The organism is Pseudomonas sp. HMSC063H08 (genome assembly GCF_001813645.1).
GTDB classification, from domain to species: Bacteria; Pseudomonadota; Gammaproteobacteria; order Pseudomonadales; family Pseudomonadaceae; genus Pseudomonas; species Pseudomonas aeruginosa.
Genome location: NZ_KV813540.1, coordinates 234,696 through 347,887 on the forward strand (window position 1 = coordinate 234,696; position 113,192 = coordinate 347,887).

Consider the following 113,192-nt stretch of genomic DNA (forward strand, 5'->3'; position numbering starts at 1 on the left):
GCACGCAGACACCGATAACCGACGGAGGCGGTGCCCCCCGGCAAGGCCGGGGGGTTGAGTAGCGGGGCGAAAAGGGGATCCCTCTCCGCCCTGGCTCGGCAGTTGCGCGGTCGGGCGAAAGCCACCTGCCCGCTACACACGCCAACCCAGGCAATCCCTGACGATGACCGGTCTTTCATCTGCGACTGTTTCTCATTTACACTCGACCCCCATTCTTCGGAGCCAGGCTCCTTTCCTGGGTGCATCGTGCCGTTCGATCCCGCCAAGCCGACGCTGTTGTCCACACTGGTTCGTCACTACGAGGAACTGGTCGACCATGTTCGCCGGCGCTTCGGCGACCGGGGCATGGCGCGCGAAGTGGTGCACGACGTGTGCGTGCAGTTGCTCGAACGCGACGAGAAGGAGGACGTGCACACGCCCCTGGCCCTGCTGCGGAAAATCTCCCACGACGCCGCCGTGAGCCGCTATCGTAGCGACCGTCGTCGAACCGCCTGGGTGGAAGCCGTCGCCGAGCTTCCGGAAGTCGCCTGCATGGCGGCGACGCCCATGGGTCGCCATGAGGCCGAGCGCGAGTTCCAGGCACTGGTCGACGCCATCGCCACGCTTCCTCCTCGCTGCCAGGCCGTTTTCGTCATGCACAAGATCCACGAAGTTCCCCAGGCGCAAGTCGCCGACCGCCTCGGCATCTCCGTCAAGACCGTGGAAAAGCACCTGCGCCTCGGACTGGCGGCCTGCCGGGAACGGCTCGGCCGCGGCGAGGCACGGCCATGACCCAGCCCTCGAAACGGAATGGGCAGGTTCCGCTGGACGACGCCCTGGAGCGCCATCGCGACGCGCTGAAGGACCTGTTCCCGCTGCCGCCCTCCCGGCCGAAATCGCGCAAGGCAAGCAAGGCGGCCGGCGTCGCGCTATTGCTGGCGCTGGCCATCGGCGCCCTGGCCTGGCTGGACCCGGCCTACAAGCGCGAGCGCTTCGCCACCGCCATCGGTGAGCGGCGCGACGTGACCCTGGCCGACGGCAGCCAGCTCCTGCTCGACAGCGGCAGCCAGATCGAGGTCAGTTGGCACCCGCTCAGCCGCCGGGTCGCGTTGCGCGCGGGGCAGGTGCTTTTCGAGGTATCCCCGGCGCGCTATCGGCCCTTCGTGGTGTCCGCGGGTTCGACCGACATCCGCGTGCTCGGCACCCGGTTCAACGTGCGCCGCCTGGACGACGACGTCCGCGTGACCCTGGAGCGTGGCCGGGTGGAGGTCGGCACCTCGGCTACGGCGCAAGCGCCAGTCGTGCTCCTGCCGGGCCAGCAGGTCGATGCCATTGGCGGGCAACTGATGCCGCTGGCCAAGGTCGATGCCGCCACGGCGATGGCCTGGAAAGACGACCGCCTGGTCTTCGAGCGCACGCCCCTGGGCGAAGCCGTCGCGCTGCTGCGCCATTATCGCAAGGCGCCCATTCTCCTGGACGACCCCAGCCTGGCCTCCCTCCGGCTGACCGGCGTCTTCGCCGCGCACAACGCCGACCGGCTGCTCGACCTGCTGCCGAGCATCCTTCCCGTGGCCGTGTCGCGGCAGGAGGACGGCAGCGTCGAGATCCAACGCAAATCGACGCGAAAATAATTCTCGGACGCAGGTAGGGTTTCCCGCGCGCCGTGGCGGCTATCCAGGAAAAGCCAACCTGCATAGGAAATCGAGACGTGCATTTTTCCCTCCGCAGTCGCCACCTGCGTCCTTCATTGCTCGCCAGCAGCCTGCTCCTGGCGGTGTCGGCCCAGGGCCAGGAAAAGCTCGACGTGGATCTGCCCGCCGCGCCGCTCGGCCAGGCGATCAACGCCCTCGCGCAACAATCCTCGGTACAGATCCTTTTCGCCGGCGATCTCGGCGCCGGCCGCCAGGCGCCCGCGCTGAAGGGGCGTTTCACCCCCGAAGAGGCATTGCGCCAGTTGCTCAGGGATAGCGGCCTGAAGGCGCAGGCCAGGGACGAACATACCTTCATTGTCGTTCCGGCCAGCGAAGCCGCCGTGCCCGCTACGCAAGCCCGCAGCGAACCGCTGGACATGGAGCAGATGGAAATCACCGCCTCGCGCACCAGCAGCGACCTGGTCTCCGCCACGCGCCAGTCCACCGTCATCGAGCATGCCCAACTGGAGGAGCTGCGCCAGGGCTCCGACAGCCTGGCCACCGTGCTGGCCAAGGCGGTGCCGGGGATGTCCGATTCCAGCCGCACCATCACCGAATACGGCCAGACCCTGCGCGGGCGCAGCATGCTGGTGATGGTCGACGGCGTGCCGCTGAACACCAACCGCGACTCCTCGCGCAACCTGGCCAACATCGACCCGGCGCTGATCGAGCGGATCGAGGTCATCCGTGGCAGCAGCGCCATCTACGGCAGCGGCGCCACCGGCGGGATCATCTCCATCACCACCCGTCCGGCCGGCGGCGAGAACCGCGCGGAAACCCGCCTCAGCGCCACCTCGCCGCTGACCCGGCTGGGCAGCGATGGCCTCGGCGGCCAGTTCCAGCAATACTTCGCCGGCTCCCTGGGGGCGCTCGACTATTCGTTCGACTTCGGCACCCGCCACGTCGGCGCTTCCTACGACGCCCATGGCGACCGCATCGCCCCGGAACCCAGCCAGGGCGACCTGTTCGACTCGAACGTCTACAACATCGGCGGCAAGCTCGGCCTGCGCATCGACGAGAACCAGCGCGTGCAGCTCGCCCTCAGCCACTACGACGCCCGCCAGGACACCGACTACGCCACCGACCCGAGGGTCGCCAGGCTGCCGCCGGGCTCGGTCCCGGCCAACGCGGTCAAGGGCCTGGAGCTGGACGAGCAGAACCGCATCCGCAACACCCTGGCGAACCTTGAGTACGAGAACCTCGACATCCTCGGCAGCCGGCTCTCCGCGCAGCTCTACTACCGCGACTATTTCACCCGCTTCACTCCGTTCGACGCCCGCGCCGTCTCCACCCGCGGCGGCAATGTCGACCAGATCATGCAGAACAGCGAAGTGTTCGGCAGCCGCCTGACCCTGCGCACGCCGCTGGGCGAAAGCGGCAATACCGAACTGGTCTGGGGCGGCGACTACAACCAGGAACGCAGCGACATGCCGCTCGACGTGTTCGACCCGGCGGCCTACGACGCCAGCGGCGGGCTGGTCTTCGACAAGATCGGCAAGCTCACCTACATGCCGCCGCTACGCACCCGCAGCGCCGGCGCGTTCGCCCAGTTGCAGCATCGCTTCGACGAACACTGGTCGATCGACGGCGGCCTGCGCTACGAATACTCCACCGCCGAATTCGACGACTTCGTCCCGCTCTCCGAGTCCAAGGCCGCCTCGCCGGTGACCGTCAAGGGCGGCGACCTCGACTACGACGCGGTGCTGTCGAACCTCGGCATCGTCTATTCGCCGGTGGCTGGCCAGGAAATCTATGCCTCCTTCAGCCAGGGCTTCCAGTTGCCCGACGTCGGCATCCAGCTGCGCAACGCCCGCCGTGGCTTCGATATCGGCTCCTCGAACCTCGAACCGGTGAAGACCAACAACTACGAACTCGGCTGGCGTGGCGCCATCGGCGGCAACACCCTGGGCAGCCTGGCGCTGTTCTACACCACCTCCAAGCTGGGCGACGTGCAGAGCTTCAACAACGGCCTGATCCTCACCCGCACCAAGGAGCGCATCTACGGCGTCGAGGCCAGCGCCGACTGGCTCAGCGACGACGAAGTCTGGGGCGCGGGCGGCAGCGCCACCTGGATGCGCGGACGCGAGAAGCCGGACGGCAAGGACTGGCAGGACATGACCGGCTACCGCGTGCCGCCGCTGAAGCTGACCGCCTACCTGCAATACAAGCCGGATGCCGACTGGAACAACCGCCTGCAGGCCACCTTCTTCGACTCCAAGGACTACCGTCTCGACGGCGTGGAAAGCTTCGGCCGGCGCCAGGTCAGCACCTACACCACGGTCGACCTGGTCAGCCAGTACCGCATCACCCCCGACGACCAGTTGAGCCTGGGCATCCAGAACCTGTTCAACCGCGACTACTACCCGCTCTACAGCCAGTTGCTGCGCAACAACAACAACACCAGCCACCTGCCGGCGCCGGGCACGGTGCTGACGGCGAGCTATACGCACAACTGGTGAGGGGAGGGAGGAGCCACCGGGCCTGGGCGGCCCGGTGGGCAGGGAGGGTGCTTCCAGAGGGACGGCGGCCCCGTTGTCATGGGCAGGCATTTCCGTCCAATGCCGGACGCCGATCCAGGTCGGCCAGGTAATGGGGAAGGACAGGGTACGCCGTCCCGCTCAGAACACGACCTGCCCCGACATGCCCGGCTGCACCTCACCGCCGATCCAGATATCGCCGCCGATCTGCTCGACGCTTATCCGCCCCCGGCGACCCAAGGCCGTGCCCTGGCTCGCCGTGTAGCGCCCGGGCATGACTCCCGTGCCGATCAGCCATTGCGCCAGGCTCGCGTTGAGGCTGCCGGTAACGGGGTCTTCATTGAGTTCCTCGCCCATGAAGGCGCGCACTTCCACATCCGCCTCCGCCTGGGGACCTTGCCAGGGCGCGACCACGCCCACGTTGAGCCCGTCGAGCTTCGCGTAGTCCGGGCGAATGGCCAGGACCTCGTCACGCGTGGCCAGCCGAACGGCGACCCAGCCGGGTCCGTTGTCCACCCATTGGCTGCCGAGTACCTGCCCCGGGGACAGGCCAAGCCCGCTCTCGATCCGTCGCAACACCTCGTCTTCGACCGCTCCGCCACGAAGCAGGGGAGGCGCCGCGAACGACAGCAAGGCGCCCTTGCGGCGGATGCGGATCAGGCCCGCCAGGCACTCCTGGACGATCTCGTCAGCAGCATTGCCGCCCCCCTGGTTCAGCCAGACCTGGCAGCTCCCCAGCGTCGGATGCCCGGCAAAGGGCAACTCCCGCAACGGGGTGAAGATCCTCACGCGATAGTCGGCTTCGGCAACGGTCGGCCGCAGCAGGAAGGTCGTCTCGCTCAACTGGGTCCAGGCGGCGAACTCGAGCATCTGCTGGCTGCTCAGGCGGTCGGCGCCAATCACCACGGCAACGGCGTTGCCTTTGAAGGGCTGTTCGGAGAAGACATCGACTTGCTCGAAGGGTAACGAAACCGGCATGGAACCTCCTGTTGTTGTGGCGGGGGAGGATAGGCTAGAGAGCTGCCGTCCGAAACCGGAGGGGGAACTTTCGAGGGGGCTTGGGGGCTCTCGTCAGGGGCTGCAATCGGCCAATAGCAGCCGCTCCTGGCCAGAGACAGCAGCTTGAAGGAGTCGACGAATCTATGGTCGATTCAGGCTACGATGTTGAGCACTTGCGCCAGTACTGCGACAGTTATCGGACGCAGCCTGTGATTCCGCTGCGGCCCCTAAAGCGCAAACACAAGCCTGGGCCGAGCTGCCCCGGAGCAATTAAATGCTTATCCACCCGCGTGGTCGCTGCGACCGTGCGCGGCGATGAACATGGCGACGGCCGACCGGCAATAGGATTCTATTTCGTCCTCTGCTCTCGCCTGATCGAATCGGGCGATCATCAATAGATCGGAGCCTTTGAAGAGCGCGGCAAACAAGCGGGCGGCTTGGAGGGGATCGGGCACGTTGAGAAGCGCCTTCGCGTGAAGTTGGCGCAACAAGGCATCGATGTCGGCGATGACATGAGCGGCGCCGGCTTCGTAGTGGCGCTTGCTCAGGGCGTTTTGACTCGTTTTATCGGCCATGACCATGGCTTCGATACTGCTGACGTCTGGTCTCAATAGCGTGCGCAGCAGTGATGTTCCCACCGCCATAAGTTGGTCTTCGACCGAACCTTCGACACCTTCAAGCAGGGCCTGTGGTGCAAACGACTGCTGGCAGCCGGCCGCGATGGCTGCGCTGAACAGCGCCTCCTTGTTCTCGAAACGCCTATAGATGCTGAGCTTGGATATCTTCGCCCGCTGGGCGACCTTGTCCAGCGTCGTCGCTTGAAAACCCAATTCCACAAAAAGTTCGCTCGCGGCGTCGAGTATCGTTTGGGCAAGCGCCTCGTTGGTGGGCCGACCGCGCCGTGCCTGTATGGTTTCGGTCATGATATTGGTACTTTACAGTATCTTAATTTAAGATTTAGGATACCACTCAGTGTCTTAAATGAGCAATCCAAGGGCTTGGCTACAACCTGCCCTCCAGCGGAGCCCATCACCATGAATGACGTCATCATCATCGGCGGAAGTTTTGCAGGTCTCGCCGCCGCTTTGCAGCTCGGCCGTGCCCGTCGCAAGGTCATCGTTCTCGATACCGGTCGGCCGCGTAACCGCTTTGCCGGCCATTCGCATGGTCTGCTCGGTCACGATCACACGCCGCCGCTGGACATCCTGGCCGCGGCGCGGCAGCAGTTGACGCGCTATCCAACGGTCAGGCTAGTCAATGCCCGGGCAGAGAAGATTTCTGGCGTAATAGACGATTTCTGCGTTGTCACTGACGATCACGAAAGCCTAAAGGCCCGCCGCGTGATCCTGAGCTATGGCGTTGCCGATCAGATGCCTGATGTTCCAGGCTTTGCCGAGAGTTGGGGCACGTCCATCGTCCCCTGCCCCTATTGCGACGGCTTTGAAGCCGCCGGCCAGCATTGGGGCCTCGTGTGGTCCGGCCCGCAATCGCACAACCAGGTCAGGCTGTTCCTCGATTGGACCGACAGGTTGACTGTCTTTGCCGATGGTCACGACATTACACCTGATATCCAGGCCGATCTGGCGCACCGCAACATACCTGTCGTCGACGGACGGATCGTCGAGATCGCCCATCACCAGGGGCATATCGCTACCGTCAATCTCGACACTGGCTCCACTGTCGCGGTCGACATCCTGTTTGCTCATCCGCGCAACAAGCCGTCCGCAAACCTGCATGAATCGTTGGGCCTTGCCACGATGGATACGCCCACCGGCGTCGTGCTCAAGGTCGACGAGCGCCGCCAAACCAGCACGCCTGGCATCTATGCCGCCGGCGATCTCACCACCCCCATATTGCCCTCGGTCACCCAGGCATCATCGCAGGGCGCGATGGCGGGTATTTTCGCCCAGCAGTCGATGCTGGCTTGAGCCCATAGAGAGGAGATGAACATGGCCGTCGAGCCGGACAGCGCGGGGGTGCGCTTCCCTCCGCCCTTCATCTATCTGGGAGCGCTGCTGTTGGGGCTGGCGGCGGAGCGGTTCGTCGCCCTGCACTCTTTCGGCATCGATTGGTGGTTGCTGATCGCAATGGGCGCGCTGCCGTTCGCTGCCGGCGCGGTAATGATGCTTGCGGCGGCGGGGCTGTTCCGGCGTCTGGGCACCAACATTCCGCCGTCGCGACCAACGACCCTCATCGCAACGACCGGTCCCTATCGGTGGACGCGCAATCCCATGTATCTCGGCATGGCGCTTATCTATGCAGGCCTTGCGGTCGGCTTCGACGGACCGATCGCCTTCGCGTTGCTTCCGTTGGTGTTGGTCGCGATCCAGACGCAGGTGATCGCCCGCGAGGAGCGCTATCTCGAAGCAAAGTTCGGCGACGACTACCGCCGCTACAAGGCCGAGGTTCGCCGCTGGCTCTGACTATTCCGCAACTGCCGCCTGCGGGATTTTCTGATAACCAACACCGACTTTCTTGCCACGGCTACTGAATGGGCCCTGAGTTCGTAGATAACCAAGGGTCGCTTCTGGCCGGAAGCTGACACTAGTGGCGGGCAGCTACGGCCGTAATCGGACGCTCCAACCAATGTCAGAATCTAAGCTGACATCGCAAGTAGAGCGACAAAATGAAGTTCGTCTTCGCTTTGGGCACTCAGAGTTTCGATGTCTTAGACACGTCCAAATGGCCTATGCATAGACTTGGGCGAAGATTTCGACGGCTGCAGCTAGCCGCGCTTTGCTAACTGCCGAGGGGCTGCTGCAGTCTAGGCCCGAGTGGCCGGCCTGCAGGCGCGTCCATATCGTCTCGCTGCCACAGCATAGAGGGCTGACGATGCCCAGGCCGGTAACGACGATACGTGTGCTGTGTTCTCTGTGCATGGTGTGGTCTCGTACGTGAAGAGGTGAATCAGCCGAGGCCGAAGGTCTTGCGCAGGCCCGAGTCGACTGGGCCTGCCGGCATAAAGCGGCGCAGGCGTCTGAGCAGGGTGGCCTCGCCTTTGGGGGTGTGGCGCATTTTCCACGCGCCCAGGGCGGCCTCGACGATGGTCGCGGCGACCGCATCGGGCAAAGGTGCCTTCTGCACGTTCATCTGGATGGCCTGGGAGACGGTTGCCCGCTCGCTGTCGTAGGTAGCGATACGCAGGGCGGCCTGTGGCGCGTTGAGGTCCAGGCTGGTCTTGGTGAACGAAGGCTCGACCAACGCGACGCGAATGCCGAAGCGCCGCACCTCGTGATCCAGGGTCTCGGACAAACCCTCCACTGCATGTTTGGAAGCCGAGTACAGGCCCATGTAGGGTGCTGGCAGGAAGCCGAGCACCGAACTGACGTTGACGATGCGCCCTGCGCTTTGCTTGCGCATCTGCGGCAGTACCGCCTGGGTAACGCGCAGGACGCCGAAGACGTTGGTGTCGAACAGCGCCTGGGCCTCGTCGATGGCGGTTTCCTCTGTCGCACCGAGCAGTGTGGTGCCAGCATTGTTGACCAGTACGTCGATGCGCCCAGCTTCTGCAATCACATGTTCGATGCTCTGGCGAATCGAGGCTTCGTCACGAATATCCAGGTGAATCAGCTCGACACCGGGGATGGCCTGCGCAGTGGCCGGGTTGCGCACGCTGCCGAACACGCGGCAACCGCGTCCGGCGAACTGTTCGGCCGCCGTGCGACCGATGCCTGATGACACGCCGGTTATGACGACCACTGGGGAGTTGGGCATGGCAGTTACTCTCGATCAGGGAAGGGCTGTTCATGCAGGTTGTGCCTGCGCGAGTGGCTCGTGGGGGATGGGGCGGATGCCGAACCAGATGGCGTACATGGCCGGCAGGAACACCAGGGTCAGCACGGTGCCGGCGAAGGTGCCGCCGATCAGGGTGTAGGCGAGGGTGCCCCAGAACACGGAATGCGTAAGTGGGATGAACGCCAGGATCGCCGCCAGCGCGGTGAGGATCACCGGCCGAGCGCGTTGCACGGTGGCTTCGACCACGGCGCGGAACGGATCGAGACCCGCCGCTTCGTTCTGGCGAATCTGCCCGATCAGGATCAGCGTGTTACGCATGAGGATGCCGGACAGCGCGATCAGCCCGACCAGCGCGTTGATGCCGAACGGCTGCTGGAACAGGATCAGCGTCGGCACTACGCCGATCAGCCCCAGCGGGCTGGTGAGAAAGACCATGATCATCGCGGCGATCGAGCGCACCTGCAGGATGATGATGATCAACGTGACGGCCAGCATGATCGGGAACAGCGGCAGCATGGCCTTGCTGGCTTTGCCCGATTCCTCGATGGAGCCCGCTTGCTCGATGCGATAGCCGCTCGGCAGCCTGTCGATGATGGGTTGCAACTGCTGGCTGATGGCGGTCGACACGTCTGGCGGTTGCAAGCCTTCGGCGATATCGCCACGCACTGTGATAGTCGGCACCCGGTCGCGCCAGCGCATGATCGGCTCTTCCATGCGTACCTCCACTTCGCCAATCTGCGACAGCGGGATGCGCTGACCATTGGCGCCGGCCAGGGTGAAATCCATCACCCGTGCCGGGTCGAGGCGAATATCGCCAGCGGCACGGGCCATGACCTGCACCGTGCGGATGTCTTCGCGTACGGCGGTGACGGGCACGCCGCTGAGCAAAAACTGCAGCTGCTGCGCAACGGCACTGGAGGTTAGCCCCACCGCTTGCAGGCGATCTTGCTGCAGATTGAAGTGCAGCGTGGGAGCGCGGGTGCCCCAGTCGGTATTGACCGTCCGCATCAGCGGGCTGGCATCCATCACTTGGCGCACCTCGCTGGCGATCTCGCGCAGGCGTTGCGGATCCGGGCCGCTAATCCGGTAGGCCACCGGGTAGGGCGAGTAGGGGCCGAACACCAATTGACTGACGCGCACCTGCGCCTCGCTGGCCAGACCCTCGGCAATCGCCTTGCGCAGCCTGTGCTTGAGTGCCTCGCGCTCATCCGGGTTGTCGGTGCGTACGACGATCTTGGCGAACGACGGATCCGGCAGTTCCGGGCTCATGGCCATGAAGAAGCGCGGTGCGCCCTGGCCGAGGTACGCCGTGACGATCTTCGCCTCTGCCTGCTGGGCCAGCCAGGCTTCGACTTTTTCCGCAGCTGCGCTGGTCTGGAGGATCGAGGTGCCATAAGGCATCTGTACCTCGACCATGACTTCGGGGCGGTCGGAGATGGGGAAGAACTGTTTCTTGACCAGCGCCATGCCGAGCACGGCCGTCACGAACAGCCCTATCACTGAACCTGCGACCAGCCACTTGTGGGCGATCACCTTACCCAGAATCCGACGAAAGTGGTTGTAGCGCGGAGTGTCGTAGATGGCGTCGTGACCGCCCTCGACCTTCTTGATCTCGGGCAGCAGCTTGACGCCGAAGTACGGCGTGAAGATCACCGCGACCAGCCAGGAAGCGATCAGCGCGATGCCGACGATCCAGAACATGTTGCTGGTGTATTCGCCGGCCGTGGAGCGGGCGAAGCCGTTGGGCATGAAGCCGACGGCGGTAACCAGGGTGCCGGAGAGCATCGGCGCCGCTGTGTGGCTCCAGGCATAGGCGGAGGCCCGCACACGGTCGTAGCCTTCCTCCATCTTCACCACCATCATCTCGATGGCGATGATGGCGTCGTCTACCAGCAGGCCAAGGGCGAGGATCAGCGAGCCCAGGGTTATGCGGTCGAAGTTCTTGCCAGTGGCGGCCATCACCACGAAGACCATCGCCAGGGTCAGCGGCACTGCCACCGCGACTACCACGCCGACGCGCCAGCCCATGCTGACGAAGCACACCAGCATCACCACCAGCAGCGCGACGAAGAACTTGATCATGAACTCGTCGACGGACGCGCTGATGTTGACGGCCTGGTCGGTGACCTTGCTCAGGCTCATGCCCAGCGGCAGCTCAGCGTTGATCTGCTGCACTTCATCGTTCAAGGCCTTGCCCAGGTCGAGCCCGTTCCAGCCTTCACGCATGATGATGCCGAGCAACAGGGCCGGTTCGCCGCCGTTGCGAATCAGAAAGGTGGCCGGGTCTTCGTAGCCGCGCTTGACCGTGGCAACATCGGAAAGCTTCAAGGTGCGGCCTTGGGCGATGATCGGAGTGTCACGAATCTTCTCTAGCTCATCGAAGGCACCGTCCAGACGCAGGAACACGTCGGGGCCACGGGTTTCCACGGAGCCGGCCGGGGTCAGGGCGTTCTGCCCGTTGAGCGCGGCGAACACGTCCTGGGGACCGATGCCCAGGGTGGCCAGGCGCTCGTGGGAGAACTCGACGAAGATGCGCTCGGCCTGTTCGCCGATGATGTTGACCTTCTTCACGCCCGGTACATGCAGCAGGCGCTGACGCAGGGTCTCGGCGTCGCGCACCAGGTGGCGTTGCGGCTCGCCCCTGGCTTTGAGCGCGAACAGGGCGAAGGTGACGTCCGAATACTCATCGTTGACCAGCGGGCCGATCACCCCGGTAGGCAGCGTCTTGGCCTCGTCGCTGATCTTCTTGCGCGCCTGGTAGAACTCCTCGAGCACCTCCGAGGGTGGGGTGGTGTCGAGCAGCGACAGGGTGGTGAAGGCCAGCCCCGGGCGTGTATAGGTTTCGCTGCGGTCGTACCAGCGCAGTTCCTGCAGGCGCTTCTCGATCTTCTCGGCGACCTGATCCTGCATTTCCTGGGCGGTGGCGCCCGGCCAGGCGGTGACGATGGTCATGACCTTGATGGTGAAGGCCGGGTCTTCGGCACGCCCCAGCTTGAAGAAGGCGACGAGACCCGCCAGGGAGATCAGGCAGACCAGGAACAGGGTGACGGAGCGCTCGCGCACGGCGAGTGCGGAGAGGTTGAAACGACCTTCGCTCATGGCTGGCCTTCCTCGGCTGCCGCCACGGTGGCCGGCTCGGCCAGGCGAACGGCCTGGCCGTCGCGCAGCAGGTGCGCGCCCAGGGCGACGATCTGGTCGCCCGGCTTGATCGCGCCGCTGATGCGAGCGCTCTCATCATCCAGCGACTGAACGTTTACGGGCGTCCACGCCACCTCTGCGGGCTCTCCGCGAATCATCCAGATGCCAGGCCCGTTGCCTGCGTCGTACAGCGCGGCGATGGGCACCTGCACTGTGCTTGGTGAAGCAGTTTGCGGATCGCTGATTTGCACGGTGATGGTGGTGCCCAGCGGCGCGTCGGACAGCTCGCCTTCGAGCACGTAACGCGCCTCGAAAGTGCGGGTCTGGCGGTCGGCGACATCCGACAGCTGGCGCAGTCGGGTGGCGACGCTGACGTCTTGCCTGCCGAAGAGCTTGGCCTCAGCGCTGGAACCGACTGCTGGACGCAGGGTTTCCGGCAGTTGCACCAGGGCTTCGCGTGGGCCGGCATGTGCAAGCCGTACCACGGCCTGGCCGGCGCTGACCACCTGGCCTGGCTCGGCCAGTGTCTCCATGACGATACCGTCGGCATCGGCGAGCAGCTCGGCGTAGCGGGTGGCGTTACCGGCAACCTTGGCTTGGGCCTCGGCTGCACTGAGTTGCGCGCGAGCCGCATCCGCCGCTGCCTTGTATTGGTCGTAGGCAGATGCCGATACCGCGCCAGTGCCGCGCAGGGCGCGGTAACGAGCTTCGTCATCGCTGGCCTGCTGAGCCCGTGCCCGCGCTGCGGTCACCGCCTCGCGCTGGGCATGGGCGGCGAGTTGCAGGTCGATAGGATCGAGGCGCAAAAGCACCTGGCCACGCCTGACGGTCTGGCCGGTATCGACCAGGCGCTGCAACACCTTGCCGGACACGCGGAAACCCAGGTCGCTCTGCACCCTGGCCGCGACGATGCCGGTGAAGGCGCGCGATGTAGCGGTTGCCGACTGGATGGTGGTGATGCGAACCAGTGGCGCGTCAGTGCGGGGATCGGGGGGCGTCTGGTCGCTACAGGCGAGCAGCACGAACGGAATTACACCGACCAGGGGGGACAGAAGGAGGTTGCGCCGGCGCATGAGGAACCCGTTGCGAAGTCGTAGGGAGCCTCACTTTGATTCTTGTGACCAATTTAGTCAATAGTCACTAATCAGGGTGACAGACTGCGCAACACCAGGCTGGACAGCAGGGCCGGCGCTTCATCGGTGGTTTCGAGCCCGTACTGGAGCAGCAGCGGGTTGAAATAGGGGCGCATGATCAGGTGGATCGCGCGGGTGGTTTCATCCAGAGGCGTCTTGCGCTCGAAGTCGCCGCTCTGCCGGCCCTGCTGCAGGATCTCGCGAAGGGTCTGCTCGATGAAGCCTTCGTAGAGCAGGGTTGCCGGCCAGCGCCCGGAGGCGGCGGAGGCGGCGATTTCGTAGAGTTTTCGATCCTGGAAGAACAGCCGCAGGCAGGCTTCCATCAGCACCTTGAGCATGCGCCTCAGCTTCTCCGGCGGGCTGTCCACCTCATGGATGGCAGCATTCACCTCGGTCTGTATCTGCTGTAGGCAGCTCGAGCAGATCATCTCGCCGATGGCCTGCTTGGACTCGAAGAACTTGTAGATATAGGCCTTGGAAAAACCGATGGCCTTGGCCAGGTCGGAAACCGTGGTCTTCTCGTAGCCATACAGGCGGAAGTGCTCGGTCGCCGCTGCCACGATCTGATCACGCACCTCGTGATCCACCGGACCACGTGCTGCAACTTTGGGGGAGGGGGTCTTGTTCATGGGGGATAGCCTACAGAGCGGCAGGGTGATAGACAATTAGTGACCAAAAAGTATTATGGTCACAATTTCTGCAATCTCCTCCCTTGCCCTGGAAGAACATCCATGCTGTCGAAGCGACTCCTCGTTGTACTGATCAGTACCGGCCTGGTGGGAGGCTGCGCGGTTGGCCCCGATTACCAGCGTCCCGAGATTTCCCTGTCCGAGCGCTTCCTGGGGCAGGAGGCTGTCGAGCAGCGGCCTGTGAGTTCCATGGGCGATTTGATCGATTGGTGTGCTGGGGCTGCGTTGGCGCCTGTTTGACTTCGGCCGCATCGATGCCCAGATCGACCTGGCCAAAGGGCAGGAAGCCGAGCAACTGGCGGCTTACCGCCTCGCCGTGCTGCGCGCCACCGAGGACGTGGAAAACGCCTTCTCGGCACTGGTCAAGCGTGAGCAGCAGGCCAACGTGCTTGAGCAGGGCGTGGATTCGCTCAGCCGCGCGCGGCAGGCATCGTTCGAGGCCTACCAGCAGGGCGTCGTCAGCTTGATCGAAGTGCTGCAGGCCGACGACAACCTGCTGCGCGCCGCCGATGCCCGAGCCCAGGCGCAAACCGAGTCGGCCCGCACTGGCGTTGCGGCATTCAAAGCGTTGGGCGGTGGCTGGAAGGTGCCCGAGGCGCTTGCGGCCAAGTGATTGCAATGCTGTATCAGGTAGTTGCTTTGTGCTGATCTTCAGTAACTAGTGATGGCGATGCCGACAGTCCGTTATTGGCCGTAGCTGCCCGCCACTAGTGTCAGCTTCCGGCCAGAAGCAGCCGCTCGATTTGGGCTGAATCTTACCTGTGGCGTTGCGTAGTCTATTACTAATGTCATCAGTCGGGATTTGGCAGGCTGCGGTGTGAAGCACGCGGCAGGCGAGAGCGAAGTCCAAGCAAGGGGGCAGTCGTGGAAAACTTCCATATTCTGGCGACCGTGCTTTCGATGATTCTGGGCTTGTCCATCACCAGGGTTCTGTTGGGCGCCATGACCGTTTTCAGGATTCGCCGCACGGCACAGCCAGACTGGGTCGCACTTGCTTGGGCACTCGTGCTTTTCCTGTTCCAACTGCAGTTCTGGTGGGCCCTAAACGACCTCCCCACCTTAAAGAATGCCTTTTCGTTCATCGAGTTCCTGCTTTTGGTCTGCCTGTCACTATCGCTGTTTAGTGCGGCGGCGTTGATATTGCCAAGTCGCAGCGAAGACGAGGCCGATGGCCTTCAGGTCTACTTTGAACAAGATGGACGCTTTGCCCTATTGGCGATCTGCATTTATCTAGGATTAGGAAGTACGACCAATATCCTGTTCTTCAACGCCTCACCATTCCAGCTATGGGGTGCGTTGGATTTGGTCATGTTCACAGTATCGCTGGCAGCGTTCTTCTCTCGCTCTCGCCGCTTTTACGCGCCACTGACACTGGTGTATCTACCCTTGGCAATGATAGATATCGCTGTTTCGTTGGGAGCGTAGAAAGTTAGCGCTTTTCAACACTCAGAGGCTACTGCCCGCTTGTGGCCGGTAGCTATCGCTCATTACCGGCTGCTTTCGCCCCCTGGCTGCCGTCAGCCGCTGACAGAAAAGGCCACAAGGAGTTTTGTGAAGCCAAGCCAAGGACACGTTCAACCCAAAACTAAAAATCCATGTCTACACAAAACCCTACCGCGACTCATAGAGCTATCGCAGAGCAGTGCAGCGAAGCGTGGTATGCTCCACCGCACGCTCAGATATCTGCCAAAGTGCCGGCAATAGCGCTTACTCTGATGGGCAATTTCGCATCGTTACCTCGAACTCATTGTAATCAAACGCCAGTACGCGAACGGTAGCAACCTCATTACTAAACGAGCGGCTTGCTCATATTGATACCGGTCACACAAAAGCCACTACCTTCATAAACATGTTTGGCTCGTTCGTTGTCGCCAGCTACTCGTAATTTTATCTGTTGAAATCCTCGAAGTTTAAGCTCCCGCTCCAAAGACTCCAAGGCCTGCTTGGCGAGACCTTTTCCCTGGTGGACGGGAAGAATGTGGAAATCATTTATAAATGCCAAGTGCAGGGACAGATCCTCTTCGTACCACAGATATCCTATGACCTCTTCAGGGCCATCTGCCGGATCGTACAGGCACAGCAAAGATTGTCCAGCCGTATTGATACCGTCAGGTAAATCATCTGCTATTTCCAATTTGGCTTGCACAAGAGATTCACTGTACGAAAGCCTATGACTGGATGAAATCTCAGATGCATAGGCAGGGACAAAATAATCGAGATAACCTGAGAATTCGCTTTCTCGCATAGGTCTTAACGAGATCATTGGACGCTTCCATTTTTTAATGTTTTTTCTAGGCAGAACATAAGTATTCAAAAAGTGAGAATTTCACAGCGCTAGCGCGATAATAATCAGCTACCAAAGGCATGACATCATCTCACGATAGAGCCCGAAAGGGTTCCGCCAGCACTAACGGAAAGACCAGACTTACACCCGCCCATGAGAGTTTACCGTATCGTCTCTCTTAAGTCTGGTAAACATCTGGGTCGGCTATTCGACCCGAGAGCCTGCCGATCATTGCCGAGGGCAACTCATGGTGCAAACTCTGTTAGGTAGTTCGTCTTCTTTGGTCGAACGGCAGCTTCCGAGCCCTAGCCGCTTCTCGTGGAGGACAGCTAATGCTGGCTCGTCACGCTCCCCACGAGAGCACGCTGCACTACACCGCTTGCACTGACATAAAGTCCAAGGGCGATGTCCATCATGATTGAGTAAGCAAGATCAGTTCAGCGGCCTTCGATCATTCCATTTCCTTACTGACTCCCTGCTGGGCAGATCAATCTAAACGAAAGGGTAAGTCCGCTCTTGGCCGAAAGCGGTCATTGAACGCCCACTCCACAAGCAATTGCCCCACGAATCCAGATCGCGCCTAGACCATCACGACGCAGTTACAGCATAGGAAAACCCACACGCTCTGGGGCAATGCGACATGAGTGGCTTCCCCTCCGCCAGCGTGCTCAGGAACGACTGGCAGAGGGGTCGCCCACCCTACACCCAACGCCGGAACAACAGGCTGGCATTCACCCCGCCGAAGCCGAAGCCATTGGACAGCGCGTGTTCCATCGGCCAGCGCCGGGCTTCGCCGCGAACCAGGTCGAGGCCCTCGGCGTCGGTGTCGGGCGTTTCCAGGTTGAGCGTGGCGGGGGCGAGCTGGTCGCGCAGTGCCAGGACCGTGAAGATCGCCTCGATGCCGCCGGCGGCGCCCAGAAGGTGGCCGGTGGCGGATTTGGTCGCGCTGATGGCGAGCCCGCTGCCGGTGCCGAACACGGCCTTGATGGCGGCCAGTTCGCCCTTGTCGCCTACCTGGGTGGAGGTGGCGTGGGCATTCAGGTGCTGCACCGCGGCCGCTTCCACGCCGGCCTGGCGCAGCGCCTGCTGCATGGCCCGGCGGGCGCCGCTGCCATCTTCCGGCCCGGCGGTCATGTGGTAGGCGTCGGCGCTGGTGCCGTAGCCCACCAGCTCGGCGATGGGCCTGGCGCCGCGCGCCAGGGCGTGCTCCAGTTCCTCGATGACCAGTAGGCCAGCGCCTTCGCCCATGACGAAGCCGTCGCGGGCCTGGTCGAAGGGGCGCGAGGCGCGTTCGGGGCTGTCGTTGAAATCGCTGGACAGGGCGCGCGCGGCGGCGAAGCCGGCCAGGCTGACCCGGTGGATGGTCGCTTCCGCGCCGCCGCAGAGCGCCACGTCGACCTCTCCCGCGCGGATCATCCGCGCCGCGTCGCCGATGGCTTGCACGCCCGCCGCGCAGGCGGTCACCGGGGCGCCCAGCGGTCCCTTGAAGCCATGGCGGATCGACACATGGGCGGCCGCCATGTTGCAGAGAAAGGACGGGATGGTGAAGGGCGACAGGCGCCGCGGTCCCTTGCCGTCGGTGGTCCGCACCGCTTCGGCGATGGCATGGAAGCCGCCCACCCCGGAGGCGATGACGGTCGCCGTGCGCTCCTGCGCCTCGGCGCTCTGCGGCGCCCAGCCGGCCTGCGCCAGGGCCTCTTGCGCGGCGGCCAGGGCGAAGAGGATGAAGCGGTCCATCTTGCGTTGTTCCTTGGCGGCCAGCAGCAGGTCGGGATCGAAGCCGGCCTGCGGGTCCTGGACACGGTCGGGGACCTGGCCGCCGATGCTGATGGGCAGGTCGCCGATCAGCTCCGCTGGGAGCGTGGCGATGCCCGATTGCCCGGCCAGCAGGCGTTGCCATATGGGTTCGACTCCGCAGCCCAGCGGGCTGACCGCGCCCATGCCGGTGACGACGATACGTTTGCTCATGAGGGTCCGAGTCCTTCTGTTCCGATGGAATAGCAGTCAGTGGACGTAACTATCATCATGAAAGTAACATGCGGACCAGCACTTTGTGAGCCTCGCCAAGGAAGAACCATGCAACGCAAGACCTTCGCCGATGCCGAATGCCCCATAGCCCGCAGCCTGGAACGGGTCGGCGAATGGTGGAGCATCCTGATCATGCGCGATGCGCTACAGGGCCTGCGCCGCTTCGACGAATTTTCCCGCAGCCTGGATATCGCGCCGAACATGCTCACCCGGCGCCTGAACGCGCTGGTGGAGGCGGGCCTGCTCGAACGCCAGCCCTACAGCCAGCGTCCGCTGCGCTATCAGTACGTGCCCACGGCCAAGGGCGAGGATTTTCGCGTCGTGCTCATGGCTTTCGTCGCCTGGGGCAATCGCCATTACGCAGAGGAAGGGCAGAGCGTGCAGCTCGTCGAGCGAACAAGCGGGCGGCCGGTGCGCTCGTTCATGGCGGCTCTCGCCGATGGCCGAACGGTACCGCTGGAGCAATGCACCGTGCAGGCCGGGCCTGCCGCCAGCGAGGAAATGCGCCAGCGCCTGGCGGCCATGCCGGAGCGGAGCGAGCTACCGGCTCGATGAACGGGCTCCCTGGCGTACGCCGCCTGGTCGAGGAGGCGGACGAGGCATTCGCGGTTCTGTTCCTTGTAGCTGGCCATCGTTCGCGGTCGTGGTTGGGAAAAACGCGATCGTCGAGGCTTGCGCATGGCGCTCGCAGGTCCGCCTCGCGAGCCGTTCGGCAACACCGCGAGCCCTCGGCCTGCTAGAGTGTGCAGCCTCGTTCGCGGAGGTCTGCATGCGTATTCTCGCCGATGAAAACATTCCCGTGGTCGACGCCTTCTTCGCCGACCAGGGCTCCATTCGCCGCTTGCCCGGGCGCGCCATCGACCGCGCGGCGCTGGCCGAGGTCGACGTGCTGCTGGTGCGCTCGGTCACCGAGGTCAGCCGCGCCGCGCTGGCCGGCTCGCCGGTGCGCTTCGTCGGCACCTGCACCATCGGCACCGACCACCTCGACCTCGACTACTTCGCCGAGGCCGGCATCGCCTGGTCCAGCGCGCCCGGCTGCAACGCCCGCGGGGTGGTGGACTACGTGCTCGGCTGCCTGCTGGCGATGGCCGAGGTGCGCGGCGCCGACCTGGCCGAACGCACCTATGGGGTGGTCGGCGCCGGGCAGGTCGGCGGGCGGCTGGTGGAGGTGCTGCGCGGGCTGGGCTGGAAAGTGCTGGTCTGCGATCCGCCGCGCCAGGCGCGCGAGCCGGACGGCGAGTTCGTCTCGCTGGAACGGCTGCTGGCCGAGGCCGACGTGATCAGCCTGCACACTCCGCTGAACCGCGACGGCGAACACCCGACCCGCCACCTGCTGGATGAACCCCGCCTGGCCGCCCTGTGTCCCGGTACCTGGCTGGTCAACGCCAGCCGTGGCGCGGTGGTCGACAACCAAGCCCTGCGCCGCCTGCTCGAAGGCGGCGCCGACCTGGAAGTGGCGCTGGACGTCTGGGAAGGCGAACCGCAGGCCGACCCCGAACTGGCCGCGCGCTGCCTGATCGCCACGCCGCACATCGCCGGCTACAGCCTGGAAGGCAAGCTGCGCGGCACCGCACAGATCTACCAGGCCTACTGCGCCTGGCGCGGCATCGCCGAACGCGTGAGCCTGCAAGACGTGCTGCCGGAAACCTGGCTCGCCGGCCTGCAACTCAACCCCGGCTGCGACCCGGTCTGGGCGCTGGCCACGCTGTGCCGCGCGGTATACGACCCGCGCAGCGACGACGCCGCCTTCCGCCGCAGCCTGACCGGCGACAGCGCCACCCGCCGCGCCGCCTTCGACGCCCTGCGCAAACACTACCCGCCGCGCCGCGAGATCACCGGCCTGCGCGTCGCCACCGGTGGACGGGCGGAGTTGCAGCGGGTGGTGCGGGCGCTGGGGGCGCAGTTGGTCTAGGAATGGGCGGCTGGTTCGGTCTACTTGAGCAACTGCTCAGGCGTCTCCTGCCGCCGATAGGGAAACACGTCGATCACCTTGCCCTCGCGGATCTGCTCCTGCAGGCCCTGCCAGTATTTGGCGTCGTAGAGGTTGCCGTGCAGCTTGGCGAATAGCCGGCGCTGGTTGAGGTCGACGAACAGGAAGCGCGGGAATTCTTCCGGGAACACGTCGTTGGGCCCCACCGAATACCAGGGCTCGGACGACATCTCGTCCTCGGGGAAGCGCGGCTCGGGGATGTAGCGGAAGTTCACCTCGGTGAGGTAGCAGATCTCGTCGTAGTCGTAGAACACCACCCGGCCATGGCGAGTCACGCCGAAGTTCTTCAGCAGCATGTCGCCGGGGAAGATGTTCGCTGCCGCCAGTTGCTTGATCGCCAGCCCGTAGTCGTTCAGCGCCTCGCGGGTCTGCGCCTCGCTGGCGTTCTCCAGGTAGATGTTCAGCGGGGTCATGCGCCGCTCCGTCCAGCAGTGGCGGATCAGCACCACGTCGCCTTCCATCACCACCGTCGACGGCGCCACTTCCAGCAGTTCTGCCAGGCACTCCGGCTCGAACTTGCTCACCGGGAAGCGGAAGTCGGCGAACTGCTGGGTGTCGGCCAGGCGTCCGACCCGGTCGTGGTTCTTCACCAACTGGTACTTCTGGATCACCGTGGCGTGGTCGACGCTCTTCGAAGGGTTGAAGCGGTCCTTGATGATCTTGAACACCGTGTTGAAGCCGGGCAGGGTGAACACGCTCATCACCATGCCGCGCACGCCGGGGGCCATGACGAAGCGGTCGTCGGTGGTCGCCAGGTGGTTGATCAGGGCGCGGTAGAACTCGCTCTTGCCCTGCTTGTAGAAGCCGATCGACGTGTACAGCTCGGCCAGGTGCTTGCCCGGCAGCAGGCGCTTGAGGAAGGCCACCAGCTCGGCCGGCACCGGCACGTCGACCATGAAGTAGGAGCGGGTGAAGGAGAAGATGATCGAGACTTCCGCCTCGTCGGTGATCACCGTGTCGAACTGGATGCCGTGGCCCTCGCGGTGCAGCAGCGGGAACACCAGCGGCCACTGCTCGTCCGGGGTGAACAGGCGACCCACCAGGTAGGCGCCCTTGTTGCGATAGAACACCGAGCCGATCAGCTCGATGGCCAGGTCCGGGTCCTTGCACACCCAGTCCGGCAGGTTGCTGTGCAGCAGTGCGTCGATCCGTTCGAGGTCGCGCTCGCGGTCGTCGTAGGGCACGTCGAAGCGGTAGTCGTCGAAGATCTTCTCCAGCGCCTGGCGCAGGTCGCCGCCCGGCCGGTAGGTGCGGGTGTAGGGCGCGCGGGCGTGGGCGCGCAGCGAGGGCCGGGTGGTGTGCACGAACATCGTGCCGTCGCTGATGTTGTCGTGGCTGAACAGCCCGCAGAAGATCGAGTTGAACCAGGTCTCGGCCAGCTCGTCGTCCAGCCGCAGGTCGATCTGCGCGATGTAGGCGCTCTTGATGATCGGCCAGCGCTCCACGTCCAGCAGCTCGCTGTCGGCCAGCCCCGCGCGCAGCCCGGCCACCGTCTCGGCGACCTTTTCCTCGTAGAGGTTGATCCGCTGCGCCGAGGCGCGCTGCGCTTCCTGCCACTGCGCCTGCTCGAAGCGGGCACGGGCGCCGTCGGTGATCTCGCGGAACTGCTCTCGGTAATCGTCGAAACCGCGCAGGATGAGGGCGGCGATTTCGCTGGCTGGGGCGCTCTGGACCATGCTGGCGTCCTTTCGTTGTTCGAAGGTCGAGCTTAGCCAGAGCCGCGCGGCAGGGAAAGCGCGATCTCCGACCGGCTGGTCGAGCCCGGCGCAGACGCTTATGCTGGGTGGCCAGACAGCCCAGGGATGACCGCAATGACCGCCGAATCGCCGACGATCCGCCTCGAACGCTACAGCGAACGCCACGTGGAAGGCCTCACCGCCCTGTACAACGACCCCGCCGTGGCCCGCCAGGTCCTGCAGATGCCCTACCAGTCGGTGGAGCAGCGCCGCAAGCGCCTGCACGACAGCGCGGACGACGACCGCCTGCTGATCCTCGTCGCCCTGCACCAGGGGGACGTCATCGGCAGCGCCAGCCTCGAACAGCACCCGCGCATCCGCCGCAGCCACAGTGGCAGCATCGGCCTGGGCGTCGCCGTCGCCTGGCAGGGCAAGGGCGTCGGCAGCCGTCTGCTCGGCGAACTGCTGGACATCGCCGACAACTGGATGAACCTGCGCCGCGTCGAACTCACCGTCTACACCGACAACGCCCCGGCGCTGGCGCTGTATCGCAAGTTCGGCTTCGAGACCGAAGGAGAGATGCGCGACTACGCGGTGCGGGATGGGCGCTTCGTGGACGTGTACAGCATGGCGCGCTTGCGGAGGGTCGAGGGGCGGGTGGGGGAGTGAGGATGGCCGGGAGGCTGCCTCCGGCCAGCAGCGGCCAGTTTGCCCGGCAAATGAATCCGTCCCCAACCTTTTACTCGGAAGTTCGTCGATAGCAGGATGTGCGCGTGATCCGCTCAGTGGTTCAACTTGAACATATTGGCGTGAACGCAATAGGGGACTGCATAGCGGGTCGTCAGGTGGTTCTCCAGTTCCGTAGCTGCCGAGGCGAGGTTCGTCAATTCGTGAACGCCGGAGTTGGGATCGAAGAAATAGAGATCGCTACCGTCATAGGCAAGCGCCACCGAGTGGGGCGTAGGGCTTTGCATGGCGATCAGGGCCGCGCCGCGCCGGCTGCGAATCAACAGCTGGATGGTGTGCGTCAGCAACTGGACGAAGCCTCCCTCGAAGAAGGAGGACAAGGTTCCAATCGATTTGCATCCCAGGGTCTGTGCCTCCTGTGAGTAGAGGTTATGAAACGCCTGGATCGCCTTGCCCTGATTGCGAATACCGGGAAGGTTGCCCCCGCTGGGGTTGCTGATCGGCACGCCGTCGATACCGGTTTCATAGGTGCCGGAACTCATGAGACCACCACAGATCTGGTCCTGCAGATCCATGATTCGCTCAACCTTCCCACCGATATTCCGCTGTTGCATCAGGTCGGCAAGTCCTGGCACCGGACCCAGGTCGAGCGCGCGCATGCAGAAATAAAAGGAAATGCCCTCGCAGGAGCCATCGTGCCGTGCGTTGAAGTCACCTTGCTTGCAACCCAAAATGAGAGTGATAGCCATACCATGCTCCTTGCTTATTCGCGGCTTTCACGACCAGCTTCGATTGGCCGAGCCGGATATTCGAAGTGCGTCCTGTTCGAGGAACGGCCACTGAAGGCGTGCAACCGCAATCAGGCAGGCGCCTGACGCTTCAAAAAGAGAAAAAGTATTGGGCGCAGGGCCAAGTGGATGGCCTGTCGCCCCCCGAAGAATAGCTGCCCCCAAGCGGCTGCTTTGGCTGAAAGACAACCTGGGATCGACGCTGGCCAGAATCGGCTTCGGGCCGTCGCGAAACCGGGCCCGACAAGGAATGAAGGTGGAGTCGGAACATGAGTGATTACATCGAGACCCTGCGCTCGAAATACGATGCCCACTTCGGCAGCGAACCGAGCACGGTCTTTCCAGGCCACGAATACTGGGACGATAGCGCTGGCGTGCCGGCGATCGACGTATTCGTCTACCGCAAAGAGGACACGGGCAGGCCGCACGATGTGCTGATCACCGCCGGGATGAGCCGCCAGCCCATGAACTTCCTGCCCACCTATGAAGGAGAGCGCTGGGCGAGCGAACTGATCTGGTATTTCGACGAGGCGGACCGGCACGACCTCCAGACCACCCAATGGCTGGCCGGGCTTCCGTTCTACGACAGGTTCGTCCTGGGCTTCGGGCATACGGTGCAGTTCGGCATGCCGATCTTCGAGGGTGGGCACCTGCGCCATTTCCTGCTGCTGAATACCCTGGTGAAGATCGATGCGCGGCTGTTCGACGATTTCCACGCGGCAGCCCATCCCGTCGACCTGTTGTGGGTCGTGCCGCTTTCCGAACGGGAATACCGGCTCAAGCGCGAACAGGGAATCGATGGCTTGATGCCGGTCTTTGCGGAAAACGCGCATCCGGTGACAGTGGACAAGCAGCGCGGCTGTTATCTGGGAGGCGAGGGCGTGTGACGAAGGATCCTGCGACGGACAGCGGCCTGAACGTGCGCCTGGTCGCCGCGTTTGCCGGCTGGAAAGGCATTCCCTGGCTATGCTGGGCCCACAGCGACCTGTCCCCGCGGCTGGTCCTGCATGCGGACCGTGTCGAGTTCCGCGTCATCCGCACGCGCTCGAAGCCGTATTCCAGCATTTCCCGGGTGGACTACCGGAAATGGCACTACACCGAGAACATCGTGCTGGAGTTCACCGACTCGCTGACGACCTTCATCGGCAATACGATGAATCCCGCCACGGCACGGCAGGCGATTCGGTACTTGCAGGAAAAGGGCTGTCCGTTGTCGGAGCGGGCCAGCAACCTGGCTATGGCGTAGGGTGAATAACCGCAGCGCGGTTATCCGCCGGTTCGGCGCGGTATCGGCGGATAATGCCGTGGAATTATCCGTCTACGACTTTCCAAACCTCATCCATCCGTCGACCGCGTGACCTCTTCCCACGCCGCGATTTCCTCCTCCAGCGCCTTCAGCTTCTGCCGCACCAGCCCCAGTGCATCGCTGCCCAGCAGCAGGTGCGCCGGCGGGTTTTCCGCGTCGATGGCCTGGAGCATGGCGCGCGCGGCTTTGCGCGGGTCGCCCGGCTGCTTGCCGCTCTTTTCCTGGCGCGCCTGGCGGACCGGGTCGAAGAGCGCGTCGTAGTCGGCGATGGTGCGGGGGCTGCGGACCATCGAACGGCCGGCCCAGTCGGTGCGGAAGGAGCCGGGGGCCACCGCGGTGACGGCGATGCCGAGGCCGGCCACTTCCTTGCCCAAGGCTTCGGAAACCCCTGCCAGGGCGAACTTGCTGCCGCAGTAGTAGGCGATGCCGGGCATGGTGATGTAGCCGCCCATGGAGGTGATGTTGAGGATATGACCGCGTCGGCGCCGACGCATGTAGGGCAGCACGACCTGGATCATCGCGACCGCGCCGAACAGGTTGACCTCGAACTGCCGGCGCATCTCGGCCAGCGGCGACTCCTCGAGGATACCTTCATGACCATAGCCGGCACTGTTCACCAGCACGTCCAGCGGGCCGATGTCGCGCTCGATGGCTGCGACCGTCGGCTCGATGGCGGCGAGGTCGGTGACGTCCAGCAACCGGCCGAAGGCCTGTCCCGGCGCCACGGCTTCCAGTGCGCTCCTGGCCTCCTCGCTGCGCACCGTGCCCACCACGCGGTGACCGGCATCCAGGGCCTCGCGGGCCAGGGCCTGGCCGAAGCCGCTGCTGGCGCCGGTGATCAACAGGGTTTTGCGAAACGACATGGCGATGACTCCGTTACGGGGGAATGAGTGCACAATACGCAGCAATACCCCCGTTTAAGAGACCTGTATTTCTCATTTTATTGCCTGATCCTATGAGCGCATCACTGCCTGATTTAGAAGCCATCCGCTCCGCCGACCGACAGCGCATGGTCGCGTTGCTCGAAAACCTGGCGCCCCGGGAGGGCTACAACCTCACCGGGCTCGACAGCGTCCGCCTGCTGCGTTCGGATCGTCCGCTGGCGCGGACGCCGGTGCTCTACGATCCGGGGATCGTCATCGTTTGCCAGGGGCGAAAGCGCGGCTATTTCGGCGAGCAGATCTACCTGTACGACGAGCAGCACTACCTGGCCGTGGCGGTGCCGGTGCCGTTCACCATGGAGACCGATGCCATGCCAGAGCGACCGCTGCTGGCGATCTACCTGCACCTGGATTTCACGCTGGCGGCCGGGCTGGCGGTGGAGATCGACCGCCAGCGCGCGCTTGCGCAGGTCGAAGCGCCGCGCAGTCTGATGTCCAGCCCTATGGACGCGCCGCTGCGGGCATCGGTGATGCGCTTCCTGGAGGCGCTGGGCGATCCGCTGGAGACAGCGATCCTCGCGCCTGCGCTACTGCGCGAGCTGTACTTCCGCGTGCTCACCGGCCCTCAGGGCGGCGCCATGCGCGCGGCACTGGCCATGCGCGGGCGCTTCGGCAACATTGCCCGGGCGCTGCGCCGCATCCACGCGCAATACGCCGAGCCGCTCGAGCTGGCGCAACTGGCGGGCGAGGCGGGGATGAGCGTGCCGTCGTTCCACAGCCACTTCAAGGCGATCACCCAGACCTCGCCGATGCAGTACCTGAAGTGCACACGCCTGCACCAGGCGCGTCTGCTGATGGTGCGCCAGGGCATGAGCGCCCAGGCCGCCTGCCATGCGGTCGGCTACGCCAGCGCTTCGCAGTTCAACCGCGAGTTCAAGCGTCTGTTCGGCCGCTCGCCGCTGGCCGAGGCCCGGCGCCTGCGCGCGGGATTCTCGCTGCCGCCGGCGCAGGGGGAGGCGGAGTACGTGTCGTCGCATTAGGGCGAGCGTGGAGTCGGTTCGCCTTCCTGCTCTTGGCCGAGTTCGCTAGGTGAATGTCGGTTGCATTGCCGCTGTTGGCGTCTTGGTGCAGTGACAGTCCTGGCCGGGTGACGCGAATCCTGCGCGGGGTGTGCAAGCCGTTACCCGTACCGACTGCACTGTTTGCCTATCCATCCGGTGCCGCCTGCCGTAATGGTCGGGTCCTTGCGTGCTTGGCGATGGAGTCTCGAAATGATTGGGTTTTACGACTTGTAAGTTGGGAGTTTTCTTACTTCTAACTCAGGATTTTCAATTTTCTATAAATGCCACACTTCCCGCATCTTCAACTCATCGCTTTCCATCCTGCCATCTGCTAACCCAATGACGCCTCATGCCTTTGCTCGCTGGAATCTTCTGCTTCTGGTCGCTTCCATCTTTGCCGGACTTGCCTTTGCTCCGAGTGCCGATCTTTCCGCCTTGCCCACTCCTGAAGCCCGGAAGTGGGTTCTGGCGGAAGTTCCGTCCGTTGCGGTTGATACGACAGTTGCCGGCAAGTTGGCTGGAATGTCGTGGTGGGGGAGAGCCGTGGACGAGGAGCGCGAAGCTGAATCGAAGCGGGTTTCGGTGGGCGTGGATGGAGTGGCGCTAATCAAGGTCGATTGGCTGCTACGCGGCATTGTCCGCGATGAAGGCGGCATCTTCGCCCTTGTTGCCAAAAGCGCCGAGGAGCCTCTGCGGCGTTTTGCGGCGGGCGCCACTCTGCCTGGCGGCGAGCGTCTGGAGAGCATCACTGAACAAGGAATCCGCTTCTCGTTCTCGCAGGACGGGAACACCCAGGGTTTTGAAAGGAAACTGTATGCACCCTTGCCATAGGCCGAGCTTTGCCTTCTTGCGCCACCCGTTGTCCGTTGTCGTCTGTCTGGCCCTATTGGCAGGTTGCAGTACTTCCCCATTGCAGTTTCCCGAACCATTGCTCGCGAAGTCGGAAAAAGCCAAGGCAACCGAGGGCGTAGCCCTGGTGAGCGACGACGGAAAGAAAGCTACGGCATCGATGGCTGTTCCGAAGACGGAGTTCAGTGGCACACCCACATCGCCTCGGTCGATCGTAGGCGGTGTAGTCGATCGAATGGACAAGGCGATCCTCGACGACAAGAAGGCTGACATCAGTCTGAACGTGGAGGACGTGCAGCTTGCCGCATTCATCAACGAGGTATTCGGCAACATCCTCGGTTTGCCGTTTGAGATCGAAAGCGCTCTGAAGGAAAAGACTGATCGCGTGACCGTTCGTTTGGAACAGCCGCAGACTGCACAGATGGTCTACGAAGTCGCGCGCCAGGTGCTCGTCAACTACGGCGTGGAGATACTCCACCAAGGCGATATCTATCGCTTCCAGATCAAGCAGGTAGGGCTCAGCCCGGACGAGCCGCCCATTCTCATCAGTGGCGAAGCACGGCCTAGTGTGCCGATTGCCTATCGGCCGGTATTTCAATTCGTGGCGTTGCACAGCGTCGACCCCAAGGATGTGATTCCCTGGTTGAACAGTGCCTACGAAAAATCCGGCCTGAGCGTGATGGCCGATGGTGCGCGGAGTGGCTTGATGCTCAAGGGCATGTCTTCCATCGTCAACCAGGCCACCGAAGCCGTCCGCCTTCTCGATCAACCTTTCATGCGTGGACGTCACAGCCTGCGTATCGACCCGGCCTTCGTCAGTGCTGCCGACATGGCCAGTCAACTCAAGAGCGTGATTGCGGCGCAAGGCTACAGCGTCGGTATCGGCGAAGCGGTCGGCAGCATAATGCTGGTACCGCTGGAAAGTTCCAATGGCCTCATCGTCTTCGCCAACGATGGCCAGCTTCTCGACTTGGTGCGCGAGTGGGCGCAGCAGGTCGACAGGGCTCCGATGGCGGTTGCCGCAGGTATCGGCGAGGAGAAGGAAGGGCTGTTCTTCTACGAAGCTCGCAATACCCGTGTCACCGAACTGGCCAAGTCGTTGCGGGCATTGGTATCGGGGTTCGCTGGGGAGGGTGCCTACGGGATCACCTCCGGACTGCAAAGCAGCGCTTCCAAGCGATCTGGCGGTGGCAGGCGCGCCGGAGAAGATGGCGCGGCACCGGCGGTCGCTCCCTTGCTGCAAGCCGCAGGTGCCGCCGCGTTGGTGGGGGGCGACAGTGCTAACGGTTTGCTCGGTGGCTTGGCGGCCGGTATCAGCGGCAGCGGCAGCATAGTGGAGGACGAGAATCGAAACGCCATCTTGTTCCGAGGAGCGGCGCGTACCTGGCAGCAGATGCAGGGCTTGCTCCGGGAAATGGACAAGCCGGCCCGCCAGGTATTGATCGAGGTGACGGTGGCCAGCGTAAGTCTCAGCGACACCCAGGAGTTGGGCGTGGAGTGGGAGATGCTCAACGGCAGTTTCAATAGCGCGACCTCGACCGGAAGCAAGGGCAGCGCCGGGAAAGGAGGCTTCAACTACGTCATCAACACCGCCGGAGGCAATACCGCAGCCATCCAGGCAATGGCGGACAATCAACGAGTCCGGGTACTCGCCACTCCCCGTATCTTGGTCAAGAGCGGCGAGCAGGCCAACATCAATGTCGGTCGGGATATTCCTATCCCAACGGCTCAGGTCAACGACGACAGCACCACTGCTGGAAGCACCAACCTGCGCAATGAAATTGCCTACCGCTCTACCGGCACAATTTTGAATGTCGCCCCCGTAGTCTACTCGGATAGTCGGGTCGATCTTACGGTCAGCCAGGAGTTGAGCGACAGTGGCGGTTCTTCCGGCGGCGGTGGCAAGGCCAGTGGCGGAGGAATCAGCGCTCCGGAGATTTCCAGGACGTCGCTGGAAACATCGCTTACGTTGAAAAGCGGTGGGTCGGTGCTGATGGGGGGGCTGATTCGGGACAACATAACGGACTCCAACGCTGGCGTGCCTCTCCTGAAGGACATTCCCGGGATCGGTTTCCTCTTCGGACGCCAGAAAGCCGTGAAGACCCGTGAAGAAGTCATCATGTTGATCCAGCCTTACGTGCTGGAAAGTGATGCCGATGCCAGGGAAGTGACGGAAAAGCTGCGCGCCATGCTGAGCAAGACACTGGCCTGCTCCGATAGACCGGGCGCCTGCCGTATGGAATGAGGTCGGTCACCTGCAACACTCATCTAGACGACTCTCGTCGTGGTCCCCGATAGGCCTGGAACTTTCCGGGCCGTATCCATCCATAAAAATCTATTGCGAATCTTCTTTCTAAATGCTCAGAAGTAGCCTTTTACTTCTGGGTGTGACCCGGTTTTTAGAAACGTTTGTTCGTGATCGCTTGGATATTCTTAAGAATTTTCTCTATTTTACGGTTTTTGTTTTTACCTTCTTTCGTAGGAAAATTCATTTATTAAATAGGAAGAGGTGAAAACGCACTTTTTGCTATTGCTGAGGTGCTTTGGCAATTATATAAAGCCATCCGTTGGTGCCTGTGTGGCCACTTCAGGTAGTGGTTGGGCGTCAATTCGATCGGTGTCACCGGAATGATTGGAAGTATTCATGGTGTCAGGCCTGTCGATGTGTTGGTTGATTACCGATACATGATCATTAGCGTGTCGTCCAAAGATGGACACTTGACTGGAATGCTCAATATAAACGCTTCAAGGAGTTATTTTCTCATGCTCAAAAGAACACTACTCAGCGCCGCTGTAGCTTCGGCACTGTTTGCTGGAGTCGCGAACGCTGCCGGAGTGGTTGCTATTGCCACAAGCCCCACTCTGGAGGCGAACTCGCCTGGTGCAACCGAGCAGTACGGACCAGGACAGGCCAACTATGTCGTCGGCAAGAGTGTGGAAAATGGTGCCAACCTCGACAGCAAGGCGGCCAACATCACCCTGGCTCAGGAGATTTTCGGCAACAAGTCCGAAGAAACTACCTTTGACCTGCCCAGCGTTACCTACACCATCGATCCAGTGAAGGCTGGAAATGCCGCTGCGGGCCACACCATCAAGCTGACCCTTGGTCGTACCGTCGTGCGCTTCGCCAAGGCCGTGACCGCCAACCAGATCAAGATCGGCGCCCTGGCGGCGGGTAGCGGCTTCGTCATCACCAGCGGCACTGGCGCCACCGACAACACGCTTGAGCTGCGCCTCGACCAGGCGGGTGCCGACATGATCAAGCAGACCGCAACCGGCGGCAACGTGGTGTTCTTCAACTTCCGCGAGCCGAGCAGCCAGGACAGTCAGCCTGCCAAGGTCACCAACATGCGCGCTCCGCTTCAGGGCGATGCCACCTTCGTGGCTGGATCCTGGAATCCGAAAGTGAGCCTGCAGAACGACCCGCTGAACGAATTGCGTTTCCAGGTCACGGTTTCCGCACAGTTCGATACCACCACTGGCGCCGATGCTGGCAACCCTGCGAATAACGACTCTGCACCGCCCCTGACCATTTTCACTTCGCTGCCCGCGGTTTACTGGGACGTTCTCAACACCAACCAGTATGGGCAGAATCGCGTCCTGCATCCGTTGAACCTGAACAATCAGGATCGCTCCTTCGATACCACGGTGTCCGTCGGTGGCGATAACACCGATTATTATGGTGCCAACTATGCGCGTCTGGGCGCCGTACGGCTCGGCATCAATACGGATGTGCTCAACGAGGCGGGTCGAACCGTGTTTGGTTTCGCCGGTGGCGACAAGGTGACCAGCACCCTGTCGGGTAACTTCAACGGGATCAGCGACATTGGCCTGACCACCGGGAACTGCTCCGCCTTTGCCGCCAATCCGGGGGCTGCCGCCAAGCTCTGGAATTCTGCCGCCATCGAAGGTGTAGTGGATGCGCAGGGCAACGGTACTTTGCCGGTATCGTTCGACAACTCGAATATCAACCAGACCTACAATGTCTGCGTGAAGGCTTCCGGCACCGTGCCGATGCAGGCGCTGCAACGTTTCGACGTGGGTGATCTGAAGGTCGACTTCGAGAACGTACGCTATGTCGACCGTACCATTGCAGGCAACCGTCTCGACGAGTTCTGGAAGAACAGTTGCGTCGCCAGTCTGTTCAATCTGCCTGGCTCCAATGTTTCCGACCAGTTCTTCATTCGTCTGACCAACACCAGCGACGATGGTCGGGACGGCAAGGTGCGCGGGGTACTGTTCGACCAGAACGGTAAGCGTTATCCGGCGACTGGCAGCACCTACCTGACCGACTCGAGCGGGAAGACTGCCCTGAAAGCGCACGAAACCGGTGTGTACACCGTAACCGAAGTAGCCAAGGCCTTCGGTATCGACGGTACCAACTGGAACGGTGCCAACGGTCGCGCACGTCTGGTCCTGGAAGGCGAGTTCCCAACTTGCGAGGCGCTCGGCCTGATCCGCTCTGCCAATGGCACCATCACCAACATGACCTCCACCACCCAAGGCAACTTCAACGAAGATGGCTCGTCCACCTCGGAGAACCACAAGGCTGGTAACAACCGCAACTAAGTCACTTTAGCTGCAGGCCAAAGGAGGCGATCTTCTCGATCGCCTCCTTTTCCACTGGGTAAGTAGAAAGAGAGTGCGTTACAGACGGGCTCGATGGGAGTTCTTACCCCTGAAAACCCAGCTCTGTACGTATCAAGGTGAGGCGAGATGCGCGTATTGGTCACAGGAGGTGCAGGATTCATTGGCTCTCATGTGTTGGTCGAACTCTTAGGCCAAGGCGCCAAGGTTGTGGTTCTGGATAATCTTGTCAACGGTTCTTCGGAATCTCTAAAGCGAGTGGAAAGAATAACCGGGCATCCGGTTGGCTTCGTACTGGGAGATGTTAGAGACAGTCTTCTTGTTGAGCGCCTGCTGATCGATGAGAAGGTTGATGCGGTCATTCATCTGGCAGGGTTGAAAGCTGTTGGAGAAAGCGTTGATGACCCGCTGGAGTATTACGAGAGCAACGTTCAGGGAACTATTTCGCTGCTACGCGCCATGCAGAGGGTCGGGGTATTCAAGATTGTCTTCAGTTCTTCCGCAACGATCTATCAGATGCCTGGCACCTTGCCTATATCCGAGAGTTCGAAAGTGGGAGGCGTGGCCAGTCCCTATGGCCGGACAAAACTGACTGCCGAGCACATGCTCGATGACCTGGCTAGCTCCGATGCGCGTTGGTCCATCGCGGTGCTCAGATACTTCAATCCCATCGGTGCTCATGAAAGCGGCCTCATCGGTGAGGACCCATGCGGTACCCCAAACAATCTTCTGCCCTATATCGCCCAGGTTGCAGTCGGACGTTTGAGTCGGTTGACGGTACATGGCGGCGACTATCCGACTATCGACGGGACGGGAGTCCGGGACTACATCCATGTTTGCGACCTGGCAGCAGGACATACCAGGGCGCTCGAATACCTGGGGCAGGGGCACGGCTACCACGTCTGGAATCTTGGGACGGGCACCGGCTATTCGGTCTTGCAGGTCATCGAAGCTTTCGAGCGAGTCTCTGGCAGGCGCATTCCCTTTACGGTGTCCGGTCGCCGCCCAGGCGATGTGGCCGAGTGCTGGGCGGATGTTTCCAAGGCGGAGCGAGAGTTGGGCTGGAAGGCGGGGCTGGGCCTCGAATGCATGATTGCGGATGCCTGGCGCTGGCAGGTTTCCAATCCGAGTGGGTATTCATGAATCACGCCGCTGTTGTCGATGGGTTGCCTTTTAGCAACCTTGCGCTGATCTCCAATCAGGCTTTTTCAATCTACAATTTTCGTGGCGATTTCATTCGAGAGGTCGTACGTCGAGGAGCGAAGGTCTACGCTTTCGCTCCAGACTATGATGAAGTGACAAGCCGTCAAGTTTCGGAGCTTGGAGCAATTCCGGTTTCCTACAGCTTGAAACGTGCGGGCATGAATCCCTTTCAGGAGTTGCACGCACTCCTGAGTCTGATCTGCAAGCTGCGGGCGCTGAAGATCGATGCCGTGTTCAGTTACTTTATAAAGCCCGTTATCTACGGTGGTATCGCGGCTTTTTTGACGGGCGTCAGATTACGCTATTCGATGATCGAAGGCGCTGGTTTCATCTATTCGGAAGAAGGCTATACCCATTTTCTACGGAAGCTGCTTAGGCATGTCGTGACCTGTTCGATCAGGTTGGTCCTTCGGTTCTCGTCTCGTGTATTTCTGCTCAATCAGGATGACTATGACCTGTTTGTGAGCCCTCGGCTGGCCAAGACGGGACGTGCCTTGATATTGCCGGGTATAGGCGTCGATCTTGATTATTTTGCCGCGAGTTCTCCCGTGTTGCGGCCTATTACTTTCGTGTTTGTCGCTCGTCTTCTCAAGGAGAAAGGTATCTATGATTTTGTGGAAGCCGCGAGAATCGTTAGAAAACGCAGTCCGCTCGCGCGTTTTCTGGTCTTGGGAGGCGTCGACAGTAATCCAGGAAAGGTTTCACGGGAGGAAATGAATCAGTGGGTAGCCGAAGGCTTGTTGGAGTGGCCTGGCCATGTGCATGACATCAAGGCATGGGTGGTCAATACAAGTGTATTCGTGCTGCCATCCTATTATAGAGAAGGTGTGCCGAGAAGTAGTCAGGAGGCCATGTCCCTGGGGAAGCCTGTGATAACGACTGACTGGACGGGATGTCGTGAAACGGTACTGGATGGTGTCAATGGGTTTCTGGTACCGATCAAGAGTCCGCAGAGTTTAGCCGCGGCAATGTTGAAGTTCATCGAGTCGCCTTCGCTCATCGCACGTATGGGAGAAGCCAGTAGATCGTTGGCGGAACAGCGCTATGACGTTTTCAGGATAAACAATACGATGCTTTCTGCGTTGTAGGGATCTGGCTGTGAGTTGTATGAATGGTAATGCGCCGGTACTTGCGGCCGTAGATATAAGCAAGGGTTTTAGAGTCTACAGGGCTCCTCATCAAAGGATGTTGCAGGCCATCTGGGGTGAGAGAAAGAAGTTTTATTCGGAATTCTGGGCTCTGCGGAATGTGAGTTTCCAGGTTTTTCCTGGGGAGGTGGTTGGAGTAATCGGCTGCAACGGCTCCGGGAAGTCCACCTTGCTGCAGATACTTGCGGGTACCTTGCGCCCTACGAGTGGACAGGTGGTTCGCCCAGAAAGGGTAGCGGCATTGTTGGAGCTGGGGGCCGGTTTCAACATGGAGTACACCGGCAGGGAAAACATAATCTTCAATGCCATGCTTCTTGGACTGGGCGAGCAGGAGATTTCTGAACGCCTCGACGAGATAATCCAGTTTGCCGATATCGGTGAGTTCATCGATCGTCCGGTTCGAACATATTCGAGCGGTATGTTCGTGCGTTTGGCTTTCTCCATTGCGGCATATGTCGATGCCGATGTGCTGATCGTGGACGAGGCCCTGGCGGTAGGTGACGCCGCGTTTCAGTTCAAATGCCTGAACCGGCTTGAAGAACTGCTGCTGAAAGGCATCACCATCCTGCTGGTCTCCCACGATATACAGTTGATCAAGAGTTATTGTAGTCGAGCGATCTATCTATCCAAAGGTAGAGTGATATTCGATGGCGACTGTGAAACAGCCACGGAACTCTATCTGCGGGACAGTATAGAGACACAGCGGGCGGAAGTCCGCTCAGGAAGCCTGATCGCTTCTGGCGAACACGGGAACTCGGTAATTGCATATGGAAATGGGCAGGGCAGGTTTCTATCCATCCGCATGGGTGTACTTGACGAAGCCCGGGATTACTTCGATTCGGGCGAACGTGTCTGGGTCGAGGTACTTGTGCAATTTGACCTACCCGTCCCGGAGCACCCAAAGATCACCCTGACTATCCGTGACCAGCGCGGTTACAACCTCTATGGCATAAACAATTTATTGCAGGGCAAGGCTTTGAATGTCGAGCCTGACGGGCGCTTGAGAACACGTATCAGCTTCGACTGCGACTTGCAGGCCGGCGAATACGCCTTGACGTTTCGTCTGGAGAACTCTTTGTCGGAGTCCGTTTGCGAACTCATGGATAAACAGGTCAATGCGGCGATATTCAGGGTCTTCAATTCGCCCAAGTGCTTCGATGCAGTGGTGAACCTGCATGGAGCATTCGAGCCGGTTCCGTTCTGCTGCGAGACCCGGGCTACCCAATGAAGTCATCGTCTTTGACCATGGTATTCGTCGTCCACGCCGGCGAGCTGGAAATCAAGTCTGCCGTGTTGGCGGCTTCTCTACGCAAACGCTTTGGCTTTTCCATGGATATCATTGCCGCATGTCCATCGGGAAAGGCTGACTGGGGTGTGCCAAGCGATGCATCCCGGCGCTTATATGAGCGTTTGGGCATTCCTCTTTTGCCTATGGATAGTCCTTTCGGGCCAGAGTATCCAATAGGCAACAAGTTCGCGGCGTTGGCGCTGGGGCCGGCTGTTGGGCATACGTTGTTTCTCGACAGTGACATGATCTGTGTCGATGCATTCGAAGCTGACATGCTTTGTCGTTTCGATGCGGCACTCAAACCTGCCGATATGGCATTGGTGGCAAAACAGAACGATTACTGGCAACGCATATACGCTCATGCGGGATCGGCATTGCCTGGAGATCGGGTAGTGACCACTTGTTCCGGGGAAGCGATGCCTGCGTACTATAACGCTGGCTTTATCCTGGTACGTGATGCCAGGCGTTTCGCCGAAGTCTGGTACAGGCTCGCCGAACGCGTCCATGCGGACCCGCTGATCACCAACAAGATGCCCTGGCTGGACCAGCTGACGCTACCCGTCGCTCTGCACGCGTTGAACTACAAGACGAGAGCGCTCAGCGAACGGTTCAATTATCCGCTTCATATCAAGCCGCTATCCGCTGCGTCCCTACCGCCCTTTTTCTGCCACTACCATTCTCTCGACACACTTGTCCGCGAGCGTTCGCTATGGGCCGAACTGGACGAACTGGGCAAGCGTTTCCCTGAGCTGCGCGAAGTGCTTGCGCTGGATGCCAACTGGAAGAAAGCAATCCTGGCTCCTGCGCCTCGGCTGGCTTTCTCGGAAGGTGATTCCACCGGCACTGTCGAGGCCGGACAGGACCTGGTGATCACCGGGATTCCCCGGAGCGGAACCAGCCATCTATGCCGTCTGCTCTCCCAGCAGCCCGACACCGTGGTGCTCAATGAACCTCCTCAGGTATTCGAAGCGCTGAAACTCTCGCCTCTTCCTTGGGGACTGCCACGCTACTACGCAGAGTTACGTCGCGACATCCTGGCGGGCAGGCCCGTGCCGAACAAGCATGTGAATGGCCGCCTGGTCGACGACACTGCCAGGGGCAACGATCAGTCCAGCGACTATTTCGCTGAGGTGCGGGGGGCTTCGTTTCACCTGGGAACGAAGAACACGCTTGCCTATATCGCCCGGCTGCCCCTGATCCGCAAGGTCATGCCGACGGCGTTGCTGATCGCAACCATCCGTCATCCCTACGACACCCTGAACTCCTGGGCGAACACCTTCGAGCACCTGCGCCAGGCTGCCGTCGAACGCCAGCCGTTCGGATGTCCCGATGACCTGGCCCTCACGGGATGGCAGCGCAAGGCACTGCTGGCCATTGCCGATACCGACCACCTAGCTGTCCGGCGTGCTCTGTGGTGGCGTTACCTGGCACTGCAACTGGAGGACGCCGGGGATGACGTCCAGTTGTTGCGCTGCGAGGACTTCGTCGAGGCGCCGCAAACGACCTTGGCCGCTCTGCGAAACAACCGCCCCTTGCCTTTCGACGAGCCTGTGGCATGGAGCAAGGGGCTGGCGCCGGACGAGCAGGAGCTGGTTGCCAACATAGTCTGCGACGTTGCCGAGCGATTCCACTACGTCTTGTAGAACCGGGAGAACCCTTATGCCGGATATCAGTTTAATCATGAATTTCCATGCGGAAGACGTGCTGGCGCATTGGAGCCTGCTGGGTTTTCAACGCATGCGTGAATTCGCGTCGCACCATGGGGTTTCCGTGCAGTTGGTGGCGGTGCTCGACCGCGCCTCGCAAACGACTCTGCGAATCGTCAGGCAGCATCCGGTCCTGCGCGAGGGCGACAAGGTCCTTCAGGTCGAGCATGGTGATCTCGGGCTTTCCCGGAACGCCGGGATCGATAGCGCGGATGCGTCCACGGTGGGGGTGTTGGATGGCGACGACTACTGCTCGGCGAACTGGTTGGTCGAAGCCCTGCAGGTGGTATCCGAGAAGGGCAATGGCGTCGTGGTCCATCCCGAGTACACGGTGAGCCATGGAGCCTGCCATTTGCTGGGGCGTTCGGTAGATCAACTGAGCGAAGACTATCCCGTGGAAAGTTGCTTCAAGTATCACCCATGGGTTTCCGTTGCCGTAGCCGAGAAAGCCGTATTCCAGGAGCTTCCATACCTGGAGACCCGAGTCGGGAAATCCGGCTTCGGTTATGAAGATTGGCATTGGAATCTCGAGGTGATTGCGTCCGGTCGGAAGCACACCCTGGCTAGCGGCACCTGCCTGTTCTATCGCCGCAAGGAAGCATCGATGCTGGCCGCCATGGGCGCGCTGAACGCAGTGGTTCGCCCCGGACGATTCTTCGATGGACGGTGTTTCGATCACTAGCCGGCTTCTCTGGGGCCGGGGAGGCACATGCCTGCCGCGGCAGCCCCGCATCGATGAGCCGAGCATCCAGCACTTCTACCAAGTGGAACTTTCCTGATGAGCCTGAACGGCAGACTGAAAGCTCGTGCGGCCAGCTTCGCTCGCACAGCCTATCCACCTATTCTTGGATCGTTGCGGCGGGTGCTCTCCGAGCGCCAACTACAACGCTTCATACTGGTCTGCGACCGTTTGAAGGGCTGGTTGCTCAAGGAGGCAGTCGTCGTACCGTCACCCTCTCCGATGGCGCTGCCGCCATGGATAGTCGACGAAATGAAGGCGTTGGCCCGGATCGAGCCTGCCCTGTATCCCTCGGCGGCGAAGCTGCGCGTTTTCACTTCCTGGAAGGCCCCGATAGATAACGGACCGGCGCAACTGTACCGGGGATGTCTGGCGGACTTCATCGAATATGCGCCGGATATGGTCTTCCTCGTCCCGCATTTGCAGCGTGGTGGCGCTGACCTGGGAATCCTGCATCATGTGCGGCTATGCGCCGAGATGGGCGTGAAGGTGACGGTAGTGGTCACGCGGGATGTGGTGTCTCCCTGGCTCAACCGGCTTCCGGCGGAGGTTCGGGTGGTGGAATTCGGACGCCTGGGCAATCTGCTCGGCGAGGAGGACCGGCGCTTGGTACTGCTGCGCCTTTTGCTGCAATGTCCTGCCAGGAGTCTCCACATCATCAACTCGCAACTGGCCTGGGAACTGCTCGAGCGGCATGGCAAGACGTTGACGTTCGAGGGTAAGCGGATTTATGCCAGCGTCTTTTGCGACGACCTGGACGGCAATGCGGTTCGCTGCGGCTATGCCAGCGAGTTCCTCCCACGGTCCTGGATGCACCTGGCGGGCCTGCTTTCGGATAACCGGACCTTCCTCCAACAGATTCACGAGCGGGACGGCATTCCGCCGGAGCTCATGCATGGGCTCTACTTTCCCGCCAGCGACCATGCAGAGGCGATTCCGACCGCAGGCTCGACGATTCTTTGGGCCAGCCGTATCTCGCCGCAGAAAAGGCCGGGCCTGCTCTACGAGATTGCCCTGGCGCTTCCCGAATACCTGTTCGAAGTCCATGGCGAGGTCGATCCTGCTTGCAGGGGAGAAACCCAGAGGAAGCTGCGACGCCTGCCGAATGTCAGGCTTCATGGGCGTTACGACTCCTTCCAGGCCCTGGCTCGGCAGGGGCGATATGCGATGTTGCTGTATACCTCTCGCTATGACGGCTTGCCGAACATCTTGCTCGAAGCCACTGCCGCAGGGCTGCCCATAGTCGCCCCCGACGTCGGGGGTATCGCTGAGTTCCTGAATACCGAAACGGGCTATCTGGTCGGCGCTGACGCCGATGCCGGCGAGTTCGCAAGGGCAATCAGGAGTGCGCTGGGCAATCCCGTGGAGACGGCGAGACGGGTGAAACGCGCCCGCGAGTTGCTGACGCGACGTCATGGCTGGGCCGCATTCAGGGATGCGGCCAGGAAGATACCCGGCTACCTGCCTGGGGGCGTGCGGCCTGAGCAAGAGGTCTCCATGGAAACCGAACCGGTGTCCAGGTGAAGGGCGTGAGGTCGGCCCATTTTCTGCAACGTCTGCTATTTTCCCTACCGCCTGCTTTTCGTTCGTGGCTGGGAGAGAAGGGAAGGCTCCTGGTCCATCTTGTCCTCGATATCGGTTCGGTCTCGGTGCTCCGGCAGGTTTCCGGACACGCCACTCCGTGGGATCCGCAGAAGCCCCTGCTGAGCGTGGTCATTCCCTGCTTCAACCATGGGAGGTATTTGAGGCGCGCGCTTGATAGCCTGGCCCGGCAGAGCTTCCAGGACTTCGAGATCATTCTGGTCGACGATGGTTCTGATGACCCTTCGACCCTGGACCTCCTCGAGGCTCTCCAGGAGCCCGGCATGACGCTCCTGCGCCAGCCCAATCGTGGGCCATCCGCCGCGCGGAATGCCGGTGTGGCGCGGGCGAGGGGGCGTTATATCTGCTGCCTGGATGCGGATGACTGGCTGGCGTCCACCTATTTGGAAAAGTGCCTGGTCTTGCTGGAGGGAAACTCTGGCGTCCGCCTGGCGTACAGCTGGGTCCAGGTGGTGGGAGAGGAGCATCGGCTGCATCGTTCCGCCGGCTTTCATCCCGGACTGTTGCGTTACTTCAATCCGTTCTGTGTCTCTGCGATCTTTCATCGCGATGACTGGCTGGCGGTAGGCGGTTTCGACGAAGCCAGGCAGGCACAGTTCGAGGATTGGGATTTCTGGATCGCCCTGGTCGGATGTGGGGTGCGAGGCAGGCTGATCAGGGAACCCCTGTTGTTCTATCACCGCCAGGTCGGCTCCAGACTGGAGACCGGCAAACGTCATGCCTTGAGTTCTTACAAGCGTATGCGGACTCGCCATCCTCGCTTCTATCGAGGGAGTCCATTTCTTCGAGCGCAGCGGCAAGGCTATTACGACTGCTGGGCATATCCTCCTCTGCTCAACCTCTCCCGCGCCGACCAATACAACGCCGTCATATCCGATGCGGTAGCCGTGGTGGCCGACAGACCGCTCACCGAGGACTGGAACGCATGGCGTCGACAATTCGATGAGCTGCCAGCGTCCTCGACGGTTTTCGTCATTGCCGGTGGATGCCGGAAGCTCCCGGGCTGGCTGCTGGAGAGGGCGAGCGCCATCTACTGGCTGGACGACCTGCTGCACGAGCGGCAATGGTCGGCTTTCATCGATAACTTCAGGCGGACCCGCGGAATCTCCAAGGTGTTTTCCGTGGGCAGGACGGCGTGGTGAAGGTTCTTTCGCGAGGTCCCGTCGCCGATGCCGTGCCGTTGCTGTCCATCCTCACGGCCTGCGATTGCAGCGTGGAGGAACTCGAACGAATCGCCGCATTTCTCGAGACGCAGACGCTGAAACGCTGGCGCTGGCTTCATTGCCCAGGAGTGGACAGTGACTGTCTGCCGGTAGAGGGGATGGCGGTACTGTACTTGCCGCGAGCACCGGCAGCCCTGAGGGCGACTGCTCTGGAAGAGGCGATCTGGTTCCTGCTGTCCCGACCGACCCTGCCGTGGGTCGAACTTCGCGAAGATACGCGCCGCGGCGACCTCTTCGTCAGTCGCAGGTCGTTGCCCGAGGGTCGTATTGGCGCAAGGCTGAACGGGCGCAGGCAGCCTTGCTCGCCGGCCATGCTGGCGCCGGGGGGCTTGCCTAAGGCACCGGGAAAGCGCCTGTTGCTGCTGGCGCCCTGGCTTGAGCCAGGCGGAGCGGATCGTTGCAATCTGGATATGCTTCGAGCCTTGGCCCGGGAGGGCTGGATGCTGACGGTGGTCGCCAGCCTGGCGGCCGAGCATAGGTGGCGGGATCGTTTTACCGCGCTCACTGCGGATGTCTGGGTGCTCCCGGACTTTCTGGCTGCCGAGAAAGCTTGCGGCTTCCTTGCTTATCTGGTGGACAGTCGACAACCCGACCTGATGCTGCTTTCCAACTCTGCATTCGCCTATGACGTGCTGGGGTACGTCCGGACCCGCTACCCGGGCTTGCCCGTGGTCGACCTCAATCATATGGAGGAGGGCTGGGACGATGGCGGCCATCCGGGTAGAGCCGCGCGATGCACTGCCTTGCTGGACAGGCACTGGGTCGTATCCGGGCACCTGCGCCACTGGCTGCTCGACCGTGGCGTCGAGGCGAGCAAGGTCGAGGTGTTGCACTGGTTCGCCGATGTGGACTCGTGGAAACCCGACAGCCTGACGCGCGCGAAGGTCCGGGCGCGCCTGGGAATAGCTCCGCAGTGCGTAGTGATCGCCTATGCGGGGCGGCTCTGCGCGCAGAAGCGACCGGAGCTGTTTGCCGCCAGCCTTGGCGAGTTGGCGCGCCGTGGTAGTGATTTCGTCGCGTTGGTACTGGGCGATGGCGAGCTGGCAGGGGAGCTGCGGAACGACCTCCGGCGCCATGGCTTGGCCGGGCGGGTACGGATGCTGGGCTGGCAGGACGAGGCTGCGTTGCGCGAGTTGTTCCAGGCCTCCGATATATTTTTCCTGCCATCGGCCGGCGAAGGTATCGCACTGGTTCTCTACGAGGCGATGGCGTGCGGAATGGCCATAGTCGCAGCCGATGTCGGCGGTCACGCAGAACTGGTCTCTGCCCACTGCGGCTTCCTTGTTCCGCGGCGCGATGCCGAACGAGAGGCCAGGGATTACGCCGCTAGGCTCGAGAGCCTCATGCGCGAACCGGAAATGCTGAGGCGGATGGGGCAGAACTCCGCACGCCGCATCCGCGAAGCATTCACCTTGTCTCTTTTCGAGCGGCGTTTGCGGGAGTTGCTGGAACGCGTGCCGGTTTCGACTCCATGCGGCGTTTGCACGGATAGTCCGGTGCCTGCCCTGGGGGCGGCCAGGCTGTCCATGCAATGGGCGTCCTACCGACTGGCAAACGGATTGCGCTGCCGGCTGGATATCCAGAAGCACGGCCGTTTTTCAAGATTCCTGGAGCGATGCGCGAAGGGGGTGTTCTTCTTGCGCACATTCGGGGCGAAGGCGCTTTGGCAAAAGATCAGGAAGCACTGAATGAATAGGGAGGTTTCATCCATGACGCCCAGGGTGGTGGTGATTCTCGGCATGCATCGCTCCGGTACGAGCGTACTTTCCGCCGGACTCGAGGCGCTCGGGGTCGAGTTTGGCGAGAATCTGATCCCACCCAGGCCGGACAACCCCAAGGGATACTGGGAAGATGCCCGCCTGGTGGCTTTCAATGACAGAGTCCTGGCCCTGTGCGGGTTTTCGTCGGGCGACGTCGGGTTGTCCAGTCGCCGGGTGCTGGGCGTCGAGCGATTCGAAGAGATCGTGCAGCAGGCCATGGCGCTTTTGACTGAGCTACTGGCAGGCAAGGCGCTGCTGGGTATCAAGGATCCGCGTATGCCGCGTCTGATGCCGATCTGGCAAGCCGCGTTCGATGCATTGGGGCTATGGGTCGACTATGTCATTGCGGTTCGCCATCCTCTTAGCGTCGCGGAGTCTCTTGCTGCCCGTGACCACTTGAGTCGGGAAAAGAGCCTGATGCTCTGGTACGAACATTCCTGTCGCTCGATGCAGTGGGCGCTCCACAAGGGGGCCGTGGTGGTCGACTACGATCGATTGCTGGCTCTGCCGCGACAGGAACTGGGCCGTATTGGCCATCGACTTTCCTTGCCGGTGGACGAGTCGGCTTGCGCCCGCTTCGTCGGTGATGTCCTGGATGTCGCATTGCGTCACTCATCCCATGATGCGAGCGCGTTGGCTGCCGCAGCGGGAAGCTTTCAGGCGCTGCTCGAGGTGCATGAGGCACTGCAGCAGCTTGCCGTGGACCGGTTCGACATCGAAGGGTGGGAGGGCCTGGAGCGGGAATTCAGCAGAGCGATGCCGTTGCTGGAGTACGTGGGGGAGCTGGACAGGCAACTCTGGCAATCGGCTTCGTCCCACAACGAGAGCATGACGCGGTTCAGCGAGCAGGTGGCTGACCTGGCCATGAGCTGTACCGCACAGAGGCAACTGAACGATGGACTGAGAGATCGCTTGCTTGAGGCCGGTGCTCGGGACGAACAGAACGAACGAGCCATGCGGGAACTTTCTCGGCGATTGTCGGTGTGTCGCGAAGAACTTGTTTCCGCTCAGCGCAATCTCGCCGAAACGGACAACTTGCTACGGCGCACGCAGGTAGATCGCGATGATACTCACGCCCGTTTGATGGCTATATTGGACAGTCGCTTCTGGCGTTTCACGAAACCCTTGCGAAACCTGTCCCGTCTGTTCGGCAGCGAGACGGGGTGTCCCTGAGCGCAAGCTGGAAGTGGTGTTGCGGACGGTTCGTGCCTCCAGGCCCAGTCATCTTGTCAGGATGGCTGGTTCGTCTCCAGGTAGGAAATGATTCGCTTCACCGCCAGGTCGGGGTCTTCTGAAAGCGTATCGATCGTTATGTTCGGCTGTGCGGGCGTTTCGTAGATCGAGTCGATCCCGGTGAAGTTTTCGATCTTGCCCGAGCGTGCTTTCCTGTACAGGCCTTTGGGATCTCTTCTCTCGCATTCCGAGAGCGGCGTGTCGACAAAGACCTCGATGAAATGCTCGATGCCGATAAGCTCCCTAGAGAGGCGCCTGTCTCGCGAAAATGGCGAGATGGTTGCAACGATCACGATAAGGCCGGCTTCCAGCAGGATCTTTGCCACTTCCGCGATTCTTCGAATGTTCTCGGTGCGATCTTCGTCGCTGTAGCCAAGGTTTCGGCACAGGCCAAGGCGGAGATCGTCGCCGTCCAGGAGAAACGTATGTTTCTTCTGTTCGAAAAGCGCTAGTTCCAGGGCATTCGCAATAGTGGATTTTCCAGCGCCACTCAACCCGGTCAGCCAGATGACCGCTGGGCGTTGGCGCTTGAGCGCACTGCGTGTCTCGTTATCGATCGATCGTTTTCCATGTTCACGAGGGTTCATCGCTGTTTCTGCCTGGAGGATTGGTTAACTGCATGGGAAGGGGGACCTCCCGAAGTTGGAGTTGGATTCCGTTGGAGGCCGGTACTTCTTCTAATGCGCGGTCAGGGCGTGTTTGTGCAGTTAGTTAAGTTAACGTTGCGCCAAATAAGTGCGTATAAGAAATTTCTTTATTTTCAGTAGGATGTTCTTTCCCTTAGGTATTTAAGCAAGTGGCTGGTTTCATTTGTCTTCCAGCCATGGCCGTGCAGTGTTCGGTCGCGAGGGTGCTGTTGGAGACCGAGAAAACAGGGGAACGCATCCAGCGTTTTCCGGGGCGCAGAGTTGGTCGATGGAATGGCGCAGCTTCGACCGGAACTCACCGCAGGTGACTTCCCGATCGGACGAGCCGAGAAAATAGTACCTCTGTGCTATTCGACCTTCTTCGCCGCGACGCTATAGTCCCGCCCTTGATCCCCGCGTTTCGCGGAAACCGGTTGTGCAGGACGCACGCGATTTGGAAGGAACCATGACTCGGCAATCCGCACTCGCCACCGGCCCGGAGGCCAGCGATTGGTGGCGCTTCGGCAGCGGCGACGAGCCGGCGCGCGAATTGTTCTTCGCCGGTGGGCGTTCGCTTGCGGCGTCGAGAAAACCTGCCGCCGCACCGCGCGGAATGGCCGTGGCCGAGCAGGCGAACCGCGCGCAAGCGTCCGGGCAGGACGCCGCGCCGGGCCTGCGAGCCTTCGATCTGCTGCCTGGCAACCCGCCGAAGAACCCTTAGACACGGAGTCAACCCATGCGCCGGATATTCATCGCGCCGTTACTGGCGTCGCTTTCCCTGGGCGGCTGCATCCAGATGGACACGCTGCCCGAGGTCTATGCCCGCAGCCAGTGGAAGGGCCGTTCCGCCGAGGAAGCGATAGCCTTCTTCGGTACGCCGCAGAACATGGAGCGCACCGCCGACGGCTCGCAGGTGGTGATGCAGTGGTACACCGACACCAGCTATTCCCGCTATGAAGTGGTGGGCTCCAGCTCGGAGATGCAGGGCAACGTGATGGTGAACACCAACTACTGGGATACCGTCAACCACCCCAATCGCTGCATCATTTCCGTCACCGTCGACAAGAGCAAGCGGATCACCCAGTTCGAGGCCGACGACGGCGAGTTGCTGCTGTCCCACGGCTGCGCCGGCATGAAGTACGGCCCGCCGTAGGCCTGCGCTCCTCGACCTGCCTTGCCTCAGGAAGCGTGGCTGGCGGTCTCCGGGCGCTCGCGCAGGGCGCGCAGGGTGGCGCGCAATTCCGTGGGGCGCACGGGCTTGGAGAGCAGGGCGATGTCGGTGTCTTCGACGCTGGCCTGGATACGCTCGATGTCGTGGCCGCTGATCACCAGCGCCGGTATCGCCTCTCCGCGTTGCCGCCGTACCCGCTCGATGCACTCGACGCCGGAGGCGTGGGGGCCGAGGTCGTAGTCGACGACCAGGATGTCGCAATCGGTTCGCCAGCCGTCCGCCTCGGTTTCCGCCTGGACCGTGCAGCCCCAGCGTTCGAGCAACGCCGAGGTGGCGCGCAGGACGTTGCGATCATCTTCCACCAGGCACACCCGCAAACCGGTGAGCAGGCCGGCCTGCAGGGGATCGTCGCGGCGGGGCAGGGCTTGCGCGGCGACCGCCGGCAGGCCGTGCAGGGTCACCGCGGTGCCGCGTCCGACCCGCGAGCGCAGCGTCACCTCGATCCCGGTCAACTGCCCCAGGCGACGGACGATGGACAGCCCCAGGCCGATTCCCTCGACGTCGCGGTCGCGGGTCTCGCGTACCCGGTAGAACTCCTCGAACACCCGCGGCAGGTGTTCCTCCGCGATCCCCCGGCCCTGGTCGTAGATGGCTACGGCCAGGCCGTCGCCTCGCCGCCGCACGCCGATCAGCAGCGGGCGCTCGGCGGCGTACTTGAGGCTATTGGAGAGCAGGTTCTGCAGCATGGTCGACAGCAGCCCCGGATCGGTTCGCGTCCACAGGCGGCAAGGGCGCAGGCGCAACTCCACCCCGGCCCAGCGCGCCGCCTCGGCGTTGCGCCGGACCAGGTCGCGCAGCAACTCGCCCAGGTGGACGTTCTCCTGCTTGGGCTGGAGCCGGCCGTTGTCGAGGGTGTAGAGATCGAGGATGGAGCGGAACAGTTGCGAGACGTTGAGCAGCGAGCGGTCGATGTTGTCCACCAGGCGCCGTTCCTCGTCGCCCAGGCGGGCGTCGCGCAGGCAGGCGGTGAACAGGCCGATGGAGTGGATCGGCTGGCGCAGGTCGTGGCTGGCCTGGGCCAGCAGGCGCGATTTCTCCTGGTTCGCCTGCGACGCTTCCTCGGTGGCCTTGCGCGTGCGCTCCAGCAGGAGGTGCGCGTAGAAGGGAATGACGGTACTGGTGGTCATCAGCATCAGCACCATGAACGGCTGAGCCTGCCAGGCCGGGGTCAGGCGATAGATGACCAGTAGCGCGAGCAGCGCCAGGGCGGTGGCGATGGCCAGGTAGCGCGAGCCGTAGCGCATGCCGTTGCCCAGGTTGATCCAGACCATCACCGCGTACAGCGGCAGCGCCGCCTCGCCGCCCACGATCAGGCCGAACGAGGTGCCGGCGTAGTCGTGCAGCATGCAGAAGATCCGCCGCGCCGGGTAGTGCCCCGGCCAGCGCACGATGGCCTGGCGCAGCAGTATGGAGGCGATCAGGAACAGGCCGTAGTAGGCAACGATCGGCAGGTAGGTCTCGACCTTCAGGCCGGGCAGCAGGCCGATCAGCACCACGTAGAGAATCGCGCAGGTGGCCACGATCAGTCGCAGGTTGGCCTGGTCCAGCTCGGTATTCTTCTCGAACTTCATGTGCACCTCCGTGTGCATGGGAGCGCCGCGCGCCTTTTCCTCTGTTTCGCCCCCTTCGTCACGAAGACGGACGAAGGGTGGGCGCGGCGGTAGCGGGCTAAGGTAGCATGCGCGGCGGAAACTGCGACTCCTGGAGACTACAAGAATGACTGGCCGCATCATCGTCGCCGATGATCATCCGCTGTTTCGCGAGGGCATGCTGAGTATCCTCCAGCGCCTGCTGCCCGAGGCCAGGATCGAGGAGGCCGGCGATCTCGCCGGGGTCCTGCGCCTGGCTGGCGAAGGCGAGCAGCCCGATTCGCTGATCCTCGACCTGCGTTTCCCCGGCCTGACCCGCATCGAGATGCTCGCCGACCTGCGCCGCCGGTTCCCGCGCACCACCCTGATCGTCGTCTCGATGGTCGACGACCCGCAGCTCATCGGCGAAGTGATGAACGCAGGGGCCGACGGCTTCCTCGGCAAGAGCATCGCGCCCGAGGAACTCGGCCAGGCGATTCTGGCCATCCGCGCCGGGGAAGTGCTGGTGCGCTACGAACCCTCCGGCCTCCTGCCGCTGCAGCCCAGCCCGCGCCTGGAGGGGCTCACCGAGCGCCAACTGGATGTCCTGCGCCTGCTGGCCCAAGGCAAGAGCAACAAGGAGATCGGCCGCGCCCTGGACATCTCCCACTACACGGTGCGCATCCATGTGTCGTCGCTGCTGCGGGCGCTGGACGTGCCGTCGCGGACCGCGGCGGCGGTGAAGTACCGGGCGCTGCTGGGGCAGGGGGATGCGGAGTAGCACCATGGGCACGCCGCGGATGCGCCGAGGCGCCGGGGCTGTTTTAATGGCGCACTCTCCATGGCCAAGGAAACGGACACATGCGTAGCCCGCTTGCCACGATCGCCTGCGCCTGCCTGCTGCTCGGCGGCTGCTCCAAGTCCGCCGAGGACAGCGCCAACCCGTTGCTGGGCAAGGATGCCGAGTGCCTCGAACTGTTCGCCCGCAGCAATGCGCTGTACTGCGACATCCGCGAGGACGAACGCGAATCCCAGGCGAAGGGTACGCCGCGCCGGCACACCGACTACGAGGTAGCCGATGCCGCCTACCTGCTCAAGGCCACCGGGGAGCGCTGCGCGATCGATACGACCTATGTCACGGAGTGTTCGGCGAAGGCCGGGCAGTGGCTGCAGAAGGCCCGCGCCAAGGCGGCGAAGCCCTAGTCGCAGCGCCCGCGCTCAGCGCAGGCGCGTCGCCAGCTCCGCCAGTTCGCCGCGCAGCCAGAGGCTGCCGGCTTCGTCGTCGGCCTGGCGCGACCAGTAGAGATTTAGAGTCACCGCTGGCAGGGCCAGCGGCATCGGCAGCAGGCGGTTGCCCAGGCCGCGGTTGATCAGTTCGGCGTAGCCTCGGGTCAGGGTCAGCAGGTAGCCGCCCTGGGCCACCAGCAACGCCGCCGACAGGTAGTGCTGGCAGCGCTGGCGCACCTGGCGGGTCAGGCCGAGGTGGCCGAGGGCCAGGTCTTCGATGCAGATGCCGCGTCGCCGCGAGGTCACCGCGACATGGTCCGCCGCCAGGTACTCCTCCGCACTCAGTTCGCCGGCGAAGCCCGGCCCGGCCATCACGCACAGGCTATCGTCGAGCAGGTGCTGGCGGCGCAGGGCGGCGTCGGTGGGCCGGGCGATCTCGATGGCGAGGTCGATGCGTCCGGCGCCCAGTTCCGCCTTCAGGTCCGCCCAGTGCAGGCTGTTGCAGCGTATCTCGATGCGCGGCGCGGCCTGGCGCAGGTGGTCGAGGATCGCCGGGAGCACCAGCGGCTCCAGTTGCTCCGGCATGTTCAACTGGAAGGTCCGCGCGTCGCGCCGAGGGTCGAATGTCTGGCAGCGATTCATGCTGCGGTGCAGGCCGGCGAGGGCGTCATGGATGCCCGGCGCCAGTCGATCGGCCAGCGGCGTCGGCGCAACCCCGCGCCCCTGGCGGACGAACAGCGGGTCGCCGAGCTGGTCGCGCAGGCGCGCCAGGGCGTGGCTGACGGCCGACTGGCTGAGATGCAGGAGGCCCGCCGCGCGGGTCAGGTTGCGTTCTCGATAGACCACTTCGAAGACCCGGAACAGGTTCAGATCGAAACGGCTGAGGGGCGACCATTCATGTGGCTGATTCATGTTTGCGCGCGCCTGTCTGGGGAAGGCGCCAGCCTAGCAGGCATGCTCGCCGATAGAACCATGCATAGGCTTCATGGATGTCGATGAATAAGCCTCAGTTCTGCCGCTTCCTTCGGCTGCCTAAGATGCCTGCGACGATGACCAACGCGCCGCCGGGCCAGCTCCTTTCGCCGGCCGCCTGACCCGCTCCCCGGAGAACCTGCCGTGACCGCTCCCTTCAACGCCTTGCTGATCGCCAACCGCGGCGAGATCGCCATTCGCATCGCTCGCGCCTGCGCCGACCTGGGTATCCGCTCGGTGGCGGTGTTCGCCGAGGACGATGCCGCTTCCCTGCACGTGCGCAAGGCCGATGTCGCGCTGCCGCTGGCCGGCCGTGGCGTGGCGGCCTATCTCGACATGGATCGGCTGGTCGCGCTGGCCCTGGAGCAGGGCTGCGAGGCAATCCATCCGGGCTACGGTTTCCTCGCCGAGAACGGCGAATTCGCCCGGCGCTGCCAGCGCGCGGGCATCCACTTCGTCGGGCCGCAAGCGGAAGTGCTCGACCTGTTCGGCGACAAGGCTGCCGCGCGTGCCCTGGCCGAGCGCCTGGAGGTGCCGCTGGTGGCCGGGATCAACCGCGCGGTCAGCGTCGAAGAGGCCGAGGCGTTCCTGGAAGGGCTGGGCGATGGCGCCGCGGTGATGCTCAAGGCTCTTGCCGGCGGCGGCGGACGTGGCATGCGCGCGGTGGAGGAGGTCGCGCAACTGGCCGATGCCTACCGCCGCTGCCGTGCCGAGGCGCAGGCGGCGTTCGGCCGGGACGAGTTATACGTCGAGCAACGGGTGGCGCGGGCCCGGCACATCGAGGTGCAGGTGCTCGGCGACGGCAGCGGTGCGGTCAGCCACCTCTGGGAGCGCGATTGCAGCCTGCAACGGCGCCAGCAGAAGCTGCTGGAGATCGCGCCCAGCCCGGACCTGCCGGAGGCCACCCGCGAGGCGCTGATCGATTGCGCCCTGCGCATGGCCGGCGCGGTGCGCTATCGGGGGATCGGTACCTTCGAGTTCCTGGTCGACGAGGAGCGCCCCGGGCACTTCTATTTCATGGAAGCCAATCCGCGCATCCAGGTGGAGCATACCGTCACCGAGGAAGTCACCGGGGTCGACCTGCTGCACGCCCAGTTGCGTCTCGCCGCCGGTATGGAGCTTGCCGCCCTCGGCCTGGAGCGACCGCCGGCGATCGGCGGCTGCGCGGTGCAACTGCGGATCAACCTGGAGACCCTGGCGGCCGACGGCAGCGCCCGTCCGGCGGTGGGCACTATCGGCGCCTACGAACCGCCCAGCGGTCCCGGCCTGCGGGTGGACGGCTACGGCTATGCCGGCTATCGGGTCAGCCCCAGCTACGATTCGCTGCTGGCCAAGCTCGTCGTGCGCGGTGCGGATTATCCCGCCGCGTTGCGCCGGGCCTACCGGGCGCTCTGCGAATTCCGCCTGGAGGGCGTGGCGAGCAACCTGGACCTGCTGCGCAACCTTCTGCTGCATCCGGCGGTACAGGCCAACCGGGTCGACACCCGCTTCGTCGAAAGCCACCTGGAGACACTGCTGGCGCCTATCCCGGCGAGCCATCCGCGGCTCCGCGCCGAGTGCCCGCTCGCCGAGGACGCCGCGCCTGCGCGGGTCGAGGCGCCACTCGGCAGCCTGCCGCTGCCTGCGCCGAGCAGCGGGGTGCTGGTGGCCCTGGAAGTGGCCGAGGGCGAACGGGTGCGTGCCGGCCAGCGGGTCGCGATCCTGGAAGCGATGAAGATGGAGTTCGAGGTCAAGGCACCCGGCGGCGGTATCGTCCGGCGGCTCGCGGCGAGCCTCGGGGAGCCTCTGGAGGAGGGCGCGACGCTGCTGTTCCTCGAACCGACGGAGGATGACGACGAGCAGGCACCGACCGAACAGGCGCTGGACCTGGCGCATATCCGCGCCGATCTCGCCGAGGTACTCGAGCGCCAGGCAGCGCTGGGCGACGAGCGTCGTCCGCAGGCGCTGGCCAGGCGGCGCAAGACCGGACAGCGTACCGCGCGGGAGAACGTGCTCGACCTGCTGGACGAGGGCAGCTTCAGCGAATATGGCGGTTTCGCCCTGGCCGCCCAGCGTCGCCGGCGCTCCGCCGAGGAGTTGCTGGAGCTGAGCCCCGCCGATGGCCTGGTCGCCGGCACCGGTACGGTGGGGGCCGCCAGCTTCGGCGCGCAGGCCGCGCGTTGCCTGGTGCTGGCCTACGACTACACGGTGTTCGCCGGCACCCAGGGGGTGATGAACCACAAGAAGACCGACCGCCTGCTCGGCCTGGCCGAACAGTGGCGCTTGCCGCTGGTGCTGTTCGCCGAGGGCGGCGGCGGGCGCCCGGGCGATACCGATTTCGTCGGCGTCGCTGGCCTCGATTGCCATACCTTCGTCGGCATGGCCCGGCTCTCCGGGTTGGTGCCGCTGGTGGGAGTGGTCTCCGGTCGCTGCTTCGCCGGCAATGCCGCGTTGCTGGGCTGCTGCGATGTGATCATCGCCACCCGCGACGCCACCATCGGCATGGCCGGCCCGGCGATGATCGAGGGCGGCGGCCTGGGCCGTTTCGCCGCCGAGGAGGTCGGTCCGACGGGCGTGCAGGGGCCCAACGGAGTGATCGACGTACTGGTGGCGGACGAGGCCGAAGCGGTCGCGGTGGCCAGGCGCTACCTCGGCTATTTCCAGGGCCCGCTGGCCGACTGGAGTTGCGCCGACCAGCGCGAGTTGCGCCACCTGGTGCCGGAGAACCGCCTGCGTGCCTACGACATCCGCCAGGCGATCGAGGTCCTGGCCGACCGGGACAGCGTGCTGGAACTGCGGCGCCAGTTCGCTCCCGGCCTGGTCACCGCGCTGCTGCGCATCGAGGGCCGGGCGTTCGGCCTGATCGCCAACAACCCTGGCCATCTCGGCGGCGCCATCGATGCCGCGGCCGGCGACAAGGCCGCGCGCTTCATGCAGTTGTGCGACGCCTTCGACATTCCGATCGTCTCGCTCTGCGACACCCCTGGCTTCATGGTTGGCCCGGAGGCGGAAAAACAGGCCACGGTGCGCCACGTCTCGCGGATGTTCGTCAGCGCCGCCAGCCTGACGGTGCCGTTCTTCACCGTGGTCCTGCGCAAGGGCTACGGACTGGGTGCCCAGGCCATGGCGGCGGGCAGCTTCCATTCGCCGCTGTTCACCGTCGCCTGGCCCAGCGGCGAGTTCGGCGCCATGGGCCTGGAAGGCGCGGTGCGGCTGGGCTTCGCCAAGGAGCTGGCGGCCGAGGAAGACCCCCAGCGGCGCGAGGCGCTGTTCCGCGGCATGGTCGACAAGGCCTACCGCAACGGCAAGGCGCTGAACATGGCCAGCTACCTGGAGATCGACGCGGTGATCGACCCGGCGGAGACCCGCGCCTGGCTCCTGCGCGGCCTGGCCGTCGCTGGAGAACCGGCGCCGAGGGCGGGGCGCAAGCGGCCGTTCGTGGATACCTGGTAGATGGTCGGCCCGCAGTGCCCTGGCGCCTCAGGACGACGGCGTCGCCTGAACCTGCGCGGCGACCGCCGCCTTGTCGATCACCGACCAGACGCCGGCGATGCGCTCGTCTTCGAATTCGTAGAAGACGTTCTCGGCGAAGCGTACCCGCTGGCCGTTGACCGGGATGCCGAACAGCCGGCCGCTGGGTGTGCAGTCGAAGTGCAGACGGCAGGCGACGCCCGGCGGATCGACGAGCAGGCGTTCGATCTCGAAGCGCAGGTCGGGGATTGCCAGGAAATCGCCTTCGAGCATCCGCAGGTAGCCGTCGAGTCCGATCTGCACGTCGTTGTAGCGCACCCGGTCATGGACGAAGTCGCCCAGGCGCGCCCAGTCCTGGCGGTTCAGGCAGTCGATGTAGGCGCGGTAGCGCTCGGCGAGTCGGTCACGGGTCATGCGGGTCTCCTTCGAGCTGTCCGGGCGGCATGAGCCAGACCCTAGCAAACCCGCGAGACGCCGTCAGTCGCTAGGCTTCAGACCAGGCGCATGGACAGCTCGACATCCTCGGCGAAGGGCGTCGACAGGTAGCCGTTGGCCGGCGAGCGGACATGGGCCAGGTACTCGGGACTATGCTCGGCGTTGTCGGCGATCACCAGCGCGCCGGGGCGCAGGCGGCTTTCCAGCAGGGCGAGGACCTCCGGGTAGAGCGCCTTGGCGCCGTCCAGCAGGACCAGGTCGATGCTGTCCGGCAGGTCCTTGGCGAGGGTTTGCAGGGCATCGCCCTCGCGCAGTTCCACCAGGTCGAGCAGCCCCCCGGCGGCCAGGTTGCGCCGTGCCCGCTCGGCCTTGGAGGGTTCGAACTCGCTGCCGATCAGGCGGCCGCCGCCGTTGTCCCGCAGCGCCGCGGCGAGGTGCAGGGTGGACAGGCCGAAGGACGTGCCGAACTCGACGATGCTGCGCGCCGAGCTGCTGCGCGCCAGCATGTAGAGCAGGCTGCCGGTTTCGCGGGAGACGGGCAGCGCCAGGTCCTTCAGGCGGCCGTAGAACTCGCGGTATTCGGTCTTGCTGCCCATGAGGCGCTTCAGCTCGGCCTCCGAGAGGTCGGCGAGGGCGGGACTGTCGCCCGGTGCGCTGGCCTCGGCTTCGGCGAACAGGCGTTGCAGGAGATCGGCGAGCGGGGCGTTGGTGAGGGTATTCATGGATGGCTCCGGGAATGTTTGAGCGCGTAAGTGCGTGGACCTAGAATGCGACGGATTCATCGCATTCCGCCATTCGCATTCCGGAGCCTTCCATGAGCGACAAGCGAAACCCGCGTATTTCCTCGCGCAAGCAGCCGCAGCAGGCCCGTTCCAGCGAACTGGTGGCGAGCATCCTGGAGGCGGCTGTTCAGGTTCTGGCCAGCGAAGGCGCGCAACGTTTCACCACCGCGCGGGTGGCGGAGCGCGCCGGGGTGAGCATCGGTTCGCTGTACCAGTATTTCCCGAACAAGGCGGCGATCCTCTTCCGCCTGCAAAGCGACGAGTGGCGGCGCACCACGCGTCTGCTCGGCGAGATCCTCGAGGACACCGCCCGGCCGCCGCTGGCGCGCTTGCGCCGGCTGGTGCTGGCATTCGTGCGCTCGGAGTGCGAAGAGGCGGCGATACGCGTGGCGCTGAGCGACGCGGCGCCGCTGTATCGCGACGCCGACGAGGCGCGGGAGGTGAAGGCGGAGGGCGCGCGGGTGTTCCAGGCGTTTCTCCGGGAGGCCTTGCCGGAGGTCGCCGAGGCCGAGCGCGGCCTGGCCGGCGAATTGCTCACCACCACCCTCGGCGCGGTCGGCAAGCAGTTCTCCGAACAGCCACGCAGCGAGGCGGAGATCGAGCGTTACGCCGAGGCCCTGGCCGATATGCTCTGCGCCTATCTCGCCGCCCTTGGCGAGCGCTGAGGTGCCGTGTGGCCGGAGCAAAACCGTCGCTTGGTCTAGCGGCCCCAGGTACGCGGCTGGCGCGTGCGTAGGCTTGGCGGAGCAGGCGTGTATCGGCGGAAGCGACCGGCGCCTGCCGGTCGCGGGAGGGATCAGGCTTCGGCGATGCCGGTGACGACGATGCCGAAGCGGCGCAGCAGCAGTTCCGCCGGCTCGTCGCTTTCCAGCTTGCCGGTGCTGTAGTGGCCCGGCTTGAGGTTGGCCTCGGCCCATTCCAGCAGGTGCTCGGCGACCTCTTCGGGGCTCGGCTTGTGGGGGAACGGCAGGACTTGACGCTCGGTGGCTTCGTCCTTGCTGTAGGTGATTGCCCAATCGCTCATGGGTAGGCTCCTTGTTTTCGCTGAGTTGGCAGGCCGGCACGGCCCGAAGGGTAGACCGGCGCGGTCGCGCAAGGGTTGCCCTGGCGCGATGGGCGGTCCGCGTCCGACTGTCGGCCGAGGGCGGAAAACACTTATGATTCAGCCACATGCTTTGTCTGGACCGGTCCCCGATGCTGTCTGCCGTACGGCGCTACAAGTCGATGCTCTCCAGCGCCCTGGCGCGTTGTTTCCCGCGTACCACCGCCTACCTGCAGGCCGAACGCGAGGCTCGCGAAGCCTTGTTGCAGCCGGCCAAGGCCCGCTCCCGGAAGAACGCCGCGAAGGCTCCGGCCAAGGCCACCGGCAAGCCTGCGAAGGGCGCCGGCAAGCCCGCTGCCGCCTCGCGGGGCGCGCCGCAGGGAATCTATCCGGCTGCCGCACTGAAGGTCGACGAATCCCAGGAGCGCGCCATGCGCGAGCAGGTGGCGCAGGCCGCGACGCTCGGCGTGGTCAGCCCGCCGTCCGAGGAACAGTGGGCGATGATCCTCTGCCGCCAGCCGCTGGCGCGGATCTTTGCCGGTGCCGGCTCGGGCAAGTCGACCACCCTGGTCCTGCGGGTGGTGTTCATGCTCTGCCACCTGGGCGTCGAGCCGCAGCGGCTGACGGTGATTTCCTTCACCAACGCCTCCTGCGCGCAGTTGCGCGAACAATTGCTGCGCGTGCTCGCCCATTGGCAATACCCGTTCGACGCGGCCCAGGCGCGGCAGTGCGTGCGCACTTTCCATTCGGCGCTCGGCAGCCTGGCCCGCGAGGTGCTCGGCAATCCGCGCTGGTTCGAACAACTGGACGACCGCGACCCCGCCGCCGAGCCGGACAACCCCCTTGCCGCCGGACGCCTGCGTCCGGCCCAGCAGCGCCTGCTGAAGCAGGCCTACCAGCAGTGCTACGCGGCAAGCCCGGCGTTCCGCGCCAAGACCCACAAGCTGCTGGAACTGCCGCCGCCGGCGGAGCCGGAAGAGGGCGCGCGGCGGCAGCCGAAGGCGCCGCTGGAGCCGTTCAAGCTGGCCGGCGAGTTCCAGGCGCTGCCGCTGTACGAAGCCTTCCATGCCCAGGCCGGGTTCGCCGAGAGCCTGGGCCTGCGCGTCGAACGCCTGGACAGCGGCAAGCTGGAATGCGGGTTGCGCGAGAAGATCTTCGTCGAAGCCATGGCACTGTTCTGGGCGAGGTTCCAGGCACTGTTGCGCGAGGAGGGCCTGATGACCTTCGACGCCGCGTTCCAGCAGCTCGGCGAGCGGATGGCCGGCGGGGCCCTGGCGGAAACGGCATTGGCGCCGTTCACCCATCTGCTGATCGACGAGTTCCAGGATGTCTCGCCGCAGATCGTCCTCTGGCTACAGGCGTTGCACCGTCGCCTGGCGACCCAGGGCACCGCGCCGAGCCTGATGGCCATCGGCGACGACTGGCAGTCGATCTACGGCTGGCGCGGCAGTTCGCCGGAGCTGTTCATCGACTTCGACCGGCATTTCCCTTCGCGTGGGCGGGGACGCAAGAGCGCGCTGCTGGTGCTGGAAACCAACTACCGCTCCGTCGAACCGATCATTCGCGACGGCGAGAAGGTGCTGGCCGGGGTGCGTTTCAAGCAGGACAAGACCTGCCGCGCGTTCCGCCCGATCCAGCCGGGCGACCATGGCGTGAAGCTGGTGCAGCGTTTCGACCTGCGTGCGCAACTGCCGAAGCTGCTGGCGGAAATCCGCGCCCAGTGCGAGCACGCCGCCGCTCGCGAAAGCAGCGAGCGCACCGCGGTGCTGTTGCTGAGCCGGCGCAACGAGCCGTTGCAGGCGATCCAGGCGGAGTTGGATCGCGCGCTGCCGGTGAAGGGCATGACCATCCATCGCGCCAAGGGCCTCCAGGCCGAAGTGGCGATCGTCGTCGACGACTGCCTGCCGGGCGAGAAGCATCCGTTGCGCAACGCGCTGTACGCGGCATCGGGCTTCTTCCGCAACAGTTACGACCAGGCCATGGAGGACGAAAGCCTGCGCCTGGCCTACGTGGCGATCACCCGTGGCGTCAGCCGGGTGCTCTGGTACACGCGCAAGGCCCAGGGCGCCACGGCCCTGTTGGCCCGACGCTGAGGACGACTGTCTCGGCGGGCTACGCCTGGCGCTGCATCCAGGCGCTGAACGCGCGCAAGCGTTCGATGAACGCCGCCGGGTCTTCGGCCTGGCCGTCCAGCACGGCCTTGAAATATTCCAGGGCCGGCGCCTGTCCGGGGTACCGCGCGCGAAACAGCGCCAGGTAATGCTCCAGGGTCTCCGGCCAGACGCTCTCCGTCTCCCCGCGAAGGATGTCGCTGGAGCGGATCAGCTTCTTCGCCGCTTCCCGTTGCAGGCGGCGGCGCTCCTCCTCCGAGGACGCGCTTTCCAGGCGTCGCGCATAGTCTTCCAGCACCTGCGCATAGTCGCCGTTGAGGGCCAGGGCGATGGCTTTCGCCGGACGCAAGGGCGGCAGGGCGCTGGCCAGGTCTTCGCCCCACAGGCAGCGGCAGCGGTGCTTGAGCCAATAGCCCCAGCTATCGCGGTTGGCCGGATCGCGGGCCTGGTCCAGGTGGCCGATATCGAAATCGATCTTGCTGACTTCCGGGTGGCGCGCCTGCAATGTCAGGCGCGCGGTTTCCAGTTGCGCGGCCAATTCGGGGCTGGGCGGGTCGCGCAGGACCAGGGTCAGGTCGAGGTCGGAGCGCCCCGTGATGGCCTCGCCGCGGGCGACGCTGCCGTACAGGTAGACGCTGTGCACGGCCCGCTCGAACGGAGGCCGGGCCAGGGTTCGGCGCAGGTCGTCGAGCAGGGGGCGAAAGGCCGCCTGCGGTTCGACGCGTGGCGGCAGGGGAATGAAGCCATCGGGCATGTCCATGCCGACAGCCTAGCGACACGCCGCCTGCGCGTCGATCAGCCTGCGTTGCGGAACAGCAGCGCCTTGAGGCCCGCCGCGGGGTCGACATCGGGGAACTCCGGCGGATTCTCCAGGCGTTCGACGAAGTGCAGCGACGGCGCCTCGCGGGCGGTTTCCTCGAGGAGGAAGTCGGGGCCGATGGCCGGGTCGTTGATACAGGCCAGCAGGGTGCCGCCGGGCACCAGCAGTTCCGGCAGGCGGCGGAGAATCCTGCGGTAGTCCTGGGTCAGGACGAAGCTGCCCTTCTGGAAGCTCGGCGGATCGACGATCACCAGGTCGTACGGGCCGAGCTTGCGCAGCTTGCCCCAGGACTTGAACAGTTCGTGGCCGAGGAAGCTCACCCGGCCGAGGTCGTGGCCGTTCAGGCGGTGATTGTCGCGGCCGCGGTTGAGCGGGCCGCGGGCCATGTCCAGGTTGACCACCTGGCTGGCGCCGCCGGCAATGGCCGCCACCGAGAAGCCGCAGGTGTAGGCGAACAGGTTGAGCACGCGGCGGCCGGCGGCCTGCTCCTGCACCCAGCGGCGGCCCAGGCGCATGTCGAGGAATAGCCCGGTGTTCTGGTTGCGTCCCAGGTCGAGGCGGAAGCGCAGTCCGTTTTCCACGATGTCCCAGGTTTCCAGCGGCTCGCCCGACAGCCATTCGCAGGCGCTGTCTGGGCGGTAGCGGTGCTGCAGGACCAGGTGCCGGCCCTGGCTCGCAGCCCAGGCCGGCGCCGTGGTCAGTTGCCCCAGGGTCCGACGCAAGGCCTCCAGTTCCTCCGGCTGCGGCTCCTTGAACAGAGTCACCAGCAGGACGCCCTGCAGCCAGTCCGCGGTCAATTGTTCCAGGCCCGGCCAGCAGCGGCCGCGACCATGGAACAGACGGCGGGTCTCCGCCGGCGCCGGGGACAGCGCGGCGAGCAGGTGCTGGAGGAGGGTATCGAGGGCTTCGCGATTCATGGCGGTTCGGCGTTGAAAAAGGGGCGGATTCTACCCGTTGCGTGACGGACAGTCCGCCCCTTCGCTTCAATCGGGCGTCGCGGGCGCAGGCGCGGCGCTGGCCGGGCCGCCATCCTGGATCATCAGCAGGCTCTGTGGCGAGGACAGCGCGATGCCTTCGCTGCGCAAGCGGTCGAGGATGGTGAAGAGCAGGTCGCTGCGCGCGCCGGCCACCGAACGCGGGCTGTTGACGAAGCCGCTGGCGTTGAGCACCAGGCCGTTGCTGGCGAGATCCTTGAACGTCACCGAGGGCGCCGGTGCATCGAGGATCGCCGGGTGTTCGGCGAAGGCCTGCAAGAGCAGTTCGCGGACCTTCATCGCGTCGGTGTCCAGCGGCAGGGTCAGGTTCACCCCGACCACCCCGAGGGCATTGCCCATGGTCACGTTGCGCACGGTCTGGGAGATGAACTGCGAGTTCGGCACGATCACCGTGGAGCGGTCGCCCATCTGGATCTCGGTGGCGCGCACGTTGATCCGCCGGATATCGCCCTCGACCCCGCCCAGGCTGACCCAGTCGCCGACCTTCACTGGCCGCTCGGTCAGCAGGATCAGGCCGGAAATGAAGTTCTGCACGATGGCCTGCAGGCCGAAGCCGATGCCTACCGAGAGGGCGCTGACCACCCAGGTCAGGCTGGTCAGGTTGATGCGCAGGGTGGACATCACCAGCATCGCCAGGAGCACGAAGCCGAGGTAGCCGACCAGGGTCACCAGCGAGGCGCGCATGCCGGCGTCCATGTTGGTTTCCGGCAGCAACCGCTCGCTCAGCCAGCGCTTGACGATGCGCAGGGCGAACAGGCCGCCGACGAACAGCAGCAGGGCGACCAGGATGTCCTGCGGGACGATGTTCAGGTTGCCCAGGGTCTTGCTGCTTTCGCCCAGTTGGGCGAAGCCCTGCAGCAGTTCGCTGGGGCTCGAGCCGACCGGAAGGAAGGCCAGCAGCAGCGCGGTGAGCAGCAGCAGGGTGCGGCCGACCCCGGCCAGCACCGTGCTGGCCTGGGCCTGGTGGCGCGGCGACAGGCCGAGCGCATTGGCCAGCGCCAGGCCGCTGGGGTGCTTGGGCGAGAGCAGGGTTTCGCAGATGTCGCCGAAGAAAGCGATCAGCAGGTAGGTGGTGGCCGCGATCACGCTGATCCACAGCAGCTTGCCGGTGAGGAAGTAGGCCAGCGACAGGTAGCCGGTGAACAGGGCGAGGAGGATCGCCGCGATCCATACCGAGGCGACGAAGGGGATCAGCCCGGCGATCCCGCCTGGCCGCTCCAGGTCGTGCTTGCGCCGCACATGGTGGTAGCGCAGCAGGGCGGCGGCGAAGATCAGCGCGGTGACCAGCGCGGTCAGGCCGTTGAGGGCGACGGTCAGGGCCAGGCTGGTGCCGGTGACGCTGTTGATCCGCTCCTCGGTGGCCACCAGCATCAGCGCCACTGCGAGGATCGCCGGGAACGGGCCGAGGGCGCTGGCGATCCTGTCCGGGATCGCCGGCAGCCGCCAGGATGGTCGCGGCAGCATCAGCAGGGCGCGGCCGAGGCCGGCGATGAAGGCGCAGAAGGTCGCCAGGCTCACCAGTTGATCGGTCAGGCTGGCCATGTCGGGGCTCAGGCTGGCGTTGCTTTCCAGGCCCCAGCGCATCAGCGACACCGCGCCGACGATGGTCAGGATGGTCGCCAGCCCGACCGCCAGGGCCAGGGCGCTGCGCCGCAGGCGGCCTTCCGGCAGCCAGCGGATCATCGCCCAGGTAAGCATGCGCTCCAGCAGGCGGCGGCCGAAGCTCCAGATCAGCACGGTGGCCAGCAGGGTTCCGGCGAAGGCCCAGCGGTGTCCGGGCGCGATGGCGCTGTCGAAGGCGACCAGGGCCTCCGCCTTCAGCTTGTCCAGCCGGCGCAGGTCGTCGTCGGTGGGACGGATCAGGGTCGACCAGAAGCTCGGGCTGAACGGTGTCGCCGCGCGGCTGCTGATCTGCGAGTTGAACAGGCTGCGGCGCAGGTTGACGATCTGTGCTGCCAGGTCGCGGGACGACTGGCCGAGCTGGGTGGCCTGGCGTTCGTCGTCGAGCAGGGCGTTCTTCTGCCGGGTCAGGGCCTGGCGCTGGGCGGCGAGGCTTTCCGCCTCGTCGGGCTGCGGCGGGCCGATCACTTTCAACTGATCGTCGAGCCGCTCGATGTCGGCCACCCGCAGCGCGAGCAGGGCGTCGGCCTGGCGCTGGACTTGCAGCGCGCTCTGGCGCAACTCGGCGAGGAGGTCGTCGCTGGCGTCGGCGGTGACGCGCTGGCGGATCAGGTCGAGTTGCGCGTTGAGCTGGTCGAGGCTGGCGTCCTCGGCCAGGGCGGGCGGCGCTTCCAGGTCGACGGCCGCCTGCGGAGCCGGCCTGGCGGCCCAGGCCTCGCTGCCCAGGCTCAGGAGCAGGCCCAGGGCCATGGCGAACTGGCAGAGCAACATATGCAGGCTGGCGCGCCTCATCGAATCCCCCTTTCGATCCTGACTGGCTCAAGCAGTATGGACCGGTGCGGGCGCCGAGTAATTCCCCGCGTCGATAATCGCCAGGCGGCGCTAAAGGGACATGGATTCTGGCCATATCGATCCCTTTTTGGCCGCCGCCGCCGTTTTGCCGCGACCGCGCGCTGGGCAGAATCCCTCCACCAAGAACAAGAAACCTGCGAGGTCTCTCCATGCTGAGCGTCTACAGCGACGATCATCGTCTGCACTTCGGCCAGTCGGAACTGGTCGACGGCAAGCTGCAACCCTGTTTCGAAATGCCCAGCCGGGCCGACACCGTGCTGGCCCGGGTGAAGTCGCAGAACCTTGGCGAGGTGATCGCGCCGAAGGATTTCGGCCGCGAGCCGCTGCTGCGCATCCACGACGCCGCCTACCTGGACTTCCTCCAGGGCGCCTGGGCCCGCTGGACCGCCGAAGGCCACAGCGGCGACCTGGTGTCCACCACCTTCCCCGGCCGCCGCCTGCGCCGCGACGGGCCGATCCCCACGGCGCTGATGGGCGAGCTGGGCTACTACAGCTTCGACACCGAGGCGCCGATCACCGCCGGCACCTGGCAGGCCATCTACAGCTCCGCCCAGGTCGCGCTGACCGCCCAGGAGCATATGCGCCAGGGCGCCCGCAACGCCTTCGCTCTCTGCCGTCCGCCGGGCCATCACGCCGGTGGCGACTTCATGGGCGGCTACTGCTTCCTCAACAATGCCGCCATCGCCACCCAGGCGTTCCTCGACCAGGGCGCCCGGCGCGTGGCGATCCTCGATGTCGACTATCACCATGGCAACGGCACCCAGGATATCTTCTACCGCCGCGACGACGTGCTGTTCGCCTCGATCCATGGCGATCCGCGGGTCGAATACCCGTACTTCCTCGGCTACGCCGACGAGCGCGGCGAAGGCGCCGGCGAGGGCTGCAACCACAACTATCCGCTGGCCCATGGCAGCGGCTGGGACCTCTGGTCGGCGGCGCTCGACGACGCCTGCGTGCGGATCGCCGGCTACGCCCCGGATGCCCTGGTGATTTCCCTTGGCGTGGACACCTACAAGGAAGACCCGATCTCCCAGTTCAGGCTGGATTCGCCGGACTACCTGCGGATGGGCGAGCGCATCGCCCGGCTGGGCCTGCCGACCCTGTTCGTCATGGAAGGCGGCTATGCGGTGGAAGCCATCGGCATCAACGCGGTCAACGTGCTGCAGGGCTACGAAGGCGCGGCCCGCTGAGGAGCGAAGCATGCAATCGACTCGCAAGCTGCTGGCCGGCCTCGCGCTGGCCGCTTCCGCCGGGCTGGTCCAGGCCGCGCCGGAAGTACGGATCTACAACTGGTTCGACTACATCGCCCCGGACACCCTGAAGAACCTCCAGGCGCAGACCGGCATCGCGCCGAAGTACGACGTCTACGACAGCAACGAGGTGCTCGAGGCCAAGCTGCTGTCCGGGCATTCCGGCTACGACCTGGTGGTGCCCAGCGACAGCTTCCTGCCCAACTACCTGAAGGCCGAAGTGTTCCAGCCGCTGGACAAGAGCAAGCTGCCGAACTGGAAGAACCTCAACCCGGCCCTGCTCAAGGTGCTTGCGGGCAAGGACCCCGGCAACCGCTACGTGATGCCCTACATGTGGGGCACCAACGGCATCGCCTACAACCTCGACAAGGTCCGCGCGGTGCTCGGCGACGATGCGCCGCTGGACTCCTGGGACCTGGTGTTCAAGCCGGAGAACCTGGCGAAGCTGCAACAGTGCGGCGTGGCCTTCCTCGACTCGCCCACCGAGGTGATCCCCGAGGTGCTGCACTATCTCGGCCTGTCGCCCAACAGCCACCAACCGGAAGACTACCGCCGAGCCGAGGAGCACCTGGCGAAGCTGCGCCCGTACATCACCTACTTCAGTTCCTCGAAGTTCGTCAGCGACCTGGCCAACGGCAACGTCTGCGTGGCCATCGCCTGGTCCGGCGGAGCGATGCAGGCGGCCAACCGGGCCAGGGAAGCGAAGAACGGCATACGCATCGAGTACCGCATTCCGAAGGAGGGCGCCGCGGCCTGGTTCGACGTGCTGGCGATTCCGCGCGACGCGAAGAACGTCGAGCAGGCGCACGCCTTCCTCGACTACCTGCTGCGCCCGGAGGTGGTGGCGCCGATCTCCGACTACGTGGCCTACGCCAACCCGAACAAGGCGGCGGACGGTTTGATCTCGGCGGAGTTGCGCGACAACCCGAACGTCTACCCGCCGGAAGAAGTGCAGGCCAGGCTGTATTCGGTGGAGATGCTGCCGCCGAAGCTGGAGCGGCTGCGCACGCGGACCTGGAGCAAGATCAAGACCGGCAAGTGAGCGGCCAGATGGCGGGTTCGCAGGACGCATAGCGCCACAGGCGCTATGCGTCACGCCCCGCAGGCCAGGCGAGCGGGCCGGAACTGCCGTGCACGACCCGCTGGAGGTCGCTTCCAGGCTTCGACCGGGCGCGCCGGCTTGTCCATAATGGCGCTGCCCGACGGTCGCCGCTGGCGGCCGCTTCCTTCCATGCCTGCCTGTGAGTCCGCCATGCGTAAGTCCGCCGATGCCTTCGCCTTCCAGACCATGCTGTTGCTCTGCGTGATCTGGGGCATCCAGCAGGTGACCATCAAGTGGGCGGCGACGGACATCGCGCCGGTCATGCAGGCGGCCATCCGTTCCGGCATCGCCGCCGCCCTGGTCGGCCTGCTGATGTGCTGGCGCGGCGGCTGGGAGGGCTTGCGCCAGGGCACCCTGGGCGCCGGTCTGCTGACCGGCACGCTGTTCGCCCTGGAGTTCCTGTTCATCGCCCTCGGCCTGCAATACACCACGGCTTCGCACATGTCGGTGTTCCTCTATACCGCGCCGATCTTCTCTGCCCTCGGGCTGCACTTCCTGCTTCCCAGCGAACGCCTGCGGCCCTTGCAGTGGCTGGGCGTGGCGGTGTGCTTCGGCGGCATAGCGGTGGCCTTCGGCGGAGGCCTGTCGTGGGCGGAAATGGATGGGCGGATGCTGCTCGGCGACGCTTTCGGCCTGCTCGCCGGGATGTCCTGGGGCGCGACCACGGTGGCAGTGCGCGGCACCCGGCTGTCCGAGGCACCGCCAAGCCTGACGCTGTTCTACCAATTGTTCGTGGCATGCGCCGGGCTATTGCTGATCGCTCTTTTCAGCGGCCAGTTCGGCGAGGTCCGCTGGACCCCGGTGAGCACCGCCAGCGTGCTGTTCCAGGGCGTGGTGGTGTCGTTCGCCAGCTACTTCTGCTGGTTCTGGCTGCTGCGTCGCTACCTGGCGAACAACCTGGCGATCTTCTCCTTCATGACCCCCCTGTTCGGCGTCACCTTCGGCGTATTGCTGCTGGGCGAGCCGCTCAGCCTGAACTTCGTCGCCGGCGCGGCGCTGGTCCTCGCCGGCATCACCCTGGTCAGCGGCGAGCAGTGGCTGCGACGCCTGCTGCGACGCTGAGCGAGTGCGACCGGCGCAACAGCAGGCCGGCGAAGACCAGGCCGAGCCCGGCGAGCGCCAGCGCCGGTTGCAGGCCGCCGGCGAAATGCGTGCTGAGCGCCGCCAGCAGCGGGCCGAGCAACTGGCCGAGGGCGAAACCGGTGGTCAGTTGGCCGGCGTTGCGCTGCGGCGTATGCGGCGCCAGTTCGCGGGCGTATTGCATCACCAGTTGCATGCCGGCGAGGAACGGCAGGCCGGTCAGCACTACCCCCAGGGCCAGTCCGCCGATCCCCGGCAGCAGGCAGGCGAGCACGCCGAGGGCCTGTAGCCAGAGCGCGCCGACCAGCCAGCGGCGGGTGCCGTCCGGGCGCTGCCGGCGCAGGCTGATCAGCACTACCCCGGTGGCCGAGGCCAGGCCGAAGCAGGGCCAGAACAGATCGGCCTGCCATTGCCCGTGGAAACGCGCCGCGGCCATCTGCGAGAGAAAGGTGGCCGGGATGATGTAGCCGAGGCCGACCAGTCCGTAGGCCCAGGTCAGGCGGCCGAGGCCGGCGTTCTCGCTTGCCGTTGCAGGCGCGTCGTGGCCGGCGCTGCGTGCGGCCGGGCGCGGCAGCAGCGGCAGGAGCATGAGGATCAGGACCAGCGCGAGGTCGGCGAAGAGCTTCCAGATGAACACCGAGTCCTGGCCCAGGGCGTTGCCCAATGCCGCCAGCAGGCCGGTGACCATCACCCCGATGCCGGGGCCGGCGAACACCAGCGCGCCCAGCCGGGCCCGGCCGCTTTCCGCGGCGAGGCGCTGGCTGAGGGCGGTGACCATGATCAGGACCCAGGCGCTGGCCACGCCAAGACCGAAGCGCAGCAGCGCGTGCGGCCAGAAGCCCTCGGCCCAGACCGAGGCCAGGGTCAGGCCGAAGCAGGCCCATAGCCCGACCAGCAGGCGCAAGCGCGCCTGCCGCGCTTCGCGGGCGAACAGCGCGTCCAGCGCGCCGACCAGGTAGCCGAGGTAGTTGGCGGCGGCCAGCAGGCCGGCGCCGGTCAGGTCGAGCTGGCCTTCGCGGATCAGGTGCGGCAGTTGCGGGGTCAGGGAGAAGCGCCCGACCCCCATGGCGACCACCAGCGCCAGCAGGCAGGCGAGCAGGCCGACCAGCGGCGAACGAAGAAAATCACGGGACATGTGCGGATTCCTGCCGGGGGATGAATGGCAGCAGGTTAGGCCTTGCGGCAATTCTGTAAAAATGAATAATCGTGAATTACTTGTTCTGTTTTGGAGAATTAACCGTGGAGTTCGGCCAGTTGAGGATCTTCCAGGCGGTCGCCGAGGAAGGCTCCATCGCCCGCGCCGCCGAGCGCCTGCACCGGGTGCCGTCGAACCTGTCGACGCGCCTGCGGCAACTGGAGGAGCAGCTTGGCGTCGACCTGTTCCTCCGCGAACGCCAGCGCCTGCAACTGTCGCCGGCCGGCAAGGTCCTGCTGGACTACGCCGCGCGGCTGTTCGCCCTGCAGGAGGAGGCGCGCGCGGCGGTGCAGGGGGGCGAACCGGTGGGCGATTTCGCCCTCGGCTCGATGTACAGCACCGCGGCGATCCATCTGCCGCCGCGCCTGGCGGAATACCACCGGCGCTATCCGGCGGTGAACCTGCAATTGCAGACCGCGCCCAGCGGCGAGCTGGTCGAGTCGCTGCTGGGCGGGCGCCTGGATGCCGTGCTGGTGGACGGCCCGCTGGACTTCGACGGCCTGGAGGGCCTGCCGATGTTCGAGGAGCGCATGGTGCTGGTCACCGAGAATGGCCACCCGCCGGTGCGCGGTCCCGAGGACGTGGCCGGCAGCGCGGTGATCGCCTTCCGCCCGCGCTGCTCCTATCGCCTGCTGCTGGAGTCCTGGTTCGCCAGCGCGCGGGTGAGCATGGGCCGGGTGATGGAGATCGAGTCCTACCACAGCATGCTGGCCTGCGTGGTGGCCGGCGGCGGGGTGGCGCTGATGCCGGTGTCGATGCTGCAAAGCCTGCCGGGGCGGGAGTCGGTGGCGGTGCATGCGCTGGCCGAACCGTTCGCCCGGGCGAGTACCTGGCTGGTCTGGCGCAAGGGCATGGTCGGCGCCAACCTGAAGGCCTGGATCGGTCTCCTGCAAGGGCGGGAATCGGCGTTGGCTTGATTCAGGTCAGGGTCCGGGGCCGGTTTCCCGCAGTAAAGTTGTTTCCAAGGACGGAGTGGAACGTGCGGAGAGTGGGACGCCGGTCTACTCTTTCCTAGGGCGACCTGACTTGTCAGGTCGCCCGATTCTCCTTCCCTTGGACAAGGGGCCTGTCATGAAACTCTGGCTGCAAAACCTGGCGTGGCAACTCGGTGTCGCCCTTGGCCTGATCGAGCCCCCGCGCATGCAACCCATCCCGGTGGAAAACGACGAGCAACGCCGGCGCCTCGCCGCGCGGCAACGTCGCTGAGCCGGTTCCCCGACGCTCTGGCCTCCGCCTGTGGCGCTGGCCAGAGTCCCGGTTTTGGCCTATCGATCGTGGTTCCTGAACCAGGCGACGATCATTTCCCGCAAACGCTCCCCGGAAAAGCTCGCGAAATGCCCACCATGCACGGTGCGCACCGGTAGCTCGCGCAGGCGCGCGAGGCTGGCGGCATAGTCGTCGAGGTTGGAATGATAGGCGTCCTCGACCAGCGGACCGTCGTAGACGATGTCGCCGGAAAACAGCGTCTGTGTCGCCGCTTCCCACAGGCTGATGCCGCCCGGCGAGTGCCCGGGCGTGTGCAGCACCTGCAGCACGCGGTCGCCGAGATCGAGCACGTCGCCTTCGTCGATCAGGCGGGTCGCCGGCGCTGCTCGCACCCGGTATTCGGCGTAGCACAGCGGGCACTCCGGATGCGCCTCGAACATCTCGTCGCCGACATAGGCGCGCGCCAGGGTGTTGTCGCCGTCCGGCGCGGCGAGGATCTCCGCCTCGGCCGGATGCGCCAGGCGCTCGGCGAATTCGTGGTGGCCGGCGATATGGTCGAAGTGGGTGTGGCTGGCCACCGCCAGCAGCGGTCGTTCGGTGAGCCAGGGCAGTTGCTCGCGCAGGCTGACCAGACCGGAGCCGCTGTCCACTAGCACGTCGCGCTCGCGGCCCTGGACATGCCACATGTTGCAGCGATAGAAGGGGCGCACGTAGGGCTCGTGGATCAGGCTGATACCGTTGTAGAAGTGCCGGGTTTCGAACCAGCGGTCGCGGCTGACGATTCTCATCGCGGTCTCTGTCGGTGGAAAGGCTATCCCAGGAGGATAGGCGTTCAGGGTATGACCTTGCCCGGGTTGAACAGTCCGCTGGGGTCGAGCAGTTCCTTGATCTGCGCCATCAGCGCGAGCTTCAGCGGATCGGCGTAGCGACCCAGGGCTTCCTTCTTCTCCAGGCCGATGCCGTGCTCGGCGGAGATCACGCCAGCGCATTCGCCCAACTCGCCGTAGAGGATTTCCTCCACCGCCTGGTGCAGCGGCAGCAGCGGGACGTCGGCGGCGAGCATGACGTGCAGGTTGCCGTCGAGGAAATGGCCGAAGAGGAAGACCCGCATGCCCTCCACCAGGTCGTCCAGGCGCCGCCGGATGCGCTCGACGTAGCCGGCTAGGGCTGGCACCGGCAGCGATACGTCGAAGGACAGGCTGTCGACGCCGGCGTGGATGGCCGCGTCGGAGTCTTCGCGCAGGCGCCAGATGGCCTGGCGCTGGGTTTCGTTGGCGGCGAGCAGGGCGTCTTCCACCAGACCATCCTCGAAGCAGCCTTCCAGCAGGGTGGTGAGCGCCTCGCCGGCATCCAGGTGGCGGTCCTCGGCCAGTTCCACCAGCAGGTAGAGAGGGCAGGGCGCCAGGCTCGGCGCGCTGTCGCCCATGGGCGCGGCGGTGCATTGCAGGTAGTCGTGCCAGAGGATCTCGCAGGCGAACAGGCGTTCGGCGTGCTCGCGGCGCAGGCGCGCGGCGATGGCGATCGCCGCGTCGACGTCGGGCAGGCCGAGCAGGGCGGTGGCGCCGGGACGCTGCAACGGCTCCAGGCGCAGTACCGCACGGGTGACGATGCCGAGGGTGCCTTCGGCGCCGACGAACAACTGCTTGAGGTCGTAGCCGGTGGTGTTCTTCAGCAGCCCGCGCAGGTCGCTGTAGACGCTGCCGTCGGCGAGTACCGCTTCCAGGCCGAGCACGCGCTGGCGCATGGTGCCGAAGCGGAAGGCGCGGATGCCGCCGGCGTTGGTCGCGACCAGCCCGCCGACGCTGGCGCTGCCGCGCGCGGCGAGATCGATGCCGGGGTCGAGTCCGGCCTCGGCGGCCAGCGCCTGGGCCTGTTCGAGGGTGACGCCGGCGTCGAGGTCGAGGGTCTGGCTGGCCGCATCCAGCCGGTGTATGCGGTTCAGCCTGCGCAGCGAGAGCAGCACGTCGCCGGCTTGCGCGGCGCCGCCGCCGACCAGACCGGTGAGTCCGCCCTGGGGCACCAGGGCGCGTCCCGCCTGGCGGCACAGACGCACCACGGCAGCGACCTGGTCGGTGCTTTCCGGCAGGACCAGGAAGCTTCCGGCGAGGTTCTGCGGATGGTAGCCGGGGTCCTGCCCGGCGAGCGCGGCACTGTCGCGCACGCCACGGGCGCCGAGGATCTCGCAGAGGGAGCGGTAGAGTTCGGAATCGTCCATGGCGGGCTCCGGGTCAGGGATGGAAGGGCGCGGCTTGCAGCACCTCGACGATCAGCGGACGGTCCGCCGGGGCGCCGCGCAGCAGTTCGCGCAGGTGCTCGAGATCGCGCGCGCGTTCGGCGGCGCAGCCGAAGCCGCGGGCGATGGCGAGGAAGTCCGGAGTGTAGATATCGACCCCGAGCGGAGTGATCTCGCGCCGCTCCATGTAGCGCTTGATCTCGCCATAGCCGTGGTTGTTCCACAGCAGCACGACGATGCCGACCTTGGCTTCCACCGCGCTGGCCAGTTCCGGCAGGGTGAACTGCAGGCCGCCGTCGCCCATCAGGCTGACCACCGGGCGTCCCGGCTCACCGAGCTTGGCGCCGATGGCGGCGGGCAGGCCATAGCCGAGGGTGCCGTAGCCGGTGGAGGCGTTGAACCAGCGGCGCGGCTCGTCGAGATCGACCAGGTGGTTGCCGCTGTAGACGGTCTGGGTCGAGTCGCCGACGAAGCGGGCGTCCGGCCACTCGGCGAGGATCGCGGCGAACAGCTGGCGATAGTGCGACCAGCCGGCGAAGTCTTCGGCCAGACGCTGGCGCACGGCGGCGGCGCGCCGGGCCCCGGGGCTGTCCGGCGAGGCCTCTCCGCCCGGCAGTTCGGCCAGCAGCACGCGCATGGCCAGCCGGGCGTCGCTGTGGATGGCCAGGCTAGGCGTGTAGTTGCGCATCAGTTGCTGTGGGTCGATATCGATGCGGATCAACTCGCCATCGAGGGCGAAGCCGCCGTCGAACACCACGTCGTAGTCGGTTTCGCCCAGCTCGGTGCCGATGGCCAGCACCACGTCGGCCTCGGCGGCCAGCTCGCGTACCGGCACGCAGGACTGGTTGCTGCCCAGCAGCAGCGGGTGGTCGGCCGGCAGCAGGCCCTTGGCGTTGATCGTCAGGGCAGTCGGCGCGTCCAGCGCGGCGGCCAGGGCACGCGCTTCGGCGGCGGCCTCGACGCAGCCGCCGCCGAGCAGCAGCAGTGGCTTCTTCGCGTTGCGCAGGCGCGCCGCGGCCTCGCGCAAGGGCGCGAGGGCCGGCGCCGGGCGGCTGGCGACGGTGCGCGGGCGCAGGGCCAGGTGTTCGGCGGGAGCGGTGATGACGTCGAGCGGCAGCTCGATGTGCACCGGCCGCGGCCGCTCGCTGTCGAACACGGCGAAGGCGCGGGCGAGCACCGCCGGCAGCTCCTCGGCGCTCATCAGGGTATGGCTGAAGGCGCAGACGTTGCCTACCAGGTTGCGCTGGTTCGGCAGCTCGTGCAGGTAGCCGTTGCCGTGGGCCAGGCGCGCGCGTTCGTTGACGCTGGAGATCACCAGCATCGGAATCGAGTCGGCGTAGGCCTGGGCCATGGCGGTGAGGATGTTGGTCATCCCCGGGCCGGTGATGATGAAGCACACGCCGGGCTTGCCGGTGACCCGTGCGTAGCCGTCCGCCATGAAGCCGGCGCCCTGCTCGTGGCGCGGGGTGACATGGCGGATACGGCTGCCGGGCAGGCCGCGGTAGAGTTCTACGGTATGTACGCCGGGGATGCCGAAGACGGTCTCGACGCCCCAGGCTTCGAGTTGCTTGACGAGGAATTCGCCGCAGGTGGTCATGGCCGTTCCTTTTTCATGTTCTCGGGAATGGAAAAGGCGAGGGAAAGTCCCTCGCCTGTCGGGGTTGTGCCTGGTTCAGGCGGCGCTGGCGACACCCGTCGGGCGCCGCGAGAACAGGCTGACCAGGACGAAGCTGAGCAGGCCGACCGCCAGGCTGTAGTAGATCGGCGTATTCGCGTCGAGGCCGTCCTTGATCATGAACACCAGCACGGTAAGGAAGCCCAGGGTCATGCTGGTGATGGCGCCGGCGGTGCTGGCGCGCTTCCAGTAGATCGCGCCGATCAGCGGGATCAGCATGCCGCCTACCAGCAGGTTGTAGGCCACGGTCAGGGCGCTGATCACGTCGCTGACCACCAGGGCGATGCCGAGCACTACCAGGCCCAGCAGCAGGGTGGCGATGCGGTTCTCGTGCACGTCGCCGTTGCCGGACTGGCCGCGGCCGCGGCGCAGGCGCGGCAGCAGGTCCTGGGTGACGGTGGTGGACGCCGCCAGCAGGCCGGCGCTGGCGGTGGACATCAGCGCCGCCAGGGCGGCGGCGATGACCAGGCCGCGGATGCCGTTCGGCAGGCTGTGCTCGACCACGCTGGCGAAGGCGTTGTTGACGTTCTCCAGGTCCGGCAGCAGGACCTTGGCGGCCATCCCGATCAGCGCCCCGGCCATGCCGTAGAGCACGCAGTAGATACCGGCGGCGGAGCCGGCGACCTTGGCCACGGTCTCGCTGCGGGCGGTGAACACCCGCTGCCAGATGTCCTGGCCGATGAAGATGCCGAAGAAGTAGATCAGGAAGTAGGTGACGATGGTGTCCCAGCCGATCGCGGTGAAGTCGAAGTAGCTGGCCGGCAGCTTGGCCACCAGGGCGTCCCAGCCGCCGGCGTCGTTGATCGACAGCGGCATCAGCAGGAACACCAGGCCGACGGTCATGATCAGGAACTGCACGATGTCGGTCAGGGTCAGCGACCACATGCCGCCGATGGTGGAGTAGAGCACCACGACGCCGCCGCCGATCAGGATCGAGACCCAGAACGGCAGGCCGAACAGGACCTGCATGACGGTGCCGATGGCGATGGTCGAGGTGGCGCCGATCATCAGTGCGTAGACCAGCATGATCAGGGCGCTGGCGTGGCGCGCGGCGGGGTTGTAGCGACGCTCCAGGACCTGGGTGACGGTGTAGATCTTCAGCTTCAGCAGCGGCTTGGCCAGGAACAGGCTGAGGCCGACGATGCCGAGGCCGATCGCGCCGCACAGCCAGAAGCCGGAGATGCCATGGACGTAGCCCAGGCGCACGGTGCCGATGGTGGAGGCGCCGCCGAGGACGGTGGCGGCCATGGTTCCCAGGTAGAAGCCGGGGCCGAGGTTGCGGCCGGCCACCAGGTAGTCGTCGCGGGTCTTGGCGCGGCGCATGCCGTACCAGCCCAGCGCGATCATGCCCGCGGCGTAGATCAGAACGACGAATATGTCGAGGGCCATATCAGGTCTCCCAAGTTTCTCATTGTCATTGTTGTATCCGGCGAGGCGCCGGAAGCGCGGGACGCTGGCGTCCCGCCGTGTGTGTACCCCGCCTCAGGCGGTGGCTATCGCAGGGGCCCTCCGCGTGCCGTGCGCGCGCACCCAGCGCGGTCCTTGCGGGCCATAGACGCAAGGCGGTTCCGGGAACAGGCGCAGCAGTGCCAGGTAGAGCAGGGCGGCCAGGCCGAGGGCGACCGGCAGGCTGAGGTCGATGCCGCCGGCCAGTTCGCCGAGCGGACCGACGAATTGCCCCGGCAGGTTGACGAAGGCCAGGCCGGCTGCCGCGCTGGGAATCCAGGCGCCCATTCCGCGCCAGTTCCAGCCGTGCTCGAACCAGTAGGCGCCGCCGCGCTGGCCGCGGGTGAACACCTGCAGGTCGTCCGGGCGGTAGAAGCCGCGACGGGTCAGCAGGCCGATCAGCATGATCACCATCCACGGGGTGGTGCAGGTGACGATCAGCACGGCGAAGGTGGAGACGCTCTGCACCAGGTTGAAGGCGAAGCGGCCGACGAAGATGAAGCCGATCGAGGCGACTCCGATCAGCACCGTGGCCTGCACCCGCGAGAGCAGGCGCGGGAACACGCTGGACATGTCCAGCCCGGTGCCGTACAGCGAAGTGGTGCCGGTGGACATGCCGCCGATCACCGCGATCAGGCATACCGGCAGGAAGAACCAGCCGGGAGCGATGGCCAGCAGGCCGCCGACGTAGTTGTTGGCGGCGATGTAGTCCGGCGCGCGGACGGCGACGATGGTCGCGGTGGCGAGGCCGAACAGGAAGGGAACCAGGGTCGCCAGCTGCGCGCCGATCACCGCCAGCATGATCCGTGCCTGCGAGGTCTGGCGGGGGATGTAGCGGGCCCAGTCGCCCAGGAAGGCGCCGAAGGAGATCGGGTTGCTCATGGCCAGCAGGGTGGCGCCGATGAAGGCGGCCCAGAAGCCCGGCTGGCCGAGCTGCACGCTGCCGGCGTAGGCGGCGTCGAAGGGGCCGGCGAAGGCGAACAGGCCGAGCAGGAACAGCAGGCTGGCGGCCCACACGGCGATCCTGTTGACCAGCAGCATGAAGCGGAAGCCGTAGATGCATACGGTCAGCACCAGCACGGCGAACAGGCCGTAGGCCAGGCCCAGGTTCAGTTCGCTCTCTTCCAGGCCGACCAGGCGCCGGGCGCCGCCGACCAAGGCGTCGCCGGAACTCCATACCGAGAGCGAGAAGAAGGCGATGGCGGTCAGCAGCGAGAGGAAGGAGCCGACGATGCGCCCGTGCACGCCGAAGTGCGCGCCGGAGGAGACCGCGTTGTTGGTGCCGTTGAGCGGGCCGAACAGGCCCATCGGGGCGAGGATCAGCGCGCCCAGCGTGACGCCCAGCAGGATCGCCCACAGCCCGGCCTGGAAGGACAGCCCGAAGAGCACCGGAAAGCTGCCGAGCACGGCGGTGGCGAAGGTATTGGCGCCGCCGAAGATCATGCGGAACAGATCGACCGGCGTGGCGTTGCGTTCGTGGTCGGGAATCTGTTCGACCCCGAAGGTTTCGATGCGTGTGATTGCGTGTTGGTTATTGTTGTTATCCATGACGTTCTCCCGGGAGAGCTAGCTAGTCGATGGCAGGTACTCCGGCATCGCCGACAAGTGCTCATGGCAGGCCAGCCAACGGCCTTCTTGTTGTTCTAGGCGGAACAGGATGGTTTCCCGTTCCCGGTTCAGGCTTTCCGTTCCCTGGAGGCGCAGCCGGGTGGCGACGTCGTGGCTGAAGATCGCCAGGTCGCCTTGCAGGCTGACGCAGGTATTGCTGGATTCGCACGCCAGCACTTCGAAGCCGTCCTCGCGTCGCCAGCGCTCCCACAACTCGCGGTAGGCCGCGCGCGAGCGCAGCGGCTGAGGCCAGTTGTGGAAGATGAAGCTGGCGTCCTCGCTGAAGGCGGCGAAATAGGCCTCGGCATCGTTGCGGGCGAAGGCCGCCACCAGTCGGCGGGCGGCCTCCAGCACCTGTTCGACGCGGTCGTCGGTCATGGTCGCGCTACGGCTCAGCGACGCACCACGCCCGGGAGGACGCAGAGCATTTCATAGAGCAGGTTGGCGCCCAGCAACGAAGTGTTGCCGGTGGTGTCGTAGGGCGGCGAGACTTCGACCAGGTCGCAGCCGACCAGGTCCAGGCCCTGGCAGCCGCGGATGATTTCCATCGCCTGGATGGTGGTCAGGCCGCCGATTTCCGGGGTGCCGGTGCCGGGCGCCCAGGCCGGGTCGATGCCGTCGATGTCGAAGCTCAGGTAGACGGGGCCGCCGCCGACCTTCTCGCGGACCTCGGCCATCAGCGGCTCCAGCGACTTGTGCCAGCACTCCTCGGCCTGCACCACGCGGAAGCCCTGCTTGCGGCTCCAGTTGAAGTCCTCGGCGGTGTAGCCCTGGGCGCGCAGGCCGATCTGCACCACGCGGTCGCAATCCAGCAGGTCTTCTTCCACCGCGCGGCGGAAGGTGGTGCCGTGGGCGATCTTCTCGCCGAACATGTGGTCGTTGACGTCGGCGTGGGCGTCGATGTGGACCAGGCCGACCTTGCCGTGCTTCTTCTTGATCGCGCGGAGGATCGGCAGGGTGATGGTGTGGTCGCCGCCGAGGGTCAGCGGGAGGATGCCGTGACCGAGGATGCGGTCGTATTCCTGCTCGATGATGCGCACGGCTTCCAGCAGGTTGAAGGTGTTGATCGCGACGTCGCCGATGTCCGCCACGTTCAGCGAGTCGAAGGGGGCGGCGCCGGTGGCCATGTTGTAGGGACGGATCATCACCGATTCGGCGCGGATCTCGCGGGGGCCGAAGCGGGTACCGGAGCGCAGCGAGGTGCCGATGTCGAGGGGCACGCCGACGAAGGCGGCATCGAGGGCGTCGAGTTCGGCGGGGGACTGGACATGGGGCAGGCGCATCATGGTGGCGATGCCGCCGAAGCGGGGCATTTCATTGCCGCCCAGGGGCTGGTGGAGATTCTTGTCCACGGGGTGGCCTCACGGTCGTTGTGGTTGTTTTAGGGGTCGGACGGATTCTCTTCACAGCCGGTAGCGAGTCAAATCGCTGGCTACAAATAATCAGTTCAGAGATTTCTAAACTAATGGCGAAGCGGCTAGACTTCGCCGCCGAGCCCGGACGGCGGCCTTTGCCTCGGCCCGCAGTCCGAAATCCTCGCCCCGCAAACCGGAGTCGCCGTGTCCAACGCCTTGCCCGACCTGCGCCTGTTGCGCATCTTCGCCGCGGTGGTGCGCCACCAGGGCTTCGCCGCCGCCCAGCAGGAGTTGAACCTGTCGACCTCGGCGATCAGCACCTACATGAGCCAACTGGAGAACCAGCTCGGCATCGTGCTCTGCCACCGTGGCCGCGGCGGCTTCAGCCTGACCAGCAAGGGCGAGCTGTTCCACCAGGAGACCCTGCGCATCCTCGGCGAACTGGAAGGCTTCGGACGCTACGCGCTGGCGTTGAAGGGCGAGCTGCGCGGCACCCTGAACCTCGGTGTGCTCGATTCCACGGTGAGCGACCCGGCGCTGCCGCTGGCCGAGGTGATCGGCGCCTTCAGCCGCGAACACCCGGCGGTGCACCTGCACCTGCTGGTGCAGAGTCCCTACGAACTGCAACTGAGCGTGCTGGAGAACCGCCAGGACCTGGCCATCGGCGCCTTTTCCAGTCGCATGAACGGACTGGTCTACCAGCCGCTGTACCGCGAACAGCACTGGCTGTACTGCAGCGACCGGCATCCGCTGTTCGACGGGCGGAGGATTCCCGCCGACCTGATCACCCAGCAACGCATGGTCGGCCGCGGCTACTGGAGCCAGGCCGAGCTGGCCCGGCACGGCTTCAAGCACAGCGCGGGGACGGTGGAGAGCATGGAGGCGCAACTGATCCTGATCCTGTCCGGCGGCTACATCGGCTACCTGCCGGAGCACTACGCCCACCCGTGGGTCGAGCAGGGCCGACTGCGCGCCTTGCTGCCGGCGACCTTCGGCTACCAGGCGCCATTCTCCCTGATCCTCCGCCGCGGCCGCTCGCGCGAGCCGCTGATCCAGGCCTTCCGCGACCAGTTGCGGACGCAGATGAGCCTGGCCTGAGCCCTAGAGATCGGAGTTGAGGGTGCGCGAGAACTGCTGCACCGCCTCCACCACCTTGTGCGTGCTCTCGCGGATGCCGAGGATCGCCGTGCCGGCCTCGTTGGCCAGCTCCACGCCGCGCCGCGCCTGTTCCTGGCTGTGCTGCATGTCGTCGATGACGCTGCGGGTGCCGGTCTGGATGCGACCGATCATGTCGGCGATCTCCTTGGTCGACTTGCTGGTGCGCTCCGCCAGTTGCCGCACCTCGTCGGCCACCACGGCGAAGCCGCGACCCTGGTCGCCGGCGCGGGCGGCCTCGATGGCGGCATTGAGGGCGAGCAGGTTGGTCTGCTCGGCGATCTCGCGGATGGTGTTGACGATCGAGGTGATCTGTTGCGAGTGCTGTGACAGTTCGCCGATGTTCAGCGAGGAAGCATCCAGGGTATTCGCGATCTTGAGCATTTCCTCCACCGCGCTCTGGATGATCAGCGCGCCGTGTTCGGCGACGGTGCGGGTCTCGGTGGACAGGGTGTGGGCCTGGTGGGCGTTGTCCGCCTCGGCCTGGTAGCGGCGCATGCGGTCGCTGACGTCGCTGGCGAACTTGACCACCTTGAACAGCTTGCCGTCGGCGTCGTAGACCGGGTTGTAGCTGGCTTCCAGCCAGACCGGCTGGCCGTTGCGGTGGACCCGGCGGAACTGCCCGGTAACGTACTCGCCGCGGTTCAGGCGGCGCCAGAGGTCGGCGTACTGCGGGCCGTCGCGGTAGCCCGGTTCGCAGAACTGACGGTGGTTGGCGCTGGCCAGCTCGGCTCGGCCATAGCCCATGGTGGCGAGGAAGTTGTCGTTGGCCGCGAGGACATTGCCGTCGAGGTCGAACTCGATCATCGCCATCGAGCGGGACAGGGCATCCAGCTTGCTCTGCATCTCGTGTTCCTGGTGGACGATGGCATCGATGTCGCTGGCGTACTTGACCACCTTGAGCAGTCGACCCTGCCCGTCGCGTACGGGGTTGTAGGTGGCTTCCAGCCAGAGTGGCCGGCCCTCGCGGGTAATGCGCTTGCAGCGGCCGGAAAAGTGTTCGCCGCGCCGCAGGCGTTCCCAGAAGCGCCGGTAGTCTTCCGATTGCGCGTAGGCGCCGTCGCAAAGCTGGCGATGCGGTTTGCCGAGGATCTCGTCGCGGCGGTAGCCCAGCAGGGTCAGGAAATTCTCATTGGCATCGGTGATGTTGCCGTCGGGGTCGAACTCCACGCGCGCCATGGAGCGGTCCAGCGCTGCCATGTGCAGGCGCTCGGCGGCGAGTTGCTGTTGCAAGTCGGCGTTCATCTGTCGGTACTTGCGAGTGAACATGAGAAACATCCTTGGATAGAGAGGGGCTCATCCCAGTCTTCGGCGCGGACGGACGGGAGTTGAGAGGGCGGGACGATTGTATTTTTTCATCGAACGACAAAAATTCGTCGTTATTCTTAATGGGTGAAGAAAGTTGCTGCCATTCGTCGGAAATATGACGTTTTTGCGAGCGAGAGAATGCCTCTCCGCCTGTGGCACACTGGGCCCCTTCCAGGAGTCGTCCCATGTCACGTATCCGCTGCGAGCGTTGCGCTCGCCCCGCCAGCCACTGCCTCTGCGCATTGATTCCCTCCTTGCCGTCGCGTACGCGGGTGCTGGTCCTGCAGCACCCCAGCGAGGTCGGGCACGCGCTGAATACCGCAGGGTTGGCCGTGCTCGGCTTGCGCAATGCGGAATTGCGGGTCGGCGAGCGTTTCGCCGAGGAGACCTGGCGAGTGCCGGGCTACCGGGCCTGCCTGCTGTTTCCCGGCGAGCAGGCGCGAGCGCTGGCGGCGATGGCCGCCGAGGCCGCCGGCGAGCCCCTCCTGCTGGTGGTGCCGGACGGCACCTGGCGCAAGGCGCGCAAGCTGCTGCACCTGAACCCGGCCCTGGCGGCCCTGCCGCGGGTGAGCCTGGCCGAAGGCATGGCGTCGCGTTATCGCCTGCGCAAGGCGCCGGGAGAGGGCGCGCTGTCGACCATCGAGGCAATCGCCGCGGCGCTCGACGAACTGGAGGCGCCGCGTACCCACGAAGCCCTGCTGAAGCCATTCGATGCCCTGATCGAGGGGCAGATCGCGGCGATGGGGGTGGATACCTACCGGCGCAACCATCTCAACCAGGAGCGCCGCCGCCGATAGCGGTCGAGCAGTTCCGGGATCGCCGTTTCGCGCCAGAACTCCGGGCTGACCATGCCGCTGGACATGCCGCCGTGGGCGTGGCGCGCGAGGTAGATCAGGGCATCGTATTCCAGCGGATGGCCGCTGAGGCGCTCGAAGGTCTCGCCGAGCAGGCGTTCCAGGGCCGCTGCGGAAGCCGGCCAGGACGCGTCCGCCAGTTGCCCGGCCATTTCCTGCCAGAGGTAGGGGTCGCCACGGCCGCCCCAGCGCGAGGGTTCCTGTTCGAAGAGTTCGGAGATGCGCGGTCTGGCCATGTCGGTCGGTCGTGTCTGTCGGAAACGAAAAGTATGCCCGATTGGCAGGGCCGCATGGGCGGAGTAGACTGCCGCGGTCTTTCCTTCCGTACGAGGTGTTCGTCCGATGCGCAATTGATGCTGCCGTGTCTGCACGGCCGGTTTTCCGTCCCTGGCCCGAGGGCCCGGGGGAATGCATGGCATCAAGGGGGTATCCATGACGAATACGTCAACCCTGACGCTCGATGGCGTCTCTTTCCAGCTGCCGGACGGCAGCCTTCTGTTTTCCGATCTCGACGAAACCTTCGACACCCGGCACACCGGGCTGGTGGGACGCAACGGCGTCGGCAAGTCGCTGCTCGCGCGCCTGCTCGCCGGACACTTGCAGCCGTCCAGCGGCAGCGTCCGGCGCCAGGGGCGCGTGCGCTACCTGGCGCAGCAGCTCGATCCGGCCGAGTATCCGACCGTCGCCGACCTGGCTGGCGTCCGCCCATGGCTGGAGGCGCTGGCGCGGATCGAGGCGGGTAGCCTCGACGACGCCGACTACGAATGCCTGGGCGAGCGCTGGGACATCCGCCAAAGGCTGGCCGACGCCCTGGCCGCCGAGGGGCTCGGCCATCTCCGCGCGGATACCCCGAGCGAACGCCTGAGCGGCGGCGAATGCATGCGCGTAGCGCTGCTCGGCGCATTCCTCGACGACGCCGACTTTCTCATCCTCGACGAACCGAGCAACCCTCTCGACGGGCCGGCACGCGCTTTGCTGCGGGCGCGCCTGGCGGCATGGGACGGCGGCCTGCTGCTGGTCAGCCATGACCGCGAACTGCTCGAGGGCATGCAGCGGATCGTCGAGCTGTCGACCCTCGGCCTGCGCAGCTATGGCGGCGGCTATTCCTTCTACGCGCAGAGCCGGGAGGAGGCGCGCGAGGTCGCCGAACGTCGTCTGGACCAGCGTCGTCTGGAGCGCAAGCGGCAGACCCTGGCCATGCGCGAACAGCAGCAGCGCCAGGAGCGGCGCCAGGCCAGCGGCCGGCGCGAAGGCAAGACGGCGAACCAGGCGAAGATCCTGCTCGGTGGGTTCAGGGAACGTAGCGAGGTCAGCGCCGGCAAGCTGCGCAATGCCCACCAGGCGGAGCGCGAGCGCCTCGACCGCGAGGTGCGCGAGGCTGCCAGGGAGGTCGAGGAGGCGTCGCCGCTGCTGCTCGATTCGCCCGATGCCGAACTGGCGGCGCAGCGCCGGATCGTCGAGTTGAAGGGCGCGGTCCTGCCGCATCTGCGCGGGCCGTTGCGCGAAATCGACCTGCTCCTGAGCGGTCCGCGACGGCTGGCGCTGGTCGGCCCGAACGGCAGCGGCAAGTCGACCCTGCTGCGGCTGCTGGCCGGGCAACGGGCGCCGCTGGCGGGAACCTGCGCGGTGACGGTGGGCGCCGCCTATCTCGACCAGCGGCTGAGCGTGCTGGACCACGGGCGAGGCGTGCTGGAGCAGTTGCTGGAGGTCAATCGCAGTCGCGGCGAAAGCTGGCTGCGCACGCGCCTGGCGCAACTCGGCTTGCCGGCCGAACGGCTCTCCCAGCCGTGCGCGACGCTGAGCGGCGGCGAACGCTTGAAGGCGGCCCTGGCCCTGGTGCTCTATGCCGACCGGCCGGCGCAGTTGCTATTGCTCGACGAGCCGGACAACCACCTCGACCTGGCTGCGCGGCAGGCCCTGGAAAGCATGCTCGGGCAGTTCCGTGGGGCCTTGCTGGTGGTGTCCCACGACCCGGTGTTTCTCCGCCACCTGGCGCTGGACGGCGAACTGCGGGCTACTGCCGCGGGTTGGCGCCTGGAGGACCGATGAGCTGGCCATCCGCCGCGATCTGCAGGAGGCTGACTCCGCCGTGGCTGAAACCGATGGCGAGGAGTTTGTCGCTGACTGCCAGGCACAGCGGTATGGCGTCTGCCGTGCGGTAGCGCCAGCGACATTCGCCGCTGGCGAGGTCGCGTACCTCGACCTGACCATCGACCAGCGCCAGTGCGATCCATTGTCCGCCGGGCAACGGCGCGAAGGCGCTGACCTGGGCGGACAGGGTGGCGCCCCAGAGCGTGCCGCGGCTCTCCAGGTCGTAGCAGGTCAGGCGCTGGGTACCGTAGGCGTGATGCGGCGAGTTGTAGACCTTGGCGTTGAGCAGCAGGCGATTGCCCAGCAGGCAGCCGTGCAGGTTGTTGAAGTGCTCCGGGTGGCGCTCCAGGCGTAGCACTTCGCGGGTCTTGAAGGTCTGCGGGTCGAGGCGGAACAGGCCCTTGTCCTGGTGCTGCTCCGGCGGATTGCCGGCCAGGTAGAAGAAGGCTTCGCCAAGGTCGATGCGCAGATGGTGGTTGAACAGGTCGTAGTGTCCGAGACGGCGCCTGTGGACGATCCGGCCGGCCGGGTCGAGCACGAGGTCTTCCAGGTCTTTGCCCTCGAGGGCGATCTGGCGGGCGAGAAAACCGCCTTGGGCGGATTGCGCCAGCAGATGGCGGCAGTCGCTCAGGAGCAGCGGTTGTCCCGGCGTTAGCGGCACCTTGAACAGTCGCTGGGCGGCATACCCGAGTTGCAGATTGACCAGCAGGCTGTCGTCCGTGGCGTTATGGAAGACCTGCAGGCACTGGCCCCGTTCGGCCAGTTCGAAGCTGCGCAGGCTGTCGTCGGCCAGATTCCAGAGCTCGAGCCGGGGGCTGGCGCGGGCGATGGCCAGGCGTTGTCCGTCGAGAAAGCACAGGTCCCACACCGGTGGACGATGCAGGAACCGCCGATCTTTGCCCAGGGCGAGGTTTTCCAGGATCGGCAGCGCTGCTTCGCGTTGTGTCGAGGCAGGGTAGAGGGCCCAGTCGAAGGGCAGGCGGGTGCCGGGCAGGTCGTCCAGCACCAGTGGGGCGTCGACCGGAAAGGCTAGCGAATGGCGCTGGCGGAACAACGGTCGGTCCTCCAGGTCGTCGCTGGGGGCGACGGTGAAGGTCAGGCGCCGGCCGTCGTCCTCGAAGTCGCAGGCGAGCACTTCGCGGTTGTCGGCGAGCAGCGATTGGGTCTTGCCGCTCGCGTAGTCCCAGGCCAGCAGACCGCCTTCGAAGAAGGCGCCGCCGTCGTAGCGTCCGCCGCCGATCACCAGTACGGGCCGGCTCGGGTGCCAGGCGATGGCGTTGAGCGGAAAGCCCAGGTCCGGCAGGACGGCGATGCATTCGAGGTCGCCGCCGCGGTACAGGCGCAGGCTCTGTTCGTAGACGTCGAGCTGTCGGCCCGGGTGTTGCCCATGAAAGGCGCTGGCCACCGCGAGGAGCGCGCCGCCGGGAGCCTGGAACACGGCGCAGGGCTCGCCGATGTCGGCGAAGGCGCAAGCGGGCAGCCTGCGGCCGGAAGGAAGCGGGGAGTTGGGCATGGGCGATACCGGGAAAGAGAGTCGGGCGCAGTGTCGTTCATTCGTCGTTTCGGGAAAAGCATGGGAAGAGCGGCTGTTCCGACCGGTCGTTTTCTTCTAGGATGGCGCTCCCTTCCTCCCTCGTCGCCGCCGCTGTGCACCGTCCATGCGTTGATTCGCGCCACGGGCATCCAGGCGACGAACCTCAGCGTGGCGCCCGGCCTGGCGGTCGCGGCTGCCTTTCGTTCTACCTGGAATCTTTCGGATAAAGGAATCCAGCATGCACATTCGCAAGCGCGTCGACGCCGACAACACGGCATTGGTCGACCTGTGGGAACGTTCCGTCCGCGCGACCCACGATTTTCTCAGTGAAGCGGACATCGTCGAGCTTTACCCACAGGTCCGCGACCTGTACCTGCCGGCCGTCGAGGTCTGGGTGCTGGTCGACGACGACGGCGTGGCCCAGGGCTTCATTGGCCTGAACCAGGCGCATGTCGAGATGCTCTTCGTCGAACCCGGGCTGCGCGGCCGGGGTATCGGCCGACGCCTGCTCGATCATGCGCGGGCGACCTGGCCGCGCCTGAGCGTCGATGTCAACGAGCAGAACCCGCAGGCCTGCGGTTTCTATCGACACTATGGGTTCCGCCAGACCGGCCGCTCCGCGACCGACTCGGCGGGGCGGCCGTTCCCGCTGCTGCACATGAGCCTCTAGGAGGGCGCGGCACCTCGCCACGTGGGGCGAGGTGCCGCGCAACATCCGGAAAAGTTTTCCCCGGCCAGATGCTTTCAACTGCAAGCATCCGTTTGAGACAGGTCAAACGTTGCGGCGCAGGCCTGCCCGATAGTTCTGTTCAACAGAACGAGGCGCAGGAATCCCATGAACGGCATCCCACCCCTGTCTTCCCGCGACGCCCATGCCAGCCCGCCGCAACGGGTGCTGGAACGATTGCACAGCTCCGCCGCCGGCCTGGATGCGGACGAGGCCGCCCGCCGCCTGGCGGCGCACGGCTACAACCGGTTGCCCGCGCCGAAACGCCAGGGGCCGCTGCTGCGCTTGCTGCGGCAGTTCCACAACGTCCTGCTGTACATGATGCTGTTCGCCTCGCTGGTCACCGCGCTGCTCGGCTTCTGGGTGGACAGTGCGGTAATCCTCCTGGCGGTGGTGGTCAACGCGCTGATCGGTTTCGTCCAGGAGGGCAAGGCGGCCAACGCGCTGGACGCCATCCGCGACATGCTTTCGCTGCATGCCCTGGTCCTGCGCGACGGCCAGCGCCAGGCGCTGGACGCTGAACGCCTGGTACCGGGCGACGTGGTGCTGCTGGCCTCCGGCGACCGGGTGCCGGCCGACCTGCGGCTGTTCGAAACGAAGAACTTCCATGTCGACGAGTCGGCCCTGACCGGTGAGTCGGTGCCGGTGGAGAAGGGCTGCGTCGCGGTGGCCATCGACGCGCTGCTCGGCGACCGCCGTTGCATGGCCTATTCCGGCACCCTGGTGACCAGCGGCCAGGCGCGCGGAGTGGTGGTCGCCACCGCCGGGGATACCGAACTGGGCCGGATCGGTACGCTGTTGCGCGAAGTCCGCACCCTGGCCACTCCGCTGCTGCGACAGATCGCCAGCTTCAGTCGCTGGCTGGCCCTGGCGATCCTGCTGCTGGCCGGCGCCACCTTCGTCCTCGGCACCCTCTGGCAGGGCCAGCCGATGGTGGACATGTTCATGCTGGTGGTGGCGCTGACCGCCTCGGCGATTCCCGAGGGGCTGCCGGCGATCATGACGGTGATCCTCGCCCTCGGCGTACAGCGCATGGCCCGGCGCAACGCCATCGTCAGCCGCCTGCCGGCGGTGGAGACGCTGGGTTCGGTGACGGTGATCTGCTCGGACAAGACCGGCACCCTGACCCGCAACGAGATGACCGTGCAGCGTATCGTCACCGCCGACCAGGTGATCGAGGTCAGCGGCGCCGGCTACGCTCCGCTGGGTGGTTTCAGCCATAACGGCGAAGGCCTCGATCCCGCCGGACGCGACGATCTGCAGGAGATCGGTCGTGCGGCGCTGTTGTGCAACGAGGCGCGCCTGCACCAGGAGGGCGAGGCATGGCAACTGGAGGGCGACCCCACCGAAGGCGCGCTGCTCAGCCTCGGCCTCAAGCTGGGCCTCGATCCGCAGGCGCTGGCGGCGGAACGGCCACGCAGCGATGCGATTCCGTTCGAGTCCGAGCATCGCTTCATGGCCACCCTGCACCACGACCACGCGGGCCAGGCGATGGTCTACCTGAAGGGCGCGCCGGAGCGCATCCTCGACATGTGCGAGGCTGAACGGGTGGGCGACTCGGTGCGGCCGCTGGACCCGGACTACTGGCGGCGCCTGGCCACCGACACCGCCGCTCGCGGTCTGCGCCTGCTGGCCATCGCCCGGCGGGCGATGCCGGCAGAGCAGCGCACGCTGGATTTCGCCGACGTGGAACATGGCTTCACCCTGTTGGCCCTGGTGGGCATCATCGATCCGCCGCGCGAGGAGGCCGTGGCCGCGGTCGCCGAATGCCAGGCGGCGGGTATCGCGGTGAAGATGATCACCGGCGACCACGTCGACACCGCGCGGGCGATCGGCGCCATGCTCGGGATCGGCATCGACCGGCCGGCGCTGACCGGCGCGGAGATCGAACTGCTCGACGACCAGCGCCTGCGCGAAGTGCTGCCGGGCGTCGATGTGTTCGCCCGCGCCAGCCCCGAGCACAAGCTGCGCCTGGTGCAGGCCCTGCAGGCCAGCGGCGAGGTGGTGGCGATGACCGGCGACGGGGTCAACGATGCGCCGGCGCTGAAGCGCGCCGACGTCGGCGTAGCGATGGGCAACAAGGGCACCGAGGCGGCCAAGGAGGCGGCCGAGGTGGTCCTCGCCGACGACAATTTCGCCACCATCGCCAATGCCGTGCGCGAGGGAAGGGCGGTCTACGACAACCTGAAGAAATTCATCCTCTTCATGCTGCCGACCAACGGTGGCGAGGCGTTGATCGTGATCGCCGCGATCCTGTTCCAGCTGACCCTGCCGATGACGCCGGCGCAGATCCTCTGGATCAACATGGTCACCTCCAGCACCCTGGGCCTGGCGCTGGCCTTCGATCCGGCCGAGCGCGGCCTGATGCAGCGTCCGCCGCGCCCGCCGGCGGAGCCCCTGTTGTCGCTGTTCTTCGTCTGGCGGGTGCTGCTGGTCTCGCTGCTGATGATGGCGGGCGCCCTGGGCCTGTTCCTCTGGGAGCTGGAGCATGGCACCGGGCTGGAGAGCGCGCGGACCATGGCGGTGAACAGCGTGGTGGTGTGCGAGATGTTCTACCTGCTCAACAGCCGGCATATCTACGATTCGGTGCTCAGCCGCGAGGGCCTGTTCGGCAACCGCCAGGTCTTGCTGGCGATCGCCGCCTGCGTGGTGCTGCAACTGCTCTATACCTACGCGCCGCCGTTGCAGGCGCTGTTCGGCTCGGTCGGCCTGGCCCCGGGCGAGTGGGCGCGGGTGCTGCTGGCCGGGCTCGGCCTGTTCTGCGTCGCCGAACTGGAAAAGTGGCTATGTCGCCGGGTCCGTGCCCGGCAGGCCTGATGCCGCGAGGTCGCCCCTTTGGCCACGGCGCTGTGCCTTTGCCCGTGCGCCGCGCACCGACGACTGCGCCTCGGATCGCCCGGCCGAGAGCGGTCGCACGCGTGGCGATGGGCCGACAGTGAACCCGGGGACCAGGCGTGACTGGGTATTCAGTTCGCATAAAATGTGATCTAGATCACATTTAAACGTTTGCTTACCCTCTAGGACGGGTATCGTACTAGGTGCATCAAACGCCGCGGTCTATTGTTAAGTGGGACTGAAATGTGCCTTTCCGGCACAACGCCAACTCTATAGAGTGGGCTGACTGGACATCTTCAGGGGTCGTCGGGCACGGGCGCATGCGCCTCGGCAGGAAGCCGGGATTCTCGGACTGCCGTACAACGTGCCGGATATCGGGTGCCGAATCCATATTTGGCTGATTGGTTAATAGTTTAAGAAGAACGTAGCGCTATGGCCTTGGTTGACGGTTTTCTTGAGCTGGAACGCTCAAGTGGAAAATTGGAGTGGAGCGCCATCCTGCAGAAGATGGCGAGCGACCTTGGATTCTCGAAGATCCTCTTCGGCCTGTTGCCTAAGGACAGCTAGGACTACGAGAACGCCTTCATCGTCGGCAACTACCCGGCCGCCTGGCGCGAGCATTACGACCGGGCTGGCTACGCGCGGGTCGACCCAACGGTCAGTCACTGTACCCAGAGCGTACTGCCGATTTTCTGGGAACCGTCCATCTACCAGACGCGAAAGCAGCACGAGTTCTTCGAGGAAGCCTCGGCCGCCGGCCTGGTGTATGGGCTGACCATGCCGCTGCATGGTGCGCGCGGCGAACTCGGCGCGCTGAGCCTCAGCGTGGAAGCGGAAAACCGGGCCGAGGCCAACCGTTTCATGGAGTCGGTCCTGCCGACCCTGTGGATGCTCAAGGACTACGCACTGCAGAGCGGTGCCGGACTGGCCTTCGAACATCCGGTCAGCAAACCGGTGGTTCTGACCAGCCGGGAGAAGGAAGTGTTGCAGTGGTGCGCCATCGGCAAGACCAGTTGGGAGATATCGGTTATCTGCAACTGCTCGGAAGCCAATGTGAACTTCCATATGGGAAATATTCGGCGGAAGTTCGGTGTGACCTCCCGCCGCGTAGCGGCCATTATGGCCGTTAATTTGGGTCTTATTACTCTCTGATCTTGCCTCTCAGGTCGGCGAGCTGGCGATCGGTAATTTGCCCTTCTATATAGAAATGCAAAAGCAGGTATATAGGGAAGGGCAGGTTCTCGCCATTCTCGAAACGACTGCCGCAGGATTGGCTTATCCCGAAGCGGCTCCAGAAAGTTTCCTGGCTTTCCCGTCGGGCGGTGCGGGTGGCCTTTGCCCGGAAGGCCATGTTTTGGGGCTGTGTTCTCTCGTGTGAAGCCATTGCTCTGATCTTTTCGGACGTTTCTTCGAGCCTAGCAAGGGTCCGGGTTCACCGAAATCTATCTCATTTGCTAGTTATAAAATTATGAAATTTGCATAAATTCTTCAGCTTCCTATTTGGAGGAAGTGAAGATGATCGTACAAATTGGTCGGCGCGAAGAGTTCGATAAAAAACTGCTGGGCGAGATGCACAAGTTGCGTGCTCAAGTGTTCAAGGAGCGCAAAGGCTGGGACGTTAGTGTCATCGACGAGATGGAAATCGATGGTTATGACGCACTCAGTCCTTATTACATGTTGATCCAGGAAGATACTCCTGAAGCCCAGGTTTTCGGTTGCTGGCGAATTCTCGATACCACTGGCCCCTACATGCTGAAGAACACCTTCCCGGAGCTTCTGCACGGCAAGGAAGCGCCTTGCTCGCCGCACATCTGGGAACTCAGCCGTTTCGCCATCAACTCTGGACAGAAAGGCTCGCTGGGCTTTTCCGACTGTACGCTGGAGGCGATGCGCGCGCTGGCCCGCTACAGCCTGCAGAACGACATCCAGACGCTGGTGACGGTAACCACCGTAGGCGTGGAGAAGATGATGATCCGTGCCGGCCTGGACGTATCGCGCTTCGGTCCGCACCTGAAGATCGGCATCGAGCGCGCGGTGGCCTTGCGCATCGAACTCAATGCCAAGACCCAGATCGCGCTTTACGGGGGAGTGCTGGTGGAACAGCGACTGGCGGTTTCATGACGGGGACCTGTCGGCTCGCGCCGGCGCGTTCTCTGTCGGAGAGGGAGCGCCTGGCGTCGATGCCGAATCCGCTGTAAAGCGAGTCCGACCCGCTCCGGACTCGCTATCAGGCATCGCCGGACCAGGGCGCCGGGCTGCCGAACAGGCGTCCCATGGCGCCACGCAAGCCCATTTCCCGCAGTACTTCGAGTTCACCGTGGGTTTCCACCTGTTCCGCGATCAACGGTAGATCGATGCTGTGGGTGGTGCGATAGACCGCTTCGATGAACAACCGCTTGTCGCCTTCCCGGTCGACGGCATGCAGGTAGCAGCCGTCCAGCTTGAGGTAGGCCAGCCCCAGATGGGTAAGGTTGCCGATCAGGCTGAAGCGACCGCCGAAATGCTGCAGGCCGAGACCGCAGCCCAGTTCGCGCAGGACCTGGCTGAGGCGCTCCAGTTCGGCCGCGGCTGGCAGGTGCCGCTCGTCCAGTTCCAGGGTCAGCTGGCGCGCCTCCTGCGGATGCGCCTTGAGCAGGGCCAGTAGTGGGGCGAACGCCTGCGCATTGCGGACGCTGGCGGCCGACAGGCTCAGCGCCAGCGGCCGTGGATGGCGCCGCAGGTGCTCCAGGCTCTGTTCGAGCATCGCCAGGTCCAGGCGCGCGGCCCAGCCGAAACGTTCTATCCAGGGCAGGAAGCGCCCGGCGGCGATGGCCGTGGCCTGCGGGTCGAGCAGGCGCGCGAGGACCTTGTGGTGGAGGACGCGCTGGGTGTCCAGGCAGTCCACCACCGGCTGGAAATAGAGCAGCAGGCGGCGCTCCGTCAGGGCCTGGTCGATCCAGTCGTGCCAGTCCTGGCTATCGTTGAGCGCCGCGAGCGCGGTGCCGTCCTGGCTCGCCCAGGGCTGGGCGGGCTGGCTTTCGGCCTGGGCCAGGGCCTGGTCGGCACGGGCCAGGAGATCCGCGGGCGAGTCGCCTTCGGCGAACGCGCTGATACCGAGATAGGCGACCGGCGTGAGATCGCTGGCACCGGTGCGGGCAAGATTCTCCAGGCCTTCGCAGAGTTCCTCGGCCAGGCGTTCGGCCTGCTCGCGGGAGCAACCGGGAGCCAGCACGGCGAACTCGCCGCCGCGGCTGCGGGCCAGCAGCCAGTCGGCGCGCCCTTGCTGGCCGCAGGAGTCGACCAGCAAGCGGGCGACCGCCTGGATCAATTCATCCGTGCGTTGCCCGCCGAGACGCTGGTTGAGCCCGTTCAGGTCGTTCAGGCGCAGCAGCAGGAGCTGCCCGGCATGCTCGTGCTCGCCGGCACCCAGCTGTTCGTTGAGGCGGGCGTCGAACAGGCGCCGGTTGGGCAGGCCGGTGAGACTGTCCTGGTAGGCCTGGGCGCGTAGCTTGTCGCTACGCGCAGCCTCCTCGGCGAACAGCGTGCGAAGTTTCTCCACCATCTGGTTCATCGCCTGCACCACGCGGCGCAGCTCCGGCGTGCGCGGCAGCCTGGGCAGGCTGAGGAATTCCCGCCGGCTGATGGCATGGGCCTGGCGTACCATCTGGTCGAGCGGGCGCAGTTGGCGGCGCAGCAGCCAGCCGCCAAGCAGCAGGCTCGCCGCGCCGCAGGCCAGCAACCAGTAGAGGCTGCCCAGGGCGCTGTCCCACAGGCGCGCCAGGGCGAATTGCGGATGGCTGACCACCTCGACCCGCGCCGCCTGTTCCCAGCCGCGCATGATCAGCGCGTCGCCACCCTGGGGCTGGAGATCCACCAGGCGCGCGAACCAGCCTGGCACCGTGCGCTCGTCATGCGCCTGCACGCGCTCGACCAGCGGCTTGCCGCTCTTGATGTCGATCACCCGGATGCTGGCGAAGTAGCCGCTGTCGAAGATCGAGCTGACCATCAGTTGCACCATCGCCGGGTCGTCCACGTGCGGCGTCAGGGACAGGCCGAGGGCGGTGGCGGCGTCCTGGGCATGGGAGCGCAACTGGCCGCGCAACTGCTCGCGGGAGTTCTCCACGCTGCTGACGAAGCTGCCGCTGAAGGCGACGACGAGGAACAGGCAGATGGCGAGGAACAATTGCTTGAGCAGTGACATTCAATCCTCCTTGGGGGCGTCGAGGTCGAGGCCTTCGGCGCGCATCTTGGTCAGCAGGTCCTGCCAGCGCGACAGCTTCTTGCTGTCGCCGGTCCGGCGTCCGCCGTCGGCGCCGGGCAGCCAGAGGCCCTCGGCATTGAAGGCGTACACCGGCAACAGGTCGTCGCGTTGCGAAGCGGGGCGGATCTCGCCGATCAGGTTGTCCAGCACCAGTGGGTCGGCGCCCGGGCTGGCGTACCAGGTCAGCACCATGTGCGCCTGGTTCAGGCGCAGGGCCTTGACGTAGGTGATGCGCAGCTTGTCGCTGGCGACGCCGAGGCGACGCAGGGTCACGTACTTGGCGATGGCGTAGTCCTCGCAGTCGGCGGCGCCCTTGACCAGCGCTTCGACCGGAGTCGCCCAGTAGTCTTCCTGTCGCCAGATCTCGATGTCGTCGGTGAAGCGTAGCGACTGGTTGAAGAAGTCGTTGACCGCGCGCAGCTTGGCCGCTTCGTCGAGCGTGCCGCCCTGTTCGAGCAGGCGGCCCCAGTCGCCCAGGCGTGATTTCGCCGCGCCCAGCTCGCCGTAGCGCTGCTCGGCACGGCTCAGTATCGACTCCAGGTCCCACTGCGCCAGCGCCGCGCCGACTGCCAGCAGCAATGTCGCCGCCAGCGACAGCAGCCAGGGGGCGTAGGCCCTGGGGCAGGGCCGGCGGGCGCCGGGGGTTGGGGACATCGAGCGGGCTCCGGAAGGACTCAGCGAAGTCTACGAGAGCGCCGGGCGGCCTGCCAGCGCGGGGTGTCCGGCGAAACTGACAGGATTGTCATTCAGGGGTCAGGGTGGGGTCCCGCTGCGCTGCTTATAAAGAAGAACGAAGTCGGCCGCGCGAGGCCGGCGACTGGGAAAGGTGGACAGATGCAGGCGTTGCGCAGTGGTGGGGGGCGGGTCCTGGTGGGCGTGCTGGCGGCGGGCCTGGTCGCCTTCGGCGGTTGGGCATGGCTCGGCGGCGACGCCGGGGCGAAGGCGGCGCCCGCGCCGGCCAGGGTCCCGGTGAACGTGGCGCGGGTGGAGCGGCGCGACGTCGAGCAACAGGTCAGCGGCATCGGTACGGTGACTTCGTTGCACAACGTGGTGATCCGCACCCAGATCGACGGCCAGTTGACCCGCCTGCTGGTGAGCGAAGGGCAGATGGTCGAGGCGGGCGAGTTGCTGGCGACCATCGATGACCGCGCCGTCGTCGCCGCGCTGGAGCAGGCGCAGGCCTCCAGGGCGAGCAACCAGGCCCAGCTGAAATCCGCCGAGCAGGACCTGCAACGCTACCGCAGCCTGTATGCCGAGCGTGCGGTGTCACGCCAACTGCTGGACCAGCAGCAGGCGACGGTCGACCAGTTGCGCGCGACCCTGAAGGCCAACGATGCCACCATCAACGCCGAGCGGGTGCGCCTGTCCTACACCCGGATCACCTCGCCGGTATCCGGCAAGGTCGGTATCCGCAACGTCGATGTCGGCAACCTGGTGCGGGTCGGCGACAGTCTCGGCCTGTTCAGCGTGACCCAGATCGCACCGATCTCCGTAGTCTTCTCCCTGCAACAGGAACAGTTGCCCCAGTTGCAGGCGCTGCTCGGCGGCGAGGCGGCGGTGCGCGCCTACAGCCGCGACGGCGGGAGCGCGCTGGGCGAGGGCCGGTTGCTGACCATCGACAACCAGATCGACAGTTCCACCGGCACCATCCGCGTGCGCGCCTCCTTCGATAACCGCCAGGCCCGGCTCTGGCCCGGGCAGTTCGTCGCGGTGAGCCTGCACACCGGGGTCCGGCGCGACCAGTTGGTGCTGTCGAGCAAGGCGGTGCGCCGCGGCCTGGAGGGCAATTTCGTCTACCGGGTCGCCGCCGACCGGGTCGAGGCGGTGCCAGTGCGGGTGCTCCAGGACATCGACGGCCTCAGTGTGGTGGAAGGCCTGGCCAGCGGTGACCAGGTGGTGGTGGACGGCCACTCGCGGCTGATGCCAGGCGCCCTGGTCGATATCCAGGAGCCGCGCCCGAGCCTGGCCCAGGTCACGGAGCGGCGGCCGTGACGCCGCGCGCCGGGATTTCCGGCTGGTGCGTACGGCACCCGATCGCCACCGCGCTGCTGACCCTGGCCTCGCTGCTGCTGGGGCTGCTGGCGTTCCTCCGGCTCGGCGTGGCGCCGTTGCCGGAGGCGGACTTCCCGACCATCCAGATCAACGCCTTGCTGCCCGGCGGTAGCCCGGAAACCATGGCCTCGTCGGTGGCCACCCCCTTGGAAGTGCAGTTCAGCGCGATTCCCGGGATCACCGAGATGACCTCCAGCAGCGCCCTGGGCACCAGCACCCTGACCCTGCAGTTCAGCCTCGACAAGAGCATCGACGTCGCCGCCCAGGAGGTCCAGGCGGCGATCAACGCCGCGGCCGGGCGGCTGCCGGTGGACATGCCGAACCTGCCGACCTGGCGCAAGGTCAACCCGGCGGACAGCCCGATCATGATCCTGCGGGTCAACTCGGAGATGATGCCGCTGATCGAACTCAGCGATTACGCCGAGACCATCCTCGCCCGCCAGCTCAGCCAGGTGAACGGCGTGGGGCAGATCTTCGTGGTCGGCCAGCAGCGCCCGGCGATCCGCATCCAGGCCCAGCCGGAGAAGCTCGCCGCCTACCAGCTGACCCTGGCCGACCTGCGCCAGTCGTTGCAGTCGGCCAGCGTCAACCTGGCCAAGGGTGCGCTCTACGGCGAGGGGCGGGTGTCGACCCTCGCGGCCAACGACCAGTTGTTCAACGCCAGCGACTATGACGACCTGGTGGTCGCCTACCGCCAGGGCGCGCCGGTGTTCCTCAAGGACGTGGCGCGGATCGTCTCGGCGCCCGAGGACGACTACGTGCAGGCCTGGCCGAACGGCGTGCCCGGGGTGGCGCTGGTGATCCTCCGCCAGCCTGGGGCGAACATCGTCGATACCGCCGACGCGATCCAGGCCGCATTGCCGCGCCTGCGCGAGATGCTCCCGGCGACCATCGAGGTAGACGTGCTCAACGATCGCACCCGGACCATTCGCTCATCGCTGCACGAGGTCGAACTGACCCTGCTGCTGACCATTGGCCTGGTGGTGCTGGTGATGGGCCTGTTCCTCCGCCAGCTGTCGGCGACCCTGATCGTCGCCACGGTGCTGGCGGTGTCCCTGAGCGCCAGCTTCGCGGCGATGTACGTGCTCGGCTTCACCCTCAACAACCTGACCCTGGTGGCGCTGATCATCGCCGTCGGCTTCATCGTCGACGACGCCATCGTGGTCGTGGAGAACATCCACCGACACCTGGAAGCGGGCGCCTCGAAGGTCGAGGCGGCGCTCAAGGGCGCGGCGGAGATCGGCTTTACCGTGATTTCCATCAGCTTCTCGCTGATCGCCGCGTTCATTCCCCTGCTGTTCATGGGCGGGATCGTCGGCCGGCTGTTCCGCGAATTCGCGGTCAGCGTGACGGTGGCGATCCTGATCTCGGTGGTCGCTTCGCTGACCCTGGCGCCGATGCTGGCTTCGCGCTTCATGCCGGCATTGCGGCATGCCGAAGCGCCGAGAAAGGGCTTCGCCGAATGGCTGACCGGCGGCTACGAACGCGGCCTGCGCTGGGCGCTCGGGCACCAGCGGCTGATGCTGGTCGGCTTCGCCTTTACCGTGCTGGTGGCGGTGGCCGGCTACGTCGGGATTCCCAAGGGTTTCTTCCCCTTGCAGGACACCGCCTTCGTCTTCGGCACGAGCCAGGCTGCCGAGGATATCTCCTACGACGACATGGTCGCCAAGCACCGGCAACTGGCCGAGATCATCGCCAGCGACCCGGCGGTGCAGAGCTACAACCATGCGGTGGGCGTCACCGGCGGTAGCCAGAGCCTGGCCAACGGGCGTTTCTGGATCGTCCTCAAGGACCGTGGCGAGCGCGATGTCTCGGTCGGCGAGTTCATCGACCGGCTGCGCCCGCAACTGGCCAAGGTGCCGGGAATCATGCTCTACCTGCGCGCGGCGCAGGACATCAACCTCAGTTCCGGACCCTCGCGGACCCAGTACCAGTACGCCCTGCGCAGCAGCGACAGCACCCAGCTGGCGCTCTGGGCGCAACGCCTCACCGAGCGCCTGAAGCAGGTGCCGGGGCTGATGGATGTGTCCAACGACCTGCAGGTCGGCGCCAGCGTCACCGCGCTGGACATCGACCGGGTGGCCGCGGCGCGTTTCGGCCTCAGCGCCGAGGATGTCAGCCAGACCCTCTACGACGCCTTCGGCCAGCGCCAGGTCGGCGAGTACCAGACCGAGGTCAACCAGTACAAGGTGGTCCTCGAACTCGATGCGCGCCAGCGCGGCCGCGCGGAAAGCCTGGACTGGTTCTACCTGCGCTCGCCGCTGAGCGGCGAGATGGTCCCGCTGTCGGCCATCGCCAAGGTCGCGGCGCCGCGCTCCGGGCCGCTGCAGATCAACCACAACGGCATGTTCCCGGCGGTCAACCTGTCCTTCAACCTGGCTGCCGGGGTGTCTCTCGGCGAGGCGGTGCAGGCGGTGCAGCGCGCCCAGGAGGAGATCGGCATGCCCTCGACCATTATCGGCGTGTTCCAGGGCGCGGCGCAGGCCTTCCAGAGTTCGCTGGCCTCGCAACCGCTGCTGATCCTCGCCGCGCTGATTGCGGTGTACATCATCCTCGGCGTGCTCTACGAGAGTTTCGTGCATCCGCTGACGATCCTTTCGACCCTGCCCTCGGCGGGGATCGGCGCGGTGTTCCTGCTCTGGGCCTGGGGCCAGGACTTCTCGATCATGGCGCTGATCGGCATCGTGCTGCTGATCGGTATCGTCAAGAAGAACGGCATCCTCATGGTCGACTTCGCCATCGTCGCCCAGCGCGAGCAGGGCATGAGCGCGGAGCAGGCGATCTACCAGGCCTGCCTGACCCGTTTCCGGCCGATCATGATGACCACCCTGGCCGCGCTGCTGGGCGCGATACCCCTGATGATCGGCTTCGGCACCGGTTCCGAGCTGCGCCAGCCTCTGGGCATCGCGGTGGTCGGCGGGCTGCTGGTGAGCCAGGTGCTGACCCTGTTCAGCACGCCGGTGGTATACCTGGCCCTGGAGCGGCTGTTCCACCGGCGCGGGGCGACGACCTCGGACGGCGGAACCGCTGGGGCGACGGCGACATGAGGCGTAACGGACACGGCTTTCCTGGACGGCGGCGCGTGGCTAGGATGCAGGCAGGCATGCGTCCCGCCCGGGATGCGAAGGCGAACAGAGGATCGGGCGATAGATGCGGGTACTGATTGTCGAAGACGAGGCGAAGACGGCGGACTACCTGAACCGTGGCCTCAGTGAACAGGGGTTCACCGTGGACCTGGCGGACAACGGCATCGACGGTCGCCACCTGGCGCTCCATGGCGAGTACGACGTGATCGTGCTCGACGTGATGCTGCCGGGCGTCGACGGCTACGGCGTTCTGCGGGCGTTGCGCGAGCGGCGGCAGACCCCGGTGATCATGCTCACCGCGCGCGAGCGCGTGGAAGACCGGGTGCGCGGGCTGCGCGAGGGCGCTGACGACTACCTGATCAAGCCGTTCTCCTTCCTCGAACTGGTCGCCCGCCTGCAGGCCCTGACCCGGCGCGGCGGCAACCACGAAAGCCATTCGCAGATGCGCATCGCCGACCTGTCCATCGACCTGCTCAGCCGCAAGGTCTTCCGCGGCAACACTCGCCTGGAGCTGACTGCCAAGGAGTACGCGCTGCTCTGCGTGCTGGCCCAGCGCAGCGGCGAGATCCTATCGAAGACGGCGATCGCCGAACTGGTCTGGGACATCAACTTCGATACCGATACCAATGTCGTGGAGGTGGCGATCAAGCGCCTGCGCGCCAAGCTCGACGGTCCGTTCGAGAACAAGCTGCTGCATACCATCCGGGGCATGGGCTACGTCCTGGAGAACCGTGCGCTGGCGGAGTCGGGCTGAGGTGGGCATGTCCTTGTCGACCCGCCTGGCGGGAATGTTCGCCGGCGCCGCGGTGGTGATCTTCGCCCTCATCGGCACCATGCTCTATTGCATCCTCGACCGCCAGACCGAGCGCCTGCAGCAGGGCGAGGTGGACGTGCGCTTCAACATGGTCTCGCGGATGCTCGACCATCCCGACCTGGCCGAGCGCTGGCCGCACCTGCAGGGCAAGCTGGACAACCTGAGCCAGGAGTACGAGCTGATCCGTTTCTGGATTGACAGCGACGACCCGCGCTATCACTACGGGCGCTTCAGCGAACCGGTGCAGCGGCTGATCGCCGATGGCGCCGGCCGCTACGAACTGCAGTTGCCGGAGCACCGGTACGCGCTGACTGCGCGGGTCGGCGTGTTGCCGGCGCGCGAGGGGCGGCCGCGGCTGACCTACGTCACCGCCATCGACAGCGCGGCGTTCCACGAGGCGCGGACCTCCACCGTGAAATGGCTGCTCGGCCTGTCCGCCCTCGGCGTACTGCTGGCCTCGTTGCTCGGCCACTGGATCGCCCGCCTGGGCCTGTGGCCGGTGCATCGGCTCTCCGAGGAGGCCCGGCGGATCAGCCCGCGGCAGTTGTCGCAGCGCTTGCAGCTCTCGCCGCTGCCGGCCGAGCTGCGCGAGCTGGTGGGGGCGTTCAACGGCGCCCTGGACCGCCTGGAGCAGGCCTACGTGCGCCTGGAGTCGTTCAATGCCGACGTCGCCCACGAGCTGCGCACGCCATTGACCAACCTGATCGGCCAGACCCAGGTGGCGTTGTCCCGCGAACGCAGCGGCGAACATTACGAAGAGGTCCTGCAATCCAACCTGGAGGAGCTGGAGCGGCTGCGGGCGATCGTCAACGATATGTTGTTCCTCGCCCGCGCCGACCAGGGACGCCTGGCCTGCGAGCGTGAGGAAACCTCGCTGGCCGGCGAGATCGCCACCACGGTGGATTTCCTCGAGGTGATCTTCGACGAGGCCGGGGTCGGTATCGAGGTGCGCGGCGAGGCCCGCGCGCTGGTCGAGCGCGCCCTGTTCCAGCGGGCGGTGACCAACCTGCTGTACAACGCCGCCCAGCACACCGCCGCCGGCGGCACGCTGCGGGTCGGCGTCGAGCGGCGTGGCGACGAAGTGCGGGTGGCGGTGAGCAACCCCGGCGTGCCGATCGCCGACGAGCACCGCAGGCACCTGTTCGAGCGCTTCTATCGGGTCGACGCGGCGCGCAGCAACAGCGAGGCCAACCATGGCCTCGGCCTGTCCATCGTCAAGGCGGTGGCGAGCATGCACGGCGGTTCGGTGTTCGTCGACAGCGCGGACGGCTGGAACACCTTCGGCTTCACCGTGCTGAGCCCCGAGCGGCGCGGGCCCGGCGACCGCTTGCCGCTGGGCGAGGGCGATCCGGCGCTGTCCTGAGCGGGCCCTCAGGCGTCGTGCGGCGGGCGGGTCTTCTGGCGGAGGATATAGATGCTGACCAGTACCGCGCTGGTCAGCATGAAGCCCTGGGCCCAGGGGCGTCGGACCAGGTAGCAGGAAAGGGCGATGCTGGCCCACATCAGGCCGATGGCGTAGACCTTGCCCTTGAGCGGGATGCCTTCGCCGTCGAGATAGTCGCGGATCCACGGGCCGAGCCGTGGATGGCCGACCAGCCAGTGGTAGAAGCGCGGCGAGCTGCGCATGAAGCAGGCCGCCGCGAGGAGCAGGAAAGGCGTGGTCGGCAGCACCGGCAGGAAGATGCCGATCACGCCCAGGGCTACGCTTAGGAAACCCACGGCCTGGAGGCTATAGCGCACCCAGGCGCGAGCGCTCGGGCGAATTTCCCGCTGCGCCACCGCGGCGCTCCTTAGTGCGTGCGCGGCTTGAGCAGGGCGGGCTTTTCTTCCGGCGCCTGGCAGAGCAGGAACAGGTTGGTCAGCAGGTCGGGAATCTGCGCGACCATGTCGTCCACCAGGTGGCGGTCGCGGGCGATCTCGTCGAACTCGGGCTGCTCGTCGAACAGGCCGGAGCCGACCATGATCGGTAGCAGCAGCTCGCTGACTTCCTCCTCGGCCTGCTCGAACCAGACTTCCTCGCGAAGGAACACGCCTTCCATGAAGCCGATGCACCAGCCGCGCAGGTCGGAGTCGTCCGGCTCGTCGCCGAGGTCGAGGTCGCAGGGCAGCTCGAGGTCTTCGTCGCTGGCCAGCACGCGGGTGATGTGCGCCTTGAGCTGCTCGAGGGAAGTCTCGATCTCCTGGCGCTCCTCATCGCTGCGGTAGTGCGGCGGTTCGGCGAACAGGGCGTCGATCCACTCCCGCTCCGGCACCTGCTCCGGGCAGATGGAGAGGGCGGTCAGGTAGCCGTGGGTCGCCACGTAGTCCAGCGCTTCTTCGTGCAGGTCATCGGCATCGAGGAAGGCTTGCAGACGGGACAGTTTTTCGGCGAAGGACATCAGGGTACTACCTCGGGAGGGATGCGGCTCTGGATTGTAGTCCAGACGGGACCTGCGGGCAAAGCGAGCGTGCCTGCTGCGGCGCCCTGGCGAGCGTTTCACGGAGGCTCTCGGCGAAGTTGGCCCGGACCTTGCTCCATCCCTTGCGCAAGCCACGACGCAATCCCTTCGCAAATGGAGAATTCCCATGGCCGTCGCCCCTGGTGTGTTGTTGCCGCCGACGCCTGATGTAAAGCCCAAGGCCGCTGCGCCGAAGAGCCAGCAGAAAACGCCTGAGCCTAGTAACGACAAGACTTCCAGCTTCTCCGACATGTATGCCAAGGAGACCGCGAAGAAGCCCGCCGAGCGCGCCGACGGTCCCGCGAAGGGTTCGCGGGACAAGCCGCGGGACGCCGGCAAGGACGCCGCCGAAGCGCAGCCGACGGATGCCGTCAGGCAGCCGGCCGTTGCCGAAGACGGCAAGCCTTTGCCGGCCGACGGCCAGGCCAAGGCCGACGGCGAAGATAAAGTCGAAACGCCGGTCGATCCGCTGCAATTGCTCGGTCTCGGCGGTGCCGTACCGTTGCTCGACGAGAATACCCAGGCGACTTTGCTGCCACCGGCCGTGCCGACGGCCAGCAGTGCTCCGGCCAGCCTTACCGAAGCCAGCAGCGACCCGACCCTGGTCAAGCTCAACGGCGTGCCGGCGGTGAACATGGCCCTGGAGCAGGGCGCCCAGGACGCCGCGCAGACGGCGAAAGGCGGGCCGGCGAAGAGCGCCGATCCCCGCCAGGCGAGCCTCGGCGATGCCCTTGCCGGCCTGACCTCGGATTCCTTGACCAAGGCCGTCGACGGCAAGGCGCTCGAGGCCCAGTTGCAGCAGACCGCCGAGCCGGCCGTCGCCAGCGCCGCCTCCGAGAGCCTGCTGGAGAGCAAGGCGGAGCCGCGCGGCGAGCCTTTCGCGGCCAAGCTCAACGGGCTGACCCAGGCCATGGCGCAACAGGCCCTGACCAACCGTCCGGTGAACGGTACGGTGCCCGGCCAGCCGGTGGCGATACAGCAGAACGGCTGGAGCGAGGCGGTAGTGGACCGGGTGATGTGGATGTCCAGCCAGAACCTGAAGTCGGCGGAGATCCAGCTCGACCCCGCCGAACTGGGACGCCTGGACGTGCGCATCCACATGACCGCCGACCAGACCCAGGTGACCTTCGCCAGTCCCAACGCCGGCGTTCGCGACGCCCTGGAAAGCCAGATGCACCGGCTGCGCGACATGTTCAGCCAGCAGGGCATGAACCAGCTCGACGTGAACGTCTCCGACCAGTCGCTGGCGCGGGGCTGGCAGGGCCAGCAGCAGGGCGAGGGCGGATCGGCGCGCGGACGCGGCTTTGCCGGCGACGCCTCGGGCGATGAGGAAACCCTTGCCGGAGTCAGCGAGATCCGCAGCCGGCCGGGTTCCTCGGCGGCGCGCGGTCTGGTCGACTACTACGCCTGAGGCGAACGACTGCATTTCCCCTTTGGGCCTCCTGCGGGAGGCCTTTCTTTTTCCGGAGCGGGCGATTTCGCAAAAGACGGGGATGATTTCCTGTGGCCAGGCTGTAATATCCGCGCCGTCTATCATCTCGGACAGCATTCCGGGGCTGGCCCCAGGGGGCGGGGCGGCGTTGCAGAAATGGCACAACCCTTGCTCTGCCCCTGTGAAACCCTTCATTTGACGCTATAGCGACGGATTTTTGGCATGGCTAAGAAAGAGGCGACACCCGCCGACGCGGGGGCTCCGAGCGGCGGCAAGAGCAAGCTGAAGCTGATCCTGCTGATCGTGGTCGGCCTGCTGCTGGCGATCGGCCTGTCGGTGGGCGGCACCTGGTTCTTCCTCAGCAAGTCGCTGAAGGCCGAGAAGACCGAGGAAGTCGCCAGCGAGGCGGCGAAGCCGGGCAAGCAGCCGGCGCTCTACGAGATCCTGGCGCCGGCCTTCGTCGTCAACTTCAACCAGAACGGCCGGCAGCGCTACATGCAGGTCGGCGTCGCGTTGATGGGGCGCGACAAGGCGCAGATGGACGCATTGCGCGAGCACATGCCGCTGGTTCGCAATAAACTGGTGATGCTGTTCTCGAGTCAGAGTTTCGACTCGCTGGTGACGCCGGTGGGCAAGGAGATGCTCCGCCAGCAGGCGACCGCCGGATTGCAGGAACTGGCCAAGAAGGAAACCGGCCAACTGGCTATCGAACAAGTGTTGTTCACCAATTTCGTGCTGCAGTAGGTATCCCATGGCCGTGCAAGATCTGCTTTCCCAGGATGAAATCGACGCGCTGTTGCACGGCGTCGACGATGGCCTGGTGGAAACCGAAGTCGAGGCGACGCCGGGATCGGTCAAGTCCTATGACCTGACCAGCCAGGACCGCATCGTCCGGGGCCGCATGCCGACCCTGGAGATGATCAACGAGCGTTTCGCCCGCTACACCCGCATCAGCATGTTCAACCTGCTGCGCCGTTCGGCCGACGTCGCGGTCGGCGGCGTGCAGGTGATGAAGTTCGGCGAGTACGTGCACTCGCTGTACGTTCCCACCAGCCTCAACCTGGTGAAGATGAAGCCGCTGCGCGGCACCGCGCTGTTCATCCTCGACGCCAAGCTGGTGTTCAAGCTGGTGGACAACTTCTTCGGCGGCGACGGCCGCCACGCCAAGATCGAGGGCCGCGAGTTCACCCCGACCGAACTGCGGGTGGTGCGGATGGTGCTGGAGCAGGCCTTCGTCGATCTGAAGGAAGCCTGGCAGGCGGTGCTGGAGATGAACTTCGAGTACGTCAACTCGGAGGTCAACCCGGCCATGGCCAACATCGTCAGTCCCAGCGAGGTGGTGGTGGTCTCCACCTTCCACATCGAACTGGACGGCGGTGGCGGCGACCTGCACATCACCATGCCCTATTCGATGATCGAGCCGATCCGCGAGATGCTCGACGCCGGTTTCCAGTCCGACCACGACGACCAGGACGAGCGCTGGATCAAGGCCCTGCGCGAGGACGTGCTGGACGTCCAGGTACCGCTCGGCGCCACCGTGGTCCGCCGCCAGCTCAAGCTGCGCGACATCCTGCACATGCAGCCGGGCGACGTGATCCCGGTGGAGATGCCGGAACACATGGTGATGCGCGCCAACGGCGTGCCCGCCTTCAAGGTCAAGCTGGGCGCCCACAAGGGCAACCTGGCGCTACAGATTCTCGAAGCGGTCGAGCGCTCGCGCTGATCGCTTCCCCCGGAGGAAAGACGAACCATGGCAGACGAAGAAAAAGTGACCACCGAGGAACAGGCACTGGCCGACGAGTGGGCGGCGGCGCTGGCCGAGGCGGGCGACGCCAGCCAGGACGACATCGATGCGCTGATGGCCCAGGGCGGCGCGACTCCCGTGGCGGAGCCGAGTACCCCGCGGGCGCCGATGGAAGAGTTCGGCGCTTCGCCGAAGGCACCGACCATTTCCGGCCTGGAGGGGCCCAACCTGGATGTGATTCTGGACATCCCGGTGACCATTTCCATGGAGGTCGGGCATACCGACATCAGCATCCGCAACCTGCTGCAGCTGAACCAGGGGTCGGTGATCGAACTCGATCGCCTGGCCGGCGAGCCGCTGGACGTACTGGTCAACGGCACCCTGATCGCCCACGGCGAGGTGGTGGTGGTGAACGAGAAGTTCGGCATCCGCCTGACCGACGTGATCAGTCCCAGCGAACGCATCAAGAAGCTGCGCTGACATGCGTCGCTACCTGTTCGCCGGCTTCCTGCCGGCACTCGCCTCGCTGAGCGCGCCGCTGTGCGCCGCGGAGGGGACGACGGGTGCCGCCGCGCCGACGGTGGGCGCCGCTTCCGGCGCCGCCGCGCAACTGGCCCAACTGGTGCTCGGCCTGGGCCTGGTGATCGGCCTGATCTTCCTGCTCGCCTGGCTGGTGCGCCGGGTGCAACAGGCCGGTCCGCGCGGCAACCGCTTGATCCGCACCCTTGCCAGTCAGCCGCTGGGTCCGCGCGACCGGCTGGTGCTGGTGCAGGTCGGCGAGGAGCAGATCCTGCTCGGCCTGACGCCCGGCCGGATCACGCCGCTGCACGTGCTCAAGGAGCCGGTACACCTGCCGGACGGCGAGCCGGCCACGCCGGAATTCGCCCAGCGCCTGCTGGAGCTGCTGAACAAGGACCCCAAGGGTAAGCCATGACTCCGCGCATCTCCCTGGCCGGCGCGCTCGCCGCGCTCTGCCTCCTGCTGCTGGCGCCGTGGCCGGCGCTGGCCGCCGACCCGACATCGATCTCGGCGATCACCGTGACCACCAACGGCCAGGGCCAGCAGGAGTATTCGGTCAGCCTGCAGATCCTGCTGATCATGACCGCGCTGAGCTTCATCCCGGCGTTCGTCATGCTGATGACCAGCTTCACCCGGATCATCATCGTCTTCTCCATCCTGCGCCAGGCGCTGGGCCTGCAATCGACGCCGTCGAACCAGGTGCTGGTGGGGCTGGCGCTGTTCCTGACCATGTTCGTCATGGCCCCGGTGTTCGACAAGATCAACAGCCAGGCCCTGCAGCCCTACCTGAACGAGCAGATTCCCGCCCAGGAAGCCCTGCAAAAGGCCGAGGTACCGCTGAAGGCGTTCATGCTGGCGCAGACTCGCACCTCCGACCTGGAGCTGTTCGTGCGCCTGTCCAAGCGCACCGACATCGGCAGCCCGGAGGCGACGCCGCTGACCATCCTGGTCCCGGCCTTCGTCACGTCCGAGCTGAAGACCGCGTTCCAGATCGGCTTCATGATCTTCATCCCGTTCCTGATCATCGACCTGGTGGTGTCCAGCGTGCTGATGGCGATGGGCATGATGATGCTGTCGCCGCTGATCATTTCCCTGCCGTTCAAGATCATGCTGTTCGTCCTGGTGGATGGCTGGGCGCTGATCATCGGGACGCTGGCGGGCAGTTTCGGCACCGTCTAGCGGTGCCGCCGGCTTGACGCGCCGCTGGCGCGCTGGAGAGAGACATGACCCCTGAGGTGGCACTCGACCTGTTCCGCGAGGCGTTGTGGCTGACGGCGCTGATCGTCGGCGTGCTGGTGGTTCCGAGCCTGCTGGTCGGTCTCGTGGTGGCGATGTTCCAGGCCGCCACCCAGATCAACGAACAGACCCTGAGCTTCCTGCCGCGCCTGATGGTGATCCTGCTCACCCTGATCGTGCTGGGCCCCTGGCTGCTGCGGCAGCTGATGGAATACACCCAGACGCTGATCGGCAACATCCCGCTGCTGATCGGCTGATGCTGGAGCTGACCAACGCGCAGATCGGCGGCTGGATCGCCAGCTTCGTGCTGCCGCTGTTCCGGGTCGCGGCGCTGCTGATGACCATGCCGGTGATCGGCACCCAGTTGGTGCCGGTGCGGGTGCGACTGTACCTGGCGCTGGGCGTCTGCGTGGTGCTGGTGCCGAACCTGCCGCCGATGCCGCAGGTGGACGCGCTGAGCATGAAGGCCATGCTGCTGATCGGCGAGCAGATCCTGGTCGGCGCCTTGCTCGGCTTTTCCCTGCAGTTGCTGTTCCACGCCTTCGTGATCGCCGGGCAGATCATCTCGATGCAGATGGGCCTGGGCTTCGCTTCCATGGTCGACCCGGCCAACGGCGTCTCGGTGCCGGTGCTCGGCCAGTTCTTCACCATGCTGGTGACGCTGCTGTTCCTGGCGATGAACGGCCACCTGGTAGTGTTCGAGGTGATCGCCGAGAGCTTCGTCACCCTGCCGGTGGGCGAGGGCCTGAGCGGCAACCATTTCTGGATCATCGCCGGCAAGCTCGGCTGGGTGATGGGCGCGGCGCTGCTGCTGGCGCTGCCGGCGATCACCGCGCTGCTGGTGGTGAACCTCGCCTTCGGCGCCATGACCCGCGCGGCGCCGCAGCTGAACATCTTCTCCATCGGCTTTCCGTTGACCCTGGTGCTGGGCCTGGTGATCCTCTGGATCGGCACCGCCGACCTGCTCAGCCAGTACCAGGTGCTGGCCGGCGAGGCCCTGCAATTCCTCCGTGAACTGGTGCGGGCGAGGTAGCCATGGCCGAGAGCGAGAGCGGGCAGGACAAGACAGAGGAACCCACGGAGAAACGCCGCCGCGAGGCGCGCGAGAAAGGGCAGTTGCCGCGTTCGCGGGAGCTGAACACCCTGGCCATCCTCATGGCCGGCGCCGGCGGCCTGCTGATCTACGGCGCCGACCTGGCGGGCGCCCTGTTGCGCCTGATGCGCAGCAATTTCGAGCTGTCCCGGGAAACCGCGATGAATACCGAGAGCATGCTGCAATTGCTCGGCGCTTCGGCCTACCTGGCGGCCCAGGGGCTCTGGCCGATCCTGCTGATGCTGCTGGTGGCGGCGATCGTCGGGCCGATCGCCCTCGGCGGCTGGCTGTTCTCGATGGACGCCCTGCAACCCAAGTTCAGCCGGCTCAACCCGCTGTCGGGGCTGAAGCGGATGTTTTCCGCCAAGTCGCTGCTCGAACTGAGCAAGGCGCTGATCAAGTTCCTGGTGGTGCTGGCGGTGGCCCTGCTGGTGCTATCCGCCGACCGCGACGCCCTCCTGGCCCTGGCGCACCAGCCGCTCGAGCAGGCGATCCTGCACAGCGTGCGGGTGGTCGGCTGGAGCGCCTTCTGGATGGCCTGCAGCCTGCTGCTGATCGCCGCGGTGGACGTGCCCTACCAGATCTGGGACAACCGCCAGAAGCTGCTGATGACCAAGCAGGAAGTCCGCGACGAATACAAGGACTCCGAGGGCAAGCCCGAGGTCAAGTCGAAGATCCGCCAGATGCAGCGCGAGATGGCGCAGAGACGGATGATGGCGGCGGTGCCGGAGGCCGACGTGGTGATCACCAACCCGACCCACTTCGCCGTAGCCCTGAAGTACGACCCGGCGGGCGGCGGGGCGCCGCTGCTGCTGGCCAAGGGCAACGATTTCCTGGCCCTGAAGATCCGCGAGGTGGCCCAGGAGCACAAGGTGATGGTCATGGAGTCGCCGGCGCTGGCGCGAGCGGTGTACTACTCCACCGAGCTGGACCAGGAGATTCCCGCCGGGCTCTATCTCGCCGTGGCCCAGGTGCTGGCCTATGTCTACCAGCTCAAGCAGTACCAGGCCGGCAAGGGCAAGCGGCCGAGCCCGTTGAAGGACCTGCCGATCCCGCCGGACCTGCGTCGCGACGAGTGACCTGGCTGGAGCTACGCGCCGCGCTGTGGCAGCCTTGGCCGGTACCCGCTCGGGATGAGAGCTTTGCCGTTCATGGATCGAACCTTGTCTGATCGTATTTTCCCGCCTGTCCTCCTGTTGCTCGCCCTGGCCTGGCTGCTGCCCTGGATGCCTGCGCACGCCGAAGCGCCGGCGGAATGGGTCGCCTTGCCCCTGTCGGAGCGGGTGGTGGATGCCACCCACACGCTGGACGAGGCGACGCGCCAACGCCTGGTAGAGAAGCTCGAGGCGCTGGAGCGGCGACGCGGTGCGCAGATCGCGGTGGTGATGCTGCCGACTACCGGTACCCTCGATATCGAAGCCTTCTCCGACAAGTTGTTCCAGGCCTGGAAGCTCGGCCGCAAGGCGGTCGACGACGGTCTGCTGCTGGTGGTGGCCAAGGATGACCGGCGCATGCGCATCGAGGTCGGCTACGGCCTGGAGGGTGCGGTGCCCGATGTGGTCGCCGGGCGGATCATTCGCGAGCGGATGGCCCCGGCATTTCGCGAGGGTGACTACGCCGGCGGGATCGAGGCCGCGGTGGACGAGCTGATCCGCCTGGTCGACGGCGAAACGCTGCCGGCGGCCGCGTCGTCGGGTGCGCCGAAAGTCTCGCTGGGGCAATTGCCGGCGGAAGCCTGGGCGCTGCTGGTCGCCTTCATCTACGGATCGTTGGCCGGAGTGCTGTTGAGTGCCCGGGCGCTGCGCTGGCCCTGGCTGCTCGGCGGGGCGCTGCTCTGCTGGCTGTTGGGCACGCTGGCCGGCGCTTCCGGCGAATGGATGAGCGTGCTGCTGGTCGCTCCGCTGTGCATGCTGGTCGGCGGCGCGACCTTCGGCGCGCTGTGGACGGTGCGCCCGGCCTTCTACCTGGTGATCGGCGTACTGGTCTATGTAGCCCTGCTCGGGCTGGCGGCGCATTGGTTCAGCGCGGTGTCCTTCATCTACGGCCTGCTGTGGCCGGCCGGGGTGCTGATGCTGGCGGTTCTCTGCTGGTCGAACTACCGCCTGATGCGCTCGCTATGGCGCGAGCGGCGGAAAAGTTTCCACCGCCGACTGTGGGCGTTGCTGGCGGCCTACCTGCTGCTCGGACTGCTGTCCGGTGGCCTGGACGCACCGCTGGTCTGGCTGGCCCTGCTACCGTTCCAGCTCATGCTCGGGCTGCTGGTGTTCGGCCAGGTACGCCTGAGTGGGGGTGGTGGAGGCTCGTCGGGAAGCTCCGGCGGCGGTTCCTCCTCCTCCTCCTCTTCCTCCTCGTCGTCCGGCGGCTTTTCCGGGGGCGGTGGTTCCAGCGGCGGAGGCGGTGCCTCGGGCAGTTGGTAATGGGTTCCCGTTCATTTCATTCGGAGACAAGGATGTCTGCAATCACGCGTTATCTCGCCATGCTTCGCCTGTTCGGCATGCTGCTCTGCGCCGCCGCGATTCCCTCCGTTGCCACCGCGACGGTGCCGGTCACCGTCGCGGTGGCAGCGTCCGATGTCGAGGAGGAGGCCGTGGAGGCATCGGCGGTCGGCGCCGAGGCCGAGGCAGCGCGCGATGCGGGCTACGAGTCCGCGGAGGTTCCAGCGCTGGCGCGGCGGGTGACCGACCTTACCGCGACCCTCGACGCCGCCGAGCGTGCCCGCCTGGAAGCTTCGCTGGCCGCGCTGGAGGCCCGGAAGGGTGCCCAGGTAGCGATCCTGATGGTGCCCAGCACCTATCCGGACAGCATCGAGGCCTATGCGACGCGGGTCTTCGAGGCGTGGAAGCTGGGGCGCAAGGGGATCGATGACGGCGTCCTGGTGCTGGTGGCGAAGGACGATCGGCGCATGCGCATCGAAGTCGGTTATGGCCTGGAAGGAACGATCACCGACATCGATGCCGGGCGGATCATCCGCGAATACATGACCCCTGCGTTCCGTCAGCAAGACTACGCCGGCGGCCTGGAAGCGGCGGCGCAGCGCCTGGTACGACTGATCGACGGCGAGGCGTTGCCGCCGCCGCGCGACCCGCTGGAGCCCGGCGCGGTACGGCAGACCCTGGCTATCGCATTCCTGCTCGGCGCTCTCGGCGGGGTGGCGCTGCTGGTACGCCCGCGCGCCTGGTACTGGACCCTGGGGGCGGTAGTGGCGCTCGCTGCGGCGTTGGCACTGGGGCGGCACTGGCCGGCAGGGGCGATGGTGGCGCTGGCGGAGATGGTGGCGGTCCTGGGCGTCGGCTTCGGCGCGTTGCTCAAGTATTCGCGCGGCGCCCGCTGGTTCTTCGCCATTCTTGTGCTCTATGCGCTGGGGCTGTTCTGGGCCTACGGCCGTTATGGCCTGCCGGTGCTTCATTACGGATTGGCCGTGCCGCTTTCGCTGGGGCTGACCCTGCTGATGCTGGCCGGTGCCTGGCAGGGGCTGCGCAGAGGACGGCGCTGGGCCTACCTGCCGGGCCTGCTCGGCCTGCTGCTGACCCTGGCCCTGGAGTGCCTGCTGTTGCTGGTGGACGACCCGCTGAACAGCATCGAGGCGCTGATCATCCTGCCCGCCGCTTGCCTGCCGCTGCTCATCGGTTGCAATTTCAGCGCCGGCGGCTCGGGGGGAGGGCGTCGGCGCGGCGGCGATTACGCTAGCTCATCGGGGTCCTCGTCTTCCTCGTTTTCCTCGTCGTCGAGTTCGTCCAGTTCGTCTTCGGACTCGTTCTCCGGCGGCGGAGGCTCGAGTGGCGGCGGTGGCGCCTCCGGTAGTTGGTGATTGGCGAAAACCCTTTTCAATCAATGAATTGAAAAGTTGGAACGGTTCCTGCAGTGACCCGCCCGACGCGCATTCCGGCGTCAAAAGTTTGTTCGGCGCCCACCTACGGGCGCCATACGCAGGGCAGGGGAGTCGAGAGTGGATCGCACGCAACTGATCAGCAATGTGCGCAGCAACCTGGCGGGACTGGGGCGCGGCAGCCTCGGCGTGCCGGTCCTGCTGCTGGCCATGCTGGCGATGATGACCCTGCCGATCCCGCCATTCCTGCTGGACGTGCTGTTCACCTTCAACATCGCCCTGTCCATCGTCGTCCTGCTGGTCTGCGTGTACGCCCTGCGGCCGCTGGACTTCGCCGTGTTCCCGACCATCCTGCTGGTGGCGACCCTGTTGCGCCTGGCGCTGAACGTTGCCTCGACCCGCGTGGTGCTGCTCCACGGCCACGACGGCCATGGCGCCGCGGGCAAGGTGATCCAGGCCTTCGGCGAAGTGGTGATCGGCGGCAACTACGTGGTCGGGGTGGTGGTGTTCGCGATCCTCATGATCATCAACTTCGTGGTGGTGACCAAGGGCGCCGGGCGGATTTCCGAAGTCAGCGCGCGCTTCACCCTGGATGCCATGCCCGGCAAGCAGATGGCCATCGACGCCGACCTCAACGCCGGCCTGATCGAGCAGGAGGAAGCCAAGAAGCGCCGCAGCGAGGTGGCCCAGGAGGCCGACTTCTACGGTTCGATGGACGGTGCCAGCAAGTTCGTCCGCGGTGACGCCATCGCCGGCCTGCTGATTCTCTTCATCAACCTGATCGGCGGCGTCGCCATCGGCATGATCCAGCATTCGATGTCCTTCGGCGACGCCGGCAAGGTCTACGCCCTGCTGACCATTGGTGACGGCCTGGTGGCACAACTGCCGTCGCTGCTGCTGTCGACCGCGGCGGCGATCATGGTGACGCGGGTCTCCAGTTCCGAGGACATGGGCCAGCAGGTCAACCGGCAGATGTTCGCCTCGCCCAAGGCGCTGGCGATTTCCGCGGCGATCCTGATTGCCATGGGCGCCGTGCCGGGCATGCCGCATGTTTCCTTCATCGGCCTCGGCGCCCTGGCCGGCGCTGCTGCCTACTGGATCTGGCACCGGCAGAACAAGGCCAAGCAGGTCGCCGAGCAGGAGGTACAGCGCCAGCAGGAGCTGCTGCCGGCGCAGCGTGCCCAGGAGGTCAAGGAACTGGGCTGGGACGATGTCACCCCGGTGGACATGGTCGGCCTGGAAGTCGGCTACCGGCTGATCCCGCTGGTCGACCGCAACCAGGGCGGGCAACTGCTGGCGCGGATCAAGGGCGTACGCAAGAAGCTGTCCCAGGAGCTGGGCTTCCTGATGCCCTCGGTGCACATCCGCGACAACCTCGACCTGCTGCCCAACGCCTACCGCCTGACCCTGATGGGGGTCAGCGTGGCCGAAGCGGAGATCTATCCCGATCGCGAGCTGGCGATCAACCCCGGCCAGGTATTCGGCAGCCTCAACGGCATCGCCGGCAAGGACCCGGCCTTCGGCCTGGAGGCGGTATGGATCGAGCCCGGCCAGCGCGACCAGGCGCAGTCGCTGGGCTACACCGTGGTGGATGCGAGCACCGTGGTCGCCACTCACCTGAACCAGGTGCTGCACAAGCACGCCCACGAGCTGCTGGGCCATGAAGAAGTGCAGCAGCTCCTGCAATTGCTCGCGCGCAGCTCGCCGAAGCTGGCGGAAGAGCTGGTGCCGGGGCTGATTTCCCTGTCCACCCTGCTCAAGGTCCTGCAGGCGCTGCTCCAGGAGCAGGTGCCGGTGCGCGACATCCGTACCATCGCCGAGGCCATCGCCAACGTCGCTCCGCGGAGTCAAGATCCCGGCGCGATGGTCGCCGCGGTTCGCGTCGCGTTGTCCCGCGCAATCGTGCAAAGCATTGTCGGGCTTGAGCCGGAGCTGCCTGTGATCACGCTCGAGCCGAGGTTGGAACAGATTTTGCTGAACAGCATGCAGAAGGCCGGACAAGGCTCCGAGGACGGCATGTTGCTGGAGCCGGGAATGGCCGAGAAGCTGCAACGCTCGCTGATCGAGAGCGCGCAACGCCAGGAGATGCTCGGTAAGCCGGCGATCCTGCTGGTTGCCGGGCCGATCCGCTCGATGATGTCGCGCTTCGCGCGGATGGCGGTGCCCAGCATGCATGTGCTGGCCTACCAGGAAATCCCGGACAACAAGCAAGTCACCATCGTCGCGACGGTGGGGCAGAACTGAACGAGGGCTGCGCCGGCTCCAGGGCCGGCACACCGGGCAACCTGAGGTTGCCGGCAAGACTACTGAACTGAGGGGTTCGGGCAATGCAAGTCAAACGCTTCTTCGCCGCCGATATGCGTCAGGCCATGAAACTGGTCCGCGACGAACTGGGTCCGGACGCCGCGATTCTCGGCAACCGCCGGGTCGCCGGCGGCATCGAGCTGACCGCGGCGCTGGATTACCAGGCCCCGCCGGCGCCGAGCAAGCCCAACCCGGCGCTGGAAGTGGAGCTGCGCAAGACCCAGGCGCGGATCGCCGAGGCGCGCGCCGAATTGACGGCGCGTCCGGCGGAAAACCAGCGCAAGGACCGTCAATTGTTCGCCGAGGAGAAGCCGGCGCGTCCGTCCCTGGCCGAGTCCATGACGGCGGCGCAGGCCAAGCCCCAGGCGGGCGGCCAGACCCTCGAGGCAATGCGTTTCGAACTGAACGGCCTGCGCGAGCTGATCGAGGTACAACTGGGTTCCATCGCCTGGGGCCAGTTGCAGCACCAGCGTCCGCAGCAGGCCAATCTCTGGCGGCGCCTGCAGCGCATGGGCTTGCCGGCGGAGCTGAGCAAGCCGTTGCTGGAGCGGGTCGCCGCGGTGGGCGATACGCGCCAGGCCTGGCGCATGCTGTTGGCGCACCTGTCGCGTGCCGTGCAGACCCCCGAGCAGGACCCGCTCGACGCGGGCGGCGTACTGGCCCTGGTCGGCCCGGCAGGCGCCGGCAAGACCACCACCCTGGCGAAGATGGCCGCGCGCTACGTCCTCAAGTACGGCGCCCAGAGCCTGGCGCTGGTGAGCATGGACAGCTACCGGATCGGCGCCCAGGAGCAGATCAAGACCCTCGGTCGGATCCTCAACGTACCGGTGACCCTGGTCGATCCCGGCCAGTCGCTGATCCAGGCCCTGGCGCCGCTGGCGCGCAAGCGCATGGTGCTGATCGATACCGCCGGCCTGCCGGCCAGCGACCCGGCATTGCGCATGCAGCTCGAGGCACTGGCGTCGCCGAGCCTGAACGTGAAGAATTACCTGGTGATGGCCACCACCAGCCAGAGCCAGGTGCTCAAGTCGGCCTACCAGACCTATCGGCACTGCGGGCTGGCGGGTTGCATCCTGACTAAGCTGGACGAGGCGGGCAGCCTCGGTGAATCGATGGCGCTGGCTATCGCCCAGCGTCTCCCGGTAGCCTATCTGGCGGATGGGCCGCGGATTCCGGACGACCTGCAGGTGGCGCGCAGTCACCAACTGGTCAGCCGGGCGGTGAGCCTGCAGGCACCGGAAGAGCCCAGCGAGGACGCCATGGCCGAGATGTTCGCCGGGCTCTACCAGCAACCGGCGCGGCGTGCCGGCTGAGGACGTGGGAAGAACCGCGCGTGGCGCGGGTGACGGAAGCGAAGGTGGCTTCCGCCGGGCCGGGAGCGATGGCGCATCGTTCCCGCCAATACCGGAGAGCGCTGGAAGGGGCGTTCCGGGAAGACGACAACACAAGGTATGAAGCAGATGGGTAGCATGCATCCCGTACAGGTGATCGCAGTAACTGGCGGCAAGGGCGGCGTCGGCAAGACCAATGTGTCGGTGAACCTGGCACTGGCTCTGGCCGATCTCGGCCGTCGCGTCATGCTGCTGGATGCCGACCTCGGCCTGGCCAACGTCGACGTCCTGCTGGGACTCACGCCCAAGCGCACCCTGGCCGACGTGATCGAGGGACGCTGCGAACTGCGCGATGTCCTCCTCCTCGGTCCCGGTGGCGTGCGCATCGTTCCCGCGGCCTCCGGCACGCAGAGCATGGTGCACCTCTCGCCCATGCAGCATGCGGGGCTGATCCAGGCGTTCAGCGATATCAGCGACAACCTCGATGTCCTGGTCGTCGACACTGCCGCCGGAATCGGCGATTCGGTGGTCAGTTTCGTCCGCGCCGCGCAGGAGGTGCTGCTGGTCGTCTGCGACGAGCCGACCTCGATCACCGATGCCTACGCCCTGATCAAGCTGCTCAACCGCGACCACGGCATGACCCGCTTCCGGGTCCTGGCCAACATGGCCCACAGCCCGCAGGAAGGACGCAACCTGTTCGCCAAACTGACCAAGGTCACTGACCGTTTCCTCGACGTCGCACTACAGTATGTAGGTGTCATCCCTTACGACGAGTCGGTACGCAAGGCCGTGCAGAAACAGCGAGCCGTATA

At 65.4% G+C, this 113,192-nt stretch carries 96 protein-coding genes and 3 pseudogenes (1 of these 99 only partly in view); 62 read left to right on the top strand and 37 right to left on the bottom strand.

Annotated features, from left to right (window positions below; genetic code table 11):
* Window positions 1-246 precede the first annotated feature (246 nt).
* The 3 genes from HMPREF2924_RS23565 to HMPREF2924_RS23575 all read left to right on the top strand — a co-directional run bounded on the left by HMPREF2924_RS23565 (window position 247) and on the right by HMPREF2924_RS23575 (window position 4,129).
* The gene (locus HMPREF2924_RS23565) at window positions 247-771 is read left to right on the top strand and encodes an RNA polymerase sigma factor (protein WP_003086922.1); all 525 of its coding nucleotides are present in this window, start codon (window positions 247-249) and stop codon (window positions 769-771) included.
* Window positions 768-1,610, top strand: a complete 843-nt coding sequence (locus tag HMPREF2924_RS23570) for a FecR family protein (RefSeq protein WP_003101998.1) — start codon at window positions 768-770, stop codon at window positions 1,608-1,610. The genes HMPREF2924_RS23565 and HMPREF2924_RS23570 overlap by 4 nt, the downstream gene beginning before the upstream one ends.
* Window positions 1,611-1,687: 77 nt before the next feature.
* The gene (locus tag HMPREF2924_RS23575) at window positions 1,688-4,129 is read left to right on the top strand and encodes a TonB-dependent receptor (RefSeq protein WP_003133342.1); all 2,442 of its coding nucleotides are present in this window, start codon (window positions 1,688-1,690) and stop codon (window positions 4,127-4,129) included.
* 159 nt (window positions 4,130-4,288) lie between these two features.
* Here HMPREF2924_RS23575 and HMPREF2924_RS23580 read toward each other — a convergent pair whose 3' ends face one another.
* Both HMPREF2924_RS23580 and HMPREF2924_RS23585 read right to left on the bottom strand, forming a co-directional pair.
* Window positions 4,289-5,125, bottom strand: coding sequence for a PhzF family phenazine biosynthesis protein (locus HMPREF2924_RS23580; RefSeq protein WP_003109588.1), 837 nt, complete (start codon window positions 5,123-5,125; stop codon window positions 4,289-4,291).
* Window positions 5,126-5,424: 299 nt separating this feature from the next.
* Entirely contained in the window at window positions 5,425-6,069 is a 645-nt protein-coding gene (locus tag HMPREF2924_RS23585) for a TetR/AcrR family transcriptional regulator (RefSeq protein ID WP_019485174.1), read from the bottom strand.
* Window positions 6,070-6,180: 111 nt separating this feature from the next.
* Here HMPREF2924_RS23585 and HMPREF2924_RS23590 point away from each other — a divergent pair, with 111 nt between their 5' ends.
* Window positions 6,181-7,074: an NAD(P)/FAD-dependent oxidoreductase gene (locus tag HMPREF2924_RS23590; protein ID WP_003086934.1), complete on the top strand. Its 894-nt coding sequence runs from the start codon at window positions 6,181-6,183 to the stop codon at window positions 7,072-7,074.
* A gap of 21 nt (window positions 7,075-7,095) precedes the next feature.
* The gene (locus HMPREF2924_RS23595; protein ID WP_003086935.1) at window positions 7,096-7,569 is read left to right on the top strand and encodes a methyltransferase family protein; all 474 of its coding nucleotides are present in this window, start codon (window positions 7,096-7,098) and stop codon (window positions 7,567-7,569) included.
* 342 nt (window positions 7,570-7,911) lie between these two features.
* On the opposite strand, the pseudogene HMPREF2924_RS37075 reads toward HMPREF2924_RS23595, so the two are convergent.
* From HMPREF2924_RS37075 to HMPREF2924_RS23615, 5 genes and pseudogenes are all read right to left on the bottom strand, one after another.
* Window positions 7,912-8,025 (bottom strand): annotated as a pseudogene (locus tag HMPREF2924_RS37075) (hypothetical protein); the annotation flags it as partial.
* Between the two features lie 28 nt (window positions 8,026-8,053).
* Entirely contained in the window at window positions 8,054-8,860 is an 807-nt protein-coding gene (locus HMPREF2924_RS23600) for an oxidoreductase (protein ID WP_003124979.1), read from the bottom strand.
* 30 nt (window positions 8,861-8,890) lie between these two features.
* On the bottom strand, window positions 8,891-11,980 hold the full coding sequence (locus tag HMPREF2924_RS23605; protein ID WP_003133339.1) for an efflux RND transporter permease subunit: 3,090 nt from the start codon (window positions 11,978-11,980) through the stop codon (window positions 8,891-8,893).
* Complete coding sequence (locus HMPREF2924_RS23610; protein ID WP_003133336.1) at window positions 11,977-13,092, bottom strand: efflux RND transporter periplasmic adaptor subunit; 1,116 nt, start codon at window positions 13,090-13,092, stop codon at window positions 11,977-11,979. Before HMPREF2924_RS23610 ends, HMPREF2924_RS23605 begins: the two co-directional genes overlap by 4 nt.
* A 71-nt stretch (window positions 13,093-13,163) precedes the next feature.
* Window positions 13,164-13,781: a TetR/AcrR family transcriptional regulator gene (locus HMPREF2924_RS23615; protein WP_003133334.1), complete on the bottom strand. Its 618-nt coding sequence runs from the start codon at window positions 13,779-13,781 to the stop codon at window positions 13,164-13,166.
* Between the two features lie 262 nt (window positions 13,782-14,043).
* Between HMPREF2924_RS23615 and HMPREF2924_RS23620 the strand changes: the two are divergent.
* Both HMPREF2924_RS23620 and HMPREF2924_RS23625 read left to right on the top strand, forming a co-directional pair.
* Window positions 14,044-14,454, top strand: a pseudogene (locus HMPREF2924_RS23620) (TolC family protein); the annotation flags it as partial.
* Window positions 14,455-14,705: 251 nt separating this feature from the next.
* Window positions 14,706-15,266: a hypothetical protein gene (locus HMPREF2924_RS23625; protein ID WP_025991802.1), complete on the top strand. Its 561-nt coding sequence runs from the start codon at window positions 14,706-14,708 to the stop codon at window positions 15,264-15,266.
* 364 nt (window positions 15,267-15,630) lie between these two features.
* Here HMPREF2924_RS23625 and HMPREF2924_RS34840 read toward each other — a convergent pair whose 3' ends face one another.
* Window positions 15,631-16,104, bottom strand: coding sequence for a GNAT family N-acetyltransferase (locus HMPREF2924_RS34840; RefSeq protein WP_023657597.1), 474 nt, complete (start codon window positions 16,102-16,104; stop codon window positions 15,631-15,633).
* Between the two features lie 720 nt (window positions 16,105-16,824).
* On the bottom strand, window positions 16,825-18,093 hold the full coding sequence (gene fabF, locus HMPREF2924_RS23635) for a beta-ketoacyl-ACP synthase II (protein ID WP_003133331.1): 1,269 nt from the start codon (window positions 18,091-18,093) through the stop codon (window positions 16,825-16,827).
* 108 nt (window positions 18,094-18,201) lie between these two features.
* Here fabF and HMPREF2924_RS23640 point away from each other — a divergent pair, with 108 nt between their 5' ends.
* A complete protein-coding gene (locus HMPREF2924_RS23640) occupies window positions 18,202-18,708 on the top strand; it encodes a winged helix-turn-helix transcriptional regulator (protein WP_003086962.1) in 507 nt (168 codons plus the stop codon).
* 214 nt (window positions 18,709-18,922) lie between these two features.
* Entirely contained in the window at window positions 18,923-20,065 is a 1,143-nt protein-coding gene (gene pdxB, locus HMPREF2924_RS23645; protein WP_003133328.1) for a 4-phosphoerythronate dehydrogenase PdxB, read from the top strand.
* A gap of 20 nt (window positions 20,066-20,085) precedes the next feature.
* On the opposite strand, the gene aceK is transcribed toward pdxB, so the two are convergent.
* Window positions 20,086-21,819, bottom strand: coding sequence for a bifunctional isocitrate dehydrogenase kinase/phosphatase (gene aceK, locus HMPREF2924_RS23650; protein WP_003133326.1), 1,734 nt, complete (start codon window positions 21,817-21,819; stop codon window positions 20,086-20,088).
* A gap of 135 nt (window positions 21,820-21,954) precedes the next feature.
* Between aceK and HMPREF2924_RS23655 the strand changes: the two genes are divergently transcribed.
* Window positions 21,955-22,488, top strand: a complete 534-nt coding sequence (locus tag HMPREF2924_RS23655) for a GNAT family N-acetyltransferase (protein ID WP_003109583.1) — start codon at window positions 21,955-21,957, stop codon at window positions 22,486-22,488.
* A gap of 113 nt (window positions 22,489-22,601) precedes the next feature.
* On the opposite strand, the gene HMPREF2924_RS23660 is transcribed toward HMPREF2924_RS23655, so the two are convergent.
* Window positions 22,602-23,255 carry a hypothetical protein gene (locus HMPREF2924_RS23660; RefSeq protein ID WP_016561706.1) on the bottom strand — a complete coding sequence of 218 codons (654 nt, stop codon included), beginning with the start codon at window positions 23,253-23,255 and terminating at the stop codon, window positions 22,602-22,604.
* A gap of 308 nt (window positions 23,256-23,563) precedes the next feature.
* Between HMPREF2924_RS23660 and HMPREF2924_RS23665 the strand changes: the two genes are divergently transcribed.
* Window positions 23,564-24,181, top strand: a complete 618-nt coding sequence (locus HMPREF2924_RS23665; RefSeq protein WP_003133321.1) for a suppressor of fused domain protein — start codon at window positions 23,564-23,566, stop codon at window positions 24,179-24,181.
* Window positions 24,178-24,540, top strand: a complete 363-nt coding sequence (locus tag HMPREF2924_RS23670; RefSeq protein ID WP_003082890.1) for a hypothetical protein — start codon at window positions 24,178-24,180, stop codon at window positions 24,538-24,540. The genes HMPREF2924_RS23665 and HMPREF2924_RS23670 overlap by 4 nt, the downstream gene beginning before the upstream one ends.
* A gap of 89 nt (window positions 24,541-24,629) precedes the next feature.
* Here HMPREF2924_RS23670 and HMPREF2924_RS23675 read toward each other — a convergent pair whose 3' ends face one another.
* On the bottom strand, window positions 24,630-25,463 hold the full coding sequence (locus HMPREF2924_RS23675; protein ID WP_003133319.1) for an oxidoreductase: 834 nt from the start codon (window positions 25,461-25,463) through the stop codon (window positions 24,630-24,632).
* Between the two features lie 92 nt (window positions 25,464-25,555).
* Between HMPREF2924_RS23675 and HMPREF2924_RS23680 the strand changes: the two genes are divergently transcribed.
* The 13 genes from HMPREF2924_RS23680 to HMPREF2924_RS23740 all read left to right on the top strand — a co-directional run bounded on the left by HMPREF2924_RS23680 (window position 25,556) and on the right by HMPREF2924_RS23740 (window position 43,820).
* Window positions 25,556-26,521 carry an AraC family transcriptional regulator gene (locus tag HMPREF2924_RS23680; RefSeq protein ID WP_003133317.1) on the top strand — a complete coding sequence of 322 codons (966 nt, stop codon included), beginning with the start codon at window positions 25,556-25,558 and terminating at the stop codon, window positions 26,519-26,521.
* A 360-nt stretch (window positions 26,522-26,881) separates the two neighbouring features.
* Window positions 26,882-27,373: a hypothetical protein gene (locus HMPREF2924_RS23685; protein ID WP_003133315.1), complete on the top strand. Its 492-nt coding sequence runs from the start codon at window positions 26,882-26,884 to the stop codon at window positions 27,371-27,373.
* Window positions 27,357-29,636: a type II secretion system protein GspD gene (locus tag HMPREF2924_RS23690; protein WP_003133312.1), complete on the top strand. Its 2,280-nt coding sequence runs from the start codon at window positions 27,357-27,359 to the stop codon at window positions 29,634-29,636. Before HMPREF2924_RS23685 ends, HMPREF2924_RS23690 begins: the two co-directional genes overlap by 17 nt.
* A 518-nt stretch (window positions 29,637-30,154) precedes the next feature.
* The gene (locus HMPREF2924_RS23695) at window positions 30,155-31,960 is read left to right on the top strand and encodes a hypothetical protein (protein WP_003133310.1); all 1,806 of its coding nucleotides are present in this window, start codon (window positions 30,155-30,157) and stop codon (window positions 31,958-31,960) included.
* Window positions 31,961-32,107: 147 nt separating this feature from the next.
* Entirely contained in the window at window positions 32,108-33,121 is a 1,014-nt protein-coding gene (gene galE, locus HMPREF2924_RS23700) for a UDP-glucose 4-epimerase GalE (RefSeq protein WP_003133307.1), read from the top strand.
* A 23-nt stretch (window positions 33,122-33,144) separates the two neighbouring features.
* Window positions 33,145-34,269, top strand: coding sequence for a glycosyltransferase family 4 protein (locus HMPREF2924_RS23705; RefSeq protein WP_003133305.1), 1,125 nt, complete (start codon window positions 33,145-33,147; stop codon window positions 34,267-34,269).
* A gap of 19 nt (window positions 34,270-34,288) precedes the next feature.
* Window positions 34,289-35,557: an ABC transporter ATP-binding protein gene (locus tag HMPREF2924_RS23710; RefSeq protein WP_003133303.1), complete on the top strand. Its 1,269-nt coding sequence runs from the start codon at window positions 34,289-34,291 to the stop codon at window positions 35,555-35,557.
* Window positions 35,558-35,703: 146 nt separating this feature from the next.
* Complete coding sequence (locus tag HMPREF2924_RS23715) at window positions 35,704-37,260, top strand: sulfotransferase (RefSeq protein ID WP_003124966.1); 1,557 nt, start codon at window positions 35,704-35,706, stop codon at window positions 37,258-37,260.
* 16 nt (window positions 37,261-37,276) lie between these two features.
* Window positions 37,277-38,005 carry a glycosyltransferase family A protein gene (locus HMPREF2924_RS23720; protein ID WP_003133300.1) on the top strand — a complete coding sequence of 243 codons (729 nt, stop codon included), beginning with the start codon at window positions 37,277-37,279 and terminating at the stop codon, window positions 38,003-38,005.
* A 96-nt stretch (window positions 38,006-38,101) separates the two neighbouring features.
* Window positions 38,102-39,586: a glycosyltransferase family 4 protein gene (locus tag HMPREF2924_RS23725; protein WP_003133298.1), complete on the top strand. Its 1,485-nt coding sequence runs from the start codon at window positions 38,102-38,104 to the stop codon at window positions 39,584-39,586.
* 5 nt (window positions 39,587-39,591) lie between these two features.
* Entirely contained in the window at window positions 39,592-40,806 is a 1,215-nt protein-coding gene (locus HMPREF2924_RS23730) for a glycosyltransferase family 2 protein (RefSeq protein WP_169311280.1), read from the top strand.
* Complete coding sequence (locus tag HMPREF2924_RS23735) at window positions 40,803-42,575, top strand: glycosyltransferase family 4 protein (protein ID WP_031641384.1); 1,773 nt, start codon at window positions 40,803-40,805, stop codon at window positions 42,573-42,575. Before HMPREF2924_RS23730 ends, HMPREF2924_RS23735 begins: the two co-directional genes overlap by 4 nt.
* A complete protein-coding gene (locus tag HMPREF2924_RS23740; protein WP_070700678.1) occupies window positions 42,576-43,820 on the top strand; it encodes a sulfotransferase family protein in 1,245 nt (414 codons plus the stop codon).
* A 56-nt stretch (window positions 43,821-43,876) separates the two neighbouring features.
* Here HMPREF2924_RS23740 and cysC read toward each other — a convergent pair whose 3' ends face one another.
* Window positions 43,877-44,467: an adenylyl-sulfate kinase gene (cysC, locus tag HMPREF2924_RS23745; RefSeq protein WP_003133289.1), complete on the bottom strand. Its 591-nt coding sequence runs from the start codon at window positions 44,465-44,467 to the stop codon at window positions 43,877-43,879.
* 505 nt (window positions 44,468-44,972) lie between these two features.
* Here cysC and HMPREF2924_RS23750 point away from each other — a divergent pair.
* Together HMPREF2924_RS23750 and HMPREF2924_RS23755 are read left to right on the top strand one after the other, a co-directional pair.
* A complete protein-coding gene (locus HMPREF2924_RS23750; RefSeq protein WP_003133288.1) occupies window positions 44,973-45,227 on the top strand; it encodes a hypothetical protein in 255 nt (84 codons plus the stop codon).
* A gap of 15 nt (window positions 45,228-45,242) precedes the next feature.
* Window positions 45,243-45,659 (top strand): hypothetical protein, encoded by a 417-nt coding sequence (locus tag HMPREF2924_RS23755; RefSeq protein WP_003086969.1) that lies wholly within the window; start codon window positions 45,243-45,245, stop codon window positions 45,657-45,659.
* A gap of 26 nt (window positions 45,660-45,685) precedes the next feature.
* Here HMPREF2924_RS23755 and HMPREF2924_RS23760 read toward each other — a convergent pair whose 3' ends face one another.
* A complete protein-coding gene (locus tag HMPREF2924_RS23760) occupies window positions 45,686-47,308 on the bottom strand; it encodes a two-component system sensor histidine kinase (RefSeq protein ID WP_003133286.1) in 1,623 nt (540 codons plus the stop codon).
* Between the two features lie 145 nt (window positions 47,309-47,453).
* On the opposite strand from HMPREF2924_RS23760, the gene HMPREF2924_RS23765 reads away from it, so the two are divergent.
* Window positions 47,454-48,086 (top strand): response regulator, encoded by a 633-nt coding sequence (locus HMPREF2924_RS23765; protein ID WP_003086978.1) that lies wholly within the window; start codon window positions 47,454-47,456, stop codon window positions 48,084-48,086.
* An 80-nt stretch (window positions 48,087-48,166) separates the two neighbouring features.
* Entirely contained in the window at window positions 48,167-48,508 is a 342-nt protein-coding gene (locus tag HMPREF2924_RS23770) for a hypothetical protein (RefSeq protein WP_003086981.1), read from the top strand.
* Between the two features lie 15 nt (window positions 48,509-48,523).
* Here HMPREF2924_RS23770 and HMPREF2924_RS23775 read toward each other — a convergent pair whose 3' ends face one another.
* Window positions 48,524-49,444, bottom strand: a complete 921-nt coding sequence (locus tag HMPREF2924_RS23775) for a LysR family transcriptional regulator (protein ID WP_003133284.1) — start codon at window positions 49,442-49,444, stop codon at window positions 48,524-48,526.
* Window positions 49,445-49,648: 204 nt separating this feature from the next.
* On the opposite strand from HMPREF2924_RS23775, the gene HMPREF2924_RS23780 reads away from it, so the two are divergent.
* Window positions 49,649-52,936: an acetyl-CoA carboxylase family protein gene (locus HMPREF2924_RS23780; protein WP_023094800.1), complete on the top strand. Its 3,288-nt coding sequence runs from the start codon at window positions 49,649-49,651 to the stop codon at window positions 52,934-52,936.
* Window positions 52,937-52,963: 27 nt separating this feature from the next.
* Here HMPREF2924_RS23780 and HMPREF2924_RS23785 read toward each other — a convergent pair whose 3' ends face one another.
* A complete protein-coding gene (locus HMPREF2924_RS23785; protein ID WP_003086989.1) occupies window positions 52,964-53,368 on the bottom strand; it encodes an ester cyclase in 405 nt (134 codons plus the stop codon).
* Window positions 53,369-53,445: 77 nt separating this feature from the next.
* Window positions 53,446-54,111, bottom strand: coding sequence for an O-methyltransferase (locus tag HMPREF2924_RS23790; protein ID WP_003133280.1), 666 nt, complete (start codon window positions 54,109-54,111; stop codon window positions 53,446-53,448).
* Window positions 54,112-54,203: 92 nt separating this feature from the next.
* On the opposite strand from HMPREF2924_RS23790, the gene HMPREF2924_RS23795 reads away from it, so the two are divergent.
* Window positions 54,204-54,836, top strand: coding sequence for a TetR/AcrR family transcriptional regulator (locus tag HMPREF2924_RS23795; RefSeq protein WP_003133279.1), 633 nt, complete (start codon window positions 54,204-54,206; stop codon window positions 54,834-54,836).
* Window positions 54,837-54,967: 131 nt separating this feature from the next.
* On the opposite strand, the gene HMPREF2924_RS23800 is transcribed toward HMPREF2924_RS23795, so the two are convergent.
* Complete coding sequence (locus tag HMPREF2924_RS23800; RefSeq protein WP_003082927.1) at window positions 54,968-55,195, bottom strand: hypothetical protein; 228 nt, start codon at window positions 55,193-55,195, stop codon at window positions 54,968-54,970.
* A 170-nt stretch (window positions 55,196-55,365) separates the two neighbouring features.
* Between HMPREF2924_RS23800 and HMPREF2924_RS23805 the strand changes: the two genes are divergently transcribed.
* Window positions 55,366-57,306, top strand: coding sequence for a UvrD-helicase domain-containing protein (locus tag HMPREF2924_RS23805; RefSeq protein WP_023094799.1), 1,941 nt, complete (start codon window positions 55,366-55,368; stop codon window positions 57,304-57,306).
* A gap of 19 nt (window positions 57,307-57,325) precedes the next feature.
* Here the strand turns inward: HMPREF2924_RS23805 and HMPREF2924_RS23810 are convergent, their stop codons facing one another.
* The 3 genes from HMPREF2924_RS23810 to HMPREF2924_RS23820 form a co-directional block, all read right to left on the bottom strand.
* Window positions 57,326-58,084 (bottom strand): nucleotidyltransferase domain-containing protein, encoded by a 759-nt coding sequence (locus HMPREF2924_RS23810; RefSeq protein ID WP_003133276.1) that lies wholly within the window; start codon window positions 58,082-58,084, stop codon window positions 57,326-57,328.
* Window positions 58,085-58,119: 35 nt separating this feature from the next.
* Window positions 58,120-59,061, bottom strand: a complete 942-nt coding sequence (locus tag HMPREF2924_RS23815; protein WP_003086994.1) for a class I SAM-dependent methyltransferase — start codon at window positions 59,059-59,061, stop codon at window positions 58,120-58,122.
* 66 nt (window positions 59,062-59,127) lie between these two features.
* The gene (locus HMPREF2924_RS23820) at window positions 59,128-61,551 is read right to left on the bottom strand and encodes a DUF3772 domain-containing protein (protein ID WP_003133274.1); all 2,424 of its coding nucleotides are present in this window, start codon (window positions 61,549-61,551) and stop codon (window positions 59,128-59,130) included.
* 209 nt (window positions 61,552-61,760) lie between these two features.
* Here HMPREF2924_RS23820 and aphA point away from each other — a divergent pair, with 209 nt between their 5' ends.
* The 3 genes from aphA (at window position 61,761) to HMPREF2924_RS23835 (ending at window position 65,025) form a co-directional block, all read left to right on the top strand.
* On the top strand, window positions 61,761-62,801 hold the full coding sequence (gene aphA / locus HMPREF2924_RS23825; RefSeq protein ID WP_003133272.1) for an acetylpolyamine amidohydrolase AphA: 1,041 nt from the start codon (window positions 61,761-61,763) through the stop codon (window positions 62,799-62,801).
* Window positions 62,802-62,811: 10 nt separating this feature from the next.
* Window positions 62,812-63,903 (top strand): extracellular solute-binding protein, encoded by a 1,092-nt coding sequence (locus tag HMPREF2924_RS23830; protein ID WP_003133271.1) that lies wholly within the window; start codon window positions 62,812-62,814, stop codon window positions 63,901-63,903.
* A gap of 210 nt (window positions 63,904-64,113) precedes the next feature.
* A complete protein-coding gene (locus HMPREF2924_RS23835; protein WP_003082945.1) occupies window positions 64,114-65,025 on the top strand; it encodes a DMT family transporter in 912 nt (303 codons plus the stop codon).
* Here HMPREF2924_RS23835 and HMPREF2924_RS23840 read toward each other — a convergent pair.
* Window positions 64,985-66,178, bottom strand: a complete 1,194-nt coding sequence (locus HMPREF2924_RS23840) for an MFS transporter (RefSeq protein ID WP_003133268.1) — start codon at window positions 66,176-66,178, stop codon at window positions 64,985-64,987. The genes HMPREF2924_RS23835 and HMPREF2924_RS23840 overlap by 41 nt on opposite strands.
* A gap of 104 nt (window positions 66,179-66,282) precedes the next feature.
* On the opposite strand from HMPREF2924_RS23840, the gene HMPREF2924_RS23845 reads away from it, so the two are divergent.
* On the top strand, window positions 66,283-67,155 hold the full coding sequence (locus HMPREF2924_RS23845; protein ID WP_003087005.1) for a putrescine utilization regulator PtrR: 873 nt from the start codon (window positions 66,283-66,285) through the stop codon (window positions 67,153-67,155).
* A 154-nt stretch (window positions 67,156-67,309) separates the two neighbouring features.
* Complete coding sequence (locus HMPREF2924_RS36580; RefSeq protein WP_003087006.1) at window positions 67,310-67,444, top strand: PA1414 family protein; 135 nt, start codon at window positions 67,310-67,312, stop codon at window positions 67,442-67,444.
* 59 nt (window positions 67,445-67,503) lie between these two features.
* Here HMPREF2924_RS36580 and HMPREF2924_RS23850 read toward each other — a convergent pair whose 3' ends face one another.
* The 7 genes from HMPREF2924_RS23850 to speB form a co-directional block, all read right to left on the bottom strand.
* On the bottom strand, window positions 67,504-68,232 hold the full coding sequence (locus HMPREF2924_RS23850; protein WP_003082954.1) for an MBL fold metallo-hydrolase: 729 nt from the start codon (window positions 68,230-68,232) through the stop codon (window positions 67,504-67,506).
* Window positions 68,233-68,276: 44 nt separating this feature from the next.
* Window positions 68,277-69,659, bottom strand: a complete 1,383-nt coding sequence (locus tag HMPREF2924_RS23855) for an FAD-binding oxidoreductase (protein WP_003109564.1) — start codon at window positions 69,657-69,659, stop codon at window positions 68,277-68,279.
* Window positions 69,660-69,672: 13 nt separating this feature from the next.
* Entirely contained in the window at window positions 69,673-71,274 is a 1,602-nt protein-coding gene (locus HMPREF2924_RS23860; RefSeq protein WP_003122953.1) for a 5-guanidino-2-oxopentanoate decarboxylase, read from the bottom strand.
* 75 nt (window positions 71,275-71,349) lie between these two features.
* Complete coding sequence (locus HMPREF2924_RS23865) at window positions 71,350-72,741, bottom strand: sodium:solute symporter family protein (RefSeq protein WP_003133250.1); 1,392 nt, start codon at window positions 72,739-72,741, stop codon at window positions 71,350-71,352.
* Between the two features lie 93 nt (window positions 72,742-72,834).
* Window positions 72,835-74,346 carry a purine-cytosine permease family protein gene (locus HMPREF2924_RS23870; RefSeq protein WP_003087019.1) on the bottom strand — a complete coding sequence of 504 codons (1,512 nt, stop codon included), beginning with the start codon at window positions 74,344-74,346 and terminating at the stop codon, window positions 72,835-72,837.
* 18 nt (window positions 74,347-74,364) lie between these two features.
* Window positions 74,365-74,784: a YybH family protein gene (locus HMPREF2924_RS23875; RefSeq protein ID WP_003109911.1), complete on the bottom strand. Its 420-nt coding sequence runs from the start codon at window positions 74,782-74,784 to the stop codon at window positions 74,365-74,367.
* A gap of 14 nt (window positions 74,785-74,798) precedes the next feature.
* The gene (gene speB, locus HMPREF2924_RS23880; protein WP_003087022.1) at window positions 74,799-75,758 is read right to left on the bottom strand and encodes an agmatinase; all 960 of its coding nucleotides are present in this window, start codon (window positions 75,756-75,758) and stop codon (window positions 74,799-74,801) included.
* 207 nt (window positions 75,759-75,965) lie between these two features.
* Here speB and HMPREF2924_RS23885 point away from each other — a divergent pair, with 207 nt between their 5' ends.
* Entirely contained in the window at window positions 75,966-76,859 is an 894-nt protein-coding gene (locus HMPREF2924_RS23885) for a LysR family transcriptional regulator (protein WP_003087025.1), read from the top strand.
* Window positions 76,860-76,862: 3 nt separating this feature from the next.
* On the opposite strand, the gene bdlA is transcribed toward HMPREF2924_RS23885, so the two are convergent.
* The gene (gene bdlA / locus HMPREF2924_RS23890; RefSeq protein ID WP_003133248.1) at window positions 76,863-78,116 is read right to left on the bottom strand and encodes a biofilm dispersion protein BdlA; all 1,254 of its coding nucleotides are present in this window, start codon (window positions 78,114-78,116) and stop codon (window positions 76,863-76,865) included.
* A gap of 293 nt (window positions 78,117-78,409) precedes the next feature.
* Between bdlA and HMPREF2924_RS23895 the strand changes: the two genes are divergently transcribed.
* The gene (locus HMPREF2924_RS23895; RefSeq protein ID WP_003133246.1) at window positions 78,410-79,021 is read left to right on the top strand and encodes a tRNA-uridine aminocarboxypropyltransferase; all 612 of its coding nucleotides are present in this window, start codon (window positions 78,410-78,412) and stop codon (window positions 79,019-79,021) included.
* Here the strand turns inward: HMPREF2924_RS23895 and HMPREF2924_RS23900 are convergent.
* Window positions 78,979-79,314: a hypothetical protein gene (locus HMPREF2924_RS23900; protein WP_023094797.1), complete on the bottom strand. Its 336-nt coding sequence runs from the start codon at window positions 79,312-79,314 to the stop codon at window positions 78,979-78,981. The two genes, HMPREF2924_RS23895 and HMPREF2924_RS23900, sit on opposite strands and share 43 nt — an antisense overlap.
* 196 nt (window positions 79,315-79,510) lie before the next feature.
* Here HMPREF2924_RS23900 and HMPREF2924_RS23905 point away from each other — a divergent pair, with 196 nt between their 5' ends.
* Entirely contained in the window at window positions 79,511-81,127 is a 1,617-nt protein-coding gene (locus tag HMPREF2924_RS23905; protein ID WP_003133245.1) for an ATP-binding cassette domain-containing protein, read from the top strand.
* Here HMPREF2924_RS23905 and HMPREF2924_RS23910 read toward each other — a convergent pair.
* A complete protein-coding gene (locus tag HMPREF2924_RS23910; protein ID WP_023094795.1) occupies window positions 81,093-82,682 on the bottom strand; it encodes a hypothetical protein in 1,590 nt (529 codons plus the stop codon). The two genes, HMPREF2924_RS23905 and HMPREF2924_RS23910, sit on opposite strands and share 35 nt — an antisense overlap.
* 259 nt (window positions 82,683-82,941) lie before the next feature.
* Between HMPREF2924_RS23910 and HMPREF2924_RS23915 the strand changes: the two genes are divergently transcribed.
* The 3 genes and pseudogenes from HMPREF2924_RS23915 to lasR all read left to right on the top strand — a co-directional run bounded on the left by HMPREF2924_RS23915 (window position 82,942) and on the right by lasR (window position 87,417).
* On the top strand, window positions 82,942-83,373 hold the full coding sequence (locus HMPREF2924_RS23915) for an acetyltransferase (RefSeq protein ID WP_003082981.1): 432 nt from the start codon (window positions 82,942-82,944) through the stop codon (window positions 83,371-83,373).
* A 165-nt stretch (window positions 83,374-83,538) separates the two neighbouring features.
* Window positions 83,539-86,247, top strand: coding sequence for a cation-transporting P-type ATPase (locus HMPREF2924_RS23920; RefSeq protein ID WP_003116553.1), 2,709 nt, complete (start codon window positions 83,539-83,541; stop codon window positions 86,245-86,247).
* A 450-nt stretch (window positions 86,248-86,697) separates the two neighbouring features.
* Window positions 86,698-87,417, top strand: a pseudogene (gene lasR / locus HMPREF2924_RS23925) (transcriptional regulator LasR).
* Here lasR and rsaL read toward each other — a convergent pair.
* Window positions 87,407-87,649 (bottom strand): quorum-sensing transcriptional regulator RsaL, encoded by a 243-nt coding sequence (gene rsaL, locus HMPREF2924_RS36585; RefSeq protein ID WP_003083010.1) that lies wholly within the window; start codon window positions 87,647-87,649, stop codon window positions 87,407-87,409. The pseudogene lasR and the gene rsaL sit on opposite strands and share 11 nt — an antisense overlap.
* Before the next feature lie 131 nt (window positions 87,650-87,780).
* Here rsaL and lasI point away from each other — a divergent pair, with 131 nt between their 5' ends.
* On the top strand, window positions 87,781-88,386 hold the full coding sequence (gene lasI / locus HMPREF2924_RS23935; RefSeq protein ID WP_003083017.1) for an acyl-homoserine-lactone synthase LasI: 606 nt from the start codon (window positions 87,781-87,783) through the stop codon (window positions 88,384-88,386).
* Window positions 88,387-88,492: 106 nt separating this feature from the next.
* On the opposite strand, the gene lapD is transcribed toward lasI, so the two are convergent.
* Together lapD and lapG are read right to left on the bottom strand one after the other, a co-directional pair.
* Window positions 88,493-90,445 (bottom strand): cyclic di-GMP receptor LapD, encoded by a 1,953-nt coding sequence (gene lapD / locus HMPREF2924_RS23940; protein WP_003133237.1) that lies wholly within the window; start codon window positions 90,443-90,445, stop codon window positions 88,493-88,495.
* Window positions 90,446-91,159, bottom strand: coding sequence for a cysteine protease LapG (lapG, locus tag HMPREF2924_RS23945; RefSeq protein WP_003124937.1), 714 nt, complete (start codon window positions 91,157-91,159; stop codon window positions 90,446-90,448).
* A gap of 180 nt (window positions 91,160-91,339) precedes the next feature.
* Between lapG and mexM the strand changes: the two genes are divergently transcribed.
* The 4 genes from mexM (at window position 91,340) to HMPREF2924_RS23965 (ending at window position 97,820) form a co-directional block, all read left to right on the top strand.
* Window positions 91,340-92,497, top strand: coding sequence for a multidrug efflux RND transporter periplasmic adaptor subunit MexM (gene mexM, locus HMPREF2924_RS23950; protein WP_003133235.1), 1,158 nt, complete (start codon window positions 91,340-91,342; stop codon window positions 92,495-92,497).
* The gene (mexN, locus tag HMPREF2924_RS23955) at window positions 92,494-95,604 is read left to right on the top strand and encodes a multidrug efflux RND transporter permease subunit MexN (RefSeq protein WP_003133233.1); all 3,111 of its coding nucleotides are present in this window, start codon (window positions 92,494-92,496) and stop codon (window positions 95,602-95,604) included. Before mexM ends, mexN begins: the two co-directional genes overlap by 4 nt.
* A 103-nt stretch (window positions 95,605-95,707) precedes the next feature.
* On the top strand, window positions 95,708-96,397 hold the full coding sequence (locus tag HMPREF2924_RS23960) for a heavy metal response regulator transcription factor (protein WP_003083028.1): 690 nt from the start codon (window positions 95,708-95,710) through the stop codon (window positions 96,395-96,397).
* Entirely contained in the window at window positions 96,375-97,820 is a 1,446-nt protein-coding gene (locus HMPREF2924_RS23965) for a sensor histidine kinase (protein WP_003133231.1), read from the top strand. Before HMPREF2924_RS23960 ends, HMPREF2924_RS23965 begins: the two co-directional genes overlap by 23 nt.
* Window positions 97,821-97,828: 8 nt before the next feature.
* On the opposite strand, the gene HMPREF2924_RS23970 is transcribed toward HMPREF2924_RS23965, so the two are convergent.
* Complete coding sequence (locus tag HMPREF2924_RS23970; RefSeq protein WP_003087079.1) at window positions 97,829-98,236, bottom strand: YbaN family protein; 408 nt, start codon at window positions 98,234-98,236, stop codon at window positions 97,829-97,831.
* A gap of 11 nt (window positions 98,237-98,247) precedes the next feature.
* A complete protein-coding gene (locus HMPREF2924_RS23975) occupies window positions 98,248-98,835 on the bottom strand; it encodes a UPF0149 family protein (protein WP_003083037.1) in 588 nt (195 codons plus the stop codon).
* Window positions 98,836-99,022: 187 nt separating this feature from the next.
* On the opposite strand from HMPREF2924_RS23975, the gene HMPREF2924_RS23980 reads away from it, so the two are divergent.
* The 14 genes from HMPREF2924_RS23980 to fleN all read left to right on the top strand — a co-directional run.
* Window positions 99,023-100,306 (top strand): flagellar hook-length control protein FliK, encoded by a 1,284-nt coding sequence (locus HMPREF2924_RS23980; protein WP_003133228.1) that lies wholly within the window; start codon window positions 99,023-99,025, stop codon window positions 100,304-100,306.
* Between the two features lie 243 nt (window positions 100,307-100,549).
* Window positions 100,550-101,071 (top strand): flagellar basal body-associated protein FliL, encoded by a 522-nt coding sequence (gene fliL, locus HMPREF2924_RS23985; RefSeq protein ID WP_003083042.1) that lies wholly within the window; start codon window positions 100,550-100,552, stop codon window positions 101,069-101,071.
* A gap of 7 nt (window positions 101,072-101,078) precedes the next feature.
* A complete protein-coding gene (gene fliM / locus HMPREF2924_RS23990; RefSeq protein ID WP_003083045.1) occupies window positions 101,079-102,050 on the top strand; it encodes a flagellar motor switch protein FliM in 972 nt (323 codons plus the stop codon).
* Between the two features lie 27 nt (window positions 102,051-102,077).
* Entirely contained in the window at window positions 102,078-102,551 is a 474-nt protein-coding gene (gene fliN / locus HMPREF2924_RS23995; RefSeq protein ID WP_003083049.1) for a flagellar motor switch protein FliN, read from the top strand.
* A gap of 1 nt (window position 102,552) precedes the next feature.
* The gene (gene fliO / locus HMPREF2924_RS24000) at window positions 102,553-103,005 is read left to right on the top strand and encodes a flagellar biosynthetic protein FliO (RefSeq protein WP_003083051.1); all 453 of its coding nucleotides are present in this window, start codon (window positions 102,553-102,555) and stop codon (window positions 103,003-103,005) included.
* Window positions 103,002-103,769, top strand: a complete 768-nt coding sequence (gene fliP / locus HMPREF2924_RS24005; protein WP_003083052.1) for a flagellar type III secretion system pore protein FliP — start codon at window positions 103,002-103,004, stop codon at window positions 103,767-103,769. Before fliO ends, fliP begins: the two co-directional genes overlap by 4 nt.
* Window positions 103,770-103,813: 44 nt before the next feature.
* Entirely contained in the window at window positions 103,814-104,083 is a 270-nt protein-coding gene (fliQ, locus tag HMPREF2924_RS24010) for a flagellar biosynthesis protein FliQ (RefSeq protein WP_003133225.1), read from the top strand.
* Window positions 104,083-104,859 (top strand): flagellar biosynthetic protein FliR, encoded by a 777-nt coding sequence (gene fliR / locus HMPREF2924_RS24015; RefSeq protein WP_003133221.1) that lies wholly within the window; start codon window positions 104,083-104,085, stop codon window positions 104,857-104,859. The genes fliQ and fliR overlap by 1 nt, the downstream gene beginning before the upstream one ends.
* Window positions 104,860-104,861: 2 nt before the next feature.
* Window positions 104,862-105,998, top strand: coding sequence for a flagellar biosynthesis protein FlhB (flhB, locus tag HMPREF2924_RS24020; protein WP_003083056.1), 1,137 nt, complete (start codon window positions 104,862-104,864; stop codon window positions 105,996-105,998).
* 72 nt (window positions 105,999-106,070) lie between these two features.
* Entirely contained in the window at window positions 106,071-107,336 is a 1,266-nt protein-coding gene (locus HMPREF2924_RS24025) for a TPM domain-containing protein (protein WP_003133218.1), read from the top strand.
* A 32-nt stretch (window positions 107,337-107,368) separates the two neighbouring features.
* Window positions 107,369-108,727, top strand: a complete 1,359-nt coding sequence (locus HMPREF2924_RS24030) for a TPM domain-containing protein (RefSeq protein WP_003133216.1) — start codon at window positions 107,369-107,371, stop codon at window positions 108,725-108,727.
* Between the two features lie 138 nt (window positions 108,728-108,865).
* Entirely contained in the window at window positions 108,866-110,989 is a 2,124-nt protein-coding gene (flhA, locus tag HMPREF2924_RS24035; RefSeq protein ID WP_003083059.1) for a flagellar biosynthesis protein FlhA, read from the top strand.
* 83 nt (window positions 110,990-111,072) lie between these two features.
* Window positions 111,073-112,362, top strand: a complete 1,290-nt coding sequence (flhF, locus tag HMPREF2924_RS24040) for a flagellar biosynthesis GTPase FlhF (RefSeq protein ID WP_003087102.1) — start codon at window positions 111,073-111,075, stop codon at window positions 112,360-112,362.
* Between the two features lie 138 nt (window positions 112,363-112,500).
* A protein-coding gene (fleN, locus tag HMPREF2924_RS24045; RefSeq protein WP_003083064.1) for a flagellar synthesis regulator FleN crosses the window boundary here: on the top strand, window positions 112,501-113,192 show its 5' portion. Its footprint extends 151 nt past the window's final position; the window shows 692 of its 843 coding nt (coding positions 1-692); its start codon is at window positions 112,501-112,503; the stop codon falls past the right edge of the window.

Excerpts from the sequence above, each read along its gene's own strand:
- HMPREF2924_RS23870 (WP_003087019.1), bottom strand. The coding sequence starts at position 74,346 with ATGGATAACAACAATAACCAACACGCAATCACACGCATCGAAACCTTC.
- fliR (WP_003133221.1), top strand. The coding sequence starts at position 104,083 with ATGCTGGAGCTGACCAACGCGCAGATCGGCGGCTGGATCGCCAGCTTC.
- fliQ (WP_003133225.1), top strand. The coding sequence starts at position 103,814 with ATGACCCCTGAGGTGGCACTCGACCTGTTCCGCGAGGCGTTGTGGCTG.
- HMPREF2924_RS23975 (WP_003083037.1), bottom strand. The coding sequence starts at position 98,835 with ATGTCCTTCGCCGAAAAACTGTCCCGTCTGCAAGCCTTCCTCGATGCC.
- HMPREF2924_RS23750 (WP_003133288.1), top strand. The coding sequence starts at position 44,973 with ATGACTCGGCAATCCGCACTCGCCACCGGCCCGGAGGCCAGCGATTGG.
- HMPREF2924_RS23920 (WP_003116553.1), top strand. The coding sequence starts at position 83,539 with ATGAACGGCATCCCACCCCTGTCTTCCCGCGACGCCCATGCCAGCCCG.
- HMPREF2924_RS23815 (WP_003086994.1), bottom strand. The coding sequence starts at position 59,061 with ATGAATCGCGAAGCCCTCGATACCCTCCTCCAGCACCTGCTCGCCGCG.
- aceK (WP_003133326.1), bottom strand. The coding sequence starts at position 21,819 with ATGGTCCAGAGCGCCCCAGCCAGCGAAATCGCCGCCCTCATCCTGCGC.
- lasI (WP_003083017.1), top strand. The coding sequence starts at position 87,781 with ATGATCGTACAAATTGGTCGGCGCGAAGAGTTCGATAAAAAACTGCTG.
- lapG (WP_003124937.1), bottom strand. The coding sequence starts at position 91,159 with ATGTCCCCAACCCCCGGCGCCCGCCGGCCCTGCCCCAGGGCCTACGCC.
- HMPREF2924_RS24025 (WP_003133218.1), top strand. The coding sequence starts at position 106,071 with ATGGATCGAACCTTGTCTGATCGTATTTTCCCGCCTGTCCTCCTGTTG.
- cysC (WP_003133289.1), bottom strand. The coding sequence starts at position 44,467 with ATGAACCCTCGTGAACATGGAAAACGATCGATCGATAACGAGACACGC.
- HMPREF2924_RS23710 (WP_003133303.1), top strand. The coding sequence starts at position 34,289 with ATGAATGGTAATGCGCCGGTACTTGCGGCCGTAGATATAAGCAAGGGT.
- HMPREF2924_RS23570 (WP_003101998.1), top strand. The coding sequence starts at position 768 with ATGACCCAGCCCTCGAAACGGAATGGGCAGGTTCCGCTGGACGACGCC.
- HMPREF2924_RS23820 (WP_003133274.1), bottom strand. The coding sequence starts at position 61,551 with ATGAGGCGCGCCAGCCTGCATATGTTGCTCTGCCAGTTCGCCATGGCC.
- HMPREF2924_RS23805 (WP_023094799.1), top strand. The coding sequence starts at position 55,366 with ATGCTGTCTGCCGTACGGCGCTACAAGTCGATGCTCTCCAGCGCCCTG.
- HMPREF2924_RS23765 (WP_003086978.1), top strand. The coding sequence starts at position 47,454 with ATGACTGGCCGCATCATCGTCGCCGATGATCATCCGCTGTTTCGCGAG.
- HMPREF2924_RS23660 (WP_016561706.1), bottom strand. The coding sequence starts at position 23,255 with ATGGCTATCACTCTCATTTTGGGTTGCAAGCAAGGTGACTTCAACGCA.
- HMPREF2924_RS23655 (WP_003109583.1), top strand. The coding sequence starts at position 21,955 with ATGACCGCCGAATCGCCGACGATCCGCCTCGAACGCTACAGCGAACGC.
- HMPREF2924_RS23600 (WP_003124979.1), bottom strand. The coding sequence starts at position 8,860 with ATGCCCAACTCCCCAGTGGTCGTCATAACCGGCGTGTCATCAGGCATC.
- HMPREF2924_RS23795 (WP_003133279.1), top strand. The coding sequence starts at position 54,204 with ATGAGCGACAAGCGAAACCCGCGTATTTCCTCGCGCAAGCAGCCGCAG.
- bdlA (WP_003133248.1), bottom strand. The coding sequence starts at position 78,116 with ATGGCAGCGCTGGACCGCTCCATGGCGCGCGTGGAGTTCGACCCCGAC.
- HMPREF2924_RS23850 (WP_003082954.1), bottom strand. The coding sequence starts at position 68,232 with ATGAGAATCGTCAGCCGCGACCGCTGGTTCGAAACCCGGCACTTCTAC.
- rsaL (WP_003083010.1), bottom strand. The coding sequence starts at position 87,649 with ATGGCTTCACACGAGAGAACACAGCCCCAAAACATGGCCTTCCGGGCA.
- HMPREF2924_RS23785 (WP_003086989.1), bottom strand. The coding sequence starts at position 53,368 with ATGACCCGTGACCGACTCGCCGAGCGCTACCGCGCCTACATCGACTGC.
- HMPREF2924_RS23760 (WP_003133286.1), bottom strand. The coding sequence starts at position 47,308 with ATGAAGTTCGAGAAGAATACCGAGCTGGACCAGGCCAACCTGCGACTG.
- HMPREF2924_RS23690 (WP_003133312.1), top strand. The coding sequence starts at position 27,357 with ATGCACCCTTGCCATAGGCCGAGCTTTGCCTTCTTGCGCCACCCGTTG.
- HMPREF2924_RS23580 (WP_003109588.1), bottom strand. The coding sequence starts at position 5,125 with ATGCCGGTTTCGTTACCCTTCGAGCAAGTCGATGTCTTCTCCGAACAG.
- flhF (WP_003087102.1), top strand. The coding sequence starts at position 111,073 with ATGCAAGTCAAACGCTTCTTCGCCGCCGATATGCGTCAGGCCATGAAA.
- HMPREF2924_RS23980 (WP_003133228.1), top strand. The coding sequence starts at position 99,023 with ATGGCCGTCGCCCCTGGTGTGTTGTTGCCGCCGACGCCTGATGTAAAG.
- HMPREF2924_RS23605 (WP_003133339.1), bottom strand. The coding sequence starts at position 11,980 with ATGAGCGAAGGTCGTTTCAACCTCTCCGCACTCGCCGTGCGCGAGCGC.
- HMPREF2924_RS23590 (WP_003086934.1), top strand. The coding sequence starts at position 6,181 with ATGAATGACGTCATCATCATCGGCGGAAGTTTTGCAGGTCTCGCCGCC.
- fliP (WP_003083052.1), top strand. The coding sequence starts at position 103,002 with ATGACTCCGCGCATCTCCCTGGCCGGCGCGCTCGCCGCGCTCTGCCTC.
- HMPREF2924_RS23900 (WP_023094797.1), bottom strand. The coding sequence starts at position 79,314 with ATGGCCAGACCGCGCATCTCCGAACTCTTCGAACAGGAACCCTCGCGC.
- fliN (WP_003083049.1), top strand. The coding sequence starts at position 102,078 with ATGGCAGACGAAGAAAAAGTGACCACCGAGGAACAGGCACTGGCCGAC.
- HMPREF2924_RS23855 (WP_003109564.1), bottom strand. The coding sequence starts at position 69,659 with ATGGACGATTCCGAACTCTACCGCTCCCTCTGCGAGATCCTCGGCGCC.
- HMPREF2924_RS23790 (WP_003133280.1), bottom strand. The coding sequence starts at position 54,111 with ATGAATACCCTCACCAACGCCCCGCTCGCCGATCTCCTGCAACGCCTG.
- fliL (WP_003083042.1), top strand. The coding sequence starts at position 100,550 with ATGGCTAAGAAAGAGGCGACACCCGCCGACGCGGGGGCTCCGAGCGGC.
- HMPREF2924_RS23905 (WP_003133245.1), top strand. The coding sequence starts at position 79,511 with ATGACGAATACGTCAACCCTGACGCTCGATGGCGTCTCTTTCCAGCTG.
- fabF (WP_003133331.1), bottom strand. The coding sequence starts at position 18,093 with ATGAGCAAACGTATCGTCGTCACCGGCATGGGCGCGGTCAGCCCGCTG.
- pdxB (WP_003133328.1), top strand. The coding sequence starts at position 18,923 with ATGCGTATTCTCGCCGATGAAAACATTCCCGTGGTCGACGCCTTCTTC.
- HMPREF2924_RS23615 (WP_003133334.1), bottom strand. The coding sequence starts at position 13,781 with ATGAACAAGACCCCCTCCCCCAAAGTTGCAGCACGTGGTCCGGTGGAT.
- galE (WP_003133307.1), top strand. The coding sequence starts at position 32,108 with ATGCGCGTATTGGTCACAGGAGGTGCAGGATTCATTGGCTCTCATGTG.
- fliO (WP_003083051.1), top strand. The coding sequence starts at position 102,553 with ATGCGTCGCTACCTGTTCGCCGGCTTCCTGCCGGCACTCGCCTCGCTG.
- HMPREF2924_RS23740 (WP_070700678.1), top strand. The coding sequence starts at position 42,576 with ATGAATAGGGAGGTTTCATCCATGACGCCCAGGGTGGTGGTGATTCTC.
- HMPREF2924_RS23775 (WP_003133284.1), bottom strand. The coding sequence starts at position 49,444 with ATGAATCAGCCACATGAATGGTCGCCCCTCAGCCGTTTCGATCTGAAC.
- HMPREF2924_RS23860 (WP_003122953.1), bottom strand. The coding sequence starts at position 71,274 with ATGACCACCTGCGGCGAATTCCTCGTCAAGCAACTCGAAGCCTGGGGC.
- HMPREF2924_RS23960 (WP_003083028.1), top strand. The coding sequence starts at position 95,708 with ATGCGGGTACTGATTGTCGAAGACGAGGCGAAGACGGCGGACTACCTG.
- HMPREF2924_RS23800 (WP_003082927.1), bottom strand. The coding sequence starts at position 55,195 with ATGAGCGATTGGGCAATCACCTACAGCAAGGACGAAGCCACCGAGCGT.
- HMPREF2924_RS23695 (WP_003133310.1), top strand. The coding sequence starts at position 30,155 with ATGCTCAAAAGAACACTACTCAGCGCCGCTGTAGCTTCGGCACTGTTT.
- HMPREF2924_RS23610 (WP_003133336.1), bottom strand. The coding sequence starts at position 13,092 with ATGCGCCGGCGCAACCTCCTTCTGTCCCCCCTGGTCGGTGTAATTCCG.
- lapD (WP_003133237.1), bottom strand. The coding sequence starts at position 90,445 with ATGTCACTGCTCAAGCAATTGTTCCTCGCCATCTGCCTGTTCCTCGTC.
- HMPREF2924_RS23835 (WP_003082945.1), top strand. The coding sequence starts at position 64,114 with ATGCGTAAGTCCGCCGATGCCTTCGCCTTCCAGACCATGCTGTTGCTC.
- HMPREF2924_RS23685 (WP_003133315.1), top strand. The coding sequence starts at position 26,882 with ATGACGCCTCATGCCTTTGCTCGCTGGAATCTTCTGCTTCTGGTCGCT.
- HMPREF2924_RS23755 (WP_003086969.1), top strand. The coding sequence starts at position 45,243 with ATGCGCCGGATATTCATCGCGCCGTTACTGGCGTCGCTTTCCCTGGGC.
- HMPREF2924_RS34840 (WP_023657597.1), bottom strand. The coding sequence starts at position 16,104 with ATGATCTCGTTAAGACCTATGCGAGAAAGCGAATTCTCAGGTTATCTC.
- HMPREF2924_RS23725 (WP_003133298.1), top strand. The coding sequence starts at position 38,102 with ATGAGCCTGAACGGCAGACTGAAAGCTCGTGCGGCCAGCTTCGCTCGC.
- HMPREF2924_RS23915 (WP_003082981.1), top strand. The coding sequence starts at position 82,942 with ATGCACATTCGCAAGCGCGTCGACGCCGACAACACGGCATTGGTCGAC.
- HMPREF2924_RS36580 (WP_003087006.1), top strand. The coding sequence starts at position 67,310 with ATGAAACTCTGGCTGCAAAACCTGGCGTGGCAACTCGGTGTCGCCCTT.
- HMPREF2924_RS23840 (WP_003133268.1), bottom strand. The coding sequence starts at position 66,178 with ATGTCCCGTGATTTTCTTCGTTCGCCGCTGGTCGGCCTGCTCGCCTGC.
- HMPREF2924_RS23665 (WP_003133321.1), top strand. The coding sequence starts at position 23,564 with ATGAGTGATTACATCGAGACCCTGCGCTCGAAATACGATGCCCACTTC.
- HMPREF2924_RS23875 (WP_003109911.1), bottom strand. The coding sequence starts at position 74,784 with ATGACCGACGACCGCGTCGAACAGGTGCTGGAGGCCGCCCGCCGACTG.
- HMPREF2924_RS23720 (WP_003133300.1), top strand. The coding sequence starts at position 37,277 with ATGCCGGATATCAGTTTAATCATGAATTTCCATGCGGAAGACGTGCTG.
- HMPREF2924_RS23675 (WP_003133319.1), bottom strand. The coding sequence starts at position 25,463 with ATGTCGTTTCGCAAAACCCTGTTGATCACCGGCGCCAGCAGCGGCTTC.
- HMPREF2924_RS23585 (WP_019485174.1), bottom strand. The coding sequence starts at position 6,069 with ATGACCGAAACCATACAGGCACGGCGCGGTCGGCCCACCAACGAGGCG.
- HMPREF2924_RS23770 (WP_003086981.1), top strand. The coding sequence starts at position 48,167 with ATGCGTAGCCCGCTTGCCACGATCGCCTGCGCCTGCCTGCTGCTCGGC.
- HMPREF2924_RS24030 (WP_003133216.1), top strand. The coding sequence starts at position 107,369 with ATGTCTGCAATCACGCGTTATCTCGCCATGCTTCGCCTGTTCGGCATG.
- HMPREF2924_RS23830 (WP_003133271.1), top strand. The coding sequence starts at position 62,812 with ATGCAATCGACTCGCAAGCTGCTGGCCGGCCTCGCGCTGGCCGCTTCC.
- HMPREF2924_RS23810 (WP_003133276.1), bottom strand. The coding sequence starts at position 58,084 with ATGGACATGCCCGATGGCTTCATTCCCCTGCCGCCACGCGTCGAACCG.
- HMPREF2924_RS23865 (WP_003133250.1), bottom strand. The coding sequence starts at position 72,741 with ATGGCCCTCGACATATTCGTCGTTCTGATCTACGCCGCGGGCATGATC.
- mexM (WP_003133235.1), top strand. The coding sequence starts at position 91,340 with ATGCAGGCGTTGCGCAGTGGTGGGGGGCGGGTCCTGGTGGGCGTGCTG.
- fliM (WP_003083045.1), top strand. The coding sequence starts at position 101,079 with ATGGCCGTGCAAGATCTGCTTTCCCAGGATGAAATCGACGCGCTGTTG.
- HMPREF2924_RS23640 (WP_003086962.1), top strand. The coding sequence starts at position 18,202 with ATGCAACGCAAGACCTTCGCCGATGCCGAATGCCCCATAGCCCGCAGC.
- HMPREF2924_RS23680 (WP_003133317.1), top strand. The coding sequence starts at position 25,556 with ATGAGCGCATCACTGCCTGATTTAGAAGCCATCCGCTCCGCCGACCGA.
- flhB (WP_003083056.1), top strand. The coding sequence starts at position 104,862 with ATGGCCGAGAGCGAGAGCGGGCAGGACAAGACAGAGGAACCCACGGAG.
- HMPREF2924_RS23910 (WP_023094795.1), bottom strand. The coding sequence starts at position 82,682 with ATGCCCAACTCCCCGCTTCCTTCCGGCCGCAGGCTGCCCGCTTGCGCC.
- HMPREF2924_RS23595 (WP_003086935.1), top strand. The coding sequence starts at position 7,096 with ATGGCCGTCGAGCCGGACAGCGCGGGGGTGCGCTTCCCTCCGCCCTTC.
- HMPREF2924_RS23895 (WP_003133246.1), top strand. The coding sequence starts at position 78,410 with ATGTCACGTATCCGCTGCGAGCGTTGCGCTCGCCCCGCCAGCCACTGC.
- aphA (WP_003133272.1), top strand. The coding sequence starts at position 61,761 with ATGCTGAGCGTCTACAGCGACGATCATCGTCTGCACTTCGGCCAGTCG.